Origin of the sequence: Bradyrhizobium sp. 17 (assembly GCF_023073515.1) — a bacterium.
Classification (GTDB): Bacteria; Pseudomonadota; Alphaproteobacteria; order Rhizobiales; family Xanthobacteraceae; genus Bradyrhizobium; species Bradyrhizobium canariense_D.
The window spans coordinates 1-104,744 of record NZ_JADPJQ010000109.1 but is presented as its reverse complement, the minus strand read 5'-3'; the positions used below and the strand labels follow the sequence as shown (position 1 = coordinate 104,744).

Sequence of the window (104,744 nt, the reverse complement as noted above, 5' to 3'; positions counted from 1 at the left end):
ATCAAACGCCCACCCTCAAAGAGGATGGGCGCGTGGTGACTTACGACATGATGACGTCCTACTTCTTCTCCGCGCTGGCTTCCTTAGCCGGAGGCGGCTTCATGCCGACGGTCAACTGGCGGATTTTAAACGCGCCGCCTTCACGTATGTCGATGGCGCCCCAGAACACCGTGACCTTCGTGGCGTCGCCGCTCTTAGGGTCCTTACCGAAGATGTCGGTCTCGCCGTTGGCAACGACCAGATCGCTGTTGATGACCGACATGTTGCCGACTCTGATCTCAATATGATCGGTGCCGTTCTTGAAGTTGTTTTCGTATACGGTCTTGAGATCGGAAAACACGCCGCCCGGGTTGATCTGGACCCCGTCCTTTGTATAGAGCGCAGCGACACAGGCCGCGTCTTTCTTGGCGACGCAGTCGGTGTAGGCGACGGCTAATTTTTCGGCCTCCTGCTTGACCGCATCGGCCAGTGCCGGCGCAGAGATGAAGGCGGAAGAACACAATGCCAAGAGCAATGAACGTCGCTTCATAACAACTTCCCCTCTGATTGTGATGCACAATTGCATCGCGACGTCCTCCTGACGTAGGACGTCGCGTTGCATTTGTTCCGAGGGGCATTCTTTCATTAGGCTGTAATACTATCGGCTGACGAGTATATGCCGTTTTGCACGGCTTGGCACGCGCCAACCTTGATCATCGAGGACGGGGGCGGGGATTCCTGGAGAATGCGGCGGAGTGCGGTCGGGAAAGACAGGCAAGTTGACGCATGTGGCAATGAAAGTGTCTTGCTCGACGCGCGATGGCCTACTTGTTCATCACGTCCGCCAAGAGCCGTCAGCCAATTTGCAGTGTGCCGACAGCAGGACGCAAGAGAACGCGCTCAGCAGCTAGTTGATGTCAACGAGATCGAGCGGCCCCGACGGTATTGCACGTCGGGGCCGTTCAAGCTCATAAGGCTCGGGTACATCCGCCGTGTCTTCTGATCATTGATGTCGCCGATTACGCCACTTGATTTTGGGCAAGATGTGGCGAGCGCGCGGCGTCGAGCTGCTTACATTCCGCCCGAAAGCGCTCGGCGTCCACTTCGGCCTTGCGCCAGTCTGCCCGGCGCTGTTGCTCAATCGCCAAAGCCTTGCGTGTCTCAACATCCCAGATGATCTGATCGATCTCGCGGCCATTGAGCGTCCGCTTGGTGAGTAGCACCGTGGACAGGGCGATCACGACATCGCCATAGGGCATCCACAAGCTTGTCCTTCTCAAACCGACGCTCGTTTTTCCTTGCGCAGCAATGTGAACAGGTTCACGTTGGGGCTGGCCAAGAGCGTCTAGAATTTGCGGGGCGTCAAAGATATTTTCAGCAGATATTTAAGAGGAGAAACGGCGATGGCCCAACACAGCGTCAGTACTCCAGTCATAAATCGTGCTCCAGGTTCACTCGCGTTTTCACTGGTCCTTGCCGCGATGGTAGCATGTGGCCTCTATGCAGCCTTCATCGCTGTTCCCGCCATGCGCGCGGCGGCACAACAGCAACTTGTGCAGGCATTAACGGATGAGAATCGTTCGTTTTGCGAGAAGTTTGGAATGCGTCTCGGGAGCAGCGAATTTGTTGCGTGCAGCGAAGGCCTAGCGATTGTTCGGCAAAAAGAAGCTGACCGCGACAGCGCCGCGGCGAACGGCTTTTAGCGTTCGCCTGCTGTTTGGTTGTGCTGCGTGCACCAAGGCGCGAGCATATGGTTTTCCGCTTTGCCTTCGAACTCGGAGATTACCCGACGCCCAGACTCGGAAGTCGAACTACGCGCATCGCGACTTCCGCTTTTCCCAAAACAGCAGACTAACAGCGCTACGAACTCCTTGATGCGCTAGAGCATCATCGGCAGTTAGTGCAGCGTGGCGGACGGCCGCTCCGTCATCGCCTCGACAAAATTGCCGCAAGCGGTCCATCGCTTTTCTGCGCCACACCTCCAGCTCGACGGCGTATTTGCGCAAGGCCGCACGAAACTCTTCTCCGTCAATGTCGGCACCGCGAGCAAGCAGACGGCGCGCATAGGCAGTTAACGCAAGATCGCGATGGCGGCACAGCTCGGCGTTTGCTTCATCCAGTACTTTCATTTTGTGCCCCGCTTCACAGCCAGTCGCCAAAAATTTCCGCCTTCACCCGGCCGAATGCCGGTGTTTTGCGCGTCGGCATGCCAAATCGAGCCCGCATGTGTGACGAAGGAACCCGGCGGATACGTCCGCGATGCATCCCAATGCCCAAGTAACGCAGTGTCGGGCGCGACTCGAGTTCCTTGATCCGCTCTCTCAGCGGCGTGATTGCTGCCAGGACGAAATCGGGCCGATCACTGGGGCCAGCGATTTGACGAGGCCTTCGATCTCGGCTCGCCGCTGGGGCGAAACCTGCGCTTCGATCGCCACCACTGCACCACCTTTCACCGGTCTTTTTGGCCTTCTCCTAAACTCCTATAGAAGCGCTATTCGTACTCTCTCTTAAGAGATTTACTGGTGATACTGGTGCAGTGGTGATTACGCCTGCGGCACAGCGGTTTCTTGCATCACCACTGCGTCGGCGGCGGCTGGTGCGAGCTGCTTGAGAGTGGTGATATTGCTGCCCGGCTCAGTCTCGGCGGCCTTCTTGCGTGCGTCGATCTCCTTTTGGCGGGCGTCCTGCACCAGCTCGTCCTTCGTCGGCGGTCGCACATAGAACCACACGCGCTTGTCCTGCGGCTTGCCCTGCACTTTGATCTCGACCGTGAGCTGCTTCCGCTTCCAGCCGAGCCGTTTCATGCAGCGGGCGACCCGGTTCATGGCGGCCTGATCCCACTTCACCTCGTCGAGGCCGATGGCGTTCTTGAACACGTGCTCAATCAAATCCGGTACGCGGGGTAATCCGGAGGCTGATGCAGACGGCTTTCGAGATAGTTGGCAATCAGCGGCTCGCACGGGTCGGCCTGGAAGCGGCCTTCCTGCTCCAGTTCAGCCTTTGCAGCGGCAGCCTTGCCGGTCTCGCTGTCCGTGAACCACCACGCCACGCCCGCTTCATAGAGAATGCGGGCCTCGGCCCACAGCATGTCACGATCACGCTGCAAGCCTTCGATGTCGATCTTGATCACGCTCACCGGCAGAAACCGACGGGCACCGGTCCAGTCCTTCAGATAGTCGTTGCAGTTGGTGGTTCCGATGAAGATGCAACTGCGCGGACGTTCGATGATGCGCTTGCCGTATGGCGGCCGGAAGCGATCATTGAAGCGCGAAATGAACGATTTGATCCGCGAAGCCTCCGTCTTACTGATAGCGTCCAGCTCGCCGACCTCGATGCACCAGACACCTGCACATTGCATAGAGGCATCCTTACTGCCGAATTGCTCGATGTCGTCGGTGAACCACGGATAGAACAGCGTCCGGACGGCGGTCGATTTCAGCAGGCCCTGCGGGCCTTCGAGGATCACCATCATATCGACCTTCTCGCCGATGCCGAGAATGCGAGCGATGGCGCTGATCATCATGTTGCGCCAAGGTCATCGCCGGGCTCGAAAGCGCCAAGGAAAGCGACAACGTCATCTCGCTGCACCCCAAGGCGCTCGATCGTTACAAGCGCGCTGTTGTGGAACTGGCCGACGAGTTCAAGCGCGGCACGCCGACCGAGTTTGCGACCATCCGCGAGCTGGTGACGGCGATCATCGTGCATGCCAGCCCAAGCCGGCCGGGCGGAATCGGGACCAAAGCCAACGCAGAAGATGACCGGAGCGTTCGGATCGACATCAAGGGCCGCCCGCCGCGTTGTGCGGCAATCCGGGCCTCTTTCCGAACATGGCTATGTCGGGGGGAACGTTGGTAGCGGGAGACCGCTACCGCTTTTGCCCACACGGCGCAAATCTGCGATATTTCCTCCGATCCTCCGCCTAAGCTTAGTTTGTGGGCCCTCGCATACGAGGGAGCTACGGGCCCCGGCATAAGAGCCCTATCGGTTAGCAGCACCGACGAATGCTGCATATCGCCAATGGCTGGATGGCGACAATGCCGCTGGTGCTTGGCCAAGGGGAGCTGTTCCGAGGGGCTGAAGCTATGACCTTGCCGGCACTTCTGGTCGGGGGCAGTTGCGCCCAACGGGGTTGATAACGGGCGCGAGAGTTCCAGCACCATCGAAGAAACTTCTGAAAACACGAAATTTTTGCTTGCTCGGTCGGGCAAAACAGTGGTTCATAAGGCGCTGGTCCTAGCAGACGAAGGAGCCAGCCCCGATGGCAAATGAAGTCGACACTTCCTCGGAACTGTTCAAAATTGCGAAGCTGAATGGTGATTTCCGGAGGAACTACGGGCACGCTCATCGGAGCGATTTTGTATCTCCGCACCGTGGCCGCCGCCCGCCGAAGCCCTTGGCTTTGGGCCAGCCTTATTTCGATCGGTTGTTCAGCGGCGCTGACCTACTTGGGGCGGCATGGTTGATTTTGCCAGCGTTGCAGTGATTGCTCCAAACAACGCACCCTTTTCCGCGTAAAGCACGCCTCGATGTCGACGAAGGGAATCAGATGAGAGCCAGAGGTAGCGTCCTGCTCTCAACGGGGAAGACAACAGCACGTAGTCCTCGATCTCCCGATTCGCCGCATTCAACCGCATCACGGCAAGTAGGCCCGATGAGATCTGCCTTCGGTAGGCTTTCCATTGCGCAGCGTGGTCCTTTCCTCGATGCGCCAGTCGTCGCGCGACGAGAAACGAAATCACGCGCGCCTCCGATATCAAGCCCTATGCCGTCCGGAACAAGATCAGCCTGGAGATCAAGGCCGGTTCGCAGCGCTTCCGCGAGTTCGGTGGCATGCCTCGATTGTTCGGCGGCCCAATAATCCCGGGTATCGATCCAGTCGCAGTCGCGCGGCGACACATATCCGATCAGCGCATAGGCCTTCCGCAGCGAACCGAAGTGCGTCACGTACGAAGAGACGTGATTGAGACCCAGCGTCGTATTGATGATGTGCGAATTGAGTTTACCGCGCCGGCGGAGCGTGAGACGAAGGCGCGACAGCATCTCTTCTTCCGGAATCTCCACGCGGCGCGCGGCCAGCAGCTTCTGGGCGCGAGCGAAGATGCCTTCGTCCACAATAGGCTCGATCGCCGCAGCCCCCCCGGACCCAAGCGTTATCCGGATTCTTGACCAGCTTCTGCCCCAAGCGTCTTGAGGTGCGATTGTAGACGGTCTTGCCGATGTAGTTCTCGTTCCCGAGAATGGTGGGTATCATGCCGTCGGTCCAGGGCCGACCGTTGTGATTGGCGATGCCCGCGTCGTTCAGTTGGCGACTGATGTCGCTGTAGGATTTCCGGCAGTTGACGAACTGATCGAAGATTTCCCGGATCACGGCGGCCTCTTCGGCCGAGCCGTGCTGCAGCCGAACGCGATCCGATTGCAGAGCCTTGAATTGTCCCTTTGAGAGAAGGGCCTTCGGATGCTCGCTTTCGTCGACCATCAAGCGTCGGAGGCCGTAGCCGACGGGAGCGCCAACGCGGTATCCAAGGCTCGCGACCCGGCAGTGTCCGGCGTGCACCTTGACGGAGAGCTCCCGGCTCCACTCGGCGGCCATGCCGCGCTTCAAGCTTTTCGCGATCCCGGAAACAAACGTGCCGTCGTTCTTGAAGATCTCCGCGCAGTATTCGACCTGGACACCGCTCCGCTTGCACAGGAATTCGTAGTAGGCACTCTCGTCGACATCTTGGAACCGGCCCCAGCGACTGACGTCGTAGACGAGGATGTGGTCGAAGTCGGCTCGGCCCGATTGAACATCTTCGATCAGTTCGACGAGACCAGGACGTCCCTTGATCCGGAGGCCGCTGCGGCCCTCGTCGCGATAGGTGCTCACAATCGTGAGCGTGTTCGCCTCAGCATAGGCTGCAATGGCCGCCATCTGGTTCTGGTCGAGTAGCGCTGCAGCTCCCTCAACATTCGAACGTACTGCGCAGCGCGGCGCGCTCGGGTCCGTCTCGCCAAGCTTGTCCCTTTGGGAACAACGAGCCAGTTACCCATGCACCCCTCCTGCCACTTCAGAGGTACCCGCGAGTGCAAATACACCTTCCGTGCTCGGCATAGCAATGCTGAACAGCTTGCAGAGCACTGGGGCGCGCCTCACGCCGGCGCCGGAAGTTGGCTTGTGCACCGCTCGCGGAACGCGGGGACAAACCTCAGCCCTGCCGATTAGGCGCTCGACGCCAGCAGGCGAGTTCCGGTCACTCGCCAGCGGATTCTGCTCGCAGGAGGCGACGGCGCGCGCATTTTCTCCGCAAGCGATGCGACAGTGAAGCTCGCCTGCCAGGTCGCGCGCCTCGTCGACTGGTCGGCGACGCTGGAGTCCTTGGCAGAATTTGGATCACCAGGGTGCTGGACCTCGGTCCGGGACAGGCGCTGGCCGAATTGATGCGATCGTTCCGTCCCGACATCCGCTGCTACGCGGCCGATGGATTTCATACATTGGCCGGGCTCCGAAACTGGCTCGCCTCTCCATAGCCAAGATGCCAACCCCGTGTCTCAGCCAGGCTGATCTATGCAGCTCCAATAGCACGTGCGCAAAAAGGGTAGGATCGCTCAACCACCGATACCGATATTCGGTTTAATTTGCGATCTGACTGACGCCCTTGCGTCCCGAACGCAGTGAGCATCTTTTAAGTTATTGATATTTCTTGATGTGGCAGTCGTTTCCGTCCCGTTTTGTTCACGGTCGTTTCACCCAATTCGTTGCGATTTCGTTGCGGCGTTCTCAGGGAGAACGAGCAGCAGTTGTTTGGTCGCGCGGCTGGTTCCAACGAAATAATACGCGGGCACTGGCCCAGTTCGACAGCCCAGTGTGCGTCGTAGGTTCAAATCCCGGAGGCGCAACCACCGATATCGACGTTCGCTATTTGTCGACATTTGACGTTGGTTAAATCCGCTCCAAATTCTTTCATCTAATTATGCAAGCGATACGTTTCCGGGCAATTTTCAACGTTGGACGTTTCATTCGATACTCGTTCGACACTCGCCTCGTTACGGAAATCCACATCGGACCTACTCGACAATGACGATTAACAAGGTCGACGGCTGCTGGCCTCAGGCTGACTGCCTCCTTATTCACTCCAGCACGTCAGACACTATCTGTGGTCCTTGCACTCGCCATTGCAGAAGGGAATACGCCGGATCGGACTCCGGGTGATGTTCGAACACACCGACGACATCGGCTCCAATCACGACCTTCTGTAGTGGATCGCCCAGCAGATTGCCCACCATGCGTACGCCGCCGGCCCGCGGAATCTCGACAAGTATGGCGAGGTAGGCACCGTGTTGCCGGAGCGCCGCATGCGAGGGATGCCAGACCCGCTCCCAGCTGAAGATCCGGCCGCGCGGCTCGACTTCAGTCCAATCCGGATCAAAGGCATGACAGCGATGACAGATCCACTCGGGTCCAAACTGCCAGGTATCACAATGGCTGCATCGCTGCACCAGAAGCCGGCCCTGACGCATTCCTTCCCAGTAAGGCGCTGACAGGCCATCGGCCTCGGGCACGGGAATTGGCAGGCCCGAAGGAAGATACGTCGAGCTTGCATCAGCAGTCATAACGTCGCCTCCGAGCCAAGAAGCAGGTCGCTGACGGGCGTCACCATCGGACCTCCAATGACCATCGCCACGTCATTCCTTTGCACCGGGCTCGTAGACGTGCCGCGCACCTGGCGCACGGCCTCCAGCACGAGCTCGAAGCCGTGCATGTAGCATTCGGCCAGATTCCCTCCGCTAGTATTGAGCGGCAGGCGTCCAGACGGCGCCGTCAGGTTTTCGACGGTCAGAAAGTCATTGGCTTCCTCCGGCTTGAAGAAGCCATGCTCTGCCAGAGCCATCACCACACCGCCCGTGAAGTTTTCGTAGCATTGAACCACGCCGACATCGAATGGACCAAGGCCCGCCATCCGGTAGAGGTCAGGCGCAACCGTGTCGAAACTCGCGCTGGCATAGAGCGGAGAATTGTGGGGCATCGCTCCCGTCCGATATCCGGAACCGACCGCCGCACCGAGCACGTAGACCGGCTTGCTTCGGAATTCTCGGGCTCGCTCCCCAGGTACGAGCACGAGCGCGGCGGCGCCGTCGTTTTCCATGCAGCAGTCGTAGAGATGGAACGGCTCGGCGATCCAGCGCGACGCGTCATATTTGGCCGCGTCCAACGGCTTGCCATACATAACTGCACGCGGATTGGCCTGCGCATGATGGTAGGATGCCAGCGCAATTGCCCGCAGCGCGTCCTGCCGCACGCCATGCTCGTGCATGTAGCGGCGCACGCGCATGGCAAAGCGCTGTGGAGGCGCCAGCACGCCATACGGCATCAGGTACGCTTTCTCGCCGGAGATCGTGTCGATGCCGGTGGTCTGCCCGAATCGGCCGTACTGGCCTTGCGCGAGCGAGCGAAACACGACGACGCAATCTGCGAGACCGGCCATGATGGACGCGGCGGCATTGGCAATAGCTGCGCAGCAGCCGCCGCCTCCTCCGCCCCATTGCATGGTCGTCGCACGAAGCTTTCGCGTACCCAGCGCTGCGGCCAGCCGTGATGCATCGCTTCGCTCGTCGCTGTAGGAGGCAAATCCGTCGATCTCGCGCGGATCGAGCCCTGCATCCGCGCAGGCCGCCAGGATCGCCTTCAGAGCCAGCTTGAACTCCGGATCCGGCGATGCCCCATGGCGATGATAGTCCGTCTCGCCGATCCCGATGACGGCGACGCGGCCCCTGAGCGTTCGTTGGGCTTGCGCCCGCACCATCATGGCTTGCCGTCCTGCCGTGGCGGTCTTGCCGCATCGGCACCGAACGCTCCCGCCTCCGTCAGCCGTGCGAGGCGCGCGTCGTCATAGCCCAGCAGCTCGCTCAACACGCTTTCGGTGTGCTGTCCGACCGCGGGTGCCGCAACGGGATCGACGATCGGCGTGCGTGAATACCGGATCGGCAGGTTGACGTTCGGAACCCAGCCCAGAGTGTCGTGCGGAATTCGGGTGACGAGGCCGCGCTCGCGCGCCTCGGCTGACCGGATCGCCTCCCCGACGGTCCGCACCTGTCCGCAGGGGACGCCGGCAGCCCGCATCCGCGATTGCCAGTGAGGCCAGGGTTGCTGCGCAAATGCACCGCCAAGGATCGCAAACAGCTCATCCCGTCGCTGGATGCGATCGGGCCCCGTCGCGTAGATCTCGGCCACGGCGAGATCGGCCCGATCGATCACTTGCGACATCAGGCGCTGAAAGATCTTGTCATTGCCGCAATTGATATAGAAGGAGCAATCCTGCGCCTGAAATACACCCGATGGGCAGGTATCCGGGCTCGTGTTACCGTGGCGCTGCGGATTCGCGCCGCTGAACAAATGCTGCATTGTGGCATACCCGGTCATCAGCACAGCATTGTCGAACAGCGATACCTCGACAGCCTGTCCCATGCCGCTCCGCTCGCGGGCGACGAGGGCGCCGAGGATCGCATTGCAGGCCATCATTGCCGTGCTGATATCCATGACAGGCGATAGCGCCCGCACCCCCTCGCGATCGGCATAGCCGTTCATGGATACGAAGCCACTCTCGACCTGCGCGATCGGGTCGAAACCGAGCCGGTCCGCAAATGTCCCCTCTCGTCCATAGGCCGACACCGAGCAATAGATGATCTTGGGCCTGATCTTGCGGCAGGCCTCATAGTCCAGCCCGAACCGCTCCATGACGCCGGTCGAGAAGTTCTCGACGACGACGTCCGCAGTTGCGACCAATTCGCGCGCAATCGCAACGCCCTCCGGCGACTTGAGGTCAAGGGCAACGCTCTGCTTGTTGCGGTTGGTCCAGACGAACGGCGCGCCGTGCTTGAGCTCCGGATGCACGGGCGGATAGCGGCGAAGATCGTCACCGCGACCGGGCGCTTCGATCTTGATGACCTCGGCACCCATGTCCGCCAGGATCATCGTCGCAAAGGGCCCGGCGATGAAGTGGGAGAAATCGACGACCCGTATCCCCTCAAGCGCTTTCGGCGCATGAGATGGGCGCGGCGTATGCTCGGGAAAGTCCACTTCGATGTTGTCCAACATTATGCTTATCCAGTGATTTTGTCGTCAGACGATGAAGTTCGATCACGGCAGGCCGGCAGCGCCGGTCGTCAGTTGCCTTTCGATTGCTCAATCATCGCGCAGCCGCCCTGACTGATCGGCCGAAATGCCTCCAGGCCGCTCAGGACCCCGACGTTCTCCAGAAGATCCCACTTGGCCTTCGACGCTTTGGCGTCCTTCACCTTCAGGATGTACATATTGTGGATGGCACGGCCGTCTGCGCGCACGACGACCAGTCCGAACAGCTCGTCATCGATCGGTGCCTCCTTCATCTTTCGGATGACCGCCTGCGCGTCGTTAGTCCCCGCTGCCAGCGCCGCATTCAGATAGGCAAGCACCGACGAATAGACCCCGGCGTGGAACGCGGTTGGCAACTGTCCATGTTGGCGCGCGCTAAACCTCGCCGACCAGGCTCGGCTCGCATCGTTCAGGTCCCAATAGAACGGTTGAGTGATAATGAGCCCCTGCCCGACGGCGAGGCCGCTCGCCTCGACATCATTGGTCGTCGTCAACAGCGCTGCAAAGGTCTTTCCGCTCTGCTTCAGCCCGAACTCCGATGATTGCTTGATCAGGTTGACAGTGTCGCCACCCGCGGTCGCGAACGCGATCACGTCGGCACCCGAAGCGTCCGCCTGCAGGATGAAGGAGGCGTAATCGGCGTTGTTGATAGGCACATTGACGGATCCGAGCACAGTGCCGCCACCCGCGCTGATCACCGACGTCCCATCGCGCACCATGGACTTTCCAAGCGCATTGTCGGTCGCGATGAAATACCACTTCTTGCCGCCATGATGGACGAGATAGTTGCCGATCGTGTGCGACGCCGCCCAGGTGTCGAAGGTCCATTGGATCGTGTTGGGTGAACAGTACTTTCCGGTGAGGTCGGATGAGGCTGCGCTGGATGCGATCAACGCCGCCTTGCTGCCGCGAACGACCTCGTTGACGGCGAGGCCTACCGCTGAGTTCGGCACGTCGGCGACAGCGTCAACCTTGTCCTGATCGATCCATCGACGCGCAATTGCTACCCCGACATCGGCCTTGTTCTGGTGATCCGCCGATATGATCTCGACCTTGAAATTGGGATGCTGCTGCATGAAGTCCTCAGCCGCCATCTTCGCCGCGGTGACCGAGCCCTCGCCCGCATTGTCCGAATAGGGACCTGACGCGTCGTTGAGGATACCGATCCTCATCGTACGCCCCGCATCTGCCTGCGCAGACGAGTACGCAGTGATGGCGAGGACGGAGGCTCCGAAAATGTACGCAAGAACTTTCATGACTTTCCACCCATTATCGACGTCAATTGCTCTTTCAAAGATCGAGGAGGAGCGTGCGTGATCTGGCACCTGAGCAGCAGATCATCATGGTCTTGTTCGCCGCCTGCTCTTCTTTGCTCAGGAACTGGTCGCGATGGTCGGGCGTGCCTTCGAGCACACGCGTCTCGCAGGTGCCGCAGACTCCCTCGGTGCAGGCGTAATTGGCGGCTATCCCAGCGTCCAACAGAGCTTCGAGAATGGTCTTGCCCACGCCGACTTCGATGGTCCTGTTGCTCCGCGCGAGCTTGACCTCGAAACCGCCTTGGGTCGCCGGTGCTTTCCTGGCCTGGAAGTATTCAACGTGCACATGGTCGGCAGGACGATCCGCTGTCGCCGCCTCGAAAGCTTCGAGCATCGGCAGCGGGCCGCAACAATAGAGGTGAGCCCGCGCCGGCGCATTTCTGACGAGTGCGGGAAGATCGAACATTCGCCCGGACCGCTCATCGTCAAGGTCGACACGCACCTTCGCCGGCCCGTTCGATCCAAGCCCATTGAGGTCGTCGAGGAATGCCGCGGCGCGACGCGTCCTGGCGGCATAGAAAAGCTCCCAGGAGCGTCCCAGGGCCTCCAGACGACGGACCATCGACAATAGGGGCGTGATCCCGATCCCGCCGGCAATCAGGACCGAGTGTTCGGCCTCTTCATCAAGCGCAAAGTAGTTGCGCGGATGGGACACCGTGACGATGTCGCCCGCCCTGAGATTGTCGTGGACGAAGCGCGAGCCGCCCGTGCTGGCCTGATCCTTGTTGACCGCGATGACATAGCGATGCCGCTCGCGCTGATCGTTCACCAGCGAATAGCTGCGGATGATGCCGTTCGACAGATGGAGATCGATATGGCAACCGGCTGCGAAGGGGATGAGATCGTCGCCCGCCGGAGACGTCAATTCGTAGGAGTTGACGTTTTCAGCCTCATAACAGATGCGCTTGACCAGGACCTCGATCACGCCCTCAGCCATCGAGCAGGCCTCCGCATCGAGACCAGCGAACGCATCTTGGGTGGTTTGCATCGCTCACAATTCGTACCCGAAATCGGCGCCCAGCTCGGCGCGCATGAACGGTGCGCCGGCATCGACCCAGGAGTCCTCCGGCGGTAGCCGCAGCGATACCGCTCGCACCATGAAGACGTCGGGATCGGTCACGCCTTTCGGCTTCGTTCCGTGGTCGCGATAGGCACCGAGCGCCTCCAGGATGAATCGCCGCGTCATCGCGATTCCGGTGTCGCTCGAGCAGAGGTTCTCCCTGGTTCGATCGAAGATCGGTGACACGCCGCTTTGGCAGGCGCCGTCCTGGACCCAGAGTCCCGGCAGGCCGGAGAACCAGGTCGTTTGCTGCGCCTCATGGTCGAACTGGAAGCCATTCTGGGGATTGTATTTCGTCCAGTAGCCCGCGTACGGGACCGTCACCGGATGCTGGACGAGTGAGTGGCGGCTGGCATGTCCGCTCTCACGGCCATTGTGCCCTTCCGCGAAGATCTGACGCGTCTTCGGCAGCAGCGGCTCCGAGGGATGATACGAGAACATGATGCAGAGTGTGTTCTCGTCGTCGATCGGCACCCAGGCATGGCCGCTCAGATCCGGGAACGGCGACAACGGCGGAACGAGCGTGTAGAACGGCAGCAGAAACTGGTTGACACGCCAGTACAGCGTGTTTGCATCATAGTTGCGCCGCGCAGCGATGCTCATCCCGAAGTCTTGCTTGATGCACTCGAAGGTCGGGCGCAGGTCGCGCTTCTGAATCCAGGCACTCGTCGTGCCCTGCGAATCCAGCCGGCCGTGCAACAACGGCGCATGGGCGGAATCAATTTCGCCCTCGACTGCCTGGAGCCAGTTGCATTCCTGGACGCGGACGGAAATATGAACCTGCTCCTGCGGAACGAGATTCCACTCGACGTTCGGCAAGGACGGAAGATTGCCTTCGTCCGGACCCATATAGGTCCAGATCATCCCGTTACGCTCACTACAGGGATACGCCTTGATCCGAACACGCTCCTTGAGGCGGCTGCGAGCCGGCTCGGCCGGCATATCCGTTACGGCGCCCGTCACGTCGAATTTCCAGCCGTGATAAACGCATCGTAGTCCGCAATCCTCGTTTCTGCCGAAGATCAGCGGAGCACCGCGGTGCGGACACGCCTGGTCGACCAGCCCGACGCGGCCCTCGGAATCTCTGAACGCCACCAGATCTTCTCCAAGCAGCCGGATGCGCTGCGGCTGCCCGTCATTGACGAGATCTTGCGACGGCAGGAAGGGTATCCAATAAAGCCGAAAGAGGTCGCCGAGCGGCGTGCCCTTTCCCACCCTGACCAGACGTTCATTGTCTTCGCGCGAGAGCATGACCTTCCTCCATCGAATTGGCGGCGCGCACCGGGCCGCCTATTTATTTGGACGTCCCAAAAGCGCAGCGACACGAGCGGACAATCCGAGATCCTGGGCGGTCCAAAGCGGATCGGCTGCGGCGAGCGGCTTCCGAGGGACCGGAGGCTCCCGGCCCGCCTGCACCAGGCTCACGATCATTTCGATCCGGCGCCGCTCCAACTCGCTCAGCGCGTCTTCGACGACGGAAGCTTCCGCCGTGCAGCCCGGCAGTTCCGGATAGGCGACCCGCACGAGCCATTGCCCGGGCGCGGTTTCGACGGCCTCAGCTTCGAGAAGGTAGGGAATCGACAGGAGATCGCGCAGATCCAAACAACCCTCCCTTGCGACGTCATTTCGTTACATCGTCTCTTATTACGTATACGTACTACTTTGCTGAATGGCTTGCAATAGGCATCGGGAGCGGGGTCGAAGATTCCGAGGACCCCGCTTGTCGCTTCAGCCCCGGGGTTGAGAGCGATCGGTCAAGCTGCTAACGGCTATCTATGTGATTTCAAGGCGATCAATCGGGTCAACGACGGCATGTCGGCCGACAAGGCAACGAAAACGAGCGCGGCAGATATTGCGCGCAACTGGCGGCTGGAGGGCGGTATCGGATTTCTCCTCCGATTGCTCGAGGCACGCTATGACGTGCTCTACCAGGACCTGACCGGTCAGAGCGATCTCACCCCTCGACAGTTCGGCGTGCTCATCGCACTTTATCAGAACGGGCCCCTCACCCCCTCCGCTCTTGCAGACCGCATCAGCTGCGACCGAAATACGCTCAGCGAGATGCTCAAGCGAATGACAGCGCGGAAGCTGATCTCCAAAAGAAACAATTCGGAGGACCGCCGGTCGATACAGGTCCAGATCACAGCGAAGGGCGAGGAAGCCCTTCTGGCCGTCGTCCCGGCCGCAGCAGAGTTGCAAAACACCATGCTGGCGCCCCTGAACAGAGAGGATCGCGCGCATTTCCTCAAATGCATGCTGGCGATCACAAAGACCTCACGGGCCGGACCTTCCTCCTCAGACGATTGACGAAGGCGCGCCAGCGTTAGAACGTTTCGCCTACCGCGCGCGATACCGCACCGGCAGACGCTTCACGCCGCCGAGGAAGGACGTTTCTGTCCAGGCTGGCTTGCCCGCAAGTTCGATCCGGTCGACCCGTCTGAGCAATTCACGAAAGAACGCCACGACTTCAGCCTTGGCCAGGTGCCTGCCGATACAGGCATGAATGCCAAAGCCAAAGCCGAGATGACGGTTGGGCGAGCGCTCCAAAATGAATTCGAACGGACGATCGAAGGCTTCTTCGTCGCGATTGCCGGACGGGTAGCTGATGAAGAGGCTGTCGCCGGCCCTGATCGTCTTGCCACGAATTTCGTAGTCTACCGCCGCCGTCCGGAAGAAATGCTTGACCGGCGATACCCAGCGCACCATTTCTTCCGCGGCATCGGGCAGCACATCGTGATGGTGCTGGAGGCGCGCCATGCAATCCGGATTCTCGATCAGTGCGAGCAGGCCGCCGGCAATCGTCGCGCTCGTTGTGTCGTGCCCGGCGCTGGCAAGTGCGACATAGTATGAATAGGCCTCAAAATCCTCGATCGGCCGACCGTCAATTTCCGACGTCGCAATGACGGTTGCTACGTCGTCCTTCGGGTTTTGCCGCCTCTCCCTCACGACGTCCTTGAAGTACTCGACATAGGCGGTCGTTGCATCGATCAGGTCCGTTCCCTTCTGCATCTCGGGATCACCGCCACCGAAATAGGCCTGAGTGATCTTCAGGAGGCGTTGCTCGTCACTGCGTGGCAGTCCAAGAATCGTCATCAGGACGCGCAGCGGATAGTAGATCGCAATCTCACCGTAGAAATCGCATTCGTCACCCATCGCAAGAAGGCGATCGATACTCTCCTTTGCCAGGGCTTCCATGCGCTCTGCCAGGGTCCGGATGTGGCGCGGCTGGAACCAGGCGTGGGTCAACTTCTGATACTTGGCGTGATCCGGATTATCCATCTGCGGCAAGGCCCGAACCAGCATGGGTTTGCCATTCATGGCTTCCCGCACCTTGCTCTCGAACTCTGTGCTCAGGAGCTTCGTCCGCGGCGCGTTGATGAACCGATCGGCCTGACGCTCGATCTCGACGATGTCGGCGTATTTGGTGATCGTCCAGAATGGACGGTAGCCGTCGGGCTCTGTCCAATGGACCGGATCATCGCGGCGCAAGCCCGCAAAGAGGCGATGCTGAAGGTCGACGTTACCGTAGGTCTTATGATCGGCGATTGCATTGTCCAATGCGATATCGAGCATACCTGCGTCTCCCCACTATTTTATGATTTGTGCCGCACTTCCATCTCTCACATTTATCGGTAGACCACATCGCTGCGCCCCTTGGCGCCGCTATGAGGACGGTCACCCTCCGAACGCTCCCGCCTCTGCGAGGCGAGAGATCGCTTCGCCGGAAAGGCCGAGAACCCGCGACAACACCTCATCGCGATGCGCGCCGATTGCGGGAATGTCGCGCTGCATGGATGTCGACGCGCCCGACATCTTCCAGGGAGCATTGACGCCCATGAATTCTCCCGCTCCGTCCGCGACCTTGGTGAAAGCCCCGCGCTGCAACAGGTGCGGATCGGTCAATGCTGCACTGGGATCTCGGTACTCGGCGCTGGGAACGCCGGCCTGGTCGAGCGCGGCCATGCATTCGCGCACCGTATGCCGCTCCGTCCACTTCTCGATGACCTGCATCATCGCGGTCCAGTTTGCGCCCCGCCCTGGCACAGACTTGAATCGCGCATCATTGGCAAGCTCGCTCTGCTCCGTCACCTCGCAGAGCGCGGCAAAGTTGCGCGGCGTGATCGGAGCGATCAGAACGTCACCGTCGAGGGCACGCACCGGACCATAGGCCGCGCGCGGGGCGCTGATCGGGAATTGCGCTTCCTGCAATTCGTAGACGAGCAGATTGAGCATGCAGTCCATCAACGCAACATCGATCCGCTGCCCGACCCCGGTCCGCGCACGGTGAACCAGTGCCGTCTGGATCGCTGAGTAGCCGAAGACGCCGCCCAGGACGTCGGCAACAAAGATCGCGCCGGCCGCCGGCCGATCGCGGTCTCCTGCATATCGCATCAGGGACCGGTCGAAGCCGCTCTCGGCATGAACAATCATGGCATAGGCCGCGCGTTCAGCGGCGGGACCGGACTGCCCGTAGCCCGAGATCGAGCAATAGATCAGGCGCGGATTGATCGCGCGCAGCGCTTCATAGCCAAGGCCGAGGCGGTCCATCACGCCAGGTCGGAAATTTTCGACCAGGATGTCGGTTTCCGCCACCAACTGGTGCACCAGATTGATTGCCTCGGCGCTCTTCAAGTCGAGGGCAAGGCTGCGCTTTCCCGCATTGAGCTGACCGAAATAGGCGCTGTGGCCATCGCGAAGCGGTGTCCGCAGCCGCATGTCGTCGCCTTCGGGTGGCTCGATCTTGATCACTTCGGCACCTACATCGGCGAGCAGTCGTGCGCAGTACGGGCCGGCCAGCATGATCGAAAAATCGAGCACGCGCATGCCGGCGAGAGGCGCGGTCGGGGTTTGCTGCTCCTGCATGCGATTTGCTCCTATCTGGGCAGCCCTAGCGCACGTTGGGCGATGAGGCTGCGCTGAATCTCATTGGTGCCGATGCTGATGACCCACATCAACGAATGGCGCAGGTTTTGCTCGAACCGGCCATTGTCGATCGCACCCGGCATCTGTTCGGACAGCGCTGCGCGCATGCCAAGAATGTCGAGCGCCGTCTCGCCGAAGCGCTCCATCAGTTCGCTGGAATAGACCTTGCTGATGGCGCCATATTCCGGCGGCGTCACGCCATTCGCAGCAAGGTCCGCGCAGTGCATCATCAAGAGGCGTCCGACTTCGATTTCGGCCGCAAGCGTCGCCATTTTGTCGCGAACAATCGGATCGTCGCTCAGCGCCGACCCGTCGGCGCCCTTTGCCATGACGTGCCGACGCAATTGCTCGAAAGCGTGAGCAATTTTCAAGACGATGCCGCCGCCAACCAAACCGCGTTCGAAAGCAAGCGCGCCGGTCAGCACCTTCCAGCCGCCATTGACCTCGCCGACGAGGTTCTCCGAGGGAATACAGACGTTGTCATAAAAGATGTTGGCGAAGGAGCCGTCATACATCGTGGTCGCTGGCCGGATCGTGATACCTTCGGCGTCCATTGGCACGATGAACATGCTGATGCCGGCATGCGGCGGCTTCGCCTCCTTGTCCGTCCGCGCGGCGAGGAACATGTATTTGCCCCACCACGTCGTGGTCCAGATCTTCTGACCGTTGATCACCCAGTGATCGCCGTCACGCACCGCGCTCGTACGCAGCGCCGCGAGGTCGGAACCGGCTTGCGGTTCGCTGTACCCCATGCCGTGCATGGCCTCGCCACGAAGGATTTCGGGCAGATATTTTCGTTGCTGCTCGGGCGTCCCGAACATCATGAGGGCGTTGGCCTGGATTGCAGCGCCGATTCGCGGCGCCTCGCCCCGTTCCATCGTCTCCATGAAGGCGATTTGCTCGAGCGGCGAGCGCTCCTGGCCGCCGAATTCGCTGGACCAACCGAGACCGATCCACCCCATCTTGCCGATGTCACGTGCGAAATCAGCATCAAACTCCCGCTTCGCGAACGGCTTGCGATCGAATTCGGCCTTCCGATCGCCCGACCAGTTCTGCTCGAGCCACCCCAGCACCTGCCCGCGCAGCGCGTTGCCGGCGGGACCGAGATCGTACTCGGGCAATCCGGGGCTTTCGGGATGCAACAAGGACGATGCCAGAAGCCGCTTCGCATCACGCGATCCGCCCAGCGCGATGGTGTCCAGATGCACGCGCTTGAAGTGCAGCGGCGCTTCATGTTCGTCGGCGTAGCCGATGGCGCCGAACGCGTGGTGGGTCTCGAGCGAAACCCGCCGGAGCGCGTCGGTTGCGAACACGACGGCACAATTGGCAAAATGGCGCCAAGCGCTGTCGTCCTGATCGTGCAACTTCGCTGCATGATCGAGAATCAGACGCACCCCTTCGAGGGCGATGAGGCCATTCGCGAGCTTGTGCTGGATTGCCTGGAACCTTCCGATCGGCTGCCCGAACTGATGCCGCTCTCTGGCGTAGTCCGTCGCCAACTCGAATGAGCGACGCGCCGCTCCATGGGCCCGCGCCGTCAGCGCCAGCTTTCCCCTGAGCAGGAGATCGTCGAGGACGCCGTCTTCCAGTGCAATGAGGGTCACTGGCGCCGAACTCAGCCGGACCTCGTAAAAACCCCAGGCGCCCATGGCACGCGTCGGCGCTATGTCCACGCCTGCGCCATCCAGCGCGACCAAAGCAAGGACGGACTGATCGACCGCAACGAGTAGCTGGGTGCAACTCCCCGCAGCCTCGACAAAACGAAGCAATCCGGCCGCACGGCCATCCCTGATCCGGATCGAGCCGGTGCCCGAATCAGAATCGAGCGCCCCAAATGAAAACGCAACCCGGGCCGAGCCCGCGTGCAGCTCTTTCAGAACATCGGCGGCCACCCCGGATTGCACCGTCGAGAGCGCGAAATTGACGATCGCCGCCGACCACATTGGGGCCGGACACGCAGCGCGGCCGAGTTCTGCGAGCACAACCGCTATCTCGCGAAGCCCACCTTCATCAAGATTGCAGCCGAGAGTGGCGATGCCCTGTCCGACGAGTTTGCTCCATATCGCTGCAACGTCGGGCGGAGAGGGTCCACGCCTGACGCAATCGGCAGTCCACTGCTCGCCGAGAAACCCGCGCAAGGAATCCCGGAGCATCTGCCTGACGTCGTCACCTGGGACCTCTGCCGCGTCCATCGACGGAACTAGCGCTGGCCGAATTTGGGCTTGCGCTTCTCCTTGAACGACATCGTCGCCTCCTTGTGGTCGGCGGTTTCGAATGTCACCTGCTCGAGCGCCATCGAGGCCTCGAGCAGCATGTTCACGCGATCCTTGAGGATCTGATTGATCGACAGCTTGGTCCAGCGGATGGCCCAGGTCGGACCGTTCGCGAGCTCGATCGCGATCTCACGGGCTTTCGCCAGCACCTCCGTGCGCGGCGCGATATGATTGACAAGACCGATCCGCTCGGCTTCCTTTCCCTTCAAGAGAGTGCCGCGGATGAGGAATTCCTTGGCTTTGTTGATGCCGATAAGCAGCGGCCAGATCACCGTGCCACCATCACCCGCAACCAGGCCGACGCGCGACACATGCGTATCACCAATGCGCGCATCTTCGGCCATCACGGTGATATCGCACAACAGCGCATGGGTCGCCGCAAGACCAATCGCGTCGCCATTGATGGCGGCGATGATCGGCTTGTCGAGATCGAGCTGACGGGTCACCCCGCGACGGCTGATCATGGGGTCGTGAACTTCCCCCTCCTCCAGAACGTCACCGCCCGGCCGCTCGGACATTGCCTTGACGTCGCCGCCCACGCTGAAGAATTCACCGGCGCCGGTCAGGATGACGACATTGACGGCGTGATCGTCTCCCAAATCGTCCCAGATCGTGCGGAGTTCGCGGATCAGCTTTTGATTGATCGCATTGCGCGCCTGGGGCCGGTTCAACGTCACGGTCGCGACCTTCTCGGAGACGTCGACAGTCAAGCATTCATATTTGCTATAGTGGGACACCATTTCCTCCGTTGCTATTATTGTTGAGCACGATCAGCAATATTGTCGGGCGCAGGTTTCTCACCGCCTCATGCCGGGCTGCATCTCCGCCAGCGCAACTTGAAGCGACATCGCGCCGGGATCCTGCTCCAGCATGCGTTGCACGGCCTCCAGGTGACTGCGCATCAAACGGGTCGCGGACGACGCATTTCGTTCACGAAGCGCCGTCAAGAACTTCCGGCGCCTCTCGGACAGCCCCGCCATCGCGACACCGCTCGACGCCACCTTGGCATAGACGAAGCGCATGTGAATCTCGGTGACGGAATCCATGATCATGGCGATCACCTTGTTTCCGGTCGCCGCAGCAAGGATCTTGTAAAATTCCCGCGAACATTCGACCCGGTCCAGCAGCCGGCCTTCCGTGGTCGCGATATCCGTACGCTCGATATTGGCCTCCAGTGCCGCGAAATCGGCCTGCCGCGCGTTCGCGCAGGCCAACCCCACGACAAGATCCAGAACGTGGATCCGCGCCTCCGATAGTTCGCGCACCGAGATCGTGCCGAGGCTCAGCATGTCCTGCATCACCACGTTCATTCGGCTGGTGTCGCCCGACTGAATGAAAGCGCCTCCCTTGACGCCCTTCTGCAATCGAAGCACGCCAGCCATTTCAAGACTGCGAAGAGCCTCCCTCAACACGTTGCGGCTGACGCCAAGCTGCTGCGCGAGATCGCGCTCGGGTGGCAATTTGTCGCCCGGCTTGAGAACCCCGCGCGCCAGTTGCTCGCGAATGCGCTCGCAGATTTCCTCGAAGGCCCGGCGCGTGTGAATGGGCCGAAATGTCAATGGAGCGGGTGTACCCGCTGCACGGTGATCGGGTGCCCGTTCCCGTCGCTTCAGCGACGGCGATCGGGGGTTGGTCGGTGCGCGGGGGCTTGACTTGGACGACATGCGGTGAATTATTAAATGGATCACCCATTCAATGGAAGCCCCTTTTTGGGCTTTCTGACAAAAATCAATCCGGGGTTCTCCATGAGCTTTACCGAGGAGCAGATCGCCTTCCGCGACAACGTCAGAAGGATGGCGGTCAAGCACGTGGCGCCGATTGCAGCCGAGATCGACGAGACCGACCGTTTCCCGCTCGAGATCGTGAAGCTGTTCGGCGAGATGGGGCTGATGCAGCTCTGGGTCCCCGAGCAATATGGCGGTCCGAACGGCAATCTGACCCTGGCGTGCATCGCGCGCGAAGAGATCGCAAAGCTATCGCCGGCCTGCGCCTCGATCGCCTGTCTCAACACCATGTTCATCATGCCGCTCCTCCATTTCGGCTCGGAGGAGCAGCGGAAGAAGTTCCTGCCGATCATCGCGAAGGGCGGCGTGGTGACCGCGATTGCGATCTCGGAACCTCAGGCCGGCTCCGATGTCACCGCCATCAATACCCGGGCCAAGCGGGACGGCGACTGCTACGTGCTCAATGGCCGCAAGCAGTGGTGCAGTTACGGTGTCGCGGCCGACTACATCGTGGTGTTCGCGCGCACCAGCGACAGTTCGGGCGCAGACGGCATCAGCGCGTTCATCGTCGAACCGAAGACCATGCCGGGGATCAGCTTCGGGCGCCATGAACGCAAGATGGGCTTTCGTGGCGCGCCGAACACGCCGATCTTTTTCGACAACGTCCGGGTGCCGGTCGAAAATCTGGTCGGAGAGGAAGGCAAGGGTTTCCGCGCATCGATGCGGGCCCTCGACCTCAATCGTCCCACCATCGGCGCGCAATCGGTCGGACTGGCGCAGGGTGCGCTCGATGCCTGCGTCATCTACGCCAAGGAGCGCAAACAGTTCAAGAAATCGATCTCCGAATTTCAGGGCGTGCAGTTCATGCTGGCCGATATGGCCATGCAGATCGAGGCTGCACGCGCCCTCGTCTATGAATGCGCGCGCGCCGGCGACGCCGGCGATTGGAAGCGCCTGAACGTCCTTGCCAGCATGGCCAAATGCGTCGGCAGCGATATGGCCATGAAGGTGACGACCGATGCCGTGCAGATCTTCGGCGGCTACGGTTACACGATAGACTATCCGGTCGAGCGCATGATGCGCGATGCCAAACTGACCCAGATTTTTGAGGGCACCAACCAGATCCAGAGGATGGTCATCGCCCGCGAACTTCTACGATAAGAGTTACAAAAAACTAACATTGGGAGGAAACGTCTTGAACAGCAGTATCTGTGGGATTCTGGGCATCATTGCAGCATTAGCAGCGCTGGCGTCGACGCCGGCCCATGCGCAAAAGGCCTATGGTCCGGGAGCCAGCGACACCGAGATCAAGCTCGGGCAATCGACGCCGCTCAGTGGACCGGCGTCGGCGTTCGGTGCCGGCGCAGGACGCGCCGTCGTCGGCTATTTCGAGATGATCAACGAGCAGGGCGGCGTCAACGGGCGCAAGATCAGCTTCACGCAGCTTGACAATGCCTACAGTGCGTCGAAGGCGGTCGAGCAGTCGCGCAAGCTCATTGAGGACATCGGCGTCCTCGCCGAGGTCGGCACCATCGGCACGGTCCCGAACGTCGCAATTCAGAAATATCTGAACTCAAAACAGGCCCCCCAGCTCTTCATCACTGCCGGCGGGCGTCGCTTCAACGATCCAAAGACGTTCCCTTGGACGGTGCCCCTCTATCCGGATTTCGAGACCGAAGGCCGGGTCATCGCAAAATACATTCTGAACGACAAGCCGGATGCGAAGATTGGCGTCCTGTTCCAAAATGACGATTACGGGCGGGACTATGTCAAGGGATTGCGTGCCGGCCTGGGATCGAAGGCATCGCAGATCGTCGCCGCGGTCTCGTATGAGCTGACCGACCCGACGATCGATTCCCAGATCGTTCAGCTCAAAGCGGCGGGCGTTGACACGCTGATCGAACAATCCTCGGCCAAGGCCGCGGCCCAGTCCATCCGCAAAGTGCATGAACTCAACTGGGATCCTCTCCACATCATCGGCGGCTCGACGGCATCGGTCGAAACTGTCCTGAAGCCGGCAGGCCTCGATGCATCGAAGGGGCTGGTCACCACGCAGTTTCTCAAGCAGCCCGGCGATCCCGCCTGGGCGGACGATGAGGAAATGAAGACCTACAAGGCGTTCCTGAAGAAATACGCGCCGTCGGCCAATCCCGACGACTACTCCGTTCTGGTCGCCTACATGAACGTGAACGCCCTGACCACGGTGTTGAAGAAGTGCGGGGACGAACTGACCAGAGAGAACCTCATCAGGCAGGCGACCTCCCTTCACGGCACGCGAATGCCCCTGATGCTGCCCGGCGTCTCCATCAGCACGGCGCCCGGCGACTACACGCCGTTCAAGATTCTTCGCATTGCCAAATTTGATGGAACGAGCTGGACACTCACTGGCGATCCGGTATCGGCGGAGTAGTGCTGCATCCCTGACGGCGGTCGCCGCCGTCAGGCCTCCACCATCGCACCAACCGCCCTGAGCGCGTCGATCTCGTCCCGCGGAATGCCCCAGTCCGTGAGCACCTCCCTGCTGTCGCGCCCCGGCGCCGGTGGCGGCCGACGCAGTTCGGAACGCGTGCGGGAAAAGCGCGGTGCCGGGCTCGGGTGCCGCAGCCCATCGAAATCGGCATAGAGGTTTCGCGCCTGCATCTGGGGATGCGCAGGTGCCTCATCGACCGTCAAGACCGGTGCAAGACAGGCGTCGTGTCCCATGGCGAGCGCGACCCACTCGTCACGCGTTCGTCCGGCGAATATCCTGGCGAAGCGTTCGCGCATCTGCGGCCATGCCGCCCGATCGTTCTGGGCCGGAAGACTTTCCCCACTGAGACCCATCACCTCGAGCAGGTTGGCGTAGAAGTGCGGCTCGATCGCTCCGACCGCAATGAACCTGCCGTCGCTGGTCGCGTAGCTTCGATAGAAAGGCGCGCCGCCATCGACGATGTTGTCCGACCGGCGCCCGGTCCAGCTGCCTTGCTGACGGAAGGCCTGAAAGGCCGACATCAGATGCGTCACCCCGTCGATCATGGCGACATCTATCGTCTGCCCTTGCCGGGATCGCTGTGCCTCCATCGCGGCCGAAAGCAGTCCGACGGTCAGGTAAAGCGCTCCGCCGCCGAGGTCCGCGACGAGATTGAGCGGAGGCGGAGGCGGACGGTCGGCGTCGCCCAGGCAATGCAGCGCTCCGGTCAATGCCAGGTAATTGATGTCGTGCCCCGCTTCCTGCGCCAGCGGGCCGTCCTGCCCCCATCCCGTCATGCGCGCGTAAACCAGACGCGGATTCGCGGCGTGGCACGGCTCGGGTCCCAGCCCGAGCCGTTCCATCACCGAAGGACGGAACCCTTCAATCAGCGCGTCCGCCTGCGCCACGAGTTTCAACACCGTGGCGATCGCCTGCGGCTGCTTGAGATCGAGCGCAACCGAGCGCTTGTTGCGATTGTAGAAGTCGAACTGCGCCGGCAGGTCCGGTTCGACGCCCGGCTTTGCAATGCGATCGATGCGGACAACATCGGCGCCGAGATCACCGAGCAACGCGCCCGCAAACGGCGCCGGGCCGATCCCGCCCATTTCGACGACACGAAAGCCTTCCAGGGGGCCGGTCACGACGAACTCTCCTCTTCCCGGACATCAGGGGACTCCATGTCAGGGTGGCCGAACAGCGTCCGTGACCAAACAACCTCAGCGGTGAAAGCGTACAGCGTCATCGATCGTTGCCCGGTCTACGCGTGCTGCATTGGCCTTGACGTCGCGGTCTTCATAGCCAAACGAAATGCCAAACAGCAGCTTGTAGTGGCTTGGAACTTCGAGGTGCTCGCGAGCGATGTCGGGAAACAGGCCGAGCGCCCCTTGCGCGCATGAGGCGATTCCGCGCGCGGTGAACGCCAGCATCAAGGTTTGTGCATACATGCCGATATCGGTCGCCTCGCGCGTGTCGAACGGCTCCGGCATGAAGATGAGGACCGCATGGGGTGCATCGAAGAAGGCATGATTGCGGATATAAGCCATCTTGCGCCCGACCGTGTCGTTCCGCGCAACGCCCATCGCGCCATAGAGAGCCTGCGCCGCTCCGACTTGCCGCTCGCGATAGACGCCGGTGAACTTGCCGTCGGCCGGCCAGTCCGGCTTGATCGGCTCGTCACGCATCCCCGCCGCGACGAGCGCCTCACGGAGGCGTTTGAGCTTGTCCCCCGATGCGACATGTGGCGTCCATGGCTGCACATTGCAGTTCGACGGCGCGCATTGCGCCAGAGCAAAGACCTCCCGTAACGTCGCTTCGGGCACCTCACGCGCGAGGAAGCCACGCACCGATCGGCGGAGGCGAATGGCCTCGTCGACGCTCATCGCCGGGCGCTCCATCAAGGTCATGCCCCGCTCCCGATCAATGCCATACCGCGCATTGCATAGGCGCGCGCGAGCCGGCGCCCCACCTTCGCGGCATTGGGCAAAACGTTGTTGCCGAGATCGCCGCGCGCCGCCACGCCGGCGCTTCCGACCGCACCTCGGAACATCGCAAAGACCTGGTGGAAAACGGTCAGGCGTTCGGCCGCCTCTGCGCCTTCATAATAGCGATCGAGATAATCACGCTCGCTGGGAATTCCCAGTTCATCGAGCGGCAGCCCGAGTAACCCTCCGTTCTCATCCGGCGCCATTCGCCAGGCCTGGCTGTTGAAGGCAAGATCCACGAGGGGATGGCCGAGCGTCGACAATTCCCAATCCAGTACACCGATCACGCGCGGCTCGGTTGGGTGGAACACAAGATTCGCCATACGGAAATCACCATGGCAAAGCGCAAGGGTTTCGCTCGTCGGTACTCGCTCGGATAGCCAACGCACCATCTGGTCCAGTGCGGGGTTGTCGTCGTCGCTGCGACGGTACTCTGCCCACAATTTGGACCAGCGATTGAGCTGACGTGCAAAATAATTTCCGGGCTTGCCGAAGTCCCCGAGCCCCACGGCCCGATAGTTGAGAGTATGAATGGCGGCGAGCGCGGCACACATCGAGCGATAGCATGACGCCCGCTCATCGCGTGCAAGACCGGGCAACGCGTAGTCGTAGAACACGCGCCCATCCAGCCATTCCATGAGATAAAAGGGCGTCCCCAGCACCGCGCGATCCTCGCAGTAGCGATACGGCTTCGGCGTCGGGACAGCGCTACCCTGGAGTGTCGTCAGCACTCGGTATTCGCGATCGATGGCATGTGCTGACGGCATCAGCACATCGTTCGGCTGCTTGCGCAGCACCGCACGCCAATCGCCTCGTGTCACGAAGTAGGTTGGGTTCGACATTCCGCCGCTGGTACGCCTCACGCACACCGCGCCGTCGCCTCCCTGCCAATCCTTCAGGTAAGCGTCGAGCCGACCAAGGTCGAAGTCGACATCGCCATCGCTGGCCCGCGCGGCCATTGCGATCAGCTCGCGCTCTTGCCGCTGAAGCCGAACAGGTACTGCGCGACGCGGCGCATCTGCACCTCCTCCGTTCCCTCGGTGATCCGGTAGCGACGATGATGGCGATAGATGTGCTCGAACGGCAATGCGCGGCTATAGCCCATGCCGCCGTGCACCTGCATGGCGCGATCCGCCGCCTCGCAGCACAGCCGGTTGGCGCGAAAATTACAGATCGACACCATGTCGCTGATGGACAGCGGATTCTGACGATCCATCTGCCAGGCCGTGCGGAAGATGAAGTTGCGCACCATCTGGTAGTCCGCCCAGAGTTCGACCAGGGGAAACTGAACGGCCTGCTTCTTGGCCAGCGGCTCGCCGAAGGCGACGCGCGACTTCGCGTATTTGACTGCTTCCTGGATGCAATAGCGCGCTGCGCCCGCACTGGCCGCTGCCTGGCGGATGCGGTTTTCATGCACGAAGCGTTGTGCGACGACGAGGCCTTCACCTTCCCGGTGCAGGATCGCGCTGTCGGGCACCCGCACATCGACGAGTTCCGTCTCCGCGTGATCGCTGGGCATGTTGAAGGTCCAGTGATTGTAGAGGATGTTGTGGCCGGGTGTATCAGTCGGCACAATGAACGCGGTGATACCCTTGGCCTCTCCCGGTTTGCCCGAGGTGCGGGCAAACACCAGATTGGCGTGCGCGCGGGCGACCTGGCTATTCCACCGCTTGCGGCCGTTGATGACCCAATGATCGCCGTCGCGAACACCCGTGGTCTCAAGCCAAGTCGCATCGCTGCCATGTCCCGGTTCCGTCAGGCCGAAGGACAGGTGCTTCTTCCCCGTAATGATGCCCTCGATATAGGTCTTCTGCTCCTCCGTCCCGTAATCGGCGAGCGCCGGAACGATCGGAAAATTGCCAACGATGGAGGATTCATCCTGCAGGTCGTTATGCAGACCCAGTCCGCGGGCAGCCAAATGCTCGCGGATCGCTGCGATCGCAAGGTTCGAGGCACCCTGACCGCTGCACGATTTGGGCAGGCCATAGCGCAGATGCCCGGCCTTGTCGGCAAGGCGCTCCATTTCGCTGATCAGCGCTCGCCATTGATCACGGGGGCGGCCGTCATTGTCCCAGTCGGTGCGGGCGTTCTCACGACGATGGTCGAAGAACTGCTTGTTGTCGCGCTCGAGCGGCTTGATCTCAGCCTCGATGAACGCGTCGAGTTCCGCGAGCTTGTCGGTGATGTCCTTCGGTAGTTCGAAATCCACGGCGCCTCTCCTGTTCTGTTCTTATTGGGCAGCTGGCGGTGCTAGAGCGCGATCCGGCCGTAGGGATGGGTGCTGCTGACGCCGCCATCGACCGACAGCAGTTGACCGTCCACGTAAGAGGAATCGTCGCTGGCCAGGAATGCCGCGGCAGCCGCAATCTCTCGGGACGGCCCGGACGTTTCAGCGGCGTCACATGTCCGAGCTTGGATTCGACGCCGCGCGCGCGGGCATCCTCGAACACCTTGCGTGTCAACTGCGTCTCGACGAGCCCCGGCAGTACTGCGTTGACGCGCACGCCGGTCCCGGCGAAGGCATTGGCCGCCGTCTGGGCCAGATTGTTCACGGCCGCCTTGCTTGCGCTGTAGGAGATCGCACCGGCGTTGGCGCGCAGTGATGCGGCCGACGAGGTCAGGATGATGGAGCCGTACCCCTGCGCCGTCATGTGGCGGCCGGCGTATTTGATGGCGAGGAAGCAGCTGATGGTGTTGATACGGTAGACTTCCGACCACTCTTCCACCGTCTGTTCCAGCAGCGGCGTGTTGGTCCCGGTGACGCCGATATTGGCGAAGAAGATCTCCATTCCCCCGAACTCCGAGACGCAGCGAGATACGATCGCCGCCACGTTCTCTTCGATCGAGGCGTCCGTGATCAGGGCGGAAGCCACGCCGCCCTCGCCCCGGATGGCCTCGGCGGTCTCCTCGGCATTGCCGGCCCGGCCGACCACCAGGACAGATGCGCCTTCGCGCGCGAAACGAATGGCGCTGGCACGACCGATCCCGCTTCCGCCGCCGGTGACGACCGCGCGCTTGCCCTCGAGCCGCTTCATGCGTCTTCTCCTATCTGGCAGGAATCGTCCAACCGCCGTCAGCGGTGATGACCGCGCCCTGGATGTAACTCGCGTCATCGCTCGCGAGGAACGCCGCAAGCGCGGCTATCTCTTCCGGAGCGCCGAAGCGGCCGGCCGGCATCTCGGCCTGCCGCGCCGCAATGGTCGCTTCATCGAACTGCGCGATGGAAGCAGGTGTTCCGATCATGCCTGGCGCGATCACATTGACGCGGATCTTCTTTGCGCTCAGCTCGATGGCAGATGCGCGCGAGAGACCGACGACGCCAGCTTTCAGCGCGGAATAGGCAATCGAGTCCTTGGCCGGGTGAAACGCCGACACCGAGCTGAGATTCACGATCGAGCCGCCGCCGCGCCGCTCCATTTGCGGAGCTACGGCCTGCGTCGCCCAGATCAAGCCATGCACACCAACTGCGAACATCCGCTCGATCGTGTCGACCTCGATCTGTTGCAATGGTTCAAACCGCGCCCACACGGCATTGTTGACGAGTACGGCCACGGGTGCATTGAATTCACGTTCGACGCGTTCAAAGAGCGCGTGCACATCGTCCCGCTTGCCGATATCGACCTCGTATCCCCTCGCCTCGAACCCCATGTCCTTCAACTGGCTGACCGCGGGCTCCAGCCGTCGCGCGCTGACATCGACACAAGCAAGACGTCCGCCCTCGCGGCCAAAGCGCTCCGCGATCGAAAGACCGATCCCGCGCGCGGCGCCAGTGACAACGCAGACGCGGTCCTTGAGACGGGCGTTCATGCGCTGGCCTTGTGTGCCGGTTCGGCGAATGCCTTGGCGATCTCGCGCAATTGATACTTCTGGACCTTGCCGGCCGGGGTCTTCGGCAGGTCGGTGACGATTTCAACGCGCTCCGGCCAATATTGCTTGGCCACCCTGTGCTCGGCCAGGTGGGCCTGGACGCCCGCCAGATCGAGCTTCTCGCCTGGACGCAGCATGATGAAGGCACAGGCCCGCTCTCCCAACCTCGTGTCCGGATAGCCGACGATTGCGACGGAAAGCACGGCCGGATGCTTGAACAACAGATTCTCGATGTCGAACACGGGAACGTTCTCGCCGCCTCGGATGATGATGTCCTTGATGCGGCCGTCGATCCGGATGTAGCCCTCGTCGTCCATGTAGGCCATGTCGCCGGTGTCGAACCATCCGTCGGCGTCAAACGGCTCCATGTCCTCGCGCTTGTAGTAGCCGAGAAACATCTGTGCGCCGCGGACCTTGAGCAGGCCCTTCTCTCCGACCGGGGCTGGAGATCCGTCCATGCGCACCACCTGGACCGCCACGCCCTCCACGGGACGCCCGTCGGTCTTCGACGATTTCTCCAGCGCCCGCTCCGGCTCGGTCAGTGTACTCGACAGCGATTCCGTCATGCCCCACAGCGAGCAAACCTTGAGGTCCAGCTCGCGATAGGCGCGATCGATCAACGCTGGCGGAATCGGCGCACCCGCGCAGAGGAACTTGCGCAGTTGGGCCGGCTTCGGCACACCGGCTGCGACGGCCTCGCACATGTCGGCAAGGAACGTCGCTGCACCGGCGGAATAGGTCACGCCTTCCCTGGCCATGGTCGAGACGCCGCGCTTGGGTTCCCAGATGTCCTGGAAGATCACAGTCGCGCCGATTTTCAGACCGAGCAGCATGCCGGCCGCAAAGCCGGTCATGTGGCCGAGCGGCGAGCAAACCAGCATTGTGTCGCTTGCGTCGAGGCCAAATCGTCCGGCAAGCCCGATGCAGCAGCCCATCAGCGTATTCAGGCAATGCATGACGCCCTTGGGTGAGCCCGTGGTGCCCGAAGTGAACATCAGAACAGCCATTTGATCGGCGGGAAGCGCGCCGAGATCGCCAACCGGTGGCGGGCCGAGACGCTCGCTACCGGACAGCAGGGCCTGATCGAAGCTTGCAGGTCCCTCGCCGTCGACGGCGATGACGTGCTTGAGCCTCGGCAGGCCCGGCTGCAGCGAGCGGGCCATGACCTCGTGATCGAATCCGCGAAACAATTTCGGAACGACCAGCAGCTTCGTCTCGGCGAAGCCCAGCATGTAGGTGAGTTCATGTTCACGGAAAATCGGCATCAGCGGATTGACGACCGCCCCAACGCGAAAGGCCGCAAGCGCAATGACCGCAAATTCCCACCAGTTCGGCAGCTGAACCGACACGACGTCCCCTTGGCTGATGCCAAGACGGCGCAGTGCGGCGGCCGCACGCGAAATCAGATCCCCGAGTTCCGCATAAGTCAGACGCTTCGGTTCGGTCCGGTCGGCGCGATCCGCCATCAGCGCCAGCTTTTCAGGCGTTGCGGCAATCGTCTGTTGCAGGAACTCGTCGAAGCTCTTGTCGACCCAGAATCCGCTCGCACGCATCGCGCGCGCATGCGCCACGGGATCGAACCGATTCTCGCTCATGACGTCGCCTCCATGACGATTGATCGCTGCCCTTGACGGCGCTTTAGTGCGCTAGTGTATTATATTCGAAATGGACTGCAACACCTAAATGGATAGAGTTGCCTCGGTTTTTAAGACCGGCTTGTTCTCCGTTTCGTGTGCTAGTGCATTAGTTATTCCGAACCAACAAGGGAGGTCGCAATGAAGGCGGCGGTTCTGGAACGGCGTGGGATCGATGGCGTGACCTGGCGGGATTTTCCGGATCCCGTGCCGGCTCCGGGAGAGTCGGTGCTCAGGGTCGCGGCCTCCTCTGTCAATCGCGTCGATCTCTACATGCGCGACAACGGCGACGGGATCACCCATGCGTTCCCGCAGGTGATGGGGGTCGAAGCCGCTGGCGAGATCGTCGAGGCCGCCCCCGGTACCGGACTGAAGCCAGGCATGAAGGCTGTCCTTTTCTCCGAGGCCTATTGCGGCAGATGCCGTTACTGCCAGGCAGGCGACCAGCCGCTCTGCGAGAACGTGAAGATCATGGGCGAGCATCGGCATGGTGGCTTTGCCGATTACGTCGCCATGCCCAGCACCTGCTTCTTTTCCCTCCCCGACGACGCCGATCTGATCGCAGCAGGTGCCCTGATGACGGGCCATCTGACGGCCTGGCGGATGCTGTTCGGCAAACGGGCGCTGCAACCCGGCGAAAGCGTCTTGATCGTCGGCATTGGCGGAGGCGTGGCAGTTGCCTGCCTCCAACTAGCGAAAATCGCGGGCGCCCGCGTTTTCGTCACCTCATCCAGCGACGAGAAAATCGCCAGGGCGAAGGCGTTAGGCGCAGACGGCGGCGTGAATTACCGGCGCGATCGGGTTTCCACTACCATCCAGGAGATGAGTGGCGGGGGCGTGGACATGGTGATCGACAGCGTCGGCGAGGCAAGCTGGGGCGAATCCTTGCGCTCGTTGCGCCGCGGCGGGCGCCTCATCACATGTGGCGCCACGACCGGCTCCAATCCGCCGGCCGATCTGCAACGCGTCTTCATTCGCCAGTTCGAAATCTACGGCTCGACCGGCGGCAGCGTCAGCGAATTCCGCCAATTGCTCGATGTATTCAATCGCGGCCTAACCAAGCCCATAATCGATTCATCGTTTGCAATGGCGGATGTCGGCTCGGCCCTTGCGCGCCTCGCCTCCGGCGCACAGTTCGGCAAAGTGTCGCTCGTGGCCTAGCTCCATCGCGCCGAGACGATCACATCTTGCAGGCGGGATCCACCGGAGGAATGATGTCCTGCCCCGGCTCGAGCTTCTTGATCTGGTAACCGGGCTTTCCATCCGGCCCGATTGCGATCTGACTGATCGCCATCCGGCGCGCGGTCTGATGATCGCCCGCCCGGACTTCGACATCGCCGAGAACCGTTTCAGTCTTGAGGCCTGACAGCGCTGCGCGCACCGCGTTGATATCGGTCGAGTTGGCCTTCCGGAGCGCGGCGGCCATGAGCTCGATCGCCGCATATTGGTCTGCACTGGTGTAAGGCGGCAGCTCGCCGTTGTATTTTTCCTTGTAGGCTTTCACGAAAGCTTCGGCTTGAGCGCCGGGAAAACCGGCGACGAAGCCGATGTTCTGATAGACGCCCAGGACCGTCTCGCCTTGCGCAGGCAGCGTTTGCGGGATCACGAAGGAATTGCCCAGTACCATCTTGTACTTCTTGAACAGGCCGAATTGCTGCTGCTGCTTGGCGAGATTGATGGCATCGCTGCCGAAGATCGTCACGAACAAGCCGTCAGCGGGGTCTGCCCCCAGTTCCGAAATCTTGGCACCGAAGTCAGGCGTACCAGACGGAGAAAACAGCACCTTGCCGACGGTGCCGCCCTGGGAGGTCACCAAGGCCTTGAACTTGTCTGCGGAGTCGCGCCCGGCGGCATAGTCGACAGCAAGGATGTCCCACTTCTTGATGCCCTGATCCTTCAGGAACTCCCTGAAGGCGCCCATGATCATCGAGTCATTTGCATTGACCCGGAAGAAGTTTGGCGAACAGTTCTTTCCGGTCAGACCGTCGGCGTTGGCCATCACTTCCAGCATCAGGACTTTCAGCGCGGGAAGCTTGGCTTGCAGAGCCGGCGTCACCGCCGACGTGTCCATGCCGGTGATGAACATCGCGCCGTCCTTCTGGACCGCGCGGGTGGCACCGTCGACCGCCGTGTCGGGCGTGCCCGGATAGGAAATGAAGGTCGCCTCCAGCTTCTTCCCCGCGGCCCCGCCGGCAGCGTTGATCTGTTCGATCGCAAGGTTGACCGCCTTGACCTGGGTGTCCTTCAGCCCGGCGAGCGGTCCACTGTCGATCAGCAGAACACCGATCTTGACGGTGTCCTCGGCCAAAGCCGCCGTCGTGATTGCAATAGACATTGCGGCGCCGATCGTTACCGCACGCAACGCACTGAAAGCTGGACCGACGGACGATTTCTTCATTTTCTCACTCCTCTCCACTTGTTTCTGATGCTCGGCTATACGGCCATCAGCGCCTGGTTCTCCGGCTCACCGATAGAGCCGATGGCGCCTGCCCCGACGACTTCTCCCTTCGCCAGGATCACGAATCGATCCGTCGCACGCTTCACGAGGCTGAGGTGCTGCTCGACCACGAGCACGCCGGTGCCGGCACCGCGAATGCGGTTGAGCGTCTCGACCAGTCCATCGATCAGCACGGGCGAAAGACCTTCCGACGGCTCATCGAGAAGAATGAGACTGGGATTAGCCATCAAGGCGCGACCGATCGCCAGCATCTGCTGCTGACCGCCGCTCAGCATGGTGCCGAGCCGGTCGGCGCGCTCCTCCAGCACCGGGAAGAGATCGAAGATGGTCTTCAGACTCCAGTGCCCTGCCCTGCCGGTCGCCCTGCCGAGCAGCAGGTTCTCCTTCACTGTGAGATTCGGGAGGATGCGACGACCCTGCGGCGCAATGGATAGACCCAGCTTGGCGGCCATGTAGCCGGGCAAGCCGTCGATGCGACGATCATGCACCCAGATGGCTCCCGAGATGATGTTGGTCTCGCGAAAGACCGACAGCAATAGCGTCGACTTGCCGGCGCCATTGCGGCCGACCAAGGCAACCGATTCCCCTTCTTCGACCGTGAGGTCGATGCCGCGCAGCACGGTCGATGCGCCATAGCCGGCAAACAGGGATTCGACACGCAATGCGCTCATGCCGCGGTCCCCAGATACGCCGCGATGACCCGATGATCGGCCCGGATGGCTTCGGGCGCGCCTGTGGCGAGATGCCGACCAAGATCGAGCACGGTGACCATGCCGCAGCAGGCGAACACCGCGTCGACATCGTGCTCGACTACGATGGCCGAGATCCTGCGCTCGCGCACGAGGTCGCGCACATGCTCGAACAGGCGCAACGTCTCCGTGGCAGACAGGCCGGCGCCCGGCTCGTCCATCAACAGAAGGCGTGGCCGCCCGATCAAGGCCAGTGCCACATCGACCCGCCGCTGCACACCGTAGGCAATGCGGCCCGCCTTCTGGCCGAGATAGCCGCCGAGGTCCATGACCTCGATCACGTCGTCCAGCCTGTCGTCGCCGAGATGCCGCGCAACCAGCTGGAGCTGTTCGTGGACGGTGAGGTCCTGGAAGATGCTGGTGCGCTGGAACGATCGCGACATGCCCTGACGACGGCGCCAGCTGATCGAACGTCGCGTGATATCCTCGCCGCAGTAGCGAACGCGTCCCGCGGTCGGGCGCCGGCGGCCGCAGATCGCATCGAGCAGCGTGGACTTTCCAGCACCATTGGGCCCAATGACGCCGTGAAGCATGCCATCGCCGCGCACATCGAGATCGACGTCCGTCAGCGCCCGCACCGAGCCATAGCTCACCGACAGCTTCTCGATTGTGAGCATATCAGGGGGCCTCCCCGCGCCAACCAAACAGCCGCAACGCGCTCGACAGTCCGCCGACGACGCCACGCGGAAATACGACGATGAACACGACAATGGCGATACCGGTCAGGAGCTGCGTCAGCCCGCGTGCCCCGAATTCATCCTGCGCAAAGGAGAAGATGAGCCCACCCAGGATCGGCCCGAGCGCCCCGGAAACGCCTCCCATCAGAGCTGCGACTAAAGCGTTGGTGCTGATCGAAAGGCCAAGGCTCTCGGGCGAGACGAAACCGGCGTTGAGCACATGCAGGAAGCCGGCGACCGCAGCCACGAGATTGACAAGCACATAGCCGATTAGTCGCGGCACGAAGGTGTTGAAACCGGAGAAACGCATGCGCTCGTCGTTCTCCCGTACCGCACGGAGGATCGCACCGAGACGGGAGCGCGCGATGATCCAGAACGCCACGCCGACAAGGACTGCCACGATCCAGGCCATTATCCAGAACCGCGCCGGATCGGCAAACGCGGCGACGTCGATGCCCAGGATCGAACCCTTCATGCGGACAACCAGCCCGTCGGCGCCCCCGGTATAATCGCGTAATCCCTCGAGCAGGACGGCATGGCTGAGCATTTCGCCGGCTGCGAGCGTCAGCATCATGAAAGCGAGCGGATTGGTCCGCACGATCAATGCGCCCAGCACGGTCGCGTAAGCGATGATGATCAGGAACGCGGTGCACAACGCCTCCGTCGGCGTCAGGTCCCACTCGCTCATGCCGATCGCAAACAGATATCCGGCCCCGCCATAAATGCTGGCCGCGCCGAGCGCGACCAGCCCCGCCTGCCTCATCAGGAAGGCGACGCTGAGCGCGAGCATGCCGAGCAGCAAACCTTCACTGCCGAGACGAAGCACGAAGTCGCTGGCGAGGTATGTCGGGACAAGGGCACCGGCCCCGAGCCCGATTGCGCCGGCAACAATCGCGAACCACATGCGCGAGATGTGGCTGCCAGGCAACCCGGTCGCAGTCCCGTGCAAGTCACCGGTCATCGCGCCATTGCTCAACTCAGAACCCTCCGGCGTCCGATGCCGCCGGGCGCGACAAGCAGCACGACCATCAGCAGGATGTAAGGAACGAGCGCCGCAAGGTTGGGCAGAAAGACCGATCCCGCTACCTGAACGAAACCGAACAGCAACGCCGCAACGATCGCGCCCCCGATGCTGCCGGTACCGCCGATCACGACGATGATCAGGCAGTTCACGATCATCGCGACGTCCATCCCCGGATCGATCGACAGATAAGGCCCGGCCAACACGCCGGCGATCCCCGCAAATGCGGTGCTGAGGCTGGTGATGAGCAGGCTCAGGCGATCGGCATCGATGCCCATCATCCGCGCCACCGACGGATCCTGGCTCACGGCGCGGACATACAGTCCGGACGGCGTATACCGGAGCCAGACTGCAAGCAGCGCGCACGAGCCAAGCCCCATCACGATCAGAAAGAGGCGATAGACCGGGTAGGAGAGGTTCAGGACGGTAATCGAGCCGGAGAGGATTTTCGGCGCATCCACGCTGCGCGCCTCGCCGCCGTAAAAATAGATGATGACCTGCCCAAGGATGATGCCCAACCCCAGGGTGACCAGCGCCACCTCGATATGCGACCTTCTCTGCAGTGGCCGTAGCGCCAAATATTCGAATGCGATGCCGAGAAACGCGAGCAGGATCGGAACGACAAGCAGCGCCAGCCAGAACCCGCCGACCAGGGCAATGGTGTAGCCGAGATAGGCGCCAAACATATAGATCGCGCCGTGGCCGAAATTGATGACGTCGCGCAGGCCGTAAATCAGAGCGAGTCCGCTCGACAGCATGATCAGCAGCGAGGCGAGTGCCAGCGAATTCGCGATCAACAGCGCGATCACGATAGCGCTCCCTTGTCACGTTGCATCTCACGTTGCATCGGACGACGGCACGCAGCCATCCGGTGCACCGCCAATCCGCGCGCCTGACCTCGCAAACGGCCCTCCCGCCATTGCGCGACGTCCGCCACCGACATTCAAATCGGGCGTAACGCCGGCCTTCAGCATTTCCCCGTCCTGCCGGACGATTTCGGGTTCGACGCCCGATTAGTACACTGGCTTATCATATATTGACGTTTGCCGCAAACCTTAATCCAACTGGCCTGCTGCGGCATCGTGCACCTCGCGGCATCCCGCCTTCATGATCGTCTTGACGAAACTCGTACGCACCGCAACGATATTTCAAACCTTCAGCGGCTGCGGCCGCTTATGCGCCATAACGAGCAACGTCGGGAGCACCTGCCATGAATCTGGATCACGTCGTCTCGCGGCGCTTCGCGCCGATCCGTCAATCCTACGATTGGCGCGATTGTGCCCTGTATGCGCTCGGGCTCGGCATCGGCGACGATCCGCTCGACGAGGACGAACTGGTTTACGTCTACGAGGGCCGCGATCAACGGGCCGTGCCCAGCATGTGCGTGACGCTTGGTTGGCCGCCGCTCTGGATTGCTGAACCTCAGACCGGAATCGCCTGGACCAAGGCACTGCACGGGGAGCAACGATTCACGCTGCATCGCCCCCTCGCCGCCGGCGGATCTGTCCGAGCCGAGCATCGGGTCAGCGCCATCGATGACAAGGGGCCGGCACGCGGCGCGCTGGTCTACTTTGACACCGAGCTGTTCGACGCGGTCAGCGGCGAACGATTGGCCAGCCTGTGCGCGACGGAGTTCCTGCGTGGCGACGGCGGCTGCGGCAGCTACGGCACGTCGCCTGGCGACATCACAGCGATCCGCGCCGATACAAGGCCGAGCGCCGCGACCACGTACCGTACGCCACAGCAGGCGGCGCTGCTGTATCGACTTGTCAGCAGGGATTACATGCCGATCCACGCCGATCCCATCGTGGCCAGCGAAGCCGGCTTTGGCCGGCCGATCTCACACGGCTTGAACACGATGGGTCTGGCCTGCCGCGCCGTCTTGAAGCGCTACGCGCCGGGGCATCCGGAGCGGATAGGCGCAATGGCGGTGCGGTTTGTCGCGCCCGCCTTCCCAGGCGACACCATTCGGATCGAGCTGTTCGAGGAAGGCGAGACCATTCGATTCAGAGCATGGGCGGTCGAGCGGCAAATGATGGTGCTCGATCGCGGCGAATGCCGGCTTGCGCCAACCTGAAGCGTCGCGCCGGCTTAAGGAGCATATCAGCTGCGAAGCGAACCCAGGTCGGCCATCGCGATCGAGATCCGCTCAATCATCGCCAGTGTCGTCTCTTCCGATTGCATGTTCGGCAATAGCGGGGAGTGACAGAGGGTGATGGTCCACATCAACAGCGCGTGCACCATCTGCTGCCGATAGTGCAGGAAACTCCGATCAAAGTCCGGCCTGGTGCCGGTCAATGCGGCGAACCGGTCGAGATAGCGGAGCAGCAGATCCTTCTCCCACTTGCGGCGATCGTCGGGTGTGAGCGCCGCCGTGACGGCATAGGCAAAGTCTCGCGACCAATGGCCGCGCGCAAGGCATTGCCAGTCGCACAGACCCATCTTCCCCGCTCCCGTGCGGTACCAGTTGCCGATATGCACATCAGAGTGGATCAATCCCTGCGGCTCGCTGTCGTGCACGGCAAGAGCCTGCACGGCTGCCGGCCAGACTGCATCACGTTGCGCCAGGATGCTTTCGGGAAGGACGTGAGACGCCGCGTCGAACGCCTTTCGCGTATAGTATTCCAGGCTCATCTTTTCCGCACCGATCGTGAACCAGCGCGGATAGCTCGCGACAAAGCGGTATAGCGTGGCGAGCTCAGCATCGCCGTGGAAACGCGCGTGCAGTGAGGCGAGAACGTCAACCATGTCCTCGGCCGTCTCGCGAGAGACGTAGGTCTGGTAATTGCAAAATGTCGCCGATTTTGTTGCGACCATGTCTTCAAGAAGAAGAATCGAGGCAAACGTCTGGCGGTCCGACGCCGCGTGATAGCCGATCGGCGCTTCGATCTCGAGCTGCGGCCGCAGCTGCATGTAGAACCGGCCTTCGACCCGCGCAGTGCCGTTGAACCCGCCGATCATGCGCGTGACGACGCTCGGCAGCGACTTGGTGAACATCGACTTCGGCAGGCCTGCGCGGTGGCCGGCCTCGTTGTAATTGACAAGCAGTTGATGGCGTTCGTGCGTTCCCGCGCTGGCCGGCTTGACGACGACTCCCGTCACGACGGCTTCAGGGACCTTCTGGCAGAGCACCGCCGTCAGCCACTCCGGCGTAATGGCGTCGGGCGAGCATGGAACATCCTCGAGCCGGCGCGCCTTCGGCCGAACCAGACGCTCAAAGGCGACGCGTCCGCCGATCTTCAGCGCAGCCAGCGCCGTTGCGCCCGAAGCAGCCATGGTTCCTCCCTTGGCCGGCGGCAACCACTCTCGAGTGTGCCGCAGCCGATAATTAGTACACTTATGTACTATCTATAGCACAATCGAACTCGGGTTCAAGACAGCGCGTTGGTTTTCATGCGCCGCAATCTGGCGATGCAGCGACGCGGGGCTGCCGATTTCCAGGGGCCTCTATTTTCGTTTCATATGATATGATATACAAGTGTACTTGTTGCGCAGCTGCGCGTGGCTAATGCTGAAAAAGAGCGATATGGGAGAAAACATGAGGATCGCGATACTGGCCGGCGTGTCGGCCCTTGTCCTCGGCGGCGCCGTCTTCGGCGCTCGTGCCGGTGAAAAGCAGTATGGCCCGGGTGTCACCGACACGGAAATCAAGATCGGCCAGACCATCCCCTACAGCGGGCCGGCCTCCGCCTTTTCGAGCTATGGCCGCGTCATGACCGGCTATTTTCGGATGTTGAACGAGAAGGGGGGCATCAACGGCAGGAAGGTGAACCTGATCTCGCAGGACAATGCGTTCAGCCCGCCAAAGGCGATCGAACAGACCCGCAAGCTGGTCGACGACGACAGCGTCCTTGCCGAAGTGGGAACAGTCGGCACCGTCCCCAACATCGCCGTCCAAAAGTACCTCAACCAGAACAAGGTGCCGCAGGTCTTCATTTCAGCCGGCGGCCGGCGCTTCAACGACCCGCACAATTTTCCCTGGACCGTTCCGTTCTATCCGGCGTTCGAGATGGAGGGCGCCACATTCGGCAAGTTCATCGTCAAGAAGATACCGAACGCAAAGATCGCGGTGCTCTATCAGAACGACGACTACGGCAAGGACTACCTCACCGGCCTCAAGGCCGGCTTGGGCCCTGACAGCACGGCGAAGATAGTGGCAGAGGCGCCCTATGAGCTGAGCTATCCGACCGTCGATTCCGAAGTCCTCAAGCTCAAGGCCGCCGGCGCCGATACGATCATCTATTTCGCAACGCCGAAATTTGCGGCGCAGGCGATCAAGAAAGCCAATGAGTTGAACTGGAAGCCGGCTCAGTTCCTGGCGAGCCCTGTCAACTCGATCCAGGGCGTTCTCACGCCCGCCGGACTCGAAAACGTCCAGGGCGCCTACACAACCCAGTTCACCAAGCAAGCTGGCGATCCGACCTGGGCCGACGACCCGGACGTGAAGGACTACGTCGCCTTCATGAAGAAATGGGCACCGAACGACAGCCCGAACGATTTCATCGCGCTGTCCGGCTACATCAATGCGCAAGCTATCGCGAAGGGCCTGGAGCGATGCGGTGACAATCTGACACGTGAGAACCTGCTGGCCCAGGCGACGAGCTTCAACAAGGAGCGCGTCGGCATGCTGCTTCCGGGGATTGAGCTTACCAATTCGAAGGAGAACTACGCGCCCTACCGCACCCTGCGCATGGCGATCTTCGAAAAGACGTCCTGGAAGCTGCTCGAAGAGTAACGTCGGGATCAATTCCAGGCCTGCCGGGCATCGCCCGTCAGGTCCAACCGAGCAGCAAACGCCAGTGGAGAGCGAGTTGACCATCAGGGGTAAGGCCTACATTGCCGGGATCTACGAACACCCGACCCGGCATGCACCGGACAAGTCCACAGCCCAGCTCCATGCTGAGGTCACCAAGGGCGCGATCGAGGACGCCGGGCTGAGCAAGGACGACATTGACGGATATTTCTTGTCCGGCGACGCGCCGGGCGGCGCCTGGCCGATGGTCGATTATCTCGGTCTCAACACCAAAAAGCTCCGCCATATCGACAGCACCGATACCGGCGGCTCCTCCTACATCATCCAGCTCGGCCATGCGGCCGAAGCCATTGCCGCGGGCAAATGCTCGATTGCCCTGATCACGCTCGCGGGCAAGCCGCGCACCAGCCACACCCCACCACGCGCCCCCGGCGCCGAGGCCGACTTCGAGACGGCCTACGGCGCGGCCACCCACAATGCCTATGGCATGTGCGCGATGCGTCACATGCACGACTATGGCACCACCAGCGAGCAGCTCGCCTGGGTCAAGGTCGCGGCCTCGCATCACGCGCAATACAATCCGCATGCGATGCTCAAGGACGTCGTCACCGTCGAGGACGTCCTGAACTCGCCGATGATTTCCGACCCGCTGCACCGGCTTGATTGCTGCGTCGTCACCGATGGCGGTGGCGCATTGATCGTGACCACGCCCGAGATCGCCCGAAGCCTGAGAAAGCCGCTGGTCCGGTTGATCGGCCACGGCGAAGCCATGAAGGGTCCGAACGGTGGCAAGAATCTCGATCTGACCTATTCCGCCGGAATCTGGTCCGGCCCGCGGGCGTTCGAAGAAGCCGGCATCACGCCGAAGGACATCAAATACGCCTCGATCTACGACAGCTTCACGATCACGGTACTGATGCAGCTCGAAGACCTCGGCTTCTGCAAGAAGGGCGAGGGCGGCAAATTCGTCGCCGACGGCAATCTCATCTCCGGCGTCGGCAAGCTGCCGTTCAACACCGACGGCGGCGGCCTGTGCAGCAACCATCCGGTCAACCGCGGCGGCATGACCAAGATCATCGAGGCTGTGCGGCAGCTGCGCGGCGAGGCGCATCCGAAGGTGCAGGTCAAGAACTGCGATCTGGCCATTGCCCACGGCACCGGCGGCCTTTTGGGGGTCCGCCACGCGGCCTCGACGGCCATTCTGGAGCGCGTGTGATGAGTGAAGCAAAAAAATATCCTGCTCCCGTGACCAACCCCGAAACAGCCGCGTTCTGGGATGCGGCGAAGCAGGGCAAGTTCCTAATCAAGCGCTGCACCGCCTGCGGCGAAGCCCATTACTTCCCGCGCGCGATCTGTCCGTTCTGCTATTCGGACAACACTGTGTGGGAGGAAAGTTCGGGCGAGGCCACGATCTACACCTACAGCCTGATGCGGAAGTCGCCGACCGGTCCGTACGCGATCGGCTACGTCACGCTGAAGGAGGGGCCGTCGCTCCAGACCAACTTCGTGGACTGCAATCTTGAAACGTTGAAGATCGGGCAGAAGGTCAAAGTGGTGTTCAAGCCGACCGAGGGCGCGCCATTGCCCTTCTTCACACCCATCTGACGCAGGGAGCACCGCAGCGGCTGCCGCGGCGCCTGGATCATTAGCTGATGATCTCATCACGGCGCAATTCCGCAATGCTTGCCGCGGAAAGGCCCATTTCCATCAGGACATCGTCGGTATGTTGCCCGAGTGTGGGCGGCGGCAAGCCGGGAGCGCGCTCCTCTCCGACGAATGTCACGGGATGGCCGACGCAATTCAGGCGGCCAGCCGCGGGATGATCGTACTGCATGATCAGCTTGTCCGCCTTCGTATGCGGATGATCCAGAAGCTGGGCAAGCGTATTGATCGGTGAACAGGGAATGCCGACCTCATTCAGCGCCTCGTTCCAGTGCGCAACGGTGTTGGTGGTGATCACCGATTGCACATGCTGAAGGGTCTCGGCGCGATGCTTGACCCGCTCCGCATTGGTCCGGAATTTCGGGTCATCCACGATCGCATTCAGGCCGGCAACGCCGCAGAATTTGCGCCACAGATTGTCGTTGGCCACTCCGATCATGATCGGTCCGTCCGAAGCCTCAAACGCCTGGTATGGGCATAGCGACTCATGGCTGGAGCCACACTTTGCGGGTTGCGTCCCCCGCTCCCAAAAGGTCTGGAGATTGTAGCCCAAAATCCCAAGCGCAGTATCGAACAGCGACACCTGGATCGACCCGCCCTTGCCCGACTTCTCACGCGCAAACAGCGAGGCCAGGATTCCGCTGAAGGCATGCACGCCTGTCATCTGATCGATCGGGGAAATGGGGCTGCGGATATAGCCGCCGCCCTCGTCGCCGGTCATCGACATGATGCCGCCGAAGGCCTGCAGGATCACATCGTATCCGGGAGAGTTCTTGAGAGGTCCAGTCCGGCCGAACCCGGAGATGCTGCAATGGACCAGCCGGTCGTTGAGCGCGCAAAGGCTCGCGGCATCGATGCCCAGCCGCTCGGCAACGCCGGTGCCGAAGCTTTCAATGGCGACGTCGGAGGATCGCGCGAGCTCGTGCACGAGCTTCCGCCCCTTGTCCGACTTCATGTTGATCGCGATGCTTCGCTTGTTGCGATTGGCACTCAGAAACACCGTGCCAAGGCCGGGCGCGGGAAAGGGCGGCCAGCCGCGCGTCTCATCTCCCTGCCCCACCGCTTCGACCTTGATGATCTCGGCGCCGAGATCGCCGAGATATTGCGCACAGAGCGGACCGGCGAGCACCTTCGAAAGATCGAGAACCTTGATACCGTCAAGAGGTTTTGCCACGATGTCTCTCCTTGCCGAAGGCGCAACTAGTTCAGCCCGGCGGCGAACAATCCGCCGAGATAGGCGGGAAAGCCCGCCTGCGTGACCAGGACATAGTCGGCGGCCCGCCGCTCTGTCTCGTCAAGCCTTGTGCGCCAGTCCGCGGCTGCGGCCTCGGCGTCCGCCAGCCGCGCGCGCAAAAGGTCCTTGCCCCAGGTTCTCGGCTCATCGTCGTGCCAATAGACGGCATCAGCGATACGGCCGTCGAAGTCAGCCCGGCGCGGCTGCTCGCCGCGGAAACCTGCACGCGCAAAGGCATCGGAGAGCTCCTTGCCGCGCTCGGAATGAGCACCAAGCACTTTCGAGATCGCGGCGACAGCTTCCGTGATCTGGGGATTCATGCCCTTCTTCTTCAGCCGCTCATAATCGAGCCTTCCAAGAAACAGCGTCCGGATCATGTTGCGAGGCTCCCGCCGCTGGATCAGCTTTGCAAAGATCTGCATCTCGGTCCGGATCGCGCAATCAAAGTCCTGCGAAAGGCCTTGCTCGACGCAGTCGAGAATGGCCGATGGTGCCGGATAGTGGCCGAGCGTCTCTGCCAACATTTTTCTCCGGCTCGCACCGATGATTGCCGCGACGCGCGATGTGTCAGCCGCATGCCAGTCCGGCCGGTCCCACGGCTGTTTGGCCGCCGGTTGCGACAAGACCCAGCGCTCGGCGGCGGCCATCTCTTCGCCCGGTCCCACCAATTCATCCGCAAGTCCAGCCGCAAGGGCCGCCTGCCCTCCGATGCGTGCGCCGTCGAGCAGCACCGGCAGCGCAGCCTCAATCCCGATCAAGCGCGGCAACCGCTGGGTTCCGCCACCGCCCGGCAGCAAGCCGACCAGCGACTCCGGAAGGCCGAACGTCGCCTGCGGGCGGTCGGCGATCACCCTATGATGTGCGGCAAGAGCGAACTCGCAGCCACCGCCCAGGGCAAGGCCAGCAACCGCCACCGCAACGGGCTTGCCGGCAGTCTCGAGCCGGCGCAGACCGTGGCTGAGCCGGAAGAAATGATCGAAAGCGAGACGATCGCGTTCGGCGGATGGCGCCGCCATGATCATGTCATAGGCGGTCTCGAGCTCAGCGAGATCCGCGCCGGCGCAGAACGCCGTGGGCTTGCCGGAGCTGATCACGACGCCGATCACTTCGCTTTGCTTGAGCCAGTCTGCGAACAGGCCAACTTCGTCGATCGCGGCGTTCGAGAACACGTTCATCGAGCGGTCGGGCATGTCGAAGATCAGGTGCAGGACGCCGTTCGTCGACATCTCGATTCGAAATTGCTTCAGCTGCGCTCCGATCGCCATCGCTCCCTCCTCCCACAACAGTTCGTTGGTGTACGATCGTACTTGCCTTCGCCGGCTTTCAGGTTGTATACCCAAGCCTAATACTGTACACTAGCAAACTAAATCAGACGGGACGCTTTTTGACAATGATCGACCGCACGATCTTTCGCGAAGAACATGAGATTTTCCGGCAGACGGTACGTCGCTTCGTCGACCGCGAGATCGTTCCCTTCCACGCCCAATGGGAAGAGGACGGTATTGTTCCGCGGGATCTCTGGCTGAAGGCCGGCGCCGCCGGCCTCTTGTGCTGCACCGTGCCCGAGGAATATGGCGGCATGGGCCTCGACTACCTCTTCGATGTGGTCGTGTTCGAGGAGCTCTGGCGCGCCGGCGCGAGCGGCCCCGGCTTTCTCATCCATACCGACCTCGTCGCGACCTATCTGCTGTCGTTCGGCAGCGAGGCGCAAAAGCGCAAATGGCTGCCCAAGATGGTGTCAGGCGAAGCCATCGGTTCGCTCGGCATGACCGAACCCCATGCCGGCAGCGATCTCAAGGCGATCCGGACCCGCGCTTCGCGTGACGGCGATGACTTCGTGATCAACGGCCAGAAGGTCTTCATTTCCAATGGCCAGCTTTGCGACTTCATCGTGCTGGCGACCAAGACCGACAGCCAGGCTGGCGCCAAGGGCGTGACCTTGTTCATCGTCGAGAGCAGCCGGGACGGCTTCAAGCGCGGCCGGAATCTGGAAAAGCTCGGCATGAAGGCGCAAGATACGTCCGAGCTATTCTTCGACAATGTCCGCATTCCCGTCAGCAACATGCTGGGCGCAGAAGGCAGGGGCTTTGCGCAGATGATGACCAAACTGTCGCAGGAGCGCCTGGCGCAGGCCATTCGCTCCGCGACCGTCACCGAGACCGTGATCGACTGGACGCTGCAATATACCTCCGAACGCAGCGCGTTCGGCCAGAAGCTCGCCGATTTCCAGAACACGCAGTTCAAGCTCGCCGAGCTCAAGACCAAAGCGACCGTCGCCCGCGTCTTCACCGACAAGTGCATTGCCCTGTTCATGGAGGGCAAGCTCGACCCCGTCGACGCGGCAATGGCCAAGATGTTTACATCCGAGCTGCACTGCGAGGCGGTCGACGAATGCCTCCAGCTGTTCGGCGGATGGGGCTATATGTGGGAATATCCGATCGCCAGGGCCTATGCCGACGCACGGGTGGTGAAAATCGCCGGCGGATCGATCGAGATCATGAAGACGATCATTGCGCGGCAGATGTATTCTCAGCGCGGGTATGACATTCAGAAGAACGGGTCCGCCTCATAGGCCTTCCCATCTCCTTCGAGGCATCGAAGGGCGCCGGCAAAAATATAAACGACGAGGGAGATCAGCATTGAAGGGCCTATCTGGCAAAGTTGCCGTCGTGACCGGCGGCGGACAGGGCATCGGACGAGGATTGACGCTGCGGCTCGCTGAAGAAGGCTGCAAGATCGCGATCTTCGACATCAATCCGCAAGGCGGCGAAGAAACCGCAAAGCTCGCGCCGCAGGCGGTCATCAAGACCTACGCGGTCGACGTGGGAGAAGCCGCTTCCGTCGAGGCGGCGGTTGGCAAGGTCGAAGCCGAGCTCGGTCCGATCTGGCTCCTGGTCAACAATGCCGGCTGGGACCGTCCGATGCCGTTCCTGAAGACCGACAAGGAGCTTTGGGACAAGATCATCCGGATCAATCTCTATGGACCGCTCAACACCCACAAGGCGATTGCGCCCTTGATGGCCGAGCGCGGCGGCGGCCGCATCGTCAATATCGCCTCCGACGCCGCGCGCGTCGGCACCAGCGACGAAGCCGTCTATTCCGCCTGCAAGGGCGGGTTGATCTCCTTCACCAAGTCGCTGGCGCGCGAGCTGGCACGCAAGAACGTCCTTCTCAACGCCGTCTGCCCCGGCCCGACCAACACGCCGATGATGGCGTCGGTCCTTGGCGAAGGCGAGCACGCCGTGAAATGGAAGGACGCCATGGTCCGGGGCATTCCGCTGAAGCGGATGGGCGAGCCGGACGACTACGGCGGGATCGTCGCGATGCTTGCTTCCGACGACGGCAAATTCATCACCGGGCAAACCATTTCCGTCTCCGGCGGAATGAACATGATCTAAATCGCGCCAAGAAACGCCAAGGAAACGTCATGACCGACCCCAAGCAATTCACCGACGTCATCTATGAAGTCCGCGACCGCGCCGCGTGGATCATCATCAACCGGCCCAAGGTCTACAACGCCTTCCGCGGCCAGACGCTCGAGGAGCTCATCCAGGCCTTCCACCTCGCCGCCAACGACCGGCAGGTCGCGAGCATCGTCTTGACCGGTGCGGGCGAGAAGGCGTTCTGCACCGGCGGCGATCAATCCGCGCATGAGGGCCAGTATGACGGCCGTGGCGTGGTCGGCCTGCCGATCGACGAAATCCAGGGCTTGATCCGCGACGTGCCGAAGCCGGTGATCGCACGCGTCAACGGTTTTGCAATCGGCGGCGGCAACGTGCTCGCAACACTTTGCGATCTCACCATTGCTGCGGATCATGCCCAATTCGGACAAGTCGGCCCCAAAGTCGGCTCGGTCGATGCCGGCTGGGGAACGGCTTTCCTGGCTCGTCACGTCGGCGACAAGAAGGCCCGCGAGATCTGGTTCCTCAACGAGCGTTATAGCGCTGAGCAGGCGCGCGAGATGGGCCTCGTCAACAAGGTGGTGCCCATCGCGCAGCTCGACGCGGCCGTGAAGGACTGGACCGACAAGCTCGCGCAGCGATCGCCGACCGCTATCGCGCTCGCAAAGCGATCCTTCAACGCCGACTCCGACAACATCCGAGGTATCAGCAATTTTGCGCTGCACGCCGTAAAGATGTTCTACGACACGGCGGAGTCGAAGGAAGGCGTCGCGGCCTTCAACGAGAAGCGCGACCCAGACTTCCATAAGTTCACATGACGGCCCATGCGCCGATAGCGATCGCAAACTGAGGGAGCGGCCATGGCGCCCCACAAGGTCATCATCTCCTGCGCCGTCACGGGATCGATCCACACGCCCTCGATGTCACCGCATTTGCCGGTGACATCAGCCGAGATCGCCGAGTCCGCGCTCGGCGCTGCGGCGGCGGGCGCGGCGATCGTGCATCTGCACGCCCGCAATCCCGCCGACGGCAGGCCGGATCAATCGCCGGAAGCCTTCGAGCCGTTCCTGCGCGTCATCAAGCAGAGCTCCAACGTCGTCGTGAATCTGACGACCGGCGGCTCGCCCTACATGACGGTGGAAGAGCGCGTGCGGCCGGCGGCGACCTGGAAGCCGGAGGTCGCAAGCCTCAACATGGGCTCGATGAACTTCGGCCTCTTCCCCATGCTGAAGCGCTACAAATCGTTCAAGCATGACTGGGAGCCGCAGATGCTGGAAGGCTCCCACGACCTCGTCTTCCGCAATTCGTTCAAGGATATCCGCTACGCGCTCGAAACTCTGAACAGTTCCGGCGCACGATACGAGTTCGAATGCTACGACACCAGCCATCTCTATAACCTGCATTATTTCTGGACTGAGGGCCTGGTGAAGGCGCCGCTGTTCATCCAGACCTGTTTTGGGTTGCTCGGCGGCATTGGCTCCCATCCGGACGATGTCATGCACATGAAGCGGACCGCCGATCGGCTGTTCGGCGACAACTACCGCTGGTCAGTACTCGGCGCCGGCCGCGCCCAGATGCAGGTCGCGGCAATGGCGGCGGCGATGGGCGGCAACGTCCGCGTCGGTCTGGAGGACAGTCTGTGGATCGGCGCGGGACGCCTCGCTGAAACCAATGCGGCGCAAGTGACGCAGGTCCGCAAGATTATCGAAGGCCTCGGGCTCGAGATCGCGAGCCCGGACGAAGCACGCGATATCCTCCAGCTCAAGGGCGGCGACAAGGTCGCCTTCTAGGGCTCAACCGACGGCTCGACAGACATGTTGCCAAATCGCCCGGTCTACGACGAAGAACACGCACTCCTGCGCGAAAGCGTCCGTCGCTTCGCCGCGGCGAAGATCGCGCCGCACTTCCAGGAATGGGAAAAGGCCGGGATCATCGATCGCGCGCTGTGGCCGGCGGCGGGCGATGCCGGCCTGCTCTGCCCGCAAGTGCCCGAACAGTATGGCGGCACCGGCGGCGACTTCCGCCACAACGCCGTCGTCATCGAAGAGCTCGCCTATTCCGGCTTTGCCGGGCCAGCGACCGACTTCTCGGTCCATAACGACGTCTGCTGCGGCTATCTCCTGAGCTACGGTACCGAGGAGCAGAAGACAAAGTGGCTGCCGCGGATGGTCTCGGGCGAGATCGTCTGCGCGATCGCGATGACCGAGCCCGGCACCGGCAGCGATCTGCAAGGCATTCGCACGCGCGCGGTTCGGGACGGCGACGACTACGTCATCTCCGGCCAGAAGACCTTCATCTCGAACGGCCAGATGTGCGACCTCGTCATCGCGGTCAGCCGTACCCATCCGGACGGCGGCTCACGCGGCATGAGCCTCATCCTGGTCGAGACCGACCGCCCCGGTTTTCGGCACGGCCGCAACCTCGACAAGCTCGGCCATCTCTCCTCCGACACGTCGGAGCTGTTCTTCGACCAGGTTCGCGTTCCCATGAGCAATCTGCTGGGGTCCGAAGGTGGCGCGATGGGCGCGCTGATGAGTGAGTTGCCGCAGGAGCGCTTGACGATCGCGCTTCACTCGATCGCGTCGGCACAAAAGGCGTTCGACATCACCAAGGCCTACGTGCTTGAGCGCAAGGCATTTGGACAGGCGATCGGAACCTATCAGAACACGCGCTTCAAGTTGGCTGATCTCAAGTCGGACCTCCAGGTCGGCTGGGCCTATGTCGACCAGTGCCTGAGCCAGCACGTCCGTGGTGAGCTCAGCACTTATGCCGCATCGACGGCAAAGCTCTGGGTCACCGAGATGCATGGGCGTCTCGTCGACCAGTGCCTGCAATTCTTCGGCGGCTACGGTTTTATGCGCGAGTACGAAATTTGTCGACTGTTCGCCGATGCGCGGGTGCTGCGCATCTATGGCGGCACGTCGGAGATCATGCGCGAGTTGATCTCGCGCAACCTCTGACGCGCGCCACAGCGTGGCTCAATAGCTCTTCGGCAAATCGAGCACCTTCTCGGCGATGAAACTCAGGATGAGTTGCTCCGTGATCGGCGCGAGTCGGGTGATCGAGACTTCGCGGAATAGCCGCTCGACGTGATACTCCTTGGCATAGCCGAAGCCGCCGTGGGTCATGATGGCCTGCCAGGCCGCATCGTGGCCGGCCCGCGCACCGAGCAATTTGGCGCTGTTGGCTTCGGCACCGCACGGCTTGTCCGAATCGTACAGCCAAGCGGCACGCATCGCCATCAGCCACGCCGACTCCAGATACATCCAGTTCTCGGCGAGAGGATGCTGGATCGATTGATTTTGGCCGATCGGACGGTCGAACACCACGCGCTCCCTGGCATAGCGCGTCGCCCGGCGCAGGGCGTCCTGACCGATGCCGATGGCTTCGGCCGCGATCAGGATCCGTTCGGGATTGAGGCTGTGCAGGATGTAGGAAAAGCCCTTGCCTTCCTCGCCGATCCGGTCGGCCTCGGGAATGAAGAGACCGTCGATGAAGATGGCGTTGGAGTCGACCGCCTTGCGTCCCATCTTCGGGATCCGGCGCACCTCGATCTTCGAACGGTCGAGATCAGTGTAGAAAATGGTGATGCCGTCGGTCGGCCGCTTGCAATCCTCGAACTTGGTGGTTCGGGTCAGGAGCATGATCTTGTTGGCGATCTGCGCCGTTGACGTCCAGACCTTCTGGCCGTGCACGAGATAGCCGCCCGGCACCTTCTCGGCGAAGGTCTTGATGCGCGTGGTGTTCAGCCCGGCGTCCGGCTCGGTGAAACCGAAGCAGCACTGGTCGTCGCCTGCAACCAGCCGCGGCACCCAGCGCCGCTTCTGGTCGTCCGTTCCCTTCACCACGATCGGGTGCGGTCCAAACAGGTTGATATGCACGGCGGATGCTGAGGTCATGCCGCCGCCATGGCTCGCCACCTCGTGCATCATGATCGCGGCCTCGGTGACGCCCAGACCAGAGCCGCCATATTCCTCCGGCATCGTGATGCCGAGCCAGCCGGCATCCGCCATGGCACGGTGGAACGCCCGCGGAAACTCGCCGTCCTCGTCGCGGGCAAGCCAGTACTCGTCGTCGAAACGCGAGACGACGGCACGAACGCCTTCGCGGATCGCGGCGTGATCATCCGGCACATCGAGCTGGTTGGCGAACGACCTATCCATGGGAGATACCTTCCCCAATCGACGCCAGGGTTCTTCGTGCTGCAATCAGATGCGGCATGTCGTACATCTTGCCGTCGATGCCGACGGTCCCGACATCCGGATTCGCCGCGAACGCAGCCACGACGTGGCGTGCATGCTCGATATCAGCGTCCGACGGCGTGAAGGATGCATTGATGGTTGCGACCTGGTCAGGGTGGATCGCGATTCGGCCGACAAATCCGTCCCGTCGCGCGATCTTGCAGCTTTCGGCCAGCCCCTGCTGATCCCTGAAGTCGACGTACAGGGTTTCGAGCGCCGCAGCATCGGCAGCGCCGGCGGCAAACAGGCACTGCGCACGCGCCACCTGATAGGGAAAGGTCCAGCTTCCATCGGCTTCTCGCGGCGTCAGCGCGCCAAGCGCTGCACTCAGATCTTCGCCGCCCCAGGTCATCGCCACGAGGCGTTTGTTCTTGCGCGCATAGCCGTTGAAGCCGATCATCGCGGCCGGCGTCTCGGTTGCCACGACCAGCAGCTTGACGTGACCAGGCGCGACGCCGGTCGCGACCTCCAGCACATCGACATAATGCGAGACGAGATCGACATCCTCGATGCCGTTGACCTTGGGAATCAGGATGCCGTCGAGGCCCGGACGGACCACGGCGGCCAGATCTTCCAGCGTCAGCCCGGTGCCGAACGGATTGATGCGGACCAGGAACGACCAATCCCGGGGCCCTCCGCCCAGCAATTCCTTGACGGCGCCGCGGGCAAAGGCCTTGCGGCCGGGCGCCACGGAGTCCTCCAGATCAAGGATCAGCGCGTCGGAGCCGATCCCATTGGCCTTGACGAACTTGCGTTCACTATCGGCCGGTACAAAGAGCAGCGAACGCAGTTTCATGCCGGCCTCCGCATCATCAGCCCGTTCCTGCGGCAATAGACCACCTCTTCGTCGCGCTGGTTGAAGCCGTGGTGCTCAAAGGTCACGATACCCTGGGTCGGGCGCGATTTGCTCTCGCGCACGGCCACGATCTTGGTCTCGGCGCGGAGCGTGTCGCCGGCAAACACCGGACGCGGAAACCGGGTGTCCTCCATGCCGAGGTTACCGACGGTGGTTCCCAACGTCGTATCCTGCACGGACAGGCCGATGATCAGGCCGAGCGTGAAGATCGAATTCATCAGCGGCTTTCCGAACTCGGTACTCGCAGCATAGTGATGGTCGATATGCACCGCCGCCGGATTGTAGGTCAGCGACGAGAACAGGATGTTGTCCATGTCGGTCACGGTGCGCCGGATTTCATGGACAAAGGTCTGCCCGACCGAAAATTGCTCGAAATAGAGCCCCGCCATTTTGCTTGCCTCTTTATGTCTTGCCGGGATCCCGAGGCTTTCAGCCGGCCGGGACGTCCTTGTCTCCCGCCCGATTTCTACCGTATACTCATATCGTACACAAGCGTACTAACTATGAGGATCGCTCATGGCCCTTCGTGACAATCGGCAGGTGCGGCTCGTGATCCGGCCGCGCGGGATACCGCAAGGCGAGCACTTTTCGGTGGTCACGGAACCGACCGCAACACTCGGCAAGGGCGAGATCCTGATTGCAAATCGCTACCTCTCCGTTGATCCGGCACAACGCGGATGGGCCAATGATGAGGGTAACTATAGCGCACCCGTGCCGCTCGACACGCCGATGCGTGCGCTCGCGGTCGGCGAAATCCTCGAGAGCAACGTACCGGAATATAGCCCCGGTGAGCACGTCTACGGATGGTTTGGCTGGCAGCGCTATTGCGTCGCGACGCGGGAATCGGTGCTGCGCCGCGTCGTTCCATCCAGCCTGCCGCTCAGCGCCAATCTGAGCGTGCTCGGCATGAACGGCATCACCGCCTATCTCGCCTTTCATGGTCTCGGCGATCCCAAACCCGGCGAGCATGTGCTGGTCTCGACGGCAGCCGGCAGCGTCGGAAGCTTTGTCGGCCAGCTCGCGCATATCGCAGGCTGCCGTGCGGTCGGGTTGACCAGCTCGGACGACAAGGCCGCGCTGGCAAAAGCCCGCTACGGCTATCAGGACATGATCAACTACCGCGAGGCGACCGATCTCGGCGCGGCCATTCGCGCGGCGTGTCCTGACGGCAACGACATCTTCTTCGACAACACCGGCGGAGCGATCGCCGACGCCGCCATCCGCACCATGCGACTGCGCGGGCGCGTGATCCAGTGCGGCACCGCAGCCAATGCGTCCTGGACCCCCGTCCCCATCGGTCCGCGTCCCGAGCGCGAAATTCTCACCCGGCGCCTGCGATGGTCCGGCTTTATCATCTTCGATCATCTCGCCGAGTTCGAAGCGGCCGGGGCCCGCCTCGCCGAACTGGCGCTGGCGGGCAAGATCGTCCACGACGAAGAGATCCTGCCGGGTCTCGAATACGCGCCCGGCGCCATCGCGCAACTTTACCGTGGTGAGAACCATGGCAAGCTGATCATCGCGGTCGACTGAGCCGAAGCCAGCTACGCGCTGGCCTTATGCTTCATCACCTCCGGCAGCTTCGCGCGATGGAACCCTTCGAACGGCGCGCTGCGACTGTGCGGCTCGAGCTTCCATGTTGTGCGCGCATTAGGTGTACCGCCGTCGACGCGAAGACAGGAACCGGTGATATAGGCAGCCGCCGGCGACAGCAGGTAGGTGATAGCGGCCGATATCTCCGCTTCCGTTCCAAAGCGTTGCAGCGGCACGCGCTCGGTGAAATCATGCAGCTTCTTCTGCATCTCCGGCGTGTAAGTATCGAAACCGCTCGACACGATGCCGCCGGGCGCGACTGCGTTAACGCGGACACCCGAGCCCGACCATTCGCAGGAGGCCGTCTCGGTCAGGGTCAGCATGCCGCCGCGGGCGGCGGCCGAGTGGCCGAACTCGGGCCAGCCGTGCCAGATGTCGGCGATGATGTTGACGATCGCCCCGCCGTTGGCCTCCATCCAGCGGTTATAGACCTCGCGCATGAAGATGAAGCCGCCGGTCAGATTGTTGCGCACGACCGCCTCGAATCCCTTGGTCGAGATCGTTTTCAACGGCGCGCGAAACTGCCCTCCCGCATTGTTGATCAGGCCATCGATGCGGCCAAATTTGGCGAGCACCGCGTCGATGGCGCCAATCACCATGGTCTCGTCGCGGATGTCGCAGGCATGGGCCATCGCCTTGCCTCCATCCTCTTCGATCTCGCGCTGAACCTCCGCCAGCTTCTCGATCGACCTGCCGAGGATCGCCACGTTGGCGCCGAGGGCGGCGAGTTCATGGGCGGTGCAGCGCCCGATCCCGCTGCCACCGCCGGTGACGATGATCGTCTGCCCCTTGAACAGATCCGGCCTGAACACGGATTGATATGGCATTTGGCGGCTCCCTGAAGGTCTCTGTCGCTGGCTGTTGCGGCCTCATGTCGTATGGTGACATGACGTACGAACCGAGCATTGCGTCCAACGATCGTACACTTTATTACTATATGCCATCAAGACCAATGAAGGATGGGAGCGCATCCGTGAAGCAACCGAAGACCGTCACCATTGAAGGCCGGGGCGCGATCGATATCCTGACGTTGAACCGTCCCGAACAGCTCAATGCTGTTACCCCAGAAATGATCGCTGAGTTGACCGAATACTTTTCTGGACTTCACGATCGGCCGACGACGCGGGTCGTTATCCTGCGCGGGAATGGACGTGAATTCTGCGCCGGCGCAGCACTTGGATCGGACGCGTTTGCAGGACGCGGAAGCGGGCGCCCGCAGCGGCAATTGAAGATACAGCAGAACTACTCCGGCGTTATTCGCCTCATGCGATCTTGCCCACAACCGATTGTCGGGCTTGTCCACGGTGCCGCCTGCGGCGCCGGATTTTCCTTGCTGCTCGCCTGCGACGTCCGCTTTGCCTCGCCAGACGCACGGATGAATGCCGCCTATATCCGCGTCGGCGTTGGCGGCTGCGATATGGGCTCGGGTTACCTCCTACCCCGATTGGTGGGCTTGTCTGTCGCATCGGAGCTATTTCTCACCGGACGATTCCTCAAGGCGGATCGCGCCAAGGCTATTGGCTTGATCAGCGAGGTCGCGCCCGCGGACGAACTGCTCGCAACGGGTCTCGAGTTTGCCTCGGAAATGCTGCGTGTTTCCCCCATGGGGCTGCGAATGACGAAGCAGACACTCAACTTTCTGATCGACGCGCCAGGCCTCGATGCTGCGCTGATGATTGAGGACCGGCAGCAGGTTATCCTCTTGGAAACGGAGGATCACGCGGAGGCCGTCGCCGCGTTTCGCGAGCGACGGGATCCGACTTATTCCGACCAATGACTATTTGGCGTCGGCAAACGCGGTCGCGAACTCGCGCAATTTGAACTTCTGGATCTTGCCACTCGCCGTGCGCGGCAGCTCAGCCACGATTTCGACCCGCTCGGGCCAGAACTGCTTGGCCATCCTGGCTTGGCCCAGATAGCTCTGCACCGCCGCCAGATCGATCGTGCTTCCCGCGCGCGGAACGATGAAGGCACAGCCGCGCTCGCCGAGCCGGGCATCCGGAAAGCCGACGACAGCGACCGCGGATACGGCCGGATGCTTGTAGAGCAGGTTCTCGATCTCGACGACAGGCACGTTCTCGCCACCCCGGACCAGAATGTCCTTCACGCGGCCCGAGATGCGGATGTAGCCGTCCTTGTCCATGTAGGCGAGATCGCCGGAATCGAACCAACCGTCACCGTCGAACGTCGGCAGCTCGGGCCGCTTGTAGTACCCCTTGAACATCTGGGCGCCGCGAACCAGGAGCCGTCCCGACTCCCCTGTCGGCACCGGTTGTCCCTTGGTATCGACGATCCTGACTTCCATTCCGTCCTGCGCCCGCCCATCCGTGTGTGCCGATTTCTCAGCGGCGCGCGCGGGCTCGGTGAGCGTGCCGGACAGAACCTCAGTCATGCCCCACAACGAGCAGACTGTGAGGCTGAGTTCGTCGGCCGCGCGCCCGATCAGGGCGGACGGGATCGGTGCGCCGCCGCACAGGAAGGAACGCAGACTGCTCGGATCGGGGGCTCCGGCCTTGACGGCATCGCAGATGTCGCTGAGGAACGGCGTCGAAGCTGCCGTATAAGTAACGCCTTCGCGGGCCATCAGGTTGACGCCGCGCCTGGCTTCCCAGATGTCCTGAAGGATCATCGTGCCGCCGAGATAGACCGAGAGCAGCACGATCGCGGCGTAGCCCGTCATGTGACCGACCGGAGAGGCAACCAGCAGGACGTCGCCGGCATCGAGTCCGAACCGCCCCGACAGTGCCTTGCAGCAGGCAATCAGCGAATTCGAGGTGTGCATGACGCCCTTGGGCTCACCCGTCGTGCCCGAGGTGAACATCAGCACGGCCATGTCGTCCGGACGCAGCCCTGCTGGAAGCTTGTCGGGCTCGGACGACAGCAGCATCCGCTCAAAGCCGGTCTCGTCCTCGCCGTCAGCGACGACGACGTGCTTGAGATGGGGCAGATCGGAGCGCATGCCTTGCGCCATCGCGGCATAGTCGAACCCCCGGTAGCTCTTCGGTACGATAAAGACCTTCGCCTCGCAGAAATTCAGGATGTAGAGCAGCTCGCGCTCGCGCAGGATTGGCATCACCGGGTTCATAACTGCGCCGATCTTGGCGCAGGCGAATGCCGTGACCACGAATTCCCACCAATTGGGCAGTTGCACGGTTACGACATCGCCGCGGCCAACTCCGAGCCGCAGCAGCGAGCTCGCGGCGCGATCCGCGAGCCTTGCCAGCTCCGCGTAGGTGAACCTTGGCGCCTGTTCGCGATCCGCCCGGTCGGCGACGATCGCGACCTTGTCGGGCGCTCTCGCGGCGGCCTCGGTCAGCAACTGATCGACACTTTTGTCGAGCCAATACCCGGCTTCGCGAAAGCTGGCGTGAGGCGCGTCTCGTAGGGCGGCGGCCACGGTCATTTCTCCCTCCTGCGGTGTCGTCATTTCCGACTTCGCGCCGGATTAATTTCGTTTATCGGTGTACCTCATTGGCGCGTACGATCTGCTGCCAATGGTCAGATTGTCGCTCTGGCGCCACCGCGAGCATCACGTCCCGGTAAACACCGGCTTGCGCTTCTCGATGAAAGCCTTGACGCCTTCCTGCGCGTCCGCCGTTCTCGAAATCGCGGCGAGCGTCTGCGCCTCCTCCTCGAGCTGGCTTTCGAACGATCGATCGTTGGTCTGGGCGAACAGCCGCTTGATCGCACCAAACGCCTCGGTCGGGCCGACGGCGAGCTCCTTCGCGAACCGCGCGGCCTCGGACGGTACTGCATCATCCGGCACGACGAAGTCGACGAGGCCGAGCGACAGCGCCGTCGCGGCATCGAACGTCTCACCGAGCAGGAAAAATCGTCTTGCGCGCGCGACGCCGATCCGGCGTGTGAGCGTCGTGGTCGACCCACTGTCCGGACTGAAGCCGATTTTGGAGAACGCCGCCGATATCCTCGCCGATTCCGCCATCACCACGAGGTCGGCGGCCGCGATCAGCGACACGCTGCCGCCCGCGACATTGCCGTGAACGGCGGCGACGACCGGCGCACGCATCCGGACCATCCTTGCGATTGCGACATGAATGTCGGCGGTCCAGGCCTTAATCGTTTGGGGCAGCGCATCCCCCTGCTTCACCAGCGACGTCAGGTCACCGCCGACGCTGAACAGCCGGCCGCGCGCGGAGAGCAGCACCGCCCGCACATCGGCACGCTCGCTCAATTCCGCGATAGCCAGGCCAAACTCGCGACAGAAATCACCGTCGATTGGATTGCCACGGGTGGGCTGATCCAGAATGATATGGGCTAGACCATCGTCGATGGTACATTCGAAACTCTTTGTCGATATGGCGAGTCCCATCAGCATTTCTCCCTTCACGACAAAGCGCTTGCAGATCTTTCCGTCCGCCAAGGCTCAGATCGACCGTGCCTGCTTTTCCTTTTGCACCGAAGCCTGGATGGCCTCACGCGCACGCTGCCAGTCGGCGGGCGACAGTTTTGACAGCCCTGCAAAGGTGCTGGGCGCGGCCAGATGATGACCGCCATCGATGCTGATCGTATCGCCGGTGATGTAGCTACAGCCATCCGACATCAGGAAGATCACGAGATTGCGCAGCTCGTCCATCTTACCGAAGCGGCGCAGCGGCACGTCGTCCGCCTGCGTCGCGCCGACGCCAGTCTCCGCCAGCGGGTTGAGCTTGTCCCAGGCACCTTCGGTCGGGAATGGTCCGGGTGCGATCGCATTGACGCGAATGTTCTTCGGCCCCCACTCAACCGCGAGCGACATGGTCATGGCATGGACTGCCGCCTTCGCCATGGCCGCCGGCACGACAAACGCCGATCCGGTCCACACCCAGGTGACGAGGTTGCTGATGATCACGCCCGGCAGGCCAGCCGAGATCCACCGCTTGCCGCAGGCAAGCGAGGTGTAGAACGAGCCGTCCATCACGGTCGAGCGCACCGCCTCATAGCCGCGCGGCGACAGCGTCTCGGTCGGCGCGAGGAAATTGGCACCGGCGTTGTTGACAAGGCCCGTGAGCGGACCATCCGCCCATATGCTGGTCATCATCGCTTCGATGCTGTCGGGCTCGCGCACATTGGCGAGCAGCGCGGTCGCCCGCCCTCCCGTTCGCGTGCCGATCTCCTGGGCGGCCTGGTCGAGGATGTCCTTGCGCCGGCCGCAGATGTAGACGTGGGCACCATGAGCGGCGAAGCCGATCGCCATCTCCTTGCCGAGGCCGGTTCCTCCACCCGTAATCAGGATGCGCTTTCCCTTGAGCACGGCGGCGTCGAACATGGGCGGCTCCCTTCCTGCGATCGATTTTCGTTGCGGTCGGCGCTTCCCGGCTGGACAGAGCAAGCGCCGCGCCTGACCGATTTAATACACTAGCGTACTTCTTTTGTAAATCGGTCGACGCCCGCGGCGCCGGAGCGCCGTTTCCACGCCCATTTCATAGCCTTCCCTTTAAAATACGCTGGTGTATGGTATTAGTCGAGCGTCCGGCCCTGACTCGGCCTTAAGGGAAACATCGATGGTTGAACTGCCCGATTGGGATCTGCGTCTCGGATATCTCATCCACGACGTGTCGCGGCTCAGGAGGATGATGTTCGACCGCGCGCTGGCGCCGCTCGGGATCACTCGCTCGCAATGGTGGGTGCTGGCGTTCATCTCCCGCAAGGACGGCCTTCCCCAGGTGCAGCTCGCCAACGAGCTCGATGTCGGCAAGGTCGCCGTCGGAGCCCTGATTGACCGCCTGGAGTCGTCCGGCTTTGTGATACGCCAGGCCGACCCCGTCGACCGGCGGGTCAAGCGCGTCTATGTGACCAAGCAAGCGCGCGGCTTCCTGGAGAAGCTCCGCAAAGAGACTGACAAATTCAACGCCAGGATCGTCAACGGGATCGACCGGAAGCAGCTCGAGGCAGCCTCCGACGCGCTGCTCGCCATGAAGCACAACCTCCTCGCCATGTCGGGAGGTACGGAGACCGACGGCGAAGCGGACGTGGAGGAGGATGCGCAGCCATCCAAGACCCGGAAAAAGCGGCGGGCGGCGGCCTGAAGCCCGCCACCCGCCCGAGGTGCTCCGGGAGGAGTCCGTGGACGTCTCATGATACGATGTCGCGCCCCCAGATGTCGGCGTTGGGGCGAGCTTTCCGCATCAATTCCATGACCTGAGGGCCGAGTTCGTTGGGATCTTCGACCGGGTCGATTCCCGGGCCGGCATGCCAACCCTCGGCAACCTTGAGAATCCCGTCACCGGCCTCAAATACGCGGCCGGTCACATCCTGTGATTCCTCACTGGCAAGCCAGACCACGACCGGGGCGACCCAACGCGGGTTGCGTCGCTTGAGCTCCTCCTCGGTGCGCTCTCTCAGTCCCTCTGTCATCCGCGTCTGCGCCCGCGGCGCGATGGCGTTGACCGTGATGCCGTACTGCCGAAGCTCCGTGGCGCTGATGATGGTGAATGCGGCGATGCCCGCTTTGGCAGCCCCGTAGTTGCTCTGGCCGACATTGCCGAACAACCCGGAAGCCGACGAGGTGTTGATCAGGCGGGCGCGGATCGGCGCACCGCGCGTCTTTGCCTCCTGCCGCCAGTATTGCGCGGCATGGTGCGACGGCGCGAAGGTGCCCTTGAGATGCACCTTGATCACCTCGTCCCACTCAGCCTCGGTCATGTTGACCATCATGCGGTCACGCAGGATGCCGGCGTTGTTGATGAGGACGTCGAGCCGGCCGAATGTGTTGATCGCGTCGTCGATCAGCGCCTTGGCGCCGGCCCAGTCGCTGACGTCATTGCCGTTCACAATGGCTTCGCCGCCATTGCGCTTGATGTCGCCGACGACCTGCTGCGCCGGTGAAAGATCGGCGCCCTCTCCCGCGGCCGTGCTGCCGAGGTCGTTGACGACCACCTTGGCGCCCTGCTCCGCCAGCATCAGCGCGTATTCGCGCCCGAGCCCGCGGCCGCCTCCCGTGACGATCGCGACCCGTCCGGCACATAGTCCTCCCATGTCTCGTCTCCTCTCTAGTTTTTCGCGTCGCCGCTCATAACGTCGCCGAACAGATGCCAATTCGTCCCTTCGAAGCGCATCAACTGCCATTGCTTGACCGGTGCGAAATCGCCCGGCGAGGTGTTGAGGCGGATACCGGGAAGCAGCATCCCCAATTCGACGTCCTTCAGATTGGCGGCGTGCCGCATCACGCTGTCGCGCGTGAGATCGTCGCCGCATTGCCTCAGGAGGTAAACCAGTGCTTGCGCCGTGTTGTAACCGTTCACGATCAGCGTATCGCTGCGATCGGCGGCTGGAAAATAACCATTCAGGAATCCGCTGAGATCGTTGAGGCCGGGATCGCCCCTCCAGGTGGGATCATTTGGATCCTTGAAATAGGCCGCCGAGATTAAGCCCTGCGCGTTCTCGAATCCTGCGGGCTTGATCACGCTGCCGATCGAGGCCGAGACGTAGCTCAGAAGGTGCAGCGGCTTCCAGCCGAGCTCCGACACTTTCTTGATCGCCTGCGCCGCAAATTTCGGCGTCGCAATGTCGAACAATACGTCCGCGCCGGTCGATCGCAGCTTGACCAGATGGGAGTCGATCGTCGGCTCCGACACGTCGAACGCCTCTTCCGCCACGATCATTGACGCGGCCTTGTCGCCGAGGCCCCGCTTGATCCCCTTGAGATAATCTTTCCCGAAGTCATCGTTCTGAAACAGGATCGCCACCTTCGCGCCGGGACGCTGCTCCAGCACAAATTTGGCATAGATGAAACCTTCGGTTTCGTAGCTCGGGGTGAATCCCATCGTCCATGGAAAATTCTGCGGATCGTTCCACTTGGCCGCCCCGCTCGATACGAAGAGCTGCGGCACTTTCCTGGCGTTGAGATATTTTTGTACGGCCGAGTTGGCTGCGGTGCCCATCGCGTTGAAAACCAGCAGAACCTCGTCGCTCTCGACCAGCCGCCGCGTCTGCTCGACCGTCTTCGGCGGCGAATAGGCGTCGTCATAGGATAAGAAGACGAGGCGCCGCCCATTGATGCCGCCCTCCGCATTGATCTTGCGGAAATAGGCCTCCTCGGTCTTGGCGACCATGCTGAAGGCGGAGGCCGGACCGCTATAGGGCGACGTGTTGCCGATCCTGATCTCGGTGTCGCTGACGCCCGGGCCGTATTTCTTCTCGCCGGCCGCAGCTTGTGTCGCGAGCACGCCGGCGAGGATCAGCGCGGTGACCCACGCAACACCGCGACTGCCGACTCCTCGCGAGGTCCAATGGCCCGATCGGCCAGCGCTGCAAACCACGGCGTCACTCCCCGTCGGCACACCCGGCGCCGACCCTTCTATTTCGTACACTTGTGTACTATATGATAGAACATCTTTGCAACCGCCATTGGCGCAATCGCGAACGGTCGCGGCGGTACGCGCGCTGAGCACAGTTAGGGAGGACGCCTTGAACCTCGAAGCCGTCAGGAATTTCCGCTTTGAACCCGTCACTCACAGTTATTCTCGCCGTGACACGATGCTGTACGCGCTGGGTCTCGGATATGGCTGCGAACCGCTCGACCCGGCGCAGCTCAATTTCGTCTACGAGTCTGATCTGCACGCGGTCCCTTCGATGTGCTGCGTGCTGGCGCATCCCGGCTTCTGGGCCAAACGGCCGGAGCTCGGCATCGATTGGCTCAGACTGCTGCATGGCGAGCAAAGCTTCGAGATCCATCATCCAATTCCGCCGGAAGGAACGGTCACGGCCAGCTACGAGATCGCAGCGGTGGCGGACAAGGGCACCGGCAAAGGCGCCATTCTTCACCTCGTCAAGACGCTCAACGACGCTATCGCAGGCGAGAAGCTGGCAACCATCCGCAGCGTGCTGTTCCTGCGTGGAGACGGCGGCTGCGGCAGCTTCGGCACTGTTCCGACCGAGGCCAGCGCCCTTCCCGAACAAACACCCTCGCAAACCCTGGACATCGCCACGCTGCCGCAAAGCGCGCTGATCTACCGGCTGAGCGGCGACTACAATCCGATTCACGCTGATCCCGAGGCTGCCGCGAAGGCCGGCTTTGAACGACCGATCCTGCACGGCCTGTGCACGCTCGGCATCGCGACGCGCGCGGTTCTCGCAACACTCCTCAATGGCAGGCCCGATCATCTCAGATCGCTGTCGGTCCGCTTCAGCCGTCCGGTGTTTCCAGGCGACAGGATCCGCACGGAGTTCTTCGCCATCGGCGGCCAGATCCGTTTCCGCTCCCGGGTGGTCGAACGCGATGTCGTGGTGCTTGATCGCGGTACGATAGCCCTCCGCGATTGAGTTATTTCTTCTCGATCTTCGCAATCTCGACGATTTCGGCCCAACGCCGCGTGTCGGCTTCCTCGAACTTTCCGAGTTCATCGGGACCGGCCGGAAACGGCTTGGCGCCAACAGACTCCAGATAAACCACGGTGTCCTTGTTGTTGACGAAGCCGAGCACGACCTGACCGAGCTTTGTGACGATATCGGAAGGCGTCCCGGATCGCACAAGGACTCCGACCCAGGCGCTCAGCTCTGCCCCGAACAGGCCGGCCTGCGCGAGCGTCGGGACATCGGGCAGGCCCGCAAGCCGCTCGCTACTCGTCACCGCGAGCACCCGCAACCGGCCATCCTGGATCAGACCCTGCGCACTGGCGGGATCGGCGAACACGCAATCGACCTCGCCCGCCAGCACATCCGTCAGCGCCTGCGGCATGCCACGGTACGGGACATGCTGCATCTCAATGCCGGCGCGGGAACGAAACAGTTCCGCGGCCCCCCGGCTCGACGTGTTGCCGCTGCCGAACGAAAGCGGCTTTTGCCGCGACTTCGCCAGGGTGATGAATTCGGCAACGGTCTTCGCCGGAAACTCCGGTTTCACCGCCAGCATCATCGGAATGGTCATGATCCCGGCCACCGGCGCAAAGTCCGCCTTGGGATCGTAGGGCATGGCGTTGAACAGGTTGATGTTGGCCGCTTGGGTCGAGTTCGTGGTGACAAAGACGGTATAGCCGTCGGCATCCGCCTTCAAAACCGCGAGCGCAGCAAGATTGCCGTCGGCGCCGGGCTTGTTCTCGACCAGAACCGTCACGCCTGTCTCGATGCGAATGCTTTCGGCCAGGCGCCGCGTCACGGCATCCGTCGCGCTGCCCGCAGGGAACGGCACGATCAGGTTGATGCGGCGCGACGGGTAGGATTCCGCCGACGCCTGCCGCCAATCCACCGTTCCGGTCAATGCGGCAACAAGCCATATCGCGATTGCAATGCGAAGCCGCATGGATACTCCCGAAAGCCGAGACGCTTGACGTTTCCACGCTGCGGTCCGGCACGAACCGCAGTCCCGATTTGTTCTTATCGTACTCTAATTTACTATTTCTGAGAACATTCGTTTGCAGGCCGAGCGCCGGCGTCCCGGTGCGCCGCGTTGCAGTCGACCTCCGAAGACCGATCTACCCGCACGGTTCCGACTCGCCGCTGGTCCGGCTCAGCTCGACACGATCGATCAAGGCAAAGGGCTCATCATCGATCTCAAGGTCCACCGCAAAATGCATGGGATCGGCATGGCCAGAGATCACATTTGGGAAATGCCAGCTCGCGGTGACCAGGATTTCCTCTCCGGCAAGCACCGCGATCTTCAGCGGATGTCGTGTGCCGACGCCACGCGCGCTCTGGTAGCCGTCGGCGATGCAGTAGAGTTCGAGCCGCACCTTGTTCTCGGCCAGGCGCTGAACCGACAGCTCGATCTCGCAAAATCCAAAGGCGGGATCATCTTGGGAGCCCTCGGCGTAGAAATAGAACGCGCCGATCTTGCCATGCGAGCACGGACCGAGCTTGCGGTCCTTCGGCACCTGCGGATCCGGCCGCGCCGGCGTGCGCGGCGGCAACGGTCCGAGCGAGCAGAACTGGCGATAGGAATAGCAGCTTCCCAATGTTCCCTCCCGTCAGCCCTGGTCGAGCCGGAACAGCAGCCTTGCATTGGCGCAGAGTGCTTCGCGCCCAACAGCCAAGGCCTGCTCGGCGAACTGCGCAGGCTTGTCCTGCTTGATCGTGAACGGATAGTCCGACCCGACGACGAGCCGGTCCTTGCCGACCTTGTCGGCCAGAAATTGCAGCGCAGGCCCGTCATACAGGATCGTGTCGTAATAGAAGGACCGAGCAATTTCGGTCGGATCTCTCGCAAACAGACTCTGCAGCGGTGGGCCCATCGCATAAGCGTGATGCAACCGCGGCAGCAGCCAGGACAGCGCGCCGCCGCCATGGCTGAGCAGGATCCGCAGTTTCGGAAAGCGCTTGAGCACGCCATGGGTCATCAGCGACACCGCGGCGAATGCCGTCTCCAGCGGAAACGCCGCCACAGCCGCAAGCTCCGGACGACAACCCATTCGATCAAGCCCGAGCGGATGCAGCGGATGGATCATGAGCACCAACCTGGCCTGCTCGGCCGCTGCATAGACATCGTTCAGGCGCGCGTCGCCGAGCGCCATACCATTGATATGCGTTCCGATCTCGATACCGCGCAGGCCGAACGACTTGACGTCTGCGATGCGCCGCACCGCAAGCGCAACATCCTGCATCGGCACCATCCCGATCCCGATGAAATGCCGGGGATGATCGGCGCATAGCGCCGCGATGCCTTCGTTGACATGGCGACAAAGCGCGTCGGCGTCCTCAGGCGGAAACCAATGCGACAACAGTTCCGGCATCGGCGAGACGACCTGCAAATCGACATCGTCAACCGCCATGTCGTCCAACCTTCTGCACGCATCCCAGCTGCGGGAATCGATCATCCGAAACACCTTGCCGCCGACCATGACGGCGGCGGATGTGTCCTTGAGCTCGATCGACGGCCAAAGCGGATTGCGGCCCGGCTCTGCCGGGATGTGCCGCGGAACGAAATGGGTATGGGTGTCGATTGCTTCGACCAAGACGTTTCCCCGAATTTTTTCTGCACTGCACGCGCCGGCAAAGCCGGCTTCCGGCGCCGTAACAACTTACAAGCAGGTTGGACTGTTTTTATTTTCTAGGCAATCCAATATTCGTATGTTAGTGCACGATCAACTAAGACGCGGCCTGCTACCGCGTCAGGGAGCGAAGCGAGCGTGGCGCGAACGATCGAAAACATCGTGATCGCAGGAGCCGGCCAGGCCGGAGCGCGGGCCGCGGAAGCGCTGCGGGCGCGTGGGTTCAAGGGCGCCATCACGATGATCGGCGAAGAGCCCCACCCTCCCTACGAACGGCCGCAGCTGTCGAAGGCCATGCTGCACTCCCCGGACGCGCCAATCGCCTATATCAAGCAGGCCCGGGACTGGAGCGGCGTCCTGGGCATTCGCCTTGAGACCGGTGCTGCGGCTGTCAATTGCGATACCGATCGCCGCATCGTGTCCACCGCAAACGGCCGCAGCTTTCCTTTCGACCGGCTTCTGCTCGCAACCGGCACAAGACCGCGGCGGCTCGCCGCGCTCGAAGGTGCATCACTCGACGTCCAGTATCTGCGCAACGTCGAGGACGCATTCCAATTTCGTCGCCATATCGCGGCGCGCTCGCGCATCGTCATCGTCGGCGGTGGCGTTATCGGCCTGGAAGCAGCCTGCGCCGCGGCCAAGAGCGGTTGCCACGTCACTGTGATCGAAAGCGAAGGGCGGCTGCTCGCCCGCGCATTCCCGGCGCTGATCAGCGATCTCGTCAAGGACAAGCACCGCAGCCACGGCGTCGCATTCGTGTTCGGCGCGACAGTGACCGGCAGCACATCCCATTCCGTTCAGCTGAGCAACGGCACGGAAATCGTTGCCGATCTGGTGCTGGTCGGCATCGGTGTCACTCCCTCGAGCGACCTTGCCACGCGGCTCGGCCTGCCCAGCGCCGACGGCATTGCGGTCGACGCCTGCGGCCGCACCGCCGTTTCAGACGTCTTCTGTGCCGGCGACGCCGCCCTGCAATGGAGCCGGTGCCATGGCCGCGCGATCCGCGTCGAGACCTGGGCGAATGCACAGAACCAGGCCATTGCGGTTGCGGCCAACATGATCGGTGAGATCAACGCGTACAACGACCCGCCATGGTTCTGGACCGACCAGTATGACCTGAACATCCAGGTCGTCGGCGACATGCGCGATGCCGAGCACATCGCGCGCGGTGATCCGACCAGCGCAAAATTCTCGGTCATCGCGATGCGCGGCACCGAGATGGTGGGCGCGCTCACCGTCAACGCCGCTAAGGACATGGCGATGCTGCGGCGGATCATCGCCGCCAACGCCAAGCCATCGCGCGGCGATCTGGAGTCGCCGGGTTACGACCTCCGGGCCGCATTGAGATCACAATGAGAATTTGGAGGGAGGGAGTGCAATGAACGCGTTCGAACGCATGAACACGGCGCTCATGGTCGACGAGACCAGGCAAATCTTCAAGGTCTCGCGGCAAGCGTTTGTCGATCCCGACATCCTCGAAGCCGAGCGCGCGCGCATCTTCGAAAAATGCTGGCTTTATCTCGGCCATGCCTCCGAACTGCCCAAGCCCGGAGATTTCGTCACCCGCCAGGTCGGCGGCCGCAGCATCCTGTTCGCGCGCGACGCAAAAGGGACCTTGCGCGCCATGTTCAACACCTGTCCGCATCGCGGCGCTCGGGTCTGCCGCGAGAAGCACGGCAACGCCAAGTCGTTTCAGTGCTTCTATCATGGCTGGGTGTTCGGCCTGGACGGTGCGCTGCGCAGCCAGCCGGGCGAAGCTTCCTATGCGCCTGACTTCAAGGAGCGCAGCACGTCCAACATGCAGCAGGTGCCGCGGTTCGAAACCTTTCGCGACTTCTGCTTCGTTTGCTTCGACAAGAACGCCGAGACACTCGACAGCTATCTTGGCGCCGTGAAGGAATATCTCGACGTCATTGCCGACCAGGCCGAGATGGGCATGACCATCGTCGGCGGCACGCAGGAATATTCCATGCGCGCCAACTGGAAACTCCTCACCGAGAATTCGATCGACGGCTATCACGCGCTCACCACGCATGCGACCTATTTCGACTACCTCAAGGCCACCAATGGCGGGCTGGCGCCAGTGCCGCTGGAGGGCGCCGCGCGCGATCTCGGCAAGGGCCATGCTGTGCTGGAATACAAGGCGCCGTGGGGACGCCCCGTCGCACAATGGGTACCGATGTGGGGCGACGACGGCAAGCGCGAGATTGACCGGCTCTACCAGGGGCTGGTGATGCGCTACGGCGAGGAGCGCGCTAAGCGGATCGCGCTCTACAACCGCAACCTGTTCGTGTTCCCCAATCTCGTCGTCAACGATATCATGGCGGTGACGATCCGCACCTATTACCCGCAGGCGCCGGATTTCATGACCATCAGCGCCTGGGCGCTGGCTCCGAAGGAAGAGACGGATTGGGCGCGCAAATACCGTCTGTTCAACTTCCTGGAATTCCTCGGCCCCGGCGGTTTCGCCACCCCAGACGACGTCGAGGCGCTCGAGCAGTGCCAGCGCGGTTTCCGCAACGCCACCGAAGCGCAATGGAACGACATCTCCAAGGGCATGGGCAAGGAGACGCCTGCCTATGATGACGAGCTGCAGATGCGAGCGTTCTGGTCGCACTGGAACAAGAACGTCTTCGCGGCATCGGTGTGAGACGGGAGACGCACATGCAAAATATCTCGCGCGCCGATGTCGAGGATTTCCTGTTCGCCGAGGCGGAGCTGCTCGATGAGTGGCGACTGCCGGAATGGCTCGAGCTGTTCACGGACGATGCGAACTATTACGTGCCGTCGACCGACGTTCCCGCCGATTCTTCGCCGGACAAGAACCTGTTCTACGTCGCTGACGACCGCTTCCGCCTCAGCGAGCGCGTCAAACGCTTGATGAAGCGCACCGCGCACGCCGAGTTTCCGCATTCGCGGACGCGGCATCTCGTCAGCAACGTGCGGATCCGCGGCTGCAGCGACCATGAGATGGAAGTCGCCGCCGCCTTCATCACCTATCGCACCAAGGACGGCATCACCGACACCTATTTCGGCAGCACCCGTTATCGGCTGGTGGCCGAGAACGGCCGGCTGCGGATCAAGGAAAAGCGCTGCCTGCTCGACAGCGACGGCCTGCGCACGCAGGGACGCGTCAGCATCATCCTGTAGGGAAAGCGATCGTGGACAAGAAGTTGAAAAACAACATTGCCGTGGTGACCGGTGCCGCAAAGGGCATCGGCCTTGCGATCGCCGAACGGCTGGCCAAGGACGGCGCCAAACTGGTTCTCGCCGACCTTGACGAGACCGGGCTGAATCAGGCCTCGGCGTATCTCACCAGCCAGTTCGACACGGAGGTTGCGATCCAGGCTGGCGATCTGTCCGATCAGGGCGTCGCCGAGAAGACGATCAAGCTCGCCTCCGAACGATTCGGCCGGCTCGATATCCTCGTCAACAATGCCGGCGGCGGCATCATCAAGCCGTTCGCCGAGCACACGCCGGAAACGCTGAAAACCACCATCGATCGCAATCTGTGGACCGTGCTGTGGTGCTCCTGGTACGGGGTTACTCCGATGCGCAAGCAAGGCTACGGCCGTATCGTCAATCTCGGTGCCGACTCCGTGCGCAACGGTCTCTGGGACCACGCCGCCTACAACGCAGCCAAGGGCGGCATGCACGGTCTCACCACCGGCATGGCGCGTGAGTTTGCCAGAGACGGCATCACCGTCAACACAGTGGCGCCCTGCGCGGTGAACACGCCGCAGATGGTTGCGATCACCAGGAATGATCCCGCACTTGCCGCCAAATTCGTCAGCGTCATTCCGATGGGCCGTCCGGCCGAAATGGAGGAAGTCGCCTCGATGGTGTCCTATCTCGCTTCCGCCGAAGCGTCGTTCGTGACCGGCCAGGTCATCAGCGTCAACGGCGGCAGCACTATGCTCTAGATCTTTGCTCATGGCTGAAACGGTCATTCTTTGCACTGCCGACGAGGTCGTCGAGGGCGAGATCAAGCAGGCTCCCCTGCCCGACGGCACCCATGTCGCGCTCTATCGCGTGGCCGGCGCGATCTACGCCACAGCCGACATGTGCACGCATGGCGAGGCGTCGTTGGCGGAGGAAGGCATCATCAACGGCAAGATCGTCGAGTGCACGTTCCACTTTGGAACATTCGACGTCACTACCGGCGAGCCCACGGGCATGCCCTGCGAGATTGCCTTGAAGACATATCCCGTCACGGTCGTGGATGGGAACGTTCAGATTGAGGTGTGACATGCCGACCCGCGCCGACCGCACGCCCTCCCCGCACAAATCCGCGCGCCGATCACTGGCGCCGCCGCGCCGGCGCACCCAGGCCGAGCGGACAGCCGAGACCCGTTTGCGCATTCTGAAGGCCGCGGCCAATCTGATCCGGCGCCGCGGCTATGCCCGGTTTCGCACCGCTGAAGTTGCCGCCGAGGCCGGCGTCTCCCGCGGCGCCCAGCTGCATCATTTCCCGACCAAGGACGCGCTCGTCGTCGCCACACTCGAATACGTCTTCGAACAGGCGCAAATCCTCAGCCGCCGCCGTGCGGCCGCCGTCAGCCGCCCGCGCGACCTGATCGAGGCCGTGATCGAAGATGCCAAGGAGTTCTTCTTCAGCCAGCATTTCATGGTCGCGATCGACATCGTGCTCTCGACCTCCACCGACCAAGCGGTGCGCAAGAAGATTCTCGACATCTCGCGAAAGGCGCGCCGTCCGGTCGAGGCCGCCTGGGCGGAGGCGCTGGCCGCCAGCAACGTTCCCTCCGCGGTCGCGGCCGATATCGTAGCGCTCACCCTCGGCGTCGTTCGCGGCATGGCGCTGCGCACGCTCTGGGACAACGATCCGAAATGGTTTGAGCATCTGTTCGAGCTCTGGCGGCAGATGATCAAGGTCTTCCTCGAATCCCGGCAAGATCGGAGCCGGCTGCGATGAGCAAGCAAGCCGCAGGCCGAAGCACGCCGCTCATCACATCGGTCTGCTACGTCCGTCATGCCGTCAGTCAGCCGCAGGCCTGTGCGCGGTTCGTTTCCGATATCTTCGGCCTCCAGCAGGTTGCCGGCCATGAGGACGAACTGGCCTTCCGCTCCGACGATCGCTTCCGCACCGTGAGTCTCAGCCGCGATCAGCGCGACGGCACCAGCATCGGCATCGAGGTCTGGGATGACGCCGCGCTGCAAGAGATTGGCGAGCGGCTGCACGCGCAGGATTTTGCCGTGAGGACGGCAAGCCCGGACGAATGCCGGCGGCGATATGTGCAGTCCGCCCTGCTTGCTGACGACGCCACCGGCAATCGCATTGATCTCGTCACCCGCCCCACCCGCAGCGGCCGGCGCTATTTTCCGCCGCGCGATGCCGGCATCGTCCAGTTCCAGGGAATTGGACTGCGCAGCACCGAACATGTCCGCGACCTCGCGTTCTGGCGCCTGCTCGGCGCCGAGGTGACCGACTGGGTCGGCGATATCGCCTACCTGCGCATCGACAATCTGCATCATCGCATCGCGCTCTATCCATCACGGCGAAACGGCCTGCTCTACGCCGCCTTCGAGGTCGAAGCGCTCGATCAGATTATGCAGAACAGCTACTTCATGCAGGACAATCAGGTGAAGATCGTGCAGGGGCCCGGCCGCCAATCCGCCTCGCGCCAGGTTTTCCTGCATGTCGAAGGCCCTGACGGGCTGATCCTGTCCTATGTCAACGGCATGGCCGAGGTTGGCGACAAGCCGCGGCCGGCCCGGCAATTTCCGCTTAACCCCCCCTCGCTCTGCAACTGGGGCAGCGAAAGCAAGGATGTTCCCGAGCTCGGTGCGTCCGCATCATCGAACAGGAGCAACGCATGATCCAATTGAAGGACGTGAGCTATGTCCGCCTCGGTTCGCCCGATCTGGAGCAAGCCGAACATTTTGCCACCGCCTGCCTCGGCCTCCAGGTCGCCGAGCGCCGCGACAAGGCCCTTTATCTGCGATCCGACGAACGTGCGCACACCCTGTGCTACTCGGAAGGCGATCCGCGCGAGCAGACGGTTGGTTTCGAGGTGGAGGACGAAAGCAGTTTGCAGGACGCGGCCGCGACGCTCGAGTCGCTCGGCCATCCTGTCCATGCCGGCACCGCGCAGGAAGCCGAGCAGCGCAAGGTCAAGGCCTTCATCGGATTCAGCGACCCGACCGGCAATCATATCGAGCTGGTGGTTCGCCCGGAGCGCAGCGGGCGGCGCTATTTCGCCAGCCGCGACGCCGGAATCACCGGCTTCAGCCATATCGGCCTGAATTCGACCGATCCCGCACGCGATGAGCGGTTCTGGACACAAGTGTGCAATGCGCGCGTCAGCGACCGCATTGGCGACATCCCGCTGATGCGCGTGAGTGCAATTCATCACACCATTGCGCTGGTGCGCGCGCCGCAGGCAGGGATCCAGCACGTCAACCACCAGGTCGAGAGCAACGACGATGTGCTGCGCTCCTACTACTATTTGAACGAGAGGCGCGTGCCAATCGTGTTCGGCCCGGGTCGGCATCCGACCTCCGGCGCGCGCTTCCTCTACTTCAAGGGACCGGACGGCATGATCTTCGAATATTCCGTCGGCGTCGATGAGATCGAGGATGAAGCGACGCACCGGCCGCGGCAATACGGCTTCGAACCGACAAGCTTCTGCATGTGGGGCTCCAAGCCCGCCGGCATGACGTTGCCGAACAAATAAGAGCGATCGAAAAGCCGCGGGCAGCGGGTAGACCTGGCGAGGGAATATGGATCTGGGATTAAGAGGCCGCAGGGCTATCGTGTGCGCGGCCAGTCAAGGTTTGGGCAAGGCTTCCGCCATGGCCCTGGCGCGTGAAGGCGTCGAGCTCGTTATTGTCGCACGACGGCGCGACGTGCTCGAGAGCGCCGCCGATGACATTGCGCAGGCGAGCTGCCATCGGCCAAAGGCCGTCTTGGCTGACGTCACGACCAGCGAAGGTCGCGAGGTCATTCTCGCCGCCTGCCCTGATCCCGACATTCTCATCAACAACGCCGGCGGACCACCGCCCGGCGATTTCAGGAATTTCGGGCGCGACGACTGGATCAAGGCGATCGACGGCAACATGCTGGCGCCGATCGCACTCATCAAGGCCACGGTTGATGGCATGATCGCGCGCAAGTTCGGTCGTATCGTCAACATCACCTCCCACGCGGTGAAGGCGCCGGTCGCGATGCTTGCGCTGTCGAATGGCGCGCGTACCGGCCTGACCGGCTTCGCCGCGGGTCTGGCCCGCTCCATCGCCGAGCACAATGTGACCCTCAACAATCTCCTTCCCGGAACGTTCGATACCGATCGTTTGAAATCCAATCTCGCGGCGCTCGCCAAAAATTCATCGCGCGGCGTGACTGAAGTGACCGAGGAGGTCAGAACGAGCAATCCGTCCAAGCGCTTCGGCCATCCGGACGAGTTCGGTGCCACCTGCGCTTTCCTCTGCTCGGCATATGCCGGCTATATCACCGGGCAAAACATCCTGATCGACGGCGGCGCCTATCCAGGTATGTTTTGATCCCTCTCAGCACCAGAATAGCGACGGGCTCTTGTCCCTCATCCTGGTGAGTGTCGGAATCGGCTCTGATCGCACGACCTCGGCGGTGAGCGCGTCCAAGCTCGCGGCTTTCGCTCGGCCCGACCGTGAGGCCACGGTCGCATCCACATCGATACGGCACTGATCACTTGGGATCGCACAATTTCGGCTTCTCTAAATGGAGACGGGGCAGAACAGATCGCCCGCTTTGCTCGCCCTAGTATCCCATTCTACGACAAGCACGCCCTCGACCTGTATCATCTGATCTCAGGGCTCTATCGGAGGGGTGAGGGTAGAGAAGCGAGGAAAAGTCGTGGGAGCAAGCCGGCCATGCCGGGTCAGACCACAAAAACGTCGTACGACACCAGACTTGTTCGATCGAGGAAAAAAAAGGGCCCTGGCGGGCCAACCTCTTAAAGGTGGTGGGCGCACCAGGGCTCGAACCTGGGACCCGCTGATTAAGAGACAGCGACGGATTGAGAACAATCAACGACTTACTGGTCGTACCACTGGGCTTATCCGACTAAAATTCGGCATTCGTCGCACGATCTAGCGATTGCACTGCCTGATATCCGAACCCGCGCTACTCGGATTCTACGGGTTCAGCGGCGACTACGAGGCCATCGATCGATAGGTTCATGTCGGGGAGTCGCAACCATCTCAAATTGCTGTTTGAGACAAGGGCCTGAACGAGCGATCGCCCCCGTTACTAGCTGTAGAAGATACCTCCGTCCACGTTAAGGGCTTGGCCGGTCACAAACGCTGAATCATCGGACGCGAAAAACGCCACGGGCCCGACGACGTCTTCCGGCTGCCCGAGCCTGTGCAGGTCCGTGACCTTTTCGAAATAGGCGACCCGCTCGGGATCGCGAAGATTGTTCATCCCCATCTCCGTCATGATGATGCCCGGGCATACGGCATTGACCGTGATGCCGAAGCCTCCGAACTCCATGGACGAAACCCGGGTGAAGCCGACCACGGCCGACTTCGACGCGGCGTAGTGGGACTGTCCCGGACCGCCCGTTCGGGCCGCGAGCGAGGCAATGTTGACGATCCGTCCGTATTTGCGCTCCTTCATGTGCGGCACCAAGGCCTGGGTCATCTGGAACACGCCGCGCGTGTTGACGGCGAACGTCTGATCCCAGGTTTCGGTGGTCAATTCGTCGATGGTCGCCAGCCTGAGTATTCCCGCATTGTTGACGAGGACGTCGACGTGCCCGAGATCCCGGACCGCTTCAGCCACGGCGCGCCTGCAATCGGCGGCGTCGCTGACATCGCCCAGCACCGGGATGCAGCGGCGACCAAGCTCCTTGACCTCGGAAACGGTCTCGAGGAGGACCTTCTCCTGGGCAGCGATGTCGGTCAGCGCCAGATCGTAGCCGCGCCTCGCAAGACCAAGCGCTATCGCGCGGCCAATTCCGCGGCTTGCTCCCGTCACGATCGAATGTCGGGCCATGTTGCGTTCTCCCCTGTCGTTCGGATGATTGTTTCTTGATGGTGTGAATGGATCAGATGCGAGCCGGCTTGCGGACGGGGAGGCTGTTCATGGCCTTCACGGTCTCGTCGAACGACACGAGATTGGCGCCCGAGCCCAGCCCCGTCGCGACGATCGCGGCCGTCGCGGTCGCGAGCTTGGCGCAGTCGAGCAAGTCCCAGTCGCGCGCGAGACCGGCGATGAAACCGCCCGTGTAGGAATCGCCGCATCCCGAAGTATCGCGGACCGCAACCTCGAACGCCGGCACCGTGAACTGACGTCCGTCGCGTGTCATCACGAAAGAGCCATCGGCACCGAGGGAGATGGCGCAGGCCCCCGCTCCCCTCTCGATGAAGAACCGCGCACACGCGGCGGGATCGTCGGTTCCGACCATCGCGCTGGTCTCGTCGATGCTCGGCATGAAGAAGTCGACGTAAGGCAGCAACGGTTCGACCAGCCCCAGCGTTTCGCCTCGCGCCTGGATCAGATCGAGCGTCGTCGTGCAGCCGGCCGCTTTCGCGTCGCGGAGCAAGGCAACGGATGGCGCTCCGTCCATCGCGAGCAGGGAGCCGACCCCGCCGAGATGCAAAATCTTGCTCCGGCAGGCGGCCACTTGCGTTTCGGGCGCGATCCGCCAGCGGGCAGAAGCGCCCCTTGCGTGCATGACCGGACGCGAGCCGTCGGGCCGGATCGGCAGGATCGTGGCCGAGGTCGGACTGCCGGCCATCCGCTCCATGAGGGAGATGTCGATGCCTTCCCGCTCCAGCGCGTTCAGCATCCAGTCTGCCTTCTCGTCGGAGCCGACGGCGCCAACCGCGAGCGCCTTCAGACCGAGACGCGCGCAAGGCACGACCGTTCCGCCGGCGGTGCCTGCGACCGCGAGCCGGATCTCTTCGATCAGCAAGCGTCCGCCACCGGGCGGAATCTCGGTGACCGGGACCCCCAGAATATCCAGAATATATGTGCCGCAGACGCTGACGTCGTGAGTGTTTGCCATGAGTTCTCGCAGGAAAGTGGTTTGAGCGGGATTCATCTAGCTCGGTTGCAGGGGAATCTTGAGCGCGCCGTCATTGTCGCGCAGGCCGTACTGCCCCCATCGCTTCAGGATGCTATCGATCTCCTCGTCCGGCAGCAGCGGAGGAGAGCCAAGTTGAAGGCAACCGTGATATTGCTTGGCAAGCACCTCCACCTCCACCGCGAGCCACATCGCCTTGCGCAGGTTGGGACCTGTGGCGATCAGACCGTGATGGGCGAGCAGGCAGGCGCGTCGATAGCGAAGCGCGTCCAGGGCCGCCTGCGACAGCTCGGCCGTGCCGTATTGGGCGTAGGGTGCGCAGGGGATGTCGTTGCCGCCGGCGGCAGCAATCATGTAGTGAATCGCAGGGATCGCGCGATTCATGATCGCGATGATAGTGCAGAAGATCGGATGCGCGTGCACGACGGCGCCGACTTCCGGCTTCGATCTCAAGATGTCGAGGTGAAAACGCCATTCCGTCGACGGAACGTTGCCGGCCGACGCGGCCCATGAGCCATCCCACTTCATGGCCACGATGTCCTCGGGCTTCATGCGGTCGTATGGAAGACCGGACGGCGTGAGCAGCATGCCGTCGTCGGTTCGAACGCTGATGTTTCCGGACGTCCCCTGGTTGATGCCTTGCGCCGCCATCTCGCGACATGCGTCGATGACGGACTGACGAAGCTCGAGCTCTGTTTCGCGACTGATCATGCGCTGTTCCGACTCTCATTCATGGCGTTGCTCCAAGCTGAACCTGACGGTCGACCAGCAGCCACGTGGTTCGTGCCATCGCCAACACGTCCTGTTCCGAACTCAACAAAGCGCTCTCGGCAAAGAGCTTGCGGCCCTCCCGCCCGGTCGGCCAGGCCGTCACCACACAACGATCGCCGGGGCGTGGCCGGCGCTTGATCCGCGCCGCCATGCGCCCGAGCAAGGCCGTCTCATTACCCTTCAAGCCCAAATGACGGGCGCCCACGCTGCAATAGCCGGTCGGACAATCGAGGGCGGCCCAGACGAATTCGGGCGCGACGTAGCCGTCGTCGCCGGACAGGCTGCCATGAGGTATCCAGGACGCCGCGAACACCACGGGCTTGCCGGGGACTGCTCCCGCCTGCAGCGGACCTGCGAAGATCCGGAGACCGTCGCCATGGGCACGGACTGGGCCGCAGACAAAGCAAGCCGGAAGGTCGTGGGTCTGCTCGTCGTAAGGCGTTCTGCTGACCGCCTCTTCGGCGGCTTCGTAGCTCACTTTGGGAACGTCCGGCACATCGATGCCCGTTACATGCGCCGTCGCGAGCAGCTTCTCGTTCTCGTGCAACTCGATGGCGCCGTCAGTCCGCATCAGGACGTCGAGCGGCCGCTCCAGCGGCGGCGGCGCGCGTAACGTGACTTCGGCGTCTCCCGCGACGTGCCTTGCGAGACATCCGCATACATAGCCTCCGTTGCCGGAGTTCGGCGGTCCCCGGAAGCGTCTGTCGATGACAAGCGATACCATTGCAGGTCTTCGTCCGAGGCGTTCAGCGGCCCATCGCAAAGAATTCGTCGTTCGGACGCATGCTGGTGACGTTGGCGAGGCGGTTCGACATCCCGAAAAATGCAGCGATTGCCGCGATGTCCCAGACGTCCTCCTCCGTGAATCCGTGTCCCTCGAGATCCCGGACGTCGACATCGTCGACCTCATAGGCGCGCGCCGAGACCTTCATCGCGAAATCGAGCATCGCCCTTTGCCGCGCCGTGATATCGGCCTTGCGATAGTTGACGGCGACCTGGTCCGCGATCTGCGGATTCTTCGCCCGCACGCGCAGGATCGCGCCGTGTGCGACGACGCAATACTGGCATTGATTGGCGCTGCTGGTCGCCACCACGATCATCTCGCGCTCGGCCTTGGTGATCGGCCCGGGCTTGTCCATCAGCGCGTCGTGATAGGCGAAGAACGCGCGAAACTCGTCCGGGCGATGCGCGAGCGTCAGGAAGACGTTGGGCACGAAACCGGACTTCTCCTGAACCGCCTCGATCCGCGAGCGGATATCCGCAGGCAGGGTCGCGATGTCGGGGACGGGAAAGCGGCTGATGGCGGGCGCAGACATGTTGCAAGCTCCTGTTAGACTGCCGCGAGCGCGACGAGCGTTTCCTGATAGGCCTCGAACGCATCGCGCCGATCGGCGGCGTAGGGTTCGACCCGCACGAGGCAGGTGTGGGCGGAACAGCCCTGGCCGAATTGAGACGTGCCGATATCGAGCGTGAGCACGTTCGGATTGCCGGCAACCTCGAGGCCGCTATTGCCGGTCGGCGTGAACCAGGCGCCGGTCGGGAGCACCAGCACGCTCCGGCGGACCTTGTCGGTGATTTCGGCCGTCGCCAGGCACTCCCCGCGGCCGTTCCAGATACGGATCGTCTGACCATCGGCGATGCCGAGAGCAGCCGCGTCGCCGGGATGCAGATGAGCCCGTTCACGGCCGTTGCGCTTCATGGCCCTGCTCGATGCGCCGGTTTCGAGCTGGCTGTGAAGACGGCCGACCGGCTGGTGCGAGATGAGGTGCATCTGGCCGGCATCGGCGGCGTTGCCGAGCCATTCAGCCGGCTCGATCCACGCCGGATGCGAGCGACAATCGGCATAGTCCAGCCTGGCCAGAGTCTCGCTGCCAAGCACGATCTTTCCACTTTCGGTCCTCAGCGCATGGGCGTCCGGCTCGTTGCGGAAGTCGGCGAGGAAGGTGTGCTCGGCCTTGACCGGGCAGCGAGCATAGCCGGCTTCCCAGAACGCATCGAAATCAGGCATCGTGAAATCGAAGCGCTCCTCAGCGTCGCTGCGGCACGCTTCGTAGAGATGCCGGACCCAGCCCATCTCGTCCCGGCCCTCGTTGAAGCGATCGGCCACCCCGAGCTTGCCTGCAATGGCGTTGAAGATCTCGAAGTCGGAGCGGGATTCGCCGAGCGGCTCGATTGCCTGCTTCATCGCCAGGATGAAGTCGGAACGCCTGTTGCCGGCAAGATCGTTGCGCTCGATCGACGTGGTTGCCGGCAGCACGATGTCCGCGCGCTGAGCTGTCGCCGTGAACATCGGATCCTGCACGATGATCGTCTCGGGCCTCGTCCAGGCGTCCGACAGGCGATTGAGATCCTGATGATGGTGGTAAGGATTGCCGCCCGCCCAGTAGACCAGCCTCGTATCCGGATAAGTGCGGATCTCGCCTTCATAGCTGAATGGCCGGCCGGGATTGAGCAGCATGTCGGTGATCCGCGCCACCGGGATGAAGCTGTCGATCGGTCTGGTCAGCTGCGAGATGGCCGGAGACCGGGCCAGGTTGAGCGGCGCTCCCACGCCCCCCAGGGAGGCGTAGCCGTAGCCGACGCCGCCGCCCGGCAATCCGATCTGGCCCGCAACCGACGCGAGTCCGAGCGCCGCCCAGAACGGCTGCTCGCCATGATGGGCGCGCTGCAGGCTCCAGCTCACGGTCAGCATGCTGCGCGTGTCGACCAGGCGCCTTGCGAGCCCGGCGATCTTCTCCGCATCGAGGCCGCAGATGCCCGCAGCCCAAACCGCCTCCTTGCGGACACCATCCGCCTCGCCTTCGAGATAGCGAAGCAGGCGATCCGCGCCGCTGGTGCAGCGCGCCAGGAAATCCGTATCGTGCCGTCCCGCTTTCACGATCTCGCCGGCAAGGCCGAGCATCAGCGCAGTGTCGGTGTTCGGGCGGATCGGCCACCATTCGGCATTGACCCAGTCGGGCAGATCGTCCTTCAGCGGCGAGACATGAATGACCTTCACGCCGCGCGCGACGATTTTCCTGAGATAGGTTTCAAGCCGGTGGCTGCCGATTCCGCCGGCCTCGTTCTGCGCGGTTCGAGGCGAGAGCGCGCCGAACACCACCAGCGTTTCGGTGTGCTGCGCGATGGTGTCGAGCGTGTTGGCGCGGCCGCCGCACGCGTCGTCGCTGCCCAGCGTGTGCCGCAGGATCACGGGGCCTGCCGCGATCGAATAGGTGTCGACATGCCTGGTGAAGCCGCCGACCAGGTTGAGCATGCGCTTCAGAAGCGACGAGGCATGGTGCAGGCGGCCCGAGTTCGTCCAACCGTAGGAGCCGGCGAAGATCGACGCATTGCCGAAGGTGCCGGCGACGCGACGCACTTCATCCGACACCAGCGTCGTTGCCTCGTCCCAGCTGACCGGCACGAACTTCTCCCGGCCGCGGCCCCGGCGATCGCTCTTCTCGCGCTTGTCCAGCCAGCCGGAACGGACCATCGGGCGCAGAACGCGACGCGCCGGGTTCGCCCATTCGGCGACAGAATGGATGATCGGGGAAGGAGCCGGATCGTGCTCGAACGGCTCGACGCCAATGATGCGATTATCCTCGACGAGGATCTTATACGCACCCCAATGACTGCAGTGCGGGACCCGCTTGACCTCGCTCATGCGTCAACCGTCCCAAGCTCGCGCCGCATCTGCGCGGCGAATTCGGGATAGGTCTCGGCGAGTTCGTCGAACACGCGGCCGCGGAGCAGGTCGAGTGTCGCTCGATCGGGCCGTGCGGTCTGCCGCGGCTCGGCGTCATGGGCGAACCGGAAGCCGGTCGCCGCTTTGATCTCCGCGAGATCATGCCCGGGATGGACACTCTCCAGCTCGAAGCCCGGCCGCGTCTTGTCGAAGCGGAAGAGGCCTTTGCCGGTCAGCAGGGCAATAGGACCGCCGGTCCGAAAAACTCCGACCGGACTGACACCTGGGGCACTGATGAAGTCCACCTTCTCGACGAAAACACGCGGCGTATGCTCCTCCCGGAACAGGATGACGCGCGGTACGACGAAATAGAGATAGGCCGACCCGAACGAGCCGGGCCAGCGCACGCTCGATCGCGGATACTCCCCGGCGCCGACGAGGTTCACGTTGCCGAAGCCGTCGATCTGGCCGCCGCCGAGGAAGAACGCATCGATCCGGCCTTGACCCGCGCAATCGAACAGTTCCGCCGAACCGTTGGTGAAGAAATTGTGCTCGACGGAGCCGAGAATGGAGATGCGCGGACCGACGGCACCCTCCGCCTCCGTCATTGCACGCAGCAGCATCGCGCCGGCGGCGGGAATCGGAGAGGACGCCCCTACGGCAACGTGCCTGACGCCATCGAGCAGCCGAGCGATCGTGCAGATCAGCACTTCGCGAGGGAGGACCTCGGCCATCACGCAGGCTCCATCTGCGCCTGGTCCATATAGGCGGAGAAGCCGTCGGCCGTTCGCGCGGCCTTCGCGTAGCGTGCGATCTCCGCGCTGTCCGTCGGATACTCGCCCCACAGGCCATAGGGCCACGCCCCCTTCGGGGCAAGCGCCACCGCCGTGACGTAGAGCGCGGGCAGCACGCCGGCAGCGGTCATCTCGTCCGCAAGCAGATTCTCCTCGACGATGCGCTCCACCGTGACGAGCGCGATCCGCGAGGCGTAGGCCATCGCGGCAAGCTCGCGGCGCCGTCCGATCCAGACATTGCCGAAGCGATCGGCCATCGGCACGTGGAAGATCGTGACGTCGGGCTTGATGGCGGGAATCAGCACGATCGGATCGCCTCCGTCCGCCATTGGATTGTCGACGACGCGCCAATCGTCTCGGTGCCGGAGCAGATCCGTTCCGATCAGCCCCCGGAGCGGCATGAAGGGACTGCCCTTCTGCGCCGCCATCAGGCCCGCGTGGATGGCAGGACACGTCGCGTCCTTGAGTCGAACCGCGCCTTCCTTGACGGCGGCGTTGAAGCGGGGCGCTCCGCCCGCTTCGCCGAGCGAGACCGCGCTGGTCTCCACCGTCCGGACCAGACCCGCGCCGACGAGCTGGTCGACCTGCAATCCGCCGGTCGGCACGCATACGAGATCGAGATCGCCCGCGCCATGCTCGATGATCGGCCGCGTCATGGCCATGGAGACGCCGGCGTAATCGACCGGCAGCGCCACGCGCATGCCCGGCTCGATGTGCTTCGCCATTGCGCGAGGCTCGCTCAACACCATCATCCTCCCTGCGAGTTGTTCTATACTGTAGAACGCTATTCCAAATAAATGTTAGACGGATTTGAACGCGACTGTCAATCTGGCTTCACCGGATAGGCCTTTGTTTGCAGGGGATGTCACCTGCGCAGGCGATCGCGGCGCGCGCGGCTGCGTCGCGGCTGAACGGCGCGACTTGACAAGTGCGCGCGCTACGCCAACAATAATTGGAATAACGTTCTACAATATAGAACAATTGGGAGGAGAAGAATGGGTGAGCCCGCGGCTCTGCGCACAACGCGCTCCGGCGACGCAGGCGCTCGGACGTCGCCAAGCGGCCTCCCACGGGAGCGCGGCACCATCGGATCGAGCATCGCCGTCCGCGACGCCGTGAAGCGATACGGCAGCTTTCATGCGGTCGACCGGATCAGCATCGACATCGAGCCGGGTGAATTCATCACGCTCCTTGGCCCTTCCGGCAGCGGCAAGACGACGCTGCTCAACCTCGTGGCCGGATTCCAAAGCCTCGACAGCGGCGAGATCCTCGTCGACGGCAAGCCCGTCCACAACGTGCCCACGCACAAGCGCGGCTTCGGCATGGTCTTCCAGAGCTACGCGCTGTTTCCCAACATGACGGTGAGCCAGAACGTCGCGTTTCCGCTTCGCATGGCGGGCGTCGACCGGGCAACCACGGACCGACGCGTCGCCGAGACGCTGGAAATCATGCGCCTGACGGAGCATGCGACGAAGTCCCCCTCGCAGATGTCGGGCGGGCAGCAACAGCGCGTCGCGATCGCCCGCGCCATCGTCAGGAGGCCCAGGGTCGTGCTGATGGACGAGCCGCTCAGCGCCCTCGACAGGCGGTTGCGCGAGTCGATCCAGATCGAGATTCGCGACCTGCACCGGACCATCGGCAGCACGATCCTGTTCGTCACCCATGACCAGGGCGAAGCCCTGACCATGAGCGACCGCATCGCCGTGCTCAACGCAGGCAAGATCGTCCAGATTGGCCGCCCGCTGGACATCTATCGACATCCAACGGATCGCTTCGTCGCCTCGTTCGTCGGCGAGAGCAACCTGATCGAAGCGGAGATTCTGCAGAAGCGCGGATCGACGCTGACGATGAAGAACCGCGCGGGATACGTGTTCAGCGCCGAAAGCCGCGACACGATCGACGTCGGGCGCGCAACCGTGCTGGTGCGTCCGGAACGCATTGCCGTATCGAACGAGCCGACTGCGAATTCCGCGCCCGTCAGCGTCACGTCTGCCATCTTCCTGGGCGAGATCCTGCGGATCGAGGCTCACATGGAGGGCGGAGAGCCGCTCCTGATCAGGTGCACGGACATGGCGGACCGGCCCCTGCCCTCCGTCGGGGATCGTCTGCACGTGAGCTGGGGCGCAGCGGACTGCTGGGTGCTTGCATGAGCTCGGCATCGATCGGCGTCCAGGCGGACCGTCCTGCGGAGCTTGATCTCGTCAGGAGGCTGAAGGATCCGGCGCTGCTGCTGCTGCCGGCGCTTGCCTTCCTGGCCTTCATCTATCTCCTCCCGCTGATCGATCTGATCCGTATCAGCGTCAGCGGACCGTCGTGGTCGTCGTATTTCGCGCGGGTGTTCGCGATACCGCTCTATTGGGATTCGCTCGTCCGCACGCTGCAGATCTCGGTGACCGTCGCGGGCCTGTGCCTGCTGTTCGGATATCCGACTGCGTTGCTCATTCACCGCAGTCGCGGCATTGCCCAGGTCCTGATCGCGACCGCGATCGTGCTGCCCTATTTCATCGCCATCCTGATCCGGACCTACGCCTGGATGGTCCTGCTCGGCCGCAACGGGCCGGTCAACAAGCTGCTGGTCTCGATCGGCATATTGAGCGAGCCGGTGCAGCTGCTGTTCAACCGCGGCACGGTGCTTCTCGGCATGACCGCGGTGCTTCTGCCGCTGATGGTGCTGACGATCTATTCCAGCGTAGCGCGCCTCGACCAAAGCCTGACGCGCGCGGCGCTGGCCAGCGGCGCCGGGCCTCTTGCGGCGTTCTGGCGCGTGTTGCTTCCGCTGACCTTGCCCGGGATGGGCGCCGGCTTCCTGTTGGTCTTCGTCGCCGCGATCGGCTTCTTCATTACGCCGACCCTGCTCGGGGGACCCGGTGACCAGATGTTTGCCATGCATATCACCCAGCAGGCGGACTCGGTCACGTCGGAGGGATTCCTGCAAGCCTTGGGCGTGGTGCTGCTGACGATCACGTTGGCGGTGGTCGCGGTGGCCGGACGTTTCCTCGGCTTCGAGTTCATCTGGGGCGGCCGCAAGCTGACGGAGGCCGTGCCGAGAGCCACCGACCGCCACACGGGCGATGCCGGCCGCCGCAGTCTCGGCGCGTCGGTTGCCGATTTCATCGGTTGGCCGCTCCTGCGGCTGTTCGGGCGGCTGCCGGGAAGCTGCGGGACCTGGACCGTGCGCGTCATGGGCGGCCTGGTCATTGCCATTCTCATCCTGCCGATCATCGTGGTGATGATCATTTCCTTCAGCAGCGCGAGCTATCTGACCTTCCCGCCGCCGGGCTTTTCATTGCGCTGGTATGAGCAGTTCTTCTCCGATTCGAACTGGATGCGGGCGTTCTGGACATCCCTGGTCGTCGCGGCGATGTCGGCCGCCATCGCGATCTCGCTGGGCGCCTCCGCGGCCCTCGGCATCGTCAGGAGCGACATTCGCGGCAAATCAGCCATCATGCTGCTTCTCGTAAGTCCGATCATCGTTCCTCCGGTCGTGCTCGGCCTGTCGCTTTACAGCCTGTTCCTGCGTTTCGATCTCGTCGGCTCCGTGTTCGGCCTTGCCGCCGCGCATGCGATCGGCGGCCTTCCCCTCGTCGTGGTGATCCTGTCCGCCTCGCTTCAAGGCGTCGATACCAGGCTCGAGCAGGCAGCGGCCGTCCATGGCGCGTCCTCGCTGACAGTGTTCCGCCTGGTGACGCTGCCGGCCATCATGCCGGGGCTTGCCGCAGCGACGTTCTTCGCCTTCCTGCATTCGTTCGACGAACTGGTGCTGACGCTGTTCCTGTCGAGCGCGGAGCTGAAGACGCTTCCGCTCATGCTGTGGGGCGACGTCAACTATCGGCTCAACCCGGTGCTGGCCGTGGTCTCGACGCTGGAGGTGCTGCTGGTGGTCGCAGGGCTCGCCCTTGCACGCCCCGTTCTCGCGACGTCGCGGAAGGCGACGTCACAATGATCGATTTCAACTGGAGGAAAGAGAAAATGTTGGGAATGAAACGCTGGCGGCTATCGGCTTCCGTATTGGCCTCGGCCCTGTTCGTCGCGATGGGAACGGGTCTGGCTCAAGCACAGAGCAACGTCGTGATCATGCAGGATCCGGGCGGCGGGTATGGCGATGCATTGCGCAAGGTCATGTACGACCCGTTCGAGAAGGAGACCGGCATCAAGGTCGTCACCGTCCAGGAAGCCCGTAGCGGCCCGCGCATCAAGGCTCAGGCCGAAGCCGGCAAGGCGCAATGGGACCTGACGTTCATCTTCGACCAGGAGACGAAGCTGCTCGGCGACTGCTGCCTGGCCGATATCGACTATTCCAAGCTGTCGGACGGGGCGAAACAGACGCTGGCGGCGATGCCGGACAATTTGAAGCGCAAGAAGGGCGTGGCCTTGCAGGTGATCGGCGTCGGCCTCGTCTACAACAAGGACAAGTACAAGGGCGAAAACGTACCGACGAGCTGGGCCGACTTCTGGGACGTGAAGAAATTCCCCGGCCGGCGCTGCATGCCGGCCTGGCCGCGTTTCGTGTTCGAAGCGGCGCTGATGGCCGACGGCGTGGAGAAGAGCAAGCTCTACCCGATCGACATGGAGCGGGCGCTGAAGAAGGTCAAGGAGATCAAGCCGCACATCGCCAAATGGTGGACGACGTCCGCACAGCCGCCGCAACTCCTGCTCGACGGCGAGGCCGACATGTGCATGGCCTACACCGGCTCGATGAGCAAGCTCGCCCTGGAAGGCGCGCCGATCGACCTGACCTTCAACCAGGGCTTCGTCTACTACGACTTCTTCTCGATCCCCAAGGGGGCGCCAAACTACGACAACGCGCTGAAACTGCTGTCCTGGCGGCTTGAGCCCAAGCGCGCGGCGCAGCTCACCTCGACCTTCCCGGTCGCCCTTCCCTCCCGGGTCGTGTTCGAGGCCGCCACCGACAAGAAGCTCGCCCGCTACTGGGCCAACAACCCGGACAACATCTCGAAAGCGATCGAATGGAGCCCGGATTACTGGGGCGCAGCTTCGCCGGCCGGAAACTCCACCAACGAAGAGTACGGGCAGGAGAAGCTCAACGCCTTGCTGGCTCAATAGGCAGGCTGATCCGCAGATGTCCCCGATTCGCAAGGATCGGGGACATCCGATCCGCGGGACTATGGCCGACCGCCCGGCCATGCTAGATCGGACGAGAGATCATTCTATTTCGGGAGACGGATGGACAAGGCCTTCATCAAGGGACTGCGCCTGCTGGAAACGCTTGCTCTGAGCGAGCAACCTCGCGGGGTCACGGACCTCGCGAGCGAGTTGAAACTCACCAAGAGCAACGTGCATCGGCTGCTTATGACGTTGCAGTCCCAAGGCTATGTGCGCCAGATCCCCCCGCACAGCATGTATGAACTCACGACCAAGATCTGGGCGCTGGGCAGCCACGTCATCCACCGGATGGACCTCATCAACGTCGCGCGACCGGCGATGATGAAACTCGCCGAGATCACCGGCGAAACCATTCATCTTTCGGTGCTCGAGGACACCGAAGTCGTCTACGTCGACAAGATCGAAAGCGCTCACCATATTCGCGCCCATACCAGCGTGGGTATGCGTGCCCCCGCCTTCACCATGGCGACAGGAAAGGCGATGCTCGCACATATGCCGGATGACTACCTCGAACGTTTCCGGCCGCATCTCCGGCGGTACACCGAAGCGACGCGAACGACGATCGAGGAGCTGCGCGAAGACATCGAGCTGGCGCGCGCGCAGGGTTACTCCTCCGTGCTGCATGGCGAGTGGCGCGAGGGCATCGCGGCCTGCGCTTGTGCGATCCTCGGCCGCTCCGGCGAACTCGTCGGAGCGATCGGCATGTCCGGCCCCGACACCCGCATCAAGCGCAAGCAGATCAAGGAATATTCAGTTCACGTGATGGAGGCAGCCCGAACCATCGGCGCCGCCCTTGGCTATTCCAGGCCGGCGGCATACCCCGCCATCAAAAGCCGATCGTCGGATCCTGCGCCTTCACATCAATCACGACGCGCCCCTTGATCTTGCCGTCGCCGGATTCACCGCCCCCGGTGCCGCGATGGTCCCAAGATGACATGCAGAGCGTCAGAAGCGATCGCACGAGCCCGATTCGCAGGCCTTCACCACGTTATTGAGGGTCACTTCGTGTGCAGCGTGGCAAAACACCGCTTGAAAAACCGCTTCAGTCCGGCGCTCTTGAACGGCTTTGCTCGCTAACGTCCTGACTTATTTGGTGGGCGCGCCAGGACTCGAACCTGGGACCTGCTGATTAAGAGGCGTATGATTTACCAAGGAGATCAGTTCGGCTTCGGAGACGCCCAGGAAGTCCCTCGCGCAGGGATCGCCTCGCTACGAAATGAGCAGCAGATCTCCCCAGCGTCCGTTTCGCTCGCTAAATCCTTGCCTTCGAAGCGAAGCGTTTCTCGTGCCAGCAGGGACGCCATGGCGTAGGTCGCATCGAAGCCGTCGCCAAGGTCCGCGACATAGTCGATCCAAACGGCCCCTTCCTCGTCAGGTGTAAAGGCCCACACTTCCTCATTGTCGTTGCCCGGCATGAATTGCTGTGCACGCCGGACCAACTCCTTGGGATCGACGGGGTCGAGCGCCGCCAGCACTAAGCGACGATCAGCATACTGCCCGAATACATCGGAGACGATGACGCGCCAAAGCAGTTTGATTAGCAGGCCAGGCTCAAACCAGCCTGCCATGTACGGCAGGTCGCGAGGTGTTTTGTCAAATGGTGCCATGCGATTCTCCCTTCAGGGTAGAATACGTGGCTTCCTTCTCGCACTCCGTGCCTTGGCGGCTTTTCCACCGAAATAGCGCCACGGCTTCCGATGCCCTGCGTCCCGAACGCAGTGAGTATCTTTTAAGTTATTGATATTTCTTGGTGTGGCAGTCGTTCCCGTCCCGTTTTGTTCGCGGTCGTTTCACCCAATTCATTGCGATTTCGTTGCGGGCGTTGACCGCGAGAACAGCTACAAACCTCGTCCGATTTCTCTGCGCGAAGGGCGCTTCTCCGGTTCGCATGAGGCGGAAAAGGCCCCCGGGAAAGACTCGAACTCGTTTCATGACGGGATGAACGAGCCACCCGCGAGCGGATGTCGCCGTCATGCGAGCCGAAGCTCTCTCGCGAAAACCCGGCTGCGCAGGCGGTCGCGTTCAGCCACGGGCGATCCGCGAACCGGTGAACTCGGCGACGCCGAGCTGATCTGTAATTCGGCGATGTGTCCGAGTACCTGTTCGCGCCCTGACGCTGCAGCGGGAACCTCGGACCTTTTTATTCGCAATTATCCTTTCGGTAGATTCGAGCCTTGGGCAAACGATTTTCGGTTTTCCCGGATGACCAGAGGCTCGACGGAAGCCGCTCAGGAGGAGCGCCCGTTCGCGGGCGGCTCGGCGGCGCTGACGGCGTTGATCCCGCCCGAGCCGGGTCGAGGCAGGAAGACGAGCCGCGGGTGTGGTGGGCGGCGGCTCGGCTCCAGCTGCCTGCCTTCCGGCCTCGGCTTCAGAAGGCCGAGCTTCCATGAGCTCGAGCACCGCGCGCCCCTTCTCATTGTCACCAACCAGGCCGATCCGGCGCTCGTCCAGGCGAAGCTCGGGAATGGCAAGAACCTGACGGTCCGCGCGCCGAAACTGCACTTCTTCGAAGATGATCCGTTCAGCCGCCCTACGAAAGTGAGGACGGCCTGCCTGAGGCGCTTCGCGTCGGACAGCTTCAATCAAAACCATTCTTTCGCCTCTGTCGCACTATGGAGTTGGCTGAAGTATCACGTTGTCGATAAGCCGCGTCGAGCCGACATAGGCGGCCACGCACAGCGCCGCGGGGCGGTGCAGCGGACTTGACGCGGGCTTGAGCGTGTCGCCGTCGACGAGCTCGAGGTATTGCAGCTGATCGACCGTTTCCAAATGCCTCTTGGCGATTGCAACCAGCTTGTCCACGTTCCGCTCTCCCAAGCCGAACGCCTCCGCTGCGGCGAACAGTCCACGACTGATGGCGAGGGCCTGCCCCCGATCTTCCTCGCTGAGATACCGGTTACGGCTGCTCATTGCGAGACGGTCCGCCTCCCGAACGGTCGGCACGGTCACGATCTCGATCGGCAGATTCAGATCGATGGCCATCCGACGCACGACCGCACACTGCTGAAAATCGTTTTGCCCGAAAGCGCCGCAAAGCGGTTTCGCGAGCTCGCCCGGTTCGACGAAGGTCTCGAATTGAGCAGGATAGATTTCTTGTGAAGCCGGCGCGAAGACGATCGTAACACCGGCATCGCGGCATAGCTTCTCATCGCGCTGGAAGTCGCGCCGATACGTACTTAGATCCTCGCGTGGCCCGAACTGGATGGGATTGACGAAGATGCTGACCACGGTGACGTCGCATTGCGCCCGGCTGGCCTCGATCAGCGCCAAATGGCCGTCGTGCAGATAGCCCATTGTCGGTACAAGTCCGACACGTTTGTCGGCTTTGTGAGCGTCCGCGAGCGCGCTGCGAAGCTCGGCGACGTCGTGATTGTCTGCATTTCTACGCTTCACATCGGGTTCGGTTGGAAGGCGCCCAGTTTGCGATCGTCTCACCTATGCCTTCGGGAAGCCGATAGGATTCTTGCGGTGCCGGAAATGTACCGTTGCGGACATCGGCAACCCAACGCGACAGCGCCTCCTGCAACACCCGAAAGCCGTCGGCGTAGGTCCGAACGAATCTCGGGACATGGCCTTCAATCAAGCCGAGCACGTCGTGGAACACCAGCACCTGCCCCGAACAACCAGGACCTGCGCCAATCCCGATGGTCGGTATCGTCAGCGTTTCCGTCGCTCGCGCAGCGAGCTCGGTCGGGATGCCTTCCAGGACCAGAGCGAAGCAGCCGGCCTCCTGCAGGCGATGGGCGTCGTCGAGCAGGCGCAAGGCGTCATCGGCCTTGCGGCCCTGCACCTTGAATCCGCCCATTGCATTGACGCTCTGCGGGGTCAGGCCGAGATGACCCATCACGGGAATCTCGCACTCGACCAGGGCACGTATCATTGCGACGCGTTTGGATCCGCCCTCGAGCTTCACGGCGTCAGCGCCACGCTGCAGGAAACCTCCGGCGTTACGTATCGTGTCCTCGGGACTGAGGTGAAAGCTCAGAAATGGCATATCGGCCACGAGCAAGGCTCGAGGCTTCGCACGCGCAACCGCCTCGAGATGGTGATTCATCATCGCCATGCTGACCGGCAGCGTATTGTCGAATCCGAGGCAGACGTTGCCGACGCTGTCTCCGACAAGGATCATATCCACGATGGGATCCGCAATGCGTGCGGTGACCGCATCATAGGCGGTCGTCATCACGAGGCGCCGCCCCTCCTCCTTCCACAGCTGCAGCCTTGGAAGCGTGACCCGCTCGAACGCCGTTTCGGACCTGTGGCTCATATCCACTCCTACCGTAAGACTGACATCAGTTCGATTCCGCGGCACGAAGTGGTATGGTCTTGGCGTCGCCTGCCTCGCCCAGGATTTCGACGCAATAGCGCTTGGCACAATCCCGAGTGACGGAATAGGTCATGCGATCGGTAATGTGGTTGTCGCGATCGAAGGCGAGAATTCTTGGTTTCAGCCGAACGATTTCCGCCCCATCCACGTACGTCGAACTGCAGACGATGATCTGGTCGCCGACGTGGCTGGTGCGCGCGGCGGCACCATTGAGGACACAACAACGTGAGCCGGGTTCGCCAAAGATGACATAGGTCGAAATTCGCGCGCCGGAATTCTTGTTCCAGATCTCCACGAATTCCATCGGCAGAATCCCCGCCTCATGGCACTGATCCGGATCGAGCGTAATCGAGCCGTGATAGTGAAGATTGGCCTCCGTGACATGGATGCCGTGAAGTTTGGCGGCGAGCACCTTTTTCATCTGAAAGTTCCGTCGAACCTCGCACGCATCCCCAAAGCCGGGCATTCCTACGGAGCACGAGATAAAACTGTCAACCTCGATGAGAAAAATGAAACATATCTCTCAAAAATTGCGACCCAACGCTTAAAAACGTCCAATGGTCGCGCGATCATCACGTAAGAACTTCCTACCCAATCGCCATGTGAAAGGCGGAGTTGCCTCGAGCTGGGCGCCGACGTCTCAAGTACCCGCGAGCGATGCGCCGCTGGCAGGAACGTCCGGTCAGGCGGCTCGCATTTTGGTCAGAAATTGGTCTACCGCCGTACGCAGCATATCCGACTGATTCTCCAACCCACGCGCATTAGTGAGAACCTCGCCGGCTGCTGTGCCGGTGGCGGCCGCTGCGGTGCTGACGTTGCCTATATGCACTCTGATTTCGTTGGAACCCGCGGCGACGGACTGGATGTTGCGCGCAATTTCGCTTGTCATAGCACTCTGCTCTTCGACCGCGGAGGAAATGCTCAGCGTGATGTCACTCATCCTGACGATCGTTTGCGTAATTCCGTTGATGGCGAGAACTGCGTCGTTTGTAGTTGCCTGCATGGTCTCGACCTGCGCGGAGATCTCCTCCGTTGCCTTTGCCGTCTGATTGGCAAGCGCTTTAACCTCGGCTGCCACGACAGCAAATCCGCGTCCGGCGTCGCCGGCACGTGCCGCTTCGATCGTCGCGTTGAGGGCAAGGAGATTGGTCTGCGTGGCGATACTATGGATGAGTTGAACAACTTCGCCGATCTTTTCGGCTCCGCTTGCCAGGACCTGCACCGTAGCGTTTGTGCGCTCAGCGTCACCAACAGCTTGGCGCGCGACCTCGGTCGACTGCAACACCTGTTGCGATATCTCCCTTACCGACGCAGATAATTCCTCGGCGGCGGCGGCTACCATTTCGACGTTCCCGGACGCTTTTTCTGACGCAGCGTCGACGGTGGACGCGCGCAGACTGGCATCGCTGGCGGTCGTGGTCATAATATCCGCTGTGCCCTGCATATCGGCGGCTGAAGCGGCGACCGCACGAACGATGCCATCGACGCTTTGCTCAAAATCATTCGCAATGCTCTCCAAGGTGGCACGGCGCTCGGCAGCCGTGCGACGTTGAGCTTCGGCCTCGACCAGCTCCAGCCCCCGAATACGAATCGTGTTGTCTTTGAACACTTGGACGGTCGCGGCCATTGCGCCGATCTCATCTTTCCGACCTACACCTGGAATGTCCTGTTCGAGTTCGCCGTCAGCGAGCCGCCCCATGCACCTGCCAAGTGCTGCCAACGGTTTAGTGATGCTGCGGCCGAGGAACCAGGCGATGACACCCGAGACCAGTCCGATCACGATGATGGCACCCCCGAGCGACCACATGATCGGTTGCAGCTTGGCATCAAGATCATCCAGATACGCGCCGGAACCGACGAACATGTCCCATCCGGGAATGCCTACCGCGTAGGACAACTTCCTGATCGGCTCCTTTTCGCCGGGCCTCATAAACTCGTAACGCAGCACGACATCGCCGTTCGCCGCCACGCCGTCCCGCAGTTCGCGGATCAGCGCACGTCCGTTGGTCTTGCCGTCAAGACGATTGACCCCAATTGTCTTTGGATCCTGAGAGGCGACCGCGACACCTTCCATCGTATTTGCAAAAATATAGCCCGCGCCCTTGTCATACGTCATCGTCTGAGCACGGCGGGAAAATTCAGCAATTGCAGCCTCTTTGGTGAGTTGGCCTGCCTCGACTTGCTTCTGCAAGCCTAATGCAAAGTTCTTGGCGATCTCGACGATGGCGCGGGTCTGTTCGACACGCGAATTGATCATTTCCTTCTGCATCAAATAGCCCGCAAGCAATCCAGCTGAGAAGAGGCCCAGCATCGAGATCGCAACTAGAATGCTGATCTTGGGAGTGATCGGCATGTTATTGAGTGATTTCAAGGAACGTCTCCAAGGCAACTGCCCGGCGGGCTCAGGCGCATAGATTATTGCTTGTATACAAGTGATCGGTTTAGGTTTCGTTACAGCCGCTACAAGTCGGCCAACACTTGCGCCATGTTGACCAGGATCGGACGACGGAGTGCCAGCTCCTTTCCACTGCGCATGCATCGACGAGATGAGCAGGTCGACAACCCTCATCTCGCCGGTCAAGCCCTTCCACCAGCGTCAAACGCTCGACACCGACGCAGCCTTCATCGTGGCCTCCGTTTCCGTGTCGACCTTGAAGCCCTTCGCGGACAAATCCCGGCCGAGGGTCTCGGGCAGCAAAAGTGAGGCGAGAATGAAGACGGCCGCAGCGGGAAGGGCCACCGCAACCATGCCGTTGAGAAGGCTTCCGCCGAAATGGGCGGCCGCAAGTGGCACGATCACAGGGGCTATGCTGCCGAGCCCGCGACCTCCCATATAGAATGTAGACACCGCTGTCGCACGCAGGTTGACCGGATAGAGTTCCGAGATCCAGACGCCCGTCACACCCAGCGCGACGTTGCCAATGCCGAAGCCGATGTAGAGCCAGAACATCGGCCACTCAGTCTTCGATCCCACGTAGAGCTGGCTCCCCCACACAGCCATACCGACCAAAGACCCGACCCAGAACAGCGCGGGCACGAGGGCTCCGAAGCGGCGGCCAGCCCTGTCATTGAAAAAGCCGTTCGCGAGGTAGCAAATGCCGCTGACCACCGAGAGCAGAACGGCTGTCGTGCGAACGACATCACCTGGCGTATGCATATCGCGCAGCAGCAGTGTCGGAATAAAGGAGACGACGCTGTAGTAGCAGAGCATGTAGCTCATCAGCCATACGAAGGCGATGACGGTCTGCCGTGCCAGCCCATTGCGGAAGAGATCCGCAAGGGGAAGTGTGCGGGCTTCTGCGGTGACCTGACTGGCCTTGCGTTGCGCCTCATACTCCAGCCAGATCTTGGATTCAGGCATAAAGAAACGAATGAAGATGATCAGCAGGATGGGCACACCGCCACTCAGTAGGCCGATGCGCCAGCTCCACTCGTCGCTGAACGTCGCAATCAGCCAGATGCCAACGATTGAAGCCGTGGATGACGCGATCACGGCACAGCCTTGGAGCGCAGCCGCGCCCAAACCTCGGCTGCTCTTTTTCCAGGCCTCGTTGAAGAGCACCATGCCTACGCCATACTCGCCGCCAAGACCGATGCCGGTGATCAACCGCAGCACGGCAAGCGACCAGTAATTCCATGCGAAGGCCGAAATGATCGCGGCAACCGAGAACAGCGCGATTGTGAGTTGAAGCGAGGTCTTTCGGCCAAGTCGATCACCAACGATGCCAAACAGCGCGCCGCCAATGGCCGATCCGAACAATGTCAGAGCTTGCAGTGAACCGACCTCGGTCAACGATAGCGACATCGACCGTTGGATCGCGGGCAAAAGAAACGGAAAGATCAGAACGTCGTAGAAGTCGAGAATGTAGCCCAGCATCGCCGAGCTCATAATCGAATACCGTTGCCTCGCCGTGTAATCTTCCGAAGTTCCGATCGCCGTAGACATGTGGTGCGCTTCCCGTTGAGAGAACTGGACAATTGATGGTCGTTATCGAAACGCTTTCCGCGTCGTTGGGCGTCGCAAATGCGGCTCCGGGCACAGATTTTGATGCGCGGGGGCCTAGCGGCCCGGCGCTCTCAATTCCGGATAAGCAAAGTCGCCCTTGTCGAGGATGTGGATATCGTCGAGCCACAGGCTGCAGCCGCGAAGCGGGATGTCCAAATGACACGGCGTGTCATTCGTACCGCCGAGCTCTGTGTTCGGACCCGTCGAGAACAGGACGTTCCCGTAGAAGGAAAGCGCATTCATGATGTGCTCCGACGCGACTACCTGGGAGGCCGCGATGTGGTGCCAGGTAGCACGCTCGTTCGATCCCCAGCCGATATGCGAGATCGCCCAGCCGCGCGGATCGCCGAAACTGTCGATATAGTTTTTGATGAGGAGCGCGTCGGTGCCCTCGCCCTTGAGGTCGACGATATAACCGCCCTTCACGGTCAGCGTGACCGGCGACTGGATGTAACGCTTGAACGCGCAGAGGATGTCACCGGGCATCAGCACGACCGTGCCGTTGACGTCGCCATCGGTCGCCTGAGTGAAGGCAAAGCCTGACGGGAAATGATCCCAGCGCCCGGGCTCATCCGTGTATCCGTATTCGGAAATGACCGGGTATTGCTTCAGGCCATAAGTTACGTCCGTTCCGCCGGGCGACGTGATCCGCATTTTGCTGGCCGACTGGAGGAGGGTTCGAGAAAGCTCCGTTCGCCGGCGCAGATCTTCGGTCGGGAACATCTTCTTGAGGATGTGGAACGGCTCCATCACGCGCAAGATGCGCGTGCCCGCTTCCTGAATTTCGGCTTGCTCGCGAGAGAACAGCAACCCCAGGAGATCGATCACCATGTCCACGCGCTTGAGCGTATCGATCGCCGGCTGGTTGCCCGTGAGCGCATGCCGGCCCTGCAGGCCTGCGACCTTGCCCTGGCTGTATTTGGGCACGTTGAGATGAAAGGTCGTTGCGCCGAGGCTCTGCGCGGCCAGCATGAAGGCCTGGGCGTATTCCTGCTGATCCTCGCCGCCGCTCAGGACCGCAACGACTTCGCCCTTCTTCACCTTGCAGAGTGTCAGCTCGGCCTTGAAGAGCTCGAGCATTTCAACATCAACGATTTGTCGAGACATCTTCACTGATCTCCTGTTTGCCGAACGTAGACACGCGGCCGTCGAACCGATCGCGTGGTCGCGCTAGAAGCTCTTCGACGATCGAAATGAAGCCCTCGGTATCGTCGATCTGCATTTGGTGACCCGCGCTTTCCAGCGTCCTGATCGCGATCGACGGCAGCAATCCGCGAATTTCCGCTTCATCTTCGGGTCGAATGACCCCTCCCCGCCCGGCGACGATCAATGCGGTGGGAACGCCGAGATGGGCGAGGTCGCGGTGGATATCATCGTCATGAAAGCCTTTATGGCTCTCGATGAGAGCACGCTCGTCGCAGGTATGCATCCACTCGGCCCGAGTGCGGATGTGCAGCTCGGGCCACCGCGGAGCAGAGGGGCTCCGTAGCGCAGCGTCAGCTTCTCCGCGCTTCGCGCTTTGAAGCAATTTGAGAAGCGGTTCGACCGGAATCGGATAGGCGCGGCGTCCGGGACCGGAGACCGGCGGATCGACCAGTATCAGTTGGTCCATGGACGATGGCCGCCAACGCGCGGCGCGGATTCCGATGCGGCCGCCCATCGAGTGGCCCAGCAGCGTATAAGGGCCCATTCCAAGCGCTTCAGCGAACCCGATGAGGTCGGATGCGCATGCGTCGAGCGAATAATTGAGATGCGGGCCGCTTTCGGAAAGGCCGCGACCGCGGACATCGAGCACGAAAACGTCGTGTCCGGAGCACAGGCGTTCTGCGATGAAGGCCCATTGCGCCGCAGTCGTCGAGATGCCAGGGACAATGATGATCTCCGGCCCGGTCCCGCCGAACCGCAAATAATGCTGCCGAATGCCGTTGGCGTGCACATTGGCGCCGTAAAGCAATCCGGATGCCGCGGCGCCGCTCACGTCTGCTGTTCCTTTGTGTGGTCATCCGACAGCGCGCGAAGCCGCTCGATGGCGACCTGCGTCGGCATGACATTCGCGTATTTGCTGGCGATATCGAACAGGTTGACGGCGTGAGACGTCGGCGAGCGGTCGTAGACCGCATCGCTCGGCACAATTGACTTGAAGTTCAGCGCGCACGCATCCACAACCGAAGCCCGCACGCAGCCGCTGGTCGTGCAGCCGGTCACCACCAGCGAGTCGACGCCGGCACCGATCAGATAGGTCGCAAGCGGAGTGCCGAAGAACGCGCTTGCCTGAGTTTTCGGCAGCAGCAACTCGCCGGGCTCCGGAGCCACCTCTCGGACGAAGTCGTAGCCCTCGGACGGGATCCGCATGATACCCGGGATCTTCGCGGAGAACGCGCCCTGGTCCTGGCCTACCTTCCGCGCGACATGCGGGAAAATCACCGGCCGTTCTTTCTCGCGAAACAGCAGCACCAATTCGGCGATGTGTGCGATCGCATGCCAACCGGCCTCGCCGCAGCTGGTGGGGTATTGCTTGATCGCGTCGCGGATCGGCATCGGCCGGTCGCCGACCGAACGATACTGCACGTCGATGACCAGCAACGCCGGTCGTCTGCCGAATCCCGCCGCACCACCCAGCCCTGCGAGGGCATAGGTTTCGCGCTCGTCCAGCGGTATCACGTCGTCCCAGGGGTGCCTGGTGCCAGTCACTGTTGTGCTCCAGAGGTCACAATCGTGAGCATGTCAGTGAAGCGGCGCGGTGGCCGCGTCGTACTGGTAGATCCAATCGTATCGCGCAGCCGTCGCGTCCGGTGCCCACTGGGTCTTGATGTAGTCACCCGCTGTCTCCGGCTTGCACAGCGCCTGGTTATGAAAGATCGGCAGCATGCCGGCCGCCGACTTTGCGACCTTGGTGGTGCGATCGAGCCGCAGGCCCTGATACGTCTTGAATACCGCCGCGATGTCATCGGGATTCTCCTCGAAGCAACGGGCGAGGACGGATGCATCCTCCAGGGCCATGTTCACGCCCTGCCCGAGGTACGGCAGCATCGAATGGCAGGCGTCGCCGAGCAGGGTGACGCATCCCTTCGACCACGTACCCAGCGACGGCCGCACGAACAGTCCCCACTTGTTCAGGGTATCCACATTCCCGACCAGTTCGATGATGTCCGGATGCCAGCCCTTGAAGTCCTTCAGGCATTCCTCGACAGAACCCTTCTCCGACCAGGATTCGAGGAGCCAGTCGTCATGGTCGACCTGGCCCGAAAAGGTCATCATGACGGTGTTCTGCCAACGGACCGGATAGGCAGTGACATGAGCGGTGGGTCCGATCCAGGTTGCCACCTCGGTTTCGCGCTGATGCCGCGCAAGGCGGTCGACGGGCACGAGACCACGCCAGGCGATGGCCTTCGTGTACTCGCTCTCGATGTTGCCGATGAGGCCAAGGCGGACCTTCGAATGCGCACCGTCAGCGCCGATCAGCGCGCGTCCTTCGACTTCGGAGCCATCAGCAAGCTTGGCCCGAACCCCTTCGTCGTCTTGACTGAACCCGACAACGTGGGCGCTCAGATGAATGGCGCCCGGCTTCAACTCGCGCACGCCGTCGACGAGAATCTTCAGCAGGTGAGCACGGAGCAGCAGATAGGGCTGATTGCGCGCCGCGTCGGAGCTGCGGTTGTAGAGGGGCCACCTATCACCGGTGTTCCAGAGCCGGATCGAGCGTCGCTCGGCCGCGATGCAGTTCTGCTCGACCTGTTCGGTGAGGCCGAGATCCCGAAGAACGCGCACGCCGTTCATGGAGATCCAAAGGCCGGCTCCGACCTCGCGCAACTCGGACGCTTGCTCAAATACGTCACAATCGATGCCGCGACGAAGCAGCGAAAGCGCCATCGCCAAGCCGCCGATGCCGGCGCCGGCAATGAACACACTCGATTTACTGACCTGTTCAAGAATCATGATATCTCCAAACGACATTGCGCTATCTTGCGACGGGCTCGGCGGCGTCTTCGGAGACTTGCTCGGCGGCAAGGCTCCTTACGGCCTCGACAATCTTGGTGTATCCGGTGCAGCGGCAGAGGTTGCCGTGCAGGTAGTGACGGATTTCTTCGTCAGTCGGGTGCGGCGTCGCCTTCAGCAACGCTGTGACAGCCATAATGAAGCCCGGCGTGCAGAAGCCGCACTGAAGGCCGCCGTGAAGCACGAACGCCTTCTGAATCCGCGATAGGCCCTCGGGCGGCGTTACGCCCTCGATCGTCGTGACCTCCCGCTGATCGACATCGACGGCGAGCGTGGTGCAACTCGAGATCGGCTCACCGTCGAGCAGAACGGTGCAGGCGCCGCACACCTCCATGTCACAGGAGCGCTTCGTCCCCTTCAGGCCAAGGCGATCCCGGATCAGGTCGATCAATAGCGTATGGGCAGGAACGTCGATCGCGATCGCCTGGCCGTTCAGCGAGAACGAAATGGGCAGCACATGTGTCATTTCACGCGCTCCCGGCTGCGGCGATCGCCTCGTCCGCGTTTCGCAGAAGCAAGACACCTGCAAGGTGCCGCTTATATTCGGCGCCGCCATGCCGATCCTCGTTGACTTCCAACTCGCCCAGCGCCGTCGGGAGCACCGCCTCGATCGCCGGGCGGACTTCAGCGACGGATATGCCCTGGAGGACATCTTCGATGGCCTTCAAAGGCTGAGGTCGCGAACCGAGCGCTCCGACCCGCACGCGGGCGCTTCTGATCGTCCTTCCGCTGGGGCCCAGCGACCAAGCCATCGCGACATTCACCGAGGGCCTCTCACCATGCTTGAACCGCCGATAGGTCACCGGTCCGGTAGGGCGCGAAAACGCAATGACTGTCAGAAGCTCATCCGGCTCCCGCACCGTTTCCAGCTCACTTCGGATGAAATCGTCAGCGTGAACGACACGCGTACCGCTGGGGCCAATAAGCACCAGCCGTGCGTCCAAGGCCGCGAGCATAGTCAGCGGATCGGCGTGGGGCTCTCCGAAGCACAGATTGCCTCCGATCGTTCCAACGCTGCGGATCCTGATGTTCGCAACGTTGGCACAGAGCGAGGACAGCGCCGGCACATGCGCGCGAATAACAGGATCATTGGCGATCTTGTTGTGCGTACAGCGCGCACCGAGTTCGATGTCATTCGCATCGTTCAGAGCAATGCGGTCAAGTCCGTTGATTCCCTTAATGTCGATGAGCCGGTCCGTATGGATGACGCGCAACTTCAACGCCAGTAGCAATTCGGTTCCGCCGGAGTAGAACATGCCGTCACCGGACTTTCCGACCGCACGTACGGCGCCGGCAATCGTCGAAGGCCTCTCGAATGCGAAGGGTGAAGGCAGCATGATCAGGTCGCGCCCAACATTTCTTTGAGCCGCTTCTCGAACTCCTCGAAGTTCTGATCGACGCGACGCTTGATGACGCCGAACCCCATAGTCGCGAGGCGACCTTGCACGTCGACCTTCGCGTCCACGGCGAATGTGGACCCCGCCCCTTCCGGCGTCACAGTCACGTCGAGAACAACCGCCAGCCTCGTCCCGGTGATCTTGTCGCGGCCCGTGGCGCGCGTGCGGACGTGAGACGGCTCCGTTATCGATTCAACGATGATGTCGGCCGGGACCTCGACCTTGAACGGGCCGATCTTCTGTTTGACGGTCGCTTTGTAAGTTGCAAGCCGCTCGATTTCCTCGACGTTTTCGCAGCCGGGGATGCAACCCGATATGCGAGGGACGTCGATCAGCGTGCTCCAAAGCTCCGCCGGCGTCGCGGGCACCACCATCGACATATTGAATTCCATGAATTCAGTTCCTCTTCTGCAGGGCGCGCCATACCTTTTCGGGCGTCATTGGCAGCTCGGTGATCCGAATGCCGTAGGCGGAGAACAGCGCATTGGCGATCGCGGGCGCGACCGGAAGGATCGCTCCCTCGCCCATTCCCTTGGCGCCGCCTGGACCGGGACCGTCGCCGTTTTCGACAAGGATGATGTCAAACACGGGGGGAACGTCGGAGATGCGCGGTATCGAATAATCGATCGGCGTCGCATTGACCGGCTGGCCATCCTCGAACTCCAGCACTTCATAAAGTGCGTGTCCGAGGCCCATGATTGCAGCCCCCTCGTCCTGCCCTTCCGCCGCAACGCGATTGATCACGCGGCCGACGTCAGCGGCGCTGGCATATCGGGTGACATGGATCTCGCCGGTGTCTTCATCGACAATGATTTCAGCGAGGCCCGCGGAAGTCTCCCAGAACAGAGGGGACTCAACCAGGGCGCCCTTCTTCGAGCGTGGCGTAATCGCGCCGCGGCCGATGACCTCTCCCGAATCGACACCCAGCGTGCGGTGAAAAATCTGGTGGTAAGTGAGAACCTCGGATCCGGTCGTGACACCGCCCTCAACAAGCGAGAGGTTCTCCCGGGGAAGCTCCCAAACATCAGCAACCATTTCGAGTATCTGATCGGCTGCGTCGAGTGCGGCATTCTCGACGGAAAGGCCGACGACCACGGTCGATCGGCTTGCGCCTGTGCCCCAGTCGTAAGGGGCGACGGCCGTATCGGTGCGCAAGACGGTTACCGCGGAGGCTGGCTGCTTCAAGGTCTGCGATGCGATGCGCGCCATGGTCGCGTGCGCGCCCTGGCCGACTTCAATGCTGGAGACCGAAACGAGGATCGACCCGTCGATCTTGAGGCGTACGATCGCGTTACTAATCGGCGTATTGGCCGGATCGGTCGCGGCGACTGCCAATCCGCGCGCTTGCCGGTTGGAGGCCTTCACCTCCGATGCGAACGACTGGGTCACTCGGCCCATCAGCTCACTCATATCCATATCGAACGCCCGCAAATCGGGGCGGATGCGCTCACCGCGGGACGCCAAATTCCGCAACCGAAACTCGGACGGATCCATGCCGATTGCCGCCGCGACATTATCCATGTGCGATTCTTTGGCCCAAACAGCTTGCGGCCCCCCGATCGAGCGGAACGCCGCACCTGGAACGGTGTTCGTGTAGACCGCGCAGGCCTCAAGACGCAGATTGGGCACCGCGTAGGGGCCCATGATGCGATTTGCCGCTTTAGTGGCGACGGCCGAGCCTGTGTCGGAATATGCCCCGCCATCGAGCAGCAGTTTGGCGCTCTTGGCGAGGATCCGTCCGTTGGCGTCCACAGCCGTTCGAATCGTGATGTCGGCGCCCAACCTTCTGCACGTGAGCATCGATTCAGCTATGGATTGGGCAATCCGGACCGGGCGTTGCACCTTCCACGAAGCAGCGGCGACCAAAGGCTCAATCTTCACCGAGGCCTTGCCGCCAAACCCTCCGCCGACAAACGGAACGATCACCCGGACCTTGGCCAGTTGCAGCCCGAAGAGGCGCGATAGCACTTTCTGAACAGCGGTCGGCGTTTGTGCACCTGCCCAAACCGTCAGAGAGTCCCGCTGGAAATCCGCAATGACCGCATGCGGCTCCATTGCGAAGTGAGAAATGGCCGGGAAGGTGAAGCGATCTTCGTGGATATACGCTGCGGTCGCCTCCGCCGCGTCAACGTCTCCGACGTTGTTCCGGTAAGTGTGGAAAATGTTGGTGTTCTGGGTCGGCCGGGCGCCGCCCTTAAAATAAAAGTCTTCCAGATTTTCATGGCGCTCGTGGATGAGCGGCGCTTCTTCCGCCAGGGCTTCCTGGATGGTCGTTGCGCGCGGAAGGTCATCGTATCCCACATCGACTAGTTCTGCGGCGTTTTCTGCGATCTCGATTGTCTCCGCGATCACCACGGCGACGGGTTCGCCCACATATCTCACGCGGTCGGTCGCAATGATCGGCCGGTCTTTAAGCACAACGCCCCAGTTACCGAACGAGGCGACGTCTTCGCCGATCAGCACGTCCACAACGCCGTCCATGGCCCGTGCAACGCTCGAATCGATAGAAGCGATGCGGGCATGAATGGCTGGCGAGCGAACCACAAACCCATGCAGCATCCCCGGAACCGTCAGGTCGGTAACGTACTCGGCGCGGCCCGTAACCTTTTCGATCAGGTCGGGCCGAACGGAACTCATGTTGTCAATCGCCGACATACGCAAATCCGATGGTACTTTGGTGCGCCGGTCCGTAAGGCGTGAAGCCAAGGTCCGGGGAGCAATCTTAGGACACTACAACATTTATCACTTGTATGCAAGTGCTGCACTTGCTTGCAAGTATTAGATGTTCTCTTCCCGTGATCGGAGGCAAGCCGGAGCGAATCGGTCTAGCCCAGCGCGTGCGAGAATGGGTTTGCCTCTTAGGCGGAGCGGATTTCGATATGCGAACGACGGACGCATCGAAGCGAGCCACTTCCGGGGCTCTCAACGAAGCAAATCGCATTAAACAGAATGAAGTCGAACAAAGATGGATTTCCTAGGTCGGGAAATGTAGACAATCGGCCGGCACCGGAGACCTTCGGAGCTTGAGGCCTGTATTTCTTGAACTGAGGCAACCTACGGCAAGGAAGCAAAAAGTGGTGCAACCCAAGACAAAGCCGCGCGCGGCCGGGAAAGTGAAAGAAGCTATAGATTCGTACCGGCTGGATGACGCACCGGGCTTTTTGTTGCGAGTCGCGCTCCGTACTCACACGTCCATCTTTGCCGCTAAGATGATTGAAGAATTAACGGGGCCCCAATTCTCGACGCTAGCGAAATTGAAGGAGGTAGGCCCTTGCTCGCAAAACCACTTAGGACGGCTAATTCATTATGATTCGGCGACCATCACCGGCGTTATCAATCGCCTGAAATCTCGCGGCCTCATCAAGAGCTCCAAAGACCCTCTGGATCCGCGGCGACGCGAGATAGATTTGACCGAGAAGGGAAGACGGATAGCGGACGCAGCGATTGAAACTATTGGCGAGATTTCCGGCGAGACATTCGCTCCGCTGACCCAAGATGAATTTCGAGCGCTCACCGAAATCTTGAAGAAGATCATACGACGCTGATCAACCGGCTTCGAGCGGCACTAGATATCGTCAGCAGCCGAGAAAAAGGGCCCGGCGATCGCGCCGGGCCGAGTAGAGGGAGGAAAACGAAAGATCGCAAATCTTTCGCAGACGCCGAATGCGGAATTCGATCTTAGAAACCTAACGAACGACCTCCGGCAGCAATACTATCGTACATGTCAGACCGCATTTTGTGCTGAAGTCGGCATCTCTCCGCACCGTTTCCGGCATTTGACGGGTCGTACGATTTCGACAGCACGATAAAGAGCGCGCGCGAGACTTGGAAGGTCCCGATCACCAGGCTCCACGCGTCCGGTTCATTTCATCGCCCGGCTCCGATCTCGCAATGCCCGCACCGCCGTACCCGCCTTTGCAATTCAGAGATCCGAATCTCCTGCCAAGGGATGACTGCCGGTCCCCGTTGCGTCGAGAGTATCTATTCCATGACTCTGCGCGCTGAATGAATCGTGCTAGTGACCCGAGGGGCTGCCCGCCCGTCGACTAGTGCAATGTCTTTCGCGCGGAGATAAATCGGCTCGATTCTCAAGTCGTCGTACGTCCTACCAATCAGCTTTTCGAACGGCGCTCCCTTTAGCACGCCATCAACCAGCTTGTGCCAGTCCTGGCGTGAAGCAGGCGCAAAGCCCGATGCCAATGCCAACCGTTCGGTTTTCATCAAGTCCACCTAATCCCAAGTGACGCCGAGCTGCCCAACATGACTTCTGCCTGGAAGTAACCGGAATTCCTGCAGTCAGGCTGCCCATCTCAGGTCGCCTCTTGCGGTATTCAGGAAAACTCCAAAATCAGCGCGTCGACCGCGAGCGTCGCACCGGCACTGGCGTGGATCTTCTTCACGGTGCCGTCCTGCTCGGCGCGGAGCACGTTCTGCATCTTCATGGCTTCGACCACCGCGAGCGTCTCGCCGGCCTTGACCTCCTGCCCCTCCGTTACCGCGATCGAGACGATCAGCCCGGGCATCGGACAAAGCAGCTTCTTGCCGGTATCGGCGGCCATCGCCACCGGCATCAGCCGCGCCGAGGTCGCTTCCGCTTCGGTCCAGACATAGACCGGCACCTCGACGCCCTGATGCGCGAGGCGGATGCCGTTGGCGATCGGGCGCGCCTGCACCGCGACGAAGTGGCCATCGATGGTGCCCTGCCAGACAGGATCGCCCGGCTTCCACGGCGACTGCAACAGATGCGCATTGCCGGTCT

The 104,744-nt window shown here is 62.1% G+C and carries 102 protein-coding genes and 2 pseudogenes; 34 read left to right on the top strand and 70 right to left on the bottom strand.

Annotated features, from left to right (window positions below):
• Positions 1 to 58: 58 nt before the first annotated feature.
• Both IVB13_RS22575 and IVB13_RS22570 read right to left on the bottom strand, forming a co-directional pair.
• Positions 59 to 529, bottom strand: coding sequence for a nuclear transport factor 2 family protein (locus IVB13_RS22575; RefSeq protein ID WP_247490636.1), 471 nt, complete (start codon positions 527 to 529; stop codon positions 59 to 61).
• A gap of 469 nt (positions 530 to 998) precedes the next feature.
• Positions 999 to 1,238: a hypothetical protein gene (locus IVB13_RS22570; protein WP_247441471.1), complete on the bottom strand. Its 240-nt coding sequence runs from the start codon at positions 1,236 to 1,238 to the stop codon at positions 999 to 1,001.
• Between the two features lie 144 nt (positions 1,239 to 1,382).
• Between IVB13_RS22570 and IVB13_RS22565 the strand changes: the two genes are divergently transcribed.
• Positions 1,383 to 1,682 carry a hypothetical protein gene (locus IVB13_RS22565; RefSeq protein ID WP_247490634.1) on the top strand — a complete coding sequence of 100 codons (300 nt, stop codon included), beginning with the start codon at positions 1,383 to 1,385 and terminating at the stop codon, positions 1,680 to 1,682.
• A 108-nt stretch (positions 1,683 to 1,790) separates the two neighbouring features.
• Here the strand turns inward: IVB13_RS22565 and IVB13_RS22560 are convergent, their stop codons facing one another.
• The 3 genes from IVB13_RS22560 to IVB13_RS22550 all read right to left on the bottom strand — a co-directional run bounded on the left by IVB13_RS22560 (position 1,791) and on the right by IVB13_RS22550 (position 3,499).
• Positions 1,791 to 2,108, bottom strand: coding sequence for a hypothetical protein (locus IVB13_RS22560; protein WP_247441467.1), 318 nt, complete (start codon positions 2,106 to 2,108; stop codon positions 1,791 to 1,793).
• 414 nt (positions 2,109 to 2,522) lie between these two features.
• The gene (locus IVB13_RS22555; protein ID WP_247490632.1) at positions 2,523 to 2,855 is read right to left on the bottom strand and encodes a hypothetical protein; all 333 of its coding nucleotides are present in this window, start codon (positions 2,853 to 2,855) and stop codon (positions 2,523 to 2,525) included.
• Positions 2,856 to 2,863: 8 nt separating this feature from the next.
• Positions 2,864 to 3,499 (bottom strand): virulence-associated E family protein, encoded by a 636-nt coding sequence (locus IVB13_RS22550; protein WP_247490630.1) that lies wholly within the window; start codon positions 3,497 to 3,499, stop codon positions 2,864 to 2,866.
• 101 nt (positions 3,500 to 3,600) lie between these two features.
• Between IVB13_RS22550 and IVB13_RS22545 the strand changes: the two genes are divergently transcribed.
• A complete protein-coding gene (locus tag IVB13_RS22545) occupies positions 3,601 to 3,834 on the top strand; it encodes a hypothetical protein (protein WP_247441463.1) in 234 nt (77 codons plus the stop codon).
• 403 nt (positions 3,835 to 4,237) lie between these two features.
• Positions 4,238 to 4,462: a hypothetical protein gene (locus tag IVB13_RS22540; protein WP_247384962.1), complete on the top strand. Its 225-nt coding sequence runs from the start codon at positions 4,238 to 4,240 to the stop codon at positions 4,460 to 4,462.
• A gap of 59 nt (positions 4,463 to 4,521) precedes the next feature.
• On the opposite strand, the gene IVB13_RS22535 is transcribed toward IVB13_RS22540, so the two are convergent.
• The 9 genes from IVB13_RS22535 to IVB13_RS22495 form a co-directional block, all read right to left on the bottom strand.
• Positions 4,522 to 5,019 (bottom strand): hypothetical protein, encoded by a 498-nt coding sequence (locus IVB13_RS22535; RefSeq protein ID WP_247490627.1) that lies wholly within the window; start codon positions 5,017 to 5,019, stop codon positions 4,522 to 4,524.
• Entirely contained in the window at positions 4,979 to 5,890 is a 912-nt protein-coding gene (locus IVB13_RS22530; RefSeq protein WP_247490625.1) for a recombinase family protein, read from the bottom strand. The genes IVB13_RS22535 and IVB13_RS22530 overlap by 41 nt, the downstream gene beginning before the upstream one ends.
• Before the next feature lie 1,196 nt (positions 5,891 to 7,086).
• The gene (locus tag IVB13_RS22525; RefSeq protein ID WP_247490623.1) at positions 7,087 to 7,569 is read right to left on the bottom strand and encodes a zinc ribbon domain-containing protein; all 483 of its coding nucleotides are present in this window, start codon (positions 7,567 to 7,569) and stop codon (positions 7,087 to 7,089) included.
• Positions 7,566 to 8,762, bottom strand: a complete 1,197-nt coding sequence (locus IVB13_RS22520) for an acetyl-CoA acetyltransferase (RefSeq protein WP_247490621.1) — start codon at positions 8,760 to 8,762, stop codon at positions 7,566 to 7,568. Before IVB13_RS22520 ends, IVB13_RS22525 begins: the two co-directional genes overlap by 4 nt.
• Entirely contained in the window at positions 8,759 to 10,051 is a 1,293-nt protein-coding gene (locus tag IVB13_RS22515; RefSeq protein ID WP_247490619.1) for a CoA transferase, read from the bottom strand. Before IVB13_RS22515 ends, IVB13_RS22520 begins: the two co-directional genes overlap by 4 nt.
• Before the next feature lie 68 nt (positions 10,052 to 10,119).
• Positions 10,120 to 11,343 carry an ABC transporter substrate-binding protein gene (locus tag IVB13_RS22510; protein ID WP_247490617.1) on the bottom strand — a complete coding sequence of 408 codons (1,224 nt, stop codon included), beginning with the start codon at positions 11,341 to 11,343 and terminating at the stop codon, positions 10,120 to 10,122.
• Between the two features lie 34 nt (positions 11,344 to 11,377).
• Positions 11,378 to 12,391, bottom strand: coding sequence for a PDR/VanB family oxidoreductase (locus tag IVB13_RS22505; protein WP_247490615.1), 1,014 nt, complete (start codon positions 12,389 to 12,391; stop codon positions 11,378 to 11,380).
• A 3-nt stretch (positions 12,392 to 12,394) separates the two neighbouring features.
• Entirely contained in the window at positions 12,395 to 13,714 is a 1,320-nt protein-coding gene (locus IVB13_RS22500) for a Rieske 2Fe-2S domain-containing protein (protein ID WP_247490613.1), read from the bottom strand.
• 39 nt (positions 13,715 to 13,753) lie between these two features.
• On the bottom strand, positions 13,754 to 14,065 hold the full coding sequence (locus IVB13_RS22495; protein ID WP_247490611.1) for a hypothetical protein: 312 nt from the start codon (positions 14,063 to 14,065) through the stop codon (positions 13,754 to 13,756).
• A gap of 138 nt (positions 14,066 to 14,203) precedes the next feature.
• On the opposite strand from IVB13_RS22495, the gene IVB13_RS22490 reads away from it, so the two are divergent.
• Positions 14,204 to 14,770: a MarR family winged helix-turn-helix transcriptional regulator gene (locus tag IVB13_RS22490; protein ID WP_247490609.1), complete on the top strand. Its 567-nt coding sequence runs from the start codon at positions 14,204 to 14,206 to the stop codon at positions 14,768 to 14,770.
• Positions 14,771 to 14,800: 30 nt separating this feature from the next.
• Here IVB13_RS22490 and IVB13_RS22485 read toward each other — a convergent pair whose 3' ends face one another.
• The 5 genes from IVB13_RS22485 to IVB13_RS22465 all read right to left on the bottom strand — a co-directional run bounded on the left by IVB13_RS22485 (position 14,801) and on the right by IVB13_RS22465 (position 21,467).
• Positions 14,801 to 16,036 carry a cytochrome P450 gene (locus tag IVB13_RS22485; RefSeq protein ID WP_247490607.1) on the bottom strand — a complete coding sequence of 412 codons (1,236 nt, stop codon included), beginning with the start codon at positions 16,034 to 16,036 and terminating at the stop codon, positions 14,801 to 14,803.
• Positions 16,037 to 16,138: 102 nt separating this feature from the next.
• The gene (locus tag IVB13_RS22480; protein ID WP_247490604.1) at positions 16,139 to 17,326 is read right to left on the bottom strand and encodes a CaiB/BaiF CoA-transferase family protein; all 1,188 of its coding nucleotides are present in this window, start codon (positions 17,324 to 17,326) and stop codon (positions 16,139 to 16,141) included.
• An 11-nt stretch (positions 17,327 to 17,337) separates the two neighbouring features.
• A complete protein-coding gene (locus IVB13_RS22475) occupies positions 17,338 to 19,368 on the bottom strand; it encodes an acyl-CoA dehydrogenase family protein (RefSeq protein WP_247490602.1) in 2,031 nt (676 codons plus the stop codon).
• Between the two features lie 218 nt (positions 19,369 to 19,586).
• Positions 19,587 to 20,396, bottom strand: coding sequence for an enoyl-CoA hydratase-related protein (locus tag IVB13_RS22470; RefSeq protein ID WP_247490600.1), 810 nt, complete (start codon positions 20,394 to 20,396; stop codon positions 19,587 to 19,589).
• Between the two features lie 60 nt (positions 20,397 to 20,456).
• On the bottom strand, positions 20,457 to 21,467 hold the full coding sequence (locus IVB13_RS22465; RefSeq protein WP_247490598.1) for a GntR family transcriptional regulator: 1,011 nt from the start codon (positions 21,465 to 21,467) through the stop codon (positions 20,457 to 20,459).
• On the opposite strand from IVB13_RS22465, the gene IVB13_RS22460 reads away from it, so the two are divergent.
• Both IVB13_RS22460 and IVB13_RS22455 read left to right on the top strand, forming a co-directional pair.
• Positions 21,405 to 22,544 (top strand): acyl-CoA dehydrogenase family protein, encoded by a 1,140-nt coding sequence (locus tag IVB13_RS22460; RefSeq protein WP_247490596.1) that lies wholly within the window; start codon positions 21,405 to 21,407, stop codon positions 22,542 to 22,544. The genes IVB13_RS22465 and IVB13_RS22460 overlap by 63 nt on opposite strands.
• 34 nt (positions 22,545 to 22,578) lie before the next feature.
• On the top strand, positions 22,579 to 23,793 hold the full coding sequence (locus tag IVB13_RS22455) for an ABC transporter substrate-binding protein (protein WP_247490594.1): 1,215 nt from the start codon (positions 22,579 to 22,581) through the stop codon (positions 23,791 to 23,793).
• Positions 23,794 to 23,822: 29 nt separating this feature from the next.
• On the opposite strand, the gene IVB13_RS22450 is transcribed toward IVB13_RS22455, so the two are convergent.
• The 7 genes from IVB13_RS22450 to IVB13_RS22420 form a co-directional block, all read right to left on the bottom strand.
• On the bottom strand, positions 23,823 to 24,974 hold the full coding sequence (locus tag IVB13_RS22450) for a CaiB/BaiF CoA-transferase family protein (protein WP_247490592.1): 1,152 nt from the start codon (positions 24,972 to 24,974) through the stop codon (positions 23,823 to 23,825).
• Between the two features lie 75 nt (positions 24,975 to 25,049).
• Complete coding sequence (locus tag IVB13_RS22445) at positions 25,050 to 25,712, bottom strand: nitroreductase (RefSeq protein ID WP_247490590.1); 663 nt, start codon at positions 25,710 to 25,712, stop codon at positions 25,050 to 25,052.
• Positions 25,713 to 25,732: 20 nt separating this feature from the next.
• Positions 25,733 to 26,773 (bottom strand): phosphotransferase family protein, encoded by a 1,041-nt coding sequence (locus IVB13_RS22440; RefSeq protein WP_247490588.1) that lies wholly within the window; start codon positions 26,771 to 26,773, stop codon positions 25,733 to 25,735.
• A gap of 5 nt (positions 26,774 to 26,778) precedes the next feature.
• Entirely contained in the window at positions 26,779 to 28,023 is a 1,245-nt protein-coding gene (locus IVB13_RS22435) for an acyl-CoA dehydrogenase family protein (RefSeq protein WP_247490586.1), read from the bottom strand.
• Positions 27,956 to 28,849 (bottom strand): SDR family oxidoreductase, encoded by an 894-nt coding sequence (locus IVB13_RS22430; RefSeq protein ID WP_247490584.1) that lies wholly within the window; start codon positions 28,847 to 28,849, stop codon positions 27,956 to 27,958. The genes IVB13_RS22435 and IVB13_RS22430 overlap by 68 nt, the downstream gene beginning before the upstream one ends.
• 10 nt (positions 28,850 to 28,859) lie before the next feature.
• Positions 28,860 to 29,621 carry an SDR family oxidoreductase gene (locus IVB13_RS22425; RefSeq protein WP_247490582.1) on the bottom strand — a complete coding sequence of 254 codons (762 nt, stop codon included), beginning with the start codon at positions 29,619 to 29,621 and terminating at the stop codon, positions 28,860 to 28,862.
• Positions 29,618 to 31,276 (bottom strand): AMP-binding protein, encoded by a 1,659-nt coding sequence (locus IVB13_RS22420; protein ID WP_247490580.1) that lies wholly within the window; start codon positions 31,274 to 31,276, stop codon positions 29,618 to 29,620. Before IVB13_RS22420 ends, IVB13_RS22425 begins: the two co-directional genes overlap by 4 nt.
• A 180-nt stretch (positions 31,277 to 31,456) precedes the next feature.
• Here IVB13_RS22420 and IVB13_RS22415 point away from each other — a divergent pair, with 180 nt between their 5' ends.
• Positions 31,457 to 32,476 (top strand): zinc-binding dehydrogenase, encoded by a 1,020-nt coding sequence (locus IVB13_RS22415; protein ID WP_256467294.1) that lies wholly within the window; start codon positions 31,457 to 31,459, stop codon positions 32,474 to 32,476.
• Between the two features lie 19 nt (positions 32,477 to 32,495).
• Here IVB13_RS22415 and IVB13_RS22410 read toward each other — a convergent pair whose 3' ends face one another.
• The 5 genes from IVB13_RS22410 to IVB13_RS22390 are packed head-to-tail and all read right to left on the bottom strand — an operon-like array spanning position 32,496 to position 37,029.
• Complete coding sequence (locus IVB13_RS22410; RefSeq protein ID WP_247490576.1) at positions 32,496 to 33,713, bottom strand: ABC transporter substrate-binding protein; 1,218 nt, start codon at positions 33,711 to 33,713, stop codon at positions 32,496 to 32,498.
• Between the two features lie 35 nt (positions 33,714 to 33,748).
• Positions 33,749 to 34,444: an ABC transporter ATP-binding protein gene (locus IVB13_RS22405; protein ID WP_247490574.1), complete on the bottom strand. Its 696-nt coding sequence runs from the start codon at positions 34,442 to 34,444 to the stop codon at positions 33,749 to 33,751.
• The gene (locus tag IVB13_RS22400) at positions 34,441 to 35,139 is read right to left on the bottom strand and encodes an ATP-binding cassette domain-containing protein (protein ID WP_247490572.1); all 699 of its coding nucleotides are present in this window, start codon (positions 35,137 to 35,139) and stop codon (positions 34,441 to 34,443) included. Before IVB13_RS22400 ends, IVB13_RS22405 begins: the two co-directional genes overlap by 4 nt.
• Position 35,140: 1 nt before the next feature.
• Complete coding sequence (locus IVB13_RS22395; protein ID WP_247490570.1) at positions 35,141 to 36,160, bottom strand: branched-chain amino acid ABC transporter permease; 1,020 nt, start codon at positions 36,158 to 36,160, stop codon at positions 35,141 to 35,143.
• Between the two features lie 11 nt (positions 36,161 to 36,171).
• The gene (locus IVB13_RS22390) at positions 36,172 to 37,029 is read right to left on the bottom strand and encodes a branched-chain amino acid ABC transporter permease (RefSeq protein WP_247490568.1); all 858 of its coding nucleotides are present in this window, start codon (positions 37,027 to 37,029) and stop codon (positions 36,172 to 36,174) included.
• 401 nt (positions 37,030 to 37,430) lie between these two features.
• On the opposite strand from IVB13_RS22390, the gene IVB13_RS22385 reads away from it, so the two are divergent.
• Entirely contained in the window at positions 37,431 to 38,297 is an 867-nt protein-coding gene (locus IVB13_RS22385; RefSeq protein ID WP_247490566.1) for a MaoC/PaaZ C-terminal domain-containing protein, read from the top strand.
• Between the two features lie 26 nt (positions 38,298 to 38,323).
• On the opposite strand, the gene IVB13_RS22380 is transcribed toward IVB13_RS22385, so the two are convergent.
• Positions 38,324 to 39,496: a phosphotransferase gene (locus tag IVB13_RS22380; RefSeq protein WP_247490564.1), complete on the bottom strand. Its 1,173-nt coding sequence runs from the start codon at positions 39,494 to 39,496 to the stop codon at positions 38,324 to 38,326.
• 262 nt (positions 39,497 to 39,758) lie between these two features.
• On the opposite strand from IVB13_RS22380, the gene IVB13_RS22375 reads away from it, so the two are divergent.
• The 3 genes from IVB13_RS22375 to IVB13_RS22365 all read left to right on the top strand — a co-directional run bounded on the left by IVB13_RS22375 (position 39,759) and on the right by IVB13_RS22365 (position 42,578).
• Complete coding sequence (locus IVB13_RS22375) at positions 39,759 to 40,955, top strand: ABC transporter substrate-binding protein (RefSeq protein ID WP_247490562.1); 1,197 nt, start codon at positions 39,759 to 39,761, stop codon at positions 40,953 to 40,955.
• A gap of 76 nt (positions 40,956 to 41,031) precedes the next feature.
• On the top strand, positions 41,032 to 42,189 hold the full coding sequence (locus IVB13_RS22370; protein WP_247490560.1) for a thiolase domain-containing protein: 1,158 nt from the start codon (positions 41,032 to 41,034) through the stop codon (positions 42,187 to 42,189).
• The gene (locus tag IVB13_RS22365; protein ID WP_247490558.1) at positions 42,189 to 42,578 is read left to right on the top strand and encodes an OB-fold domain-containing protein; all 390 of its coding nucleotides are present in this window, start codon (positions 42,189 to 42,191) and stop codon (positions 42,576 to 42,578) included. Before IVB13_RS22370 ends, IVB13_RS22365 begins: the two co-directional genes overlap by 1 nt.
• A 40-nt stretch (positions 42,579 to 42,618) precedes the next feature.
• Here IVB13_RS22365 and IVB13_RS22360 read toward each other — a convergent pair whose 3' ends face one another.
• Both IVB13_RS22360 and IVB13_RS22355 read right to left on the bottom strand, forming a co-directional pair.
• Positions 42,619 to 43,809 (bottom strand): CoA transferase, encoded by a 1,191-nt coding sequence (locus tag IVB13_RS22360; protein ID WP_247490556.1) that lies wholly within the window; start codon positions 43,807 to 43,809, stop codon positions 42,619 to 42,621.
• A gap of 26 nt (positions 43,810 to 43,835) precedes the next feature.
• Complete coding sequence (locus IVB13_RS22355) at positions 43,836 to 45,134, bottom strand: enoyl-CoA hydratase-related protein (RefSeq protein WP_247490554.1); 1,299 nt, start codon at positions 45,132 to 45,134, stop codon at positions 43,836 to 43,838.
• A gap of 125 nt (positions 45,135 to 45,259) precedes the next feature.
• Between IVB13_RS22355 and IVB13_RS22350 the strand changes: the two genes are divergently transcribed.
• From IVB13_RS22350 to IVB13_RS22330, 5 genes are all read left to right on the top strand, one after another.
• Positions 45,260 to 46,441 (top strand): acyl-CoA dehydrogenase family protein, encoded by a 1,182-nt coding sequence (locus tag IVB13_RS22350; RefSeq protein WP_247490552.1) that lies wholly within the window; start codon positions 45,260 to 45,262, stop codon positions 46,439 to 46,441.
• A 67-nt stretch (positions 46,442 to 46,508) separates the two neighbouring features.
• Entirely contained in the window at positions 46,509 to 47,267 is a 759-nt protein-coding gene (locus IVB13_RS22345) for an SDR family oxidoreductase (protein ID WP_247490551.1), read from the top strand.
• A 29-nt stretch (positions 47,268 to 47,296) separates the two neighbouring features.
• Positions 47,297 to 48,088 (top strand): enoyl-CoA hydratase-related protein, encoded by a 792-nt coding sequence (locus tag IVB13_RS22340; RefSeq protein ID WP_247490549.1) that lies wholly within the window; start codon positions 47,297 to 47,299, stop codon positions 48,086 to 48,088.
• A gap of 42 nt (positions 48,089 to 48,130) precedes the next feature.
• The gene (locus IVB13_RS22335) at positions 48,131 to 49,060 is read left to right on the top strand and encodes a 3-keto-5-aminohexanoate cleavage protein (RefSeq protein WP_247490547.1); all 930 of its coding nucleotides are present in this window, start codon (positions 48,131 to 48,133) and stop codon (positions 49,058 to 49,060) included.
• A 24-nt stretch (positions 49,061 to 49,084) separates the two neighbouring features.
• Positions 49,085 to 50,230, top strand: a complete 1,146-nt coding sequence (locus IVB13_RS22330) for an acyl-CoA dehydrogenase family protein (RefSeq protein ID WP_247490544.1) — start codon at positions 49,085 to 49,087, stop codon at positions 50,228 to 50,230.
• Positions 50,231 to 50,248: 18 nt separating this feature from the next.
• Here the strand turns inward: IVB13_RS22330 and IVB13_RS22325 are convergent, their stop codons facing one another.
• From IVB13_RS22325 to IVB13_RS22315, 3 genes are read right to left on the bottom strand one after another with little or no spacing between them, the layout of a single operon-like run.
• Positions 50,249 to 51,433, bottom strand: a complete 1,185-nt coding sequence (locus IVB13_RS22325; RefSeq protein WP_247490542.1) for an acyl-CoA dehydrogenase family protein — start codon at positions 51,431 to 51,433, stop codon at positions 50,249 to 50,251.
• Positions 51,426 to 52,307 carry a CoA ester lyase gene (locus tag IVB13_RS22320; RefSeq protein ID WP_247490540.1) on the bottom strand — a complete coding sequence of 294 codons (882 nt, stop codon included), beginning with the start codon at positions 52,305 to 52,307 and terminating at the stop codon, positions 51,426 to 51,428. Before IVB13_RS22320 ends, IVB13_RS22325 begins: the two co-directional genes overlap by 8 nt.
• Positions 52,304 to 52,756 (bottom strand): MaoC family dehydratase, encoded by a 453-nt coding sequence (locus IVB13_RS22315; RefSeq protein ID WP_247490539.1) that lies wholly within the window; start codon positions 52,754 to 52,756, stop codon positions 52,304 to 52,306. Before IVB13_RS22315 ends, IVB13_RS22320 begins: the two co-directional genes overlap by 4 nt.
• Positions 52,757 to 52,883: 127 nt before the next feature.
• Between IVB13_RS22315 and IVB13_RS22310 the strand changes: the two genes are divergently transcribed.
• Positions 52,884 to 53,897: an NADP-dependent oxidoreductase gene (locus IVB13_RS22310; protein WP_247490538.1), complete on the top strand. Its 1,014-nt coding sequence runs from the start codon at positions 52,884 to 52,886 to the stop codon at positions 53,895 to 53,897.
• A gap of 11 nt (positions 53,898 to 53,908) precedes the next feature.
• Here IVB13_RS22310 and IVB13_RS22305 read toward each other — a convergent pair whose 3' ends face one another.
• Complete coding sequence (locus IVB13_RS22305; RefSeq protein WP_247490537.1) at positions 53,909 to 54,784, bottom strand: SDR family oxidoreductase; 876 nt, start codon at positions 54,782 to 54,784, stop codon at positions 53,909 to 53,911.
• A 146-nt stretch (positions 54,785 to 54,930) separates the two neighbouring features.
• Between IVB13_RS22305 and IVB13_RS22300 the strand changes: the two genes are divergently transcribed.
• Positions 54,931 to 55,734: an enoyl-CoA hydratase/isomerase family protein gene (locus IVB13_RS22300; protein ID WP_247490536.1), complete on the top strand. Its 804-nt coding sequence runs from the start codon at positions 54,931 to 54,933 to the stop codon at positions 55,732 to 55,734.
• Here IVB13_RS22300 and IVB13_RS22295 read toward each other — a convergent pair whose 3' ends face one another.
• From IVB13_RS22295 to IVB13_RS22285, 3 genes are all read right to left on the bottom strand, one after another.
• Positions 55,735 to 57,360, bottom strand: a complete 1,626-nt coding sequence (locus IVB13_RS22295) for an AMP-binding protein (protein WP_247490534.1) — start codon at positions 57,358 to 57,360, stop codon at positions 55,735 to 55,737. It lies immediately after the preceding gene.
• Positions 57,361 to 57,486: 126 nt separating this feature from the next.
• The gene (locus tag IVB13_RS22290) at positions 57,487 to 58,287 is read right to left on the bottom strand and encodes an enoyl-CoA hydratase-related protein (RefSeq protein WP_247490532.1); all 801 of its coding nucleotides are present in this window, start codon (positions 58,285 to 58,287) and stop codon (positions 57,487 to 57,489) included.
• A gap of 54 nt (positions 58,288 to 58,341) precedes the next feature.
• Positions 58,342 to 59,223, bottom strand: coding sequence for an SDR family oxidoreductase (locus tag IVB13_RS22285; RefSeq protein ID WP_247490529.1), 882 nt, complete (start codon positions 59,221 to 59,223; stop codon positions 58,342 to 58,344).
• Positions 59,224 to 59,458: 235 nt separating this feature from the next.
• Here IVB13_RS22285 and IVB13_RS22280 point away from each other — a divergent pair, with 235 nt between their 5' ends.
• A complete protein-coding gene (locus tag IVB13_RS22280; RefSeq protein WP_247389993.1) occupies positions 59,459 to 59,983 on the top strand; it encodes a MarR family transcriptional regulator in 525 nt (174 codons plus the stop codon).
• A 46-nt stretch (positions 59,984 to 60,029) separates the two neighbouring features.
• Here the strand turns inward: IVB13_RS22280 and IVB13_RS22275 are convergent, their stop codons facing one another.
• Positions 60,030 to 60,932, bottom strand: a complete 903-nt coding sequence (locus tag IVB13_RS22275; protein WP_247490527.1) for an SDR family oxidoreductase — start codon at positions 60,930 to 60,932, stop codon at positions 60,030 to 60,032.
• A gap of 14 nt (positions 60,933 to 60,946) precedes the next feature.
• The gene (locus IVB13_RS22270) at positions 60,947 to 62,137 is read right to left on the bottom strand and encodes an ABC transporter substrate-binding protein (protein WP_247490642.1); all 1,191 of its coding nucleotides are present in this window, start codon (positions 62,135 to 62,137) and stop codon (positions 60,947 to 60,949) included.
• Between the two features lie 226 nt (positions 62,138 to 62,363).
• Here IVB13_RS22270 and IVB13_RS22265 point away from each other — a divergent pair, with 226 nt between their 5' ends.
• The gene (locus tag IVB13_RS22265) at positions 62,364 to 63,218 is read left to right on the top strand and encodes a MaoC/PaaZ C-terminal domain-containing protein (protein WP_247490525.1); all 855 of its coding nucleotides are present in this window, start codon (positions 62,364 to 62,366) and stop codon (positions 63,216 to 63,218) included.
• 1 nt (position 63,219) lies between these two features.
• On the opposite strand, the gene IVB13_RS22260 is transcribed toward IVB13_RS22265, so the two are convergent.
• The 3 genes from IVB13_RS22260 to IVB13_RS22250 form a co-directional block, all read right to left on the bottom strand.
• The gene (locus IVB13_RS22260) at positions 63,220 to 64,194 is read right to left on the bottom strand and encodes a tripartite tricarboxylate transporter substrate binding protein (protein ID WP_247490524.1); all 975 of its coding nucleotides are present in this window, start codon (positions 64,192 to 64,194) and stop codon (positions 63,220 to 63,222) included.
• Between the two features lie 172 nt (positions 64,195 to 64,366).
• Positions 64,367 to 64,846: a hypothetical protein gene (locus IVB13_RS22255; RefSeq protein ID WP_247490522.1), complete on the bottom strand. Its 480-nt coding sequence runs from the start codon at positions 64,844 to 64,846 to the stop codon at positions 64,367 to 64,369.
• Between the two features lie 12 nt (positions 64,847 to 64,858).
• The gene (locus tag IVB13_RS22250) at positions 64,859 to 65,842 is read right to left on the bottom strand and encodes an amidohydrolase family protein (RefSeq protein WP_247490519.1); all 984 of its coding nucleotides are present in this window, start codon (positions 65,840 to 65,842) and stop codon (positions 64,859 to 64,861) included.
• A gap of 174 nt (positions 65,843 to 66,016) precedes the next feature.
• On the opposite strand from IVB13_RS22250, the gene IVB13_RS22245 reads away from it, so the two are divergent.
• The 9 genes from IVB13_RS22245 to IVB13_RS22205 are packed head-to-tail and all read left to right on the top strand — an operon-like array spanning position 66,017 to position 73,399.
• A complete protein-coding gene (locus IVB13_RS22245; protein ID WP_247490517.1) occupies positions 66,017 to 67,234 on the top strand; it encodes an FAD-dependent oxidoreductase in 1,218 nt (405 codons plus the stop codon).
• 22 nt (positions 67,235 to 67,256) lie between these two features.
• On the top strand, positions 67,257 to 68,528 hold the full coding sequence (locus IVB13_RS22240; RefSeq protein WP_247490515.1) for an aromatic ring-hydroxylating dioxygenase subunit alpha: 1,272 nt from the start codon (positions 67,257 to 67,259) through the stop codon (positions 68,526 to 68,528).
• Positions 68,529 to 68,542: 14 nt separating this feature from the next.
• Positions 68,543 to 69,028, top strand: coding sequence for an aromatic-ring-hydroxylating dioxygenase subunit beta (locus tag IVB13_RS22235; RefSeq protein WP_247490513.1), 486 nt, complete (start codon positions 68,543 to 68,545; stop codon positions 69,026 to 69,028).
• 11 nt (positions 69,029 to 69,039) lie between these two features.
• Positions 69,040 to 69,801: an SDR family oxidoreductase gene (locus IVB13_RS22230; protein WP_247490511.1), complete on the top strand. Its 762-nt coding sequence runs from the start codon at positions 69,040 to 69,042 to the stop codon at positions 69,799 to 69,801.
• Positions 69,802 to 69,811: 10 nt separating this feature from the next.
• Complete coding sequence (locus tag IVB13_RS22225; protein ID WP_247490509.1) at positions 69,812 to 70,126, top strand: non-heme iron oxygenase ferredoxin subunit; 315 nt, start codon at positions 69,812 to 69,814, stop codon at positions 70,124 to 70,126.
• Between the two features lies 1 nt (position 70,127).
• The gene (locus IVB13_RS22220; protein WP_247490507.1) at positions 70,128 to 70,811 is read left to right on the top strand and encodes a TetR/AcrR family transcriptional regulator; all 684 of its coding nucleotides are present in this window, start codon (positions 70,128 to 70,130) and stop codon (positions 70,809 to 70,811) included.
• Entirely contained in the window at positions 70,808 to 71,716 is a 909-nt protein-coding gene (locus IVB13_RS22215) for a VOC family protein (RefSeq protein WP_247490505.1), read from the top strand. Before IVB13_RS22220 ends, IVB13_RS22215 begins: the two co-directional genes overlap by 4 nt.
• Positions 71,713 to 72,573 carry a VOC family protein gene (locus tag IVB13_RS22210; RefSeq protein ID WP_247490503.1) on the top strand — a complete coding sequence of 287 codons (861 nt, stop codon included), beginning with the start codon at positions 71,713 to 71,715 and terminating at the stop codon, positions 72,571 to 72,573. Before IVB13_RS22215 ends, IVB13_RS22210 begins: the two co-directional genes overlap by 4 nt.
• 46 nt (positions 72,574 to 72,619) lie before the next feature.
• Positions 72,620 to 73,399, top strand: a complete 780-nt coding sequence (locus IVB13_RS22205; protein ID WP_247490500.1) for an SDR family oxidoreductase — start codon at positions 72,620 to 72,622, stop codon at positions 73,397 to 73,399.
• A gap of 727 nt (positions 73,400 to 74,126) precedes the next feature.
• On the opposite strand, the gene IVB13_RS22200 is transcribed toward IVB13_RS22205, so the two are convergent.
• The 8 genes from IVB13_RS22200 to IVB13_RS22165 are packed head-to-tail and all read right to left on the bottom strand — an operon-like array spanning position 74,127 to position 81,884.
• Entirely contained in the window at positions 74,127 to 74,873 is a 747-nt protein-coding gene (locus tag IVB13_RS22200; protein WP_247490498.1) for an SDR family NAD(P)-dependent oxidoreductase, read from the bottom strand.
• A 52-nt stretch (positions 74,874 to 74,925) separates the two neighbouring features.
• The gene (locus IVB13_RS22195; RefSeq protein ID WP_247490497.1) at positions 74,926 to 75,888 is read right to left on the bottom strand and encodes a sugar kinase; all 963 of its coding nucleotides are present in this window, start codon (positions 75,886 to 75,888) and stop codon (positions 74,926 to 74,928) included.
• A 36-nt stretch (positions 75,889 to 75,924) separates the two neighbouring features.
• Positions 75,925 to 76,617, bottom strand: a complete 693-nt coding sequence (locus IVB13_RS22190; RefSeq protein ID WP_247490495.1) for an L-fuculose-phosphate aldolase — start codon at positions 76,615 to 76,617, stop codon at positions 75,925 to 75,927.
• Between the two features lie 19 nt (positions 76,618 to 76,636).
• Positions 76,637 to 77,401, bottom strand: coding sequence for a hypothetical protein (locus IVB13_RS22185; protein ID WP_247490492.1), 765 nt, complete (start codon positions 77,399 to 77,401; stop codon positions 76,637 to 76,639).
• Positions 77,402 to 77,423: 22 nt separating this feature from the next.
• Positions 77,424 to 77,993 (bottom strand): peroxidase-related enzyme, encoded by a 570-nt coding sequence (locus IVB13_RS22180; RefSeq protein WP_247490490.1) that lies wholly within the window; start codon positions 77,991 to 77,993, stop codon positions 77,424 to 77,426.
• A gap of 14 nt (positions 77,994 to 78,007) precedes the next feature.
• The gene (locus IVB13_RS22175; protein WP_247490488.1) at positions 78,008 to 80,320 is read right to left on the bottom strand and encodes a molybdopterin-dependent oxidoreductase; all 2,313 of its coding nucleotides are present in this window, start codon (positions 80,318 to 80,320) and stop codon (positions 78,008 to 78,010) included.
• Positions 80,317 to 81,075, bottom strand: a complete 759-nt coding sequence (locus tag IVB13_RS22170) for a CoA transferase (RefSeq protein WP_247490486.1) — start codon at positions 81,073 to 81,075, stop codon at positions 80,317 to 80,319. The genes IVB13_RS22175 and IVB13_RS22170 overlap by 4 nt, the downstream gene beginning before the upstream one ends.
• Positions 81,075 to 81,884 (bottom strand): CoA transferase, encoded by an 810-nt coding sequence (locus tag IVB13_RS22165; RefSeq protein WP_247490640.1) that lies wholly within the window; start codon positions 81,882 to 81,884, stop codon positions 81,075 to 81,077. Before IVB13_RS22165 ends, IVB13_RS22170 begins: the two co-directional genes overlap by 1 nt.
• Positions 81,885 to 82,130: 246 nt before the next feature.
• On the opposite strand from IVB13_RS22165, the gene IVB13_RS22160 reads away from it, so the two are divergent.
• The 4 genes from IVB13_RS22160 (at position 82,131) to IVB13_RS22145 (ending at position 87,141) form a co-directional block, all read left to right on the top strand.
• Complete coding sequence (locus IVB13_RS22160; RefSeq protein WP_247490483.1) at positions 82,131 to 83,285, top strand: ABC transporter ATP-binding protein; 1,155 nt, start codon at positions 82,131 to 82,133, stop codon at positions 83,283 to 83,285.
• Positions 83,282 to 85,078, top strand: coding sequence for an ABC transporter permease subunit (locus IVB13_RS22155; RefSeq protein WP_247490481.1), 1,797 nt, complete (start codon positions 83,282 to 83,284; stop codon positions 85,076 to 85,078). The genes IVB13_RS22160 and IVB13_RS22155 overlap by 4 nt, the downstream gene beginning before the upstream one ends.
• 26 nt (positions 85,079 to 85,104) lie before the next feature.
• Positions 85,105 to 86,199 carry an extracellular solute-binding protein gene (locus tag IVB13_RS22150; protein WP_247490480.1) on the top strand — a complete coding sequence of 365 codons (1,095 nt, stop codon included), beginning with the start codon at positions 85,105 to 85,107 and terminating at the stop codon, positions 86,197 to 86,199.
• A 120-nt stretch (positions 86,200 to 86,319) separates the two neighbouring features.
• Positions 86,320 to 87,141, top strand: a complete 822-nt coding sequence (locus IVB13_RS22145) for an IclR family transcriptional regulator (RefSeq protein WP_247490478.1) — start codon at positions 86,320 to 86,322, stop codon at positions 87,139 to 87,141.
• Positions 87,142 to 87,416: 275 nt separating this feature from the next.
• On the opposite strand, the gene IVB13_RS22140 is transcribed toward IVB13_RS22145, so the two are convergent.
• The 14 genes and pseudogenes from IVB13_RS22140 to IVB13_RS22075 all read right to left on the bottom strand — a co-directional run bounded on the left by IVB13_RS22140 (position 87,417) and on the right by IVB13_RS22075 (position 102,640).
• Positions 87,417 to 87,866, bottom strand: a complete 450-nt coding sequence (locus tag IVB13_RS22140) for a hypothetical protein (protein ID WP_247490476.1) — start codon at positions 87,864 to 87,866, stop codon at positions 87,417 to 87,419.
• 1,003 nt (positions 87,867 to 88,869) lie between these two features.
• A pseudogene (locus IVB13_RS22135) lies at positions 88,870 to 89,639 on the bottom strand (pantoate--beta-alanine ligase).
• Between the two features lie 2 nt (positions 89,640 to 89,641).
• Positions 89,642 to 90,526, bottom strand: a complete 885-nt coding sequence (gene panB, locus IVB13_RS22130; RefSeq protein WP_231142510.1) for a 3-methyl-2-oxobutanoate hydroxymethyltransferase — start codon at positions 90,524 to 90,526, stop codon at positions 89,642 to 89,644.
• 25 nt (positions 90,527 to 90,551) lie between these two features.
• Positions 90,552 to 91,007 carry an aspartate 1-decarboxylase gene (panD, locus tag IVB13_RS22125; RefSeq protein WP_247490474.1) on the bottom strand — a complete coding sequence of 152 codons (456 nt, stop codon included), beginning with the start codon at positions 91,005 to 91,007 and terminating at the stop codon, positions 90,552 to 90,554.
• A gap of 261 nt (positions 91,008 to 91,268) precedes the next feature.
• Positions 91,269 to 92,957, bottom strand: a complete 1,689-nt coding sequence (locus tag IVB13_RS22120) for a methyl-accepting chemotaxis protein (RefSeq protein WP_247490472.1) — start codon at positions 92,955 to 92,957, stop codon at positions 91,269 to 91,271.
• Between the two features lie 225 nt (positions 92,958 to 93,182).
• Positions 93,183 to 94,463: an MFS transporter gene (locus tag IVB13_RS22115; protein ID WP_247490470.1), complete on the bottom strand. Its 1,281-nt coding sequence runs from the start codon at positions 94,461 to 94,463 to the stop codon at positions 93,183 to 93,185.
• A gap of 183 nt (positions 94,464 to 94,646) precedes the next feature.
• Positions 94,647 to 95,699, bottom strand: coding sequence for a leucyl aminopeptidase (locus tag IVB13_RS22110; protein ID WP_247384976.1), 1,053 nt, complete (start codon positions 95,697 to 95,699; stop codon positions 94,647 to 94,649).
• Positions 95,680 to 96,570 carry an alpha/beta hydrolase gene (locus IVB13_RS22105; protein WP_247384985.1) on the bottom strand — a complete coding sequence of 297 codons (891 nt, stop codon included), beginning with the start codon at positions 96,568 to 96,570 and terminating at the stop codon, positions 95,680 to 95,682. The genes IVB13_RS22110 and IVB13_RS22105 overlap by 20 nt, the downstream gene beginning before the upstream one ends.
• Complete coding sequence (locus IVB13_RS22100) at positions 96,567 to 97,283, bottom strand: isochorismatase family protein (RefSeq protein ID WP_247490468.1); 717 nt, start codon at positions 97,281 to 97,283, stop codon at positions 96,567 to 96,569. The genes IVB13_RS22105 and IVB13_RS22100 overlap by 4 nt, the downstream gene beginning before the upstream one ends.
• Before the next feature lie 33 nt (positions 97,284 to 97,316).
• The gene (locus tag IVB13_RS22095; RefSeq protein ID WP_247490467.1) at positions 97,317 to 98,528 is read right to left on the bottom strand and encodes an FAD-dependent monooxygenase; all 1,212 of its coding nucleotides are present in this window, start codon (positions 98,526 to 98,528) and stop codon (positions 97,317 to 97,319) included.
• Between the two features lie 22 nt (positions 98,529 to 98,550).
• Positions 98,551 to 99,054 (bottom strand): (2Fe-2S)-binding protein, encoded by a 504-nt coding sequence (locus IVB13_RS22090; protein ID WP_007594419.1) that lies wholly within the window; start codon positions 99,052 to 99,054, stop codon positions 98,551 to 98,553.
• Position 99,055: 1 nt separating this feature from the next.
• Positions 99,056 to 99,925 carry an FAD binding domain-containing protein gene (locus IVB13_RS22085; protein WP_007594422.1) on the bottom strand — a complete coding sequence of 290 codons (870 nt, stop codon included), beginning with the start codon at positions 99,923 to 99,925 and terminating at the stop codon, positions 99,056 to 99,058.
• Between the two features lie 2 nt (positions 99,926 to 99,927).
• The gene (locus tag IVB13_RS22080; protein WP_231142519.1) at positions 99,928 to 100,365 is read right to left on the bottom strand and encodes an SRPBCC domain-containing protein; all 438 of its coding nucleotides are present in this window, start codon (positions 100,363 to 100,365) and stop codon (positions 99,928 to 99,930) included.
• Between the two features lie 16 nt (positions 100,366 to 100,381).
• The gene (locus IVB13_RS22075) at positions 100,382 to 102,640 is read right to left on the bottom strand and encodes a xanthine dehydrogenase family protein molybdopterin-binding subunit (protein WP_247385005.1); all 2,259 of its coding nucleotides are present in this window, start codon (positions 102,638 to 102,640) and stop codon (positions 100,382 to 100,384) included.
• Positions 102,641 to 103,059: 419 nt separating this feature from the next.
• Between IVB13_RS22075 and IVB13_RS22070 the strand changes: the two genes are divergently transcribed.
• The gene (locus tag IVB13_RS22070; protein WP_038944656.1) at positions 103,060 to 103,530 is read left to right on the top strand and encodes a MarR family winged helix-turn-helix transcriptional regulator; all 471 of its coding nucleotides are present in this window, start codon (positions 103,060 to 103,062) and stop codon (positions 103,528 to 103,530) included.
• Positions 103,531 to 104,017: 487 nt separating this feature from the next.
• Here IVB13_RS22070 and IVB13_RS22065 read toward each other — a convergent pair.
• Positions 104,018 to 104,206 (bottom strand): annotated as a pseudogene (locus tag IVB13_RS22065) (methylmalonyl-CoA mutase); the annotation flags it as partial.
• A gap of 110 nt (positions 104,207 to 104,316) precedes the next feature.
• Positions 104,317 to 104,744 (bottom strand): biotin/lipoyl-containing protein (locus IVB13_RS22060; RefSeq protein ID WP_247490464.1); only part of this gene is annotated, 428 nt, incomplete at its 5' end.

Bases quoted from the DNA above. Each gene is read 5' to 3' on its own strand.
- IVB13_RS22575 (WP_247490636.1), bottom strand. From the start codon at position 529: ATGAAGCGACGTTCATTGCTCTTGGCATTGTGTTCTTCCGCCTTCATC.
- IVB13_RS22570 (WP_247441471.1), bottom strand. From the start codon at position 1,238: ATGCCCTATGGCGATGTCGTGATCGCCCTGTCCACGGTGCTACTCACC.
- IVB13_RS22565 (WP_247490634.1), top strand. From the start codon at position 1,383: ATGGCCCAACACAGCGTCAGTACTCCAGTCATAAATCGTGCTCCAGGT.
- IVB13_RS22560 (WP_247441467.1), bottom strand. From the start codon at position 2,108: ATGAAAGTACTGGATGAAGCAAACGCCGAGCTGTGCCGCCATCGCGAT.
- IVB13_RS22550 (WP_247490630.1), bottom strand. From the start codon at position 3,499: ATGATCAGCGCCATCGCTCGCATTCTCGGCATCGGCGAGAAGGTCGAT.
- IVB13_RS22540 (WP_247384962.1), top strand. From the start codon at position 4,238: ATGGCAAATGAAGTCGACACTTCCTCGGAACTGTTCAAAATTGCGAAG.
- IVB13_RS22535 (WP_247490627.1), bottom strand. From the start codon at position 5,019: ATGCTGTCGCGCCTTCGTCTCACGCTCCGCCGGCGCGGTAAACTCAAT.
- IVB13_RS22530 (WP_247490625.1), bottom strand. From the start codon at position 5,890: ATGGCGGCCATTGCAGCCTATGCTGAGGCGAACACGCTCACGATTGTG.
- IVB13_RS22525 (WP_247490623.1), bottom strand. From the start codon at position 7,569: ATGACTGCTGATGCAAGCTCGACGTATCTTCCTTCGGGCCTGCCAATT.
- IVB13_RS22520 (WP_247490621.1), bottom strand. From the start codon at position 8,762: ATGATGGTGCGGGCGCAAGCCCAACGAACGCTCAGGGGCCGCGTCGCC.
- IVB13_RS22515 (WP_247490619.1), bottom strand. From the start codon at position 10,051: ATGTTGGACAACATCGAAGTGGACTTTCCCGAGCATACGCCGCGCCCA.
- IVB13_RS22510 (WP_247490617.1), bottom strand. From the start codon at position 11,343: ATGAAAGTTCTTGCGTACATTTTCGGAGCCTCCGTCCTCGCCATCACT.
- IVB13_RS22505 (WP_247490615.1), bottom strand. From the start codon at position 12,391: ATGCAAACCACCCAAGATGCGTTCGCTGGTCTCGATGCGGAGGCCTGC.
- IVB13_RS22500 (WP_247490613.1), bottom strand. From the start codon at position 13,714: ATGCTCTCGCGCGAAGACAATGAACGTCTGGTCAGGGTGGGAAAGGGC.
- IVB13_RS22485 (WP_247490607.1), bottom strand. From the start codon at position 16,036: ATGCTCGATATCGCATTGGACAATGCAATCGCCGATCATAAGACCTAC.
- IVB13_RS22480 (WP_247490604.1), bottom strand. From the start codon at position 17,326: ATGCAGGAGCAGCAAACCCCGACCGCGCCTCTCGCCGGCATGCGCGTG.
- IVB13_RS22460 (WP_247490596.1), top strand. From the start codon at position 21,405: ATGAGCTTTACCGAGGAGCAGATCGCCTTCCGCGACAACGTCAGAAGG.
- IVB13_RS22445 (WP_247490590.1), bottom strand. From the start codon at position 25,712: ATGAGCGTCGACGAGGCCATTCGCCTCCGCCGATCGGTGCGTGGCTTC.
- IVB13_RS22440 (WP_247490588.1), bottom strand. From the start codon at position 26,773: ATGGCCGCGCGGGCCAGCGATGGCGATGTCGACTTCGACCTTGGTCGG.
- IVB13_RS22430 (WP_247490584.1), bottom strand. From the start codon at position 28,849: ATGAAGCGGCTCGAGGGCAAGCGCGCGGTCGTCACCGGCGGCGGAAGC.
- IVB13_RS22425 (WP_247490582.1), bottom strand. From the start codon at position 29,621: ATGAACGCCCGTCTCAAGGACCGCGTCTGCGTTGTCACTGGCGCCGCG.
- IVB13_RS22420 (WP_247490580.1), bottom strand. From the start codon at position 31,276: ATGAGCGAGAATCGGTTCGATCCCGTGGCGCATGCGCGCGCGATGCGT.
- IVB13_RS22415 (WP_256467294.1), top strand. From the start codon at position 31,457: ATGAAGGCGGCGGTTCTGGAACGGCGTGGGATCGATGGCGTGACCTGG.
- IVB13_RS22410 (WP_247490576.1), bottom strand. From the start codon at position 33,713: ATGAAGAAATCGTCCGTCGGTCCAGCTTTCAGTGCGTTGCGTGCGGTA.
- IVB13_RS22405 (WP_247490574.1), bottom strand. From the start codon at position 34,444: ATGAGCGCATTGCGTGTCGAATCCCTGTTTGCCGGCTATGGCGCATCG.
- IVB13_RS22400 (WP_247490572.1), bottom strand. From the start codon at position 35,139: ATGCTCACAATCGAGAAGCTGTCGGTGAGCTATGGCTCGGTGCGGGCG.
- IVB13_RS22395 (WP_247490570.1), bottom strand. From the start codon at position 36,160: ATGACCGGTGACTTGCACGGGACTGCGACCGGGTTGCCTGGCAGCCAC.
- IVB13_RS22385 (WP_247490566.1), top strand. From the start codon at position 37,431: ATGAATCTGGATCACGTCGTCTCGCGGCGCTTCGCGCCGATCCGTCAA.
- IVB13_RS22380 (WP_247490564.1), bottom strand. From the start codon at position 39,496: ATGGCTGCTTCGGGCGCAACGGCGCTGGCTGCGCTGAAGATCGGCGGA.
- IVB13_RS22375 (WP_247490562.1), top strand. From the start codon at position 39,759: ATGAGGATCGCGATACTGGCCGGCGTGTCGGCCCTTGTCCTCGGCGGC.
- IVB13_RS22365 (WP_247490558.1), top strand. From the start codon at position 42,189: ATGAGTGAAGCAAAAAAATATCCTGCTCCCGTGACCAACCCCGAAACA.
- IVB13_RS22355 (WP_247490554.1), bottom strand. From the start codon at position 45,134: ATGGCGATCGGAGCGCAGCTGAAGCAATTTCGAATCGAGATGTCGACG.
- IVB13_RS22350 (WP_247490552.1), top strand. From the start codon at position 45,260: ATGATCGACCGCACGATCTTTCGCGAAGAACATGAGATTTTCCGGCAG.
- IVB13_RS22340 (WP_247490549.1), top strand. From the start codon at position 47,297: ATGACCGACCCCAAGCAATTCACCGACGTCATCTATGAAGTCCGCGAC.
- IVB13_RS22335 (WP_247490547.1), top strand. From the start codon at position 48,131: ATGGCGCCCCACAAGGTCATCATCTCCTGCGCCGTCACGGGATCGATC.
- IVB13_RS22330 (WP_247490544.1), top strand. From the start codon at position 49,085: ATGTTGCCAAATCGCCCGGTCTACGACGAAGAACACGCACTCCTGCGC.
- IVB13_RS22325 (WP_247490542.1), bottom strand. From the start codon at position 51,433: ATGGATAGGTCGTTCGCCAACCAGCTCGATGTGCCGGATGATCACGCC.
- IVB13_RS22320 (WP_247490540.1), bottom strand. From the start codon at position 52,307: ATGAAACTGCGTTCGCTGCTCTTTGTACCGGCCGATAGTGAACGCAAG.
- IVB13_RS22315 (WP_247490539.1), bottom strand. From the start codon at position 52,756: ATGGCGGGGCTCTATTTCGAGCAATTTTCGGTCGGGCAGACCTTTGTC.
- IVB13_RS22310 (WP_247490538.1), top strand. From the start codon at position 52,884: ATGGCCCTTCGTGACAATCGGCAGGTGCGGCTCGTGATCCGGCCGCGC.
- IVB13_RS22305 (WP_247490537.1), bottom strand. From the start codon at position 54,784: ATGCCATATCAATCCGTGTTCAGGCCGGATCTGTTCAAGGGGCAGACG.
- IVB13_RS22295 (WP_247490534.1), bottom strand. From the start codon at position 57,360: ATGACCGTGGCCGCCGCCCTACGAGACGCGCCTCACGCCAGCTTTCGC.
- IVB13_RS22290 (WP_247490532.1), bottom strand. From the start codon at position 58,287: ATGGGACTCGCCATATCGACAAAGAGTTTCGAATGTACCATCGACGAT.
- IVB13_RS22285 (WP_247490529.1), bottom strand. From the start codon at position 59,223: ATGTTCGACGCCGCCGTGCTCAAGGGAAAGCGCATCCTGATTACGGGT.
- IVB13_RS22280 (WP_247389993.1), top strand. From the start codon at position 59,459: ATGGTTGAACTGCCCGATTGGGATCTGCGTCTCGGATATCTCATCCAC.
- IVB13_RS22275 (WP_247490527.1), bottom strand. From the start codon at position 60,932: ATGGGAGGACTATGTGCCGGACGGGTCGCGATCGTCACGGGAGGCGGC.
- IVB13_RS22260 (WP_247490524.1), bottom strand. From the start codon at position 64,194: ATGCGGCTTCGCATTGCAATCGCGATATGGCTTGTTGCCGCATTGACC.
- IVB13_RS22240 (WP_247490515.1), top strand. From the start codon at position 67,257: ATGAACGCGTTCGAACGCATGAACACGGCGCTCATGGTCGACGAGACC.
- IVB13_RS22235 (WP_247490513.1), top strand. From the start codon at position 68,543: ATGCAAAATATCTCGCGCGCCGATGTCGAGGATTTCCTGTTCGCCGAG.
- IVB13_RS22225 (WP_247490509.1), top strand. From the start codon at position 69,812: ATGGCTGAAACGGTCATTCTTTGCACTGCCGACGAGGTCGTCGAGGGC.
- IVB13_RS22220 (WP_247490507.1), top strand. From the start codon at position 70,128: ATGCCGACCCGCGCCGACCGCACGCCCTCCCCGCACAAATCCGCGCGC.
- IVB13_RS22215 (WP_247490505.1), top strand. From the start codon at position 70,808: ATGAGCAAGCAAGCCGCAGGCCGAAGCACGCCGCTCATCACATCGGTC.
- IVB13_RS22210 (WP_247490503.1), top strand. From the start codon at position 71,713: ATGATCCAATTGAAGGACGTGAGCTATGTCCGCCTCGGTTCGCCCGAT.
- IVB13_RS22205 (WP_247490500.1), top strand. From the start codon at position 72,620: ATGGATCTGGGATTAAGAGGCCGCAGGGCTATCGTGTGCGCGGCCAGT.
- IVB13_RS22200 (WP_247490498.1), bottom strand. From the start codon at position 74,873: ATGGCCCGACATTCGATCGTGACGGGAGCAAGCCGCGGAATTGGCCGC.
- IVB13_RS22195 (WP_247490497.1), bottom strand. From the start codon at position 75,888: ATGGCAAACACTCACGACGTCAGCGTCTGCGGCACATATATTCTGGAT.
- IVB13_RS22190 (WP_247490495.1), bottom strand. From the start codon at position 76,617: ATGATCAGTCGCGAAACAGAGCTCGAGCTTCGTCAGTCCGTCATCGAC.
- IVB13_RS22185 (WP_247490492.1), bottom strand. From the start codon at position 77,401: ATGGTATCGCTTGTCATCGACAGACGCTTCCGGGGACCGCCGAACTCC.
- IVB13_RS22180 (WP_247490490.1), bottom strand. From the start codon at position 77,993: ATGTCTGCGCCCGCCATCAGCCGCTTTCCCGTCCCCGACATCGCGACC.
- IVB13_RS22175 (WP_247490488.1), bottom strand. From the start codon at position 80,320: ATGAGCGAGGTCAAGCGGGTCCCGCACTGCAGTCATTGGGGTGCGTAT.
- IVB13_RS22170 (WP_247490486.1), bottom strand. From the start codon at position 81,075: ATGGCCGAGGTCCTCCCTCGCGAAGTGCTGATCTGCACGATCGCTCGG.
- IVB13_RS22165 (WP_247490640.1), bottom strand. From the start codon at position 81,884: ATGGTGTTGAGCGAGCCTCGCGCAATGGCGAAGCACATCGAGCCGGGC.
- IVB13_RS22160 (WP_247490483.1), top strand. From the start codon at position 82,131: ATGGGTGAGCCCGCGGCTCTGCGCACAACGCGCTCCGGCGACGCAGGC.
- IVB13_RS22155 (WP_247490481.1), top strand. From the start codon at position 83,282: ATGAGCTCGGCATCGATCGGCGTCCAGGCGGACCGTCCTGCGGAGCTT.
- IVB13_RS22150 (WP_247490480.1), top strand. From the start codon at position 85,105: ATGTTGGGAATGAAACGCTGGCGGCTATCGGCTTCCGTATTGGCCTCG.
- IVB13_RS22145 (WP_247490478.1), top strand. From the start codon at position 86,320: ATGGACAAGGCCTTCATCAAGGGACTGCGCCTGCTGGAAACGCTTGCT.
- IVB13_RS22140 (WP_247490476.1), bottom strand. From the start codon at position 87,866: ATGGCACCATTTGACAAAACACCTCGCGACCTGCCGTACATGGCAGGC.
- panB (WP_231142510.1), bottom strand. From the start codon at position 90,526: ATGAGCCACAGGTCCGAAACGGCGTTCGAGCGGGTCACGCTTCCAAGG.
- panD (WP_247490474.1), bottom strand. From the start codon at position 91,007: ATGAAAAAGGTGCTCGCCGCCAAACTTCACGGCATCCATGTCACGGAG.
- IVB13_RS22115 (WP_247490470.1), bottom strand. From the start codon at position 94,463: ATGCTGGGCTACATTCTCGACTTCTACGACGTTCTGATCTTTCCGTTT.
- IVB13_RS22110 (WP_247384976.1), bottom strand. From the start codon at position 95,699: ATGTCTCGACAAATCGTTGATGTTGAAATGCTCGAGCTCTTCAAGGCC.
- IVB13_RS22095 (WP_247490467.1), bottom strand. From the start codon at position 98,528: ATGATTCTTGAACAGGTCAGTAAATCGAGTGTGTTCATTGCCGGCGCC.
- IVB13_RS22090 (WP_007594419.1), bottom strand. From the start codon at position 99,054: ATGACACATGTGCTGCCCATTTCGTTCTCGCTGAACGGCCAGGCGATC.
- IVB13_RS22085 (WP_007594422.1), bottom strand. From the start codon at position 99,925: ATGCTGCCTTCACCCTTCGCATTCGAGAGGCCTTCGACGATTGCCGGC.
- IVB13_RS22080 (WP_231142519.1), bottom strand. From the start codon at position 100,365: ATGTCGATGGTGGTGCCCGCGACGCCGGCGGAGCTTTGGAGCACGCTG.
- IVB13_RS22075 (WP_247385005.1), bottom strand. From the start codon at position 102,640: ATGTCGGCGATTGACAACATGAGTTCCGTTCGGCCCGACCTGATCGAA.